This is a genomic window from Pseudomonas brassicacearum subsp. brassicacearum, from assembly GCF_008801605.1.
Lineage (GTDB): Bacteria > Pseudomonadota > Gammaproteobacteria > Pseudomonadales > Pseudomonadaceae > Aquipseudomonas > Aquipseudomonas brassicacearum.
This window is the reverse complement of record NZ_VZPJ01000007.1, coordinates 224,589-311,575: the sequence shown is the minus strand read 5'-3', so window position 1 is coordinate 311,575 and position 86,987 is coordinate 224,589. Positions and strand designations below refer to the sequence as shown.

Here is an 86,987-nt window from a genome sequence, read left to right as displayed (position 1 = left end):
CCAACGACAGCTACAACTCCAGCTACGACAACGCCAAGGAAAAATCCTGGCAAGTGCGCCACGACTTCAACTTCGCCGCTGTCGGCGTGCCGGGCCTGACCCTGATGAACCGCTACATCAGCGGTGAGAACGTGCACACCGCCACCGTTGATGACGGCAAGGAATGGGGCCGTGAAACCGAACTGGCCTACACCGTGCAAAGCGGCGCGCTGAAGAGCCTCAACGTGAAATGGCGTAACGCATCGATTCGTCGGGACTACAGCACCAACGAATTCGACGAGAACCGCATTTTCATCAACTATCCATTCTCGCTTCTGTAATACCAGGATCCATTTGCCATGAGCGCATCCCATGGCAACCTGCGGCAGGGACGCCGATCCAGAGCGGTTCGTCGATCAAACGTTGACAAGGTAACGGAAGGATAAGGATATTCCCTCTCGGTCGTACGACAACTTATAACAACTGTACCTCTCATAGTTTGCTCAGGTAATGCCATGACCACGACACAGATTCGCCACCCCCTCAATCGCCTCCTATTGACCGGTGCCGCCGGCGGCCTTGGCAAAGTTTTGCGCGAGCGCCTCAAGCCTTTCGCCCGCCACATTCGCCTGTCGGACATCGCCAACATGGCCCCGGCAATCGACGAAAGCGAAGAAGTGGTGCCCTGCGACCTGTCGGACAAGCAGGCCGTACATCAACTGGTCGAAGGCGTCGACGCCATCCTGCACTTCGGCGGTGTTTCGGTGGAGCGTCCGTTCGAAGAAATCCTCGGCGCCAACATCAGCGGCGTTTTCCACATTTATGAAGCTGCCCGCAAACACGGCGTCAAGCGGGTGATCTTCGCCAGCTCCAACCACGTCATCGGTTTCTACAAACAAGACCAGACCCTCGACGCCCTCTCCCCTCGCCGCCCGGATGGTTACTACGGCCTGTCCAAGTCCTACGGCGAAGACGTCGCCAGTTTCTACTTCGATCGCTACGGCATCGAGACGGTCAGCATCCGCATTGGCTCGTCGTTCGCCGAACCGCAGAACCGCCGGATGATGAGCACCTGGCTGAGCTTCGACGACCTCACTCAACTGATCGAATGCTCGCTCTACACCCCGAAAGTCGGCCACACCGTGGTCTACGGCGTGTCCGCCAACCGCGACGTCTGGTGGGACAACAGCCAGGCCGCACACCTGGGTTACCAGCCCAAGGACACCTCGGAAATTTTCCGCGCCAAGGTCGAAGCGCAGCCGATGCCGGCCGCCGATGATCCGGCCATGGTTTATCAGGGCGGCGCCTTTGTGGCGGCCGGCCCATTCGACGACTGATTCGCTGTTTTTCATGGGATACGCACGCACAAAGGAATCACCATGCAAGCCGAATTGATTGTCGATGCACGCAACGCCGTCGGGGAAAGCCCGGTTTGGGTCCCCGAGGAAAATGCCCTGTATTGGGTGGACATTCCCAGCGGTGGCCTGCAACGCTGGAATGCCAGCAGCGGAAAAATCCAGGGCTGGGAAGCCCCTGAAATGCTCGCCTGCCTCGCCCGTCACCAGGACGGTGGTTGGGTAGCGGGCATGGAAAGCGGTTTCTTTCGCCTGCACCCAAATGATGACGGCAGCCTGGACAGCGAACTGTGCGCAAGCGTCGAGCACAGCCGTACCGACATGCGCCTCAACGATGGCCGTTGCGACCGCCAGGGCCGCTTCTGGGCCGGCAGCATGGTGCTGAACATGGGCGCCAACGCGGACGCGGGCCAGATGTATCGCTTCGAGGCAGGCCAGCGCAGCCCGGTCGAGGCGCAACTGAGCGGTTTCATCGTGCCCAACGGCCTGGGCTTCAGCCCGGACGGACGCACGATGTACCTCTCCGATTCACACCCGCTGGTGCAGCAGATCTGGGCTTTCGACTACGACATCGACAGCGGCACGCCGTCCAACCGGAGGCTGCTCGTCGACATGATGCCGTTGCCCGGTCGCCCCGATGGCGCCGCGGTGGATGCCGACGGTTGCTATTGGATCTGCGCCAATGATGCCGGGCTGATTCACCGTTTCACCCCGGACGGACGTCTCGACTGTTCGCTGCAAGTGCCGGTGAAAAAACCGACCATGTGTGCCTTTGGCGGCAGTCGCCTCGACACCCTCTTCGTCACCTCGATCCGCCCCGGTGACGACAACGACCCGCAGTCCCTGGCCGGTGGCGTGTTCGCCCTCACACCCGGCGTCAAGGGCCTGGCTGAACCTGCTTTCGGAGGACGGGAGCACTCCGCGAACTGATCTGCTTCACCGATTCACTGGATGAGCCATAAAAAAAAACAACAAGACTGGAGATTGACCATGAATTTCAAACGTACGCTTCTGATCGCAGCCCTCCCCTTGGCCTTTCTGGCCCAGGCGGCCCATGCCCTCGATATCAAGATCGCCGACATCCACCCCAAGGGCTACCCAACTGTAGTCGCCGAGGAATCCATGGGTAAAACCTTGGAAAAGGAGAGTAACGGCGAGCTGAAGTTCAAGTATTTCCCAGGCGGTGTACTGGGTTCTGAAAAAGAAGTCATCGAGCAGATGCAAGCCGGCGCGATCCAGATGTCCCGGGTCAGCCTGGGTATCGTCGGCCCCGTCGTGCCGGACGTGAACGTCTTCAACATGCCATTCATTTTCCGCGACCAGGCCCACATGCGCGCTGTCATCGATGGTGAAGTCGGCGATGCGATCCTCGATCGGATCACCAATTCCGAATTCGGCCTGGTGGCCCTGGCCTGGATGGACGGCGGCACGCGCAACCTCTACACCAAGAAACCGGTGCGCAAGCTCGAAGACATGAAGGGCATGAAGATTCGCGTACAGGGCAACCCTATGTTCATCGAGACCATCAACGCCATGGGCGGCAATGGTATCGCGATGGACACCGGCGAGATCTTCAGCGCCTTGCAGACCGGCGTGATCGACGGCGCGGAAAACAACCCACCGACCATGCTCGAGCACAACCACTACCAGAACGCCAAGTACTACAGCCTGACCGGTCACCTGATCCTGCCTGAGCCGATCGTGATGTCGAAAATCACCTGGAACAAACTCACCCCAGAGCAGCAGGACATGGTGAAGAAAGCCGCCAAGGCCGCCCAGGCTGAAGAGCGCGTGCTGTGGGACAAGAAGTCCACCGCCAGTGAAGAAAAACTCAAGGCCGCCGGCGTCGAGTTCATCACCGTGGACAAGAAACCTTTCTACGACGCCACGGCACCGATCCGGGCCAAATACGGCGCGCCGTATGCCGACCTGATCAAGCGTATCGAAGCCGTTCAGTAAGCCCTCTCAATCCGTACTCATGAAAAGGCTGGGCGCGCCTGCGGTTAAAAGGTGCGCCCGGTTACGGTGGAACCCGATGAAGAATTTGCTGCTGCGTATCAACGACACGATTTACATGACGTGCATCTGGGTAGCCGGCCTATCTGTCCTGGCAGTTGCCCTGATGATTCCGTGGGGGGTGTTCGCCCGCTATGTACTCGGTACCGGCTCAAGCTGGCCAGAGCCCACCGCCATCTTGCTGATGATCGTGTTTACCTTCATCGGTGCCGCCGCCAGCTATCGCTCCGGCTCGCACATGGCCGTGGACATGGTCACTAGCCGCATGCACCCGCACTGGCAAACCGCGGCGTCGATTTTCACCCAGCTATTGATGGCGGCGGTCTGCATCTTCATGACCATTTGGGGCACCAAGCTGTGCATGACCACTTGGAATCAATTCATGAGCGCCATCCCTACCCTGCGCGTCGGCATCACCTACATGCCGATTCCGGTCGGAGGTTTCCTGACCTTGATTTTTGTCCTGGAAAAACTCTTCCTGGGTGATCAAAGCCAACGTCGGGTCGTGCAGTTCGACCTGATCGAAGAAAGCGAAGGTGCCGTTTAATGGACGCTCTGATTCTGTTGGGCAGTTTTTTACTGTTGATCCTGATCGGCATGCCGGTCGCCTACGCGTTGGGCGCTGCCGCCCTGATCGGAGCGTGGTGGATCGATATTCCGTTCCAGGCCATGATGATCCAGGTAACGGGCGGGGTGAACAAATTCTCGTTGCTGGCCATTCCGTTCTTCGTGCTGGCCGGTGCGATCATGGCCGAAGGCGGCATGTCCCGCCGACTGGTGGCATTCGCCAGTGTGCTGGTGGGGTTCGTGCGTGGTGGCCTGTCATTGGTCAACCTCGTGGCCTCGAGTTTTTTTGGCGCGATCTCCGGCTCCTCGGTGGCCGACACCGCCTCGGTCGGTTCGGTGTTGATCCCGGAAATGGAACGCCGCGGCTATCCGCGTGATTACGCCACCGCCGTCACCGTCAGTGGTTCGGTGCAAGCGTTGCTGACACCGCCCAGCCACAACGCGGTGTTGTACTCCCTCGCCGCTGGCGGCACCGTCTCCATCGGTTCGCTGTTCATGGCCGGCATCGTCCCCGGCATCATGATGAACCTGTGCCTGATGGCGCTGTGCCTGGTCTTCGCGAAAAAACGCAATTACCCCAAGGGCGAAGTGATTCCCCTCAAGCAAGCGTTGAAGATCTGCAAGGAAGCCATGTGGGGCATGATGACCCTGTTCATCATCCTTGGCGGCATTCTCTCGGGTGTTTTCACCGCCACCGAATCGGCCGCCATCGCCGTGGTGTGGGCATTCTTCGTGACCATGTGCATCTATCGCGACTACAAGTGGAGCGAGTTGCCGAAACTGATGCACCGCACGGTACGCACCATCTCCATCGTGATGATCCTGATCGGCTTCGCCGCCAGCTTCGGCTACATCATGACGCTGATGGAGATCCCGGCGAAGATCACCACCGCGTTCCTGACACTGTCGGACAACCGCTACGTGATCCTGATGTGCATCAACGTGATGCTGCTGCTGTTGGGCACCGTGATGGACATGGCGCCATTGATCCTGATCCTGACACCGATCCTGATGCCGGTGATCGTGGGCATCGGCGTGGACCCGGTGCAGTTCGGCATGATCATGCTGGTGAACCTGGGCATCGGGCTGATCACGCCACCAGTGGGCGCGGTGTTGTTCGTCGGTTCCGCCATCGGCAAGGTCAGCATCGAAAGCACCGTCAAGGCGCTGCTGCCGTTCTACGCCATGCTGTTCGTGGTGCTGCTGCTCGTGACTTATGTTCCCGCCATTTCCCTGTGGTTGCCGCACCTGGTGTTGTAACAAACGACAAAATCCCCTTGTGGGAGCAAGGCTTGCCCGCGATGAAGATGATGCAGTCTCCAAGGAAACCGAGGAGCCTGCATCGCGAGCAAGCTTTGCTCCCACAGTGCGGTGCGACGTTTCTCTATATCCCCTCGCCACATCAGGGTTCGCACACAAGAATCCGGCTTTTCCCACATCAGTTTTTTCAACCTTGCAGAACAAGGCCAACATGACGCTGCCCCTTCTCCATCTCGAAGACGAACTCACCCGCCTCACCCTCGCCCCTCACCTGGGCGCCAGCCTCGTCGACTGGACGTTGCGCAGCAGCGGCGCGCAGCTGTTACGCCCTCCCACTCCGCAAGCGCTGGAAAACCGTTTGCCCGGCAAGCTCGGCGGCTTCCCGTTGATCCCCTGGTCGAACCGGATCGCCAACGGCGGTTTCGACTGCCCCGGCGGCTGGCTGGCCCTGGAGGCCAATAGCCCCAACGATCCGTTTCCGATCCATGGCAGTGCCTGGCAACAACCGTGGCAAGTGATAGAGCAAAGTGCCCAGGACGTGTTGCTGCAACTCGACAGCCAATACCCGTTCGCCTATTGCGCCAGCCTGCGGATTCGCTTGAGCGGCGGTCAGTTGCAGATCGCCATGCACGTCACCCACATGGCCGAACAGGCCGCCTGGCACGGGCTGGGGTTGCATCCGTATTTTCCGCGCACCGCCAGTACTCGCCTGCAAACCCGCGCCAGCGAAGTCTGGCTGTGCGACGCATCGAAACTGCCAACGGAACTGAGGGGCATCCCCGCAGAGTGGGATTTCCAGCACGCCCGGTTACTGCCAGACACGCTGGTCGACAACGGCTTCGGCGGTTGGGACGGGCACTGTCTGATCCAGCAACCGGACTTGGGTTATGAGCTGGAGTGCCGCGCCAGTGGCAGCGACTATTTCCTGCTGTACTGCCCCGTGGGCCTGGACTTCTTCTGCATCGAACCGGTCAGTCATCCGGTCAACGCCCATCACCTGCCGGGGCGACCGGGGTTGCGTTTGCTGGAGCAAGGGCAGTCGGTGGCGCTGGGGTTTTCGATGCAGTGTCGGTTGCTCTAAGGCCCACTTCCCTGTGGGAGCAAGGCTTGCCCGCGATGAAGTGAAGGCGGTCTCCTGGGAAACCGAGGCGCCTGCATCGCGAGCAAGCTTTGCTCCCACAGGGTTTTGGGTTGCCAATGAATCCGCAGCCAAACGCAGGTCCCATTGTGGGAGCGAGCTTGCTCGCGATAGCGGTGGGTCTGCTGGCATCAATGTTGAAGTGCCGCCGCCTTCGCGAACAGGCTCGCTCCCACAGGGGGTCAGGTGCCCAGGGTCAACCCATTGGCCGGCAACGGCAGCGCGGTCTTGTAGCGCACCTGCTTGAGGGCAAAGCTGGAGCGGATGTTCGCCACGCCCGGGACCTTGGTCAGGAAGTCCATCATGAACCGCTCCAGCGACTGGATGGTCGGCACCAGCACGCGGATCAGGTAATCCGGGTCGCCGGCCATCAGGTAGCACTCCATCACCTCCGGTCGGTCGGAGATCGCCTCTTCAAAGTGCTGCAGCGCCTCTTCCACCTGTTTCTCCAAACTCACATGGATGAACACGTTGACGTGCAGGCCCAGCAGGTCGGCGTCCAGCAGCGTGACTTGCTCGCGGATCACCCCCAGCTCCTCCATGGCCCGGACCCGGTTGAAGCACGGCGTGGGCGACAGATTGACCGAACGGGCGAGATCGGCGTTGGTGATGCGGGCGTTTTCCTGAAGGCTGTTCAGAATGCCGATGTCGGTGCGATCCAATTTACGCATGAGACAAATAATCCTGTTTTTTATCGTTGTGCAGATTTTTTATCTGCAAATGATCTGAACAGCAAGCTAACAGAGAAAAATATTCTTCTGCGTCGAGCCTATGATTGTTGTAGGACAATTTCCCGTACCCGGGGAAATTCGTCAGCTAGCGCGCCCACTACAAGAAATTCACAAGATCGAGCGTAGAAAGCCATGAACCCAGCGTATGAACCGCTACGCCTGCACGTCCCAGAACCCTCGGGGCGTCCCGGCTGCCAGACCGACTTCTCCTACCTGCATCTGTCCGATGCCGGCACGGTGCGCAAACCTCCCATCGACGTCGAACCCGCCGACACCGCCGACCTGGCCCGTGGCCTGATTCGCGTGCTCGACGACCAGGGCAATGCCTTGGGCGACTGGGCCGCGGACATTCCCGTCGAGATCCTGCGCAAGGGCATGCGTGCCATGCTCAAGACCCGCATCTACGACAACCGCATGGTCGTCGCCCAGCGTCAGAAAAAGATGTCGTTCTACATGCAAAGCCTTGGCGAAGAAGCCATCGGCAGCGCCCAGGCCCTGGCGTTGAACATCGACGACATGTGCTTCCCCACCTACCGCCAGCAAAGCATCCTGATGGCCCGCGAAGTGCCGCTGGTGGACCTGATCTGCCAACTGCTGTCCAACGAGCGCGATCCGCTCAAGGGCCGCCAGTTGCCGATCATGTACTCGGTCAAGAACGCTGGTTTCTTCACCATTTCCGGCAACCTCGCCACGCAATTCGTCCAGGGCGTGGGCTGGGGCATGGCCTCGGCGATCAAGGGTGATACCAAGATCGCCTCGGCCTGGATCGGTGACGGCGCCACCGCCGAATCGGACTTCCACACTGCCCTCACCTTCGCCCACGTCTACCGGGCGCCGGTGATCCTCAACGTGGTCAACAACCAGTGGGCAATCTCCACCTTCCAGGCCATTGCCGGAGGTGAAGCCACGACCTTCGCCGGACGCGGCGTCGGTTGCGGCATCGCCTCCCTGCGCGTGGATGGCAACGATTTCATGGCGGTCTACGCCGCCTCGCGCTGGGCCGCCGAACGTGCCCGCCGCAACCTCGGCCCGGCGCTGATCGAATGGGTCACCTACCGCGCCGGCCCGCACTCCACCTCCGACGATCCGTCGAAGTACCGCCCCGCCGACGACTGGAGCCACTTCCCGCTGGGCGATCCGATTGCGCGCCTCAAGCAGCACATGGTGAAGATCGGCCAGTGGTCCGAAGAGGAACATGCGGCAGTTACCGCCGAACTCGAAGCCGAAGTGATCGCCGCGCAGAAGGAGGCCGAACAGTACGGCACCCTCGCCGGCGGGCAGATTCCAAGCGCCGCGACCATGTTCGAAGACGTCTACAAAGAGATGCCGGAGCACTTGAAGCGCCAGCGTCAGCAGTTGGGGATCTGACATGAACGATCACAACAACAATATTGCGTTGGACACCGCCATGACCACTACCACCATGACCATGATCCAGGCCCTGCGCTCGGCCATGGACGTGATGCTCGAACGCGACGACAACGTCGTGGTGTTCGGCCAGGACGTGGGCTACTTCGGCGGCGTGTTCCGCTGCACCGAAGGCCTGCAGAACAAGTACGGCACCTCGCGGGTGTTCGACGCACCGATTTCCGAAAGCGGCATCGTCGGCGTGGCGGTGGGCATGGGCGCCTACGGTCTGCGCCCAGTAGCCGAGATCCAGTTCGCCGACTATGTCTACCCAGCCTCGGACCAGATCATTTCCGAAGCGGCGCGCCTGCGCTATCGCTCGGCCGGCGAGTTCACCGCGCCAATGACCCTGCGCATGCCCTGCGGCGGCGGTATCTATGGCGGCCAGACCCACAGCCAGAGCATCGAAGCGATGTTCACCCAGGTCTGCGGCCTGCGCACCGTCATGCCATCCAACCCCTACGACGCCAAGGGCTTGCTGATCGCCTCCATCGAAAACGATGACCCGATGATCTTCCTCGAACCCAAGCGCCTGTATAACGGCCCGTTCGACGGCCACCACGACCGCCCGGTAACACCGTGGTCGAAACACCCCTCGGCGCAAGTGCCGGACGGCTACTACACGGTGCCGCTGGACGTCGCCGCCATTACCCGTCCGGGCAAGGACGTGACCATCCTCACCTACGGCACCACGGTCTATGTGTCCCAGGTCGCCGCCGAGGAAACCGGTATCGACGCTGAAGTCATCGACCTGCGCAGCCTGTGGCCGCTGGACCTGGAAACCATCGTCAAGTCGGTGAAGAAAACCGGCCGCTGTGTGGTCGTCCACGAAGCCACCCGCACCTGCGGTTTCGGCGCCGAACTGGTGGCGTTGGTGCAAGAACACTGCTTCCACCACCTGGAAGCGCCTATCGAGCGTGTCACCGGTTGGGACACCCCCTACCCGCACGCGCAGGAGTGGGCGTATTTCCCAGGGCCGTCCCGTGTGGGCGCGGCGTTGAAACGGGTCATGGAGGTCTGAATGGGCACGCACGTTATCAAGATGCCGGACATCGGCGAAGGCATCGCGGAAGTTGAACTGTCGGTGTGGCACGTCAAGGTCGGCGACATGGTGGTCGAAGATCAGGTACTGGCCGATGTCATGACCGACAAGGCCATGGTGGATATCCCCTCGCCAGTGCATGGCCGGGTCATCGCCCTGGGTGGCGAGCCCGGTGAAGTCATGGCGGTGGGCAGCGAATTGATCCGCATTGAAGTCGAAGGTGCGGGTAACCTGAAAGAATCGGCCCAACAGACGCCAGCGCCAGCGCCGGCTGCGCAAGCACCGAAGCCGACACCCGTGGCAACACCTGAACCGGTGCTGGAAAAAACCACCGCGCCACGCTGCGCCCCGCAAGCGCCTGTGGCCCGCGACCCCGACGAGCGTCCACTGGCGTCGCCGGCCGTGCGCAAACACGCGCTGGACCTGGGCATTCAATTGCGCCTGGTCCAGGGCAGCGGCCCCGCCGGACGGGTCCTGCACGAGGACCTGGAAGCCTATCTGGCCCAAGGTCCGTCGACCCAGGCCAAGGGCGGTTCGGGTTATGCCGAGCGCCACGACGAGCAGCAGATCCCGGTGATCGGCATGCGTCGCAAGATCGCCCAGCGCATGCAGGAAGCGACCCAGCGCGCCGCCCATTTCAGCTACGTCGAAGAAATCGACGTCACCGCCCTGGAAGAGCTGCGGGTTCACTTGAATGAAAAACACGGCGCCAGTCGCGGCAAGCTGACCTTGCTGCCGTTCCTGGTCCGCGCCTTGGTCGTGGCCCTGCGCGACTTTCCGCAGATGAACGCGCGCTACGACGATGACGCCCAGGTCATCCACCGCTCAGGCGCGGTGCATGTGGGCGTCGCCACCCAGAGCGATGTTGGCCTGATGGTGCCGGTGGTGCGTCACGCCGAAGCCCGTAGCCTGTGGGACAGCGCGACGGAAATCTCCCGCCTGGCAACGGCGGCCCGCACGGGCAAGGCCAGCCGCGATGAGCTGTCCGGTTCGACCATCACCCTGACCAGCCTCGGTGCGCTCGGCGGCATCGTCAGCACGCCGGTGCTGAACCTGCCGGAAGTGGCGATTGTCGGCGTAAACAAAATCGTCGAGCGGCCCGTGGTGATCAAGGGCCAGATCGTGATCCGCAAGATGATGAACCTCTCCAGCTCTTTCGATCACCGGGTGGTCGACGGCATGGACGCGGCGCAATTCATCCAGGCCCTGCGTGGCCTGCTCGAACAACCCGCCACCCTGTTTGTGGACTAATCATCAATGGAGCAGGCGATGCAAACTTTGAACACCACGCTGCTGATCATCGGCGGCGGCCCTGGCGGCTATGTGACGGCGATCCGTGCCGGGCAACTGGGCATCTCGACCATCCTGGTGGAAGGCCAGGCGTTGGGCGGGACCTGCCTGAATATCGGCTGTATCCCGTCCAAGGCCTTGATCCATGTGGCCGAGCAGTTCCACCAGACCCGGCACCACAGCCAGGGGGCGGCCTTGGGCATCACGGTGGCGGCGCCGACGCTGGACATCGGCAAGAGCGTGGAATGGAAGGACGGCATCGTCGATCGCCTGACCACCGGCGTCGCGGCACTGTTGAAGAAGCACAAGGTCCAGGTCATTCACGGCTGGGCCAAGGTGATCGATGGCAAGACGGTCGAGGTCGGTGACACTCGCATCCAGTGCGAACACCTGCTGCTGGCCACCGGCTCGAAAAGCGTCAATCTGCCGATGCTGCCGGTGGGCGGGCCGATCATTTCCTCCACCGAAGCCCTCGCCCCCACCTCGGTGCCCAAGCATCTGGTGGTGGTCGGCGGTGGCTACATCGGCCTGGAGCTGGGCATTGCCTACCGCAAGCTCGGCGCCGAGGTCAGCGTGGTCGAGGCCCAGGAACGCATCCTGCCAGCCTATGACGGCGAGCTGACCCAACCAGTGCACGAGGCGCTCAAGCAGTTGGGCGTGAAGCTGTACCTCAAGCACAGCGTCGAAGGTTTCGATGCCCAGGCCAGCACCTTGCAAGTGCGTGATCCCGATGGCGAGACGCTGAACCTGGACACCGACCGGGTGCTGGTGGCCGTTGGTCGCAAACCCAACACCCAGGGCTGGAACCTCGAAGCGCTGGACTTGGCGATGAACGGTTCGGCGCTGAAAATCGACAACCGTTGCCAGACCAGCATGCGCAACGTCTGGGCCATCGGCGACCTGAGCGGCGAACCGATGCTCGCCCACCGGGCCATGGCCCAGGGTGAAATGGTCGCCGAGTTGATCGCCGGCCAGCACAGGGAGTTCAACCCAACGGCCATCGCCGCGGTGTGCTTCACCGATCCGGAACTGGTGGTGGTCGGCAAGACACCGGACGAGGCCAAGGCGGCCGGGCTCGATTGCATTGTGTCGAGCTTCCCGTTCGCCGCCAACGGTCGGGCCATGACCCTGGAATCGAAAAGCGGTTTCGTCCGGGTCGTGGCGCGACGGGACAATCACCTGATCGTTGGCTGGCAGGCGGTCGGCGTCGGCGTGTCGGAGCTGTCCACCGCGTTCGGCCAATCCCTGGAGATGGGCGCGCGCCTGGAGGACATCGCCGGCACCATCCACGCCCACCCGACGCTGGGCGAGGCCGTGCAGGAAGCGGCGTTGCGGGCGCTGGGGCATGCGTTGCATCTGTAACAGCTGTGGGTGAGTAACTTGTGGGAGCAAGATTTGCTGTGGGAGCAAAGCTTGCTCGCGATGCAGGCGCCTCGGTTCACCAAGGACCGCGTCGGCTGTATCGCGGGCAAGCCTTGCTCCCACAATCCCTCACAACGACCGCAGGGCTGTTTTCAGCTGCAGGATTCGTGTAACAGGCTGCGAAACAGCCCCGGAATGAAGTATTGTTGTCCCCATCCAAAAAACGTCAGAAGCCTTGAACCGTTTCGACGGTTGTTAAGAAATAGAGGGTGTCATGGGTAACGAGAGCATCAATTGGGACAAACTGGGCTTTGACTACATCAAGACCGACAAGCGCTACCTGTCGCACTGGCGCGATGGTGCCTGGGACGCGGGCACCCTGACCGAAGACAACGTGCTGCACATCAGCGAGGGCTCCACCGCCCTGCACTATGGTCAGCAGTGCTTCGAAGGCCTGAAGGCCTATCGCTGCAAGGACGGTTCGATCAACCTGTTCCGCCCGGACCAGAACGCCGCCCGCATGCAGCGCAGTTGCGCCCGCCTGCTGATGCCGCACGTCGAGACCGAGCAGTTCGTCGAAGCCTGCAAGCAAGTGGTCCGCGCCAACGAGCGCTTCATCCCGCCTTACGGCACCGGCGGCGCGCTGTACCTGCGCCCGTTCGTGATCGGCGTGGGTGACAACATCGGCGTGCGCACCGCACCCGAGTTCATCTTCTCGATTTTCTGCATCCCGGTCGGCGCCTATTTCAAGGGCGGCCTGACCCCGCACAACTTCCTGATCTCCAGCTTCGACCGCGCCGCCCCACAAGGCACCGGCGCGGCCAAGGTCGGTGGCAACTACGCCGCCAGCCTGATGCCCGGCTCCCAGGCCAAGAAGGCCAGTTTCGCCGACTGCATCTACCTGGACCCGATGACCCACTCGAAAATCGAGGAAGTCGGCTCGGCCAACTTCTTCGGCATCACCCACGACAACAAATTCGTCACCCCGAAATCCCCTTCGGTCCTGCCGGGCATTACTCGCCTGTCGCTGATCGAACTGGCCAAATCGCGCCTGGGCCTGGAAGTTATCGAAGGTGACGTGTTCATCGACAAGCTGTCGGACTTCAAGGAAGCCGGCGCCTGCGGTACCGCTGCGGTGATCACCCCGATTGGCGGCATCAGCTACAAGGACAAGCTGCACGTGTTCCACAGCGAAACCGAAGTCGGCCCGATCACCCAGAAGCTCTACAAAGAGCTGACCGGCGTGCAGACCGGCGACGTGGAAGCGCCAGCGGGTTGGATCGTCAAGGTTTGATCCAAGCCTTTGCGGGCACCTGAAGGCTTTTTGGCCTCAATAAAAAGCCCACCCCGGCTTCAGCAGGGGTGGGCTTTTTTATTCCTTCGCTCAGTTACCCTCGACGCAAAACCGGCCATCGCCCCCAACGCTGGCGAAACCATCCGTAACCGCTGACCAGCAAGATCCCGCCCAGCACCAGAACCGCGCCAACGATGAAGTTCGGCTCCAGCGGCTCATCCAGCAACCAGACGCCAAAACCGATGCCAAACAGCGGCGTCATGAACGACAGCACCCCCAGTTGCGAAGCGAGGTAGTGACGCAGCAGGGAGAACCAGATCAGGAAGCTGGCGAAGGACACCAGCAACACCTGGAACGCCATGCTGGCGATGAGTTGCGGCGTGGGGTTGATCGTCGTTTGCCCTAGCGCTATCGACAGTCCAATCAACAACACCCCGGCGCCAACCAGTTGGTAAAGCAGCGTCTGGCTGGCCGGCAGATTCGTTAAACGCGAACAGCGTACCGTCACCGTGGTTGCGCCCCACAGCGCACCGGCCAGCAAGCCCATGCCGTCACCGAGCAACGAGCTGCCGTTCGCTGCGCCCGAGCCCCCGCTGAAAGCCACCACGATCCCGCCGAAGGCAACGGCGATGCCCAGCCATTGCGCCGGCTTGAGGCGTTCGCTCGGCAGTTTCCAGTGCAAGCCGAGGGCGGCGAACATCGGTGCGGTATAGAGGAAAATCACCATATGCGAAGCCGTCGTATGCCGCAGGCCTTCGCCCACCATCACGAACTCCAAGGCAAACAACAACCCCACCAGCAGGCCCGGGCGCCAACTGCCATCGGCCAGGGACAGGCGTTCACCGCGCACCAGCACCAACAACCAGACCAGTGCCGCAGCGATGGCCGAGCGCACGCCCAGTTGCAGCATCGGCGCCATGTCGGCGGCGCCGGCCTTGATCGCGACTTGCTGGAAACCCCAAATGGCACAGAGGCCGGTCATCAGGGCGCAGACCTGGCCATCCAGGGCGCGGCGGGTGGTCATGGGAACGGTCCTTGGGCAGAAAGAGATGAAAGGATTATCTGCCTGACACCTTTGCTGGATATAGTGATTACCCGACAAGCCATCCCGGTAATCCGCCATTGCGGTCGATATGCAGCCTCCAGCCCAACATCTGAAGATTCCTCCGTTCGAAGCCGCCCTGCCCTCGTCGATTTTCTTTCGCAGCGCCTGCATGCCGGCCCATGCCACTTACCCCCGGCACCGGCATGCCTGGGGTGAGTTCGTCTACTCCTACAGTGGCGTGATGGAAATCGAGATCGCCCAGCACCACTACCTGGCGCCACCGCAGTACGGCATCTGGCTGCCACCGGACATGGAACACGTTGGCTTCAATCGCCATGAGGCCTGCCATTGTTCGTTGTACCTCGCCGCCGAACTGTGCGACGCGTTGCCGGCCGTACCCTGTGCGCTGACCTTGAGCCCGCTGATCCGCGCCCTGCTGGAAGAGCTGCGCAGCGATCCACCGAGCCAACCGCAGACGCCCGAGCAGCAGCGCTTGCTGCAGGTATTGGTGGACAAGCTGGCGCAGGCACCCCATGTCGGCAGCTACCTGCCCTCCTCGGATGATCCACTGCTGGGCCCCGTGCTGCGTGCCTTGGAAGCGAACCCCAGCGACCCGCGCTCCTTGCCGCAACTGGCCCGCGCCGCCAACACCACCGAGCGCACGCTGATGCGCCGGGCCCAGCGGGACCTGGGCATGTCATTGGTGGAATGGCGCCAGCGTCTCAGAGTCATCGAAGCCCTGGCCCTGCTCGAACGTGGTCAGAGCGTGGAAACCATCGGCCTGGACCTGGGCTACAGCAGCGCCTCGGCGTTCATCAGCATGTTCCGCAAGATGATGGGCACCACGCCGGATGAGTATCGGCGCCGGCATATGGCTGGATGACGCGGGTGGTGCTGAAACTGCTATAGCGAGCAAGCTCGCTCCCACAGGGGGGCTTGGGTGTTCATGAGTATTGAGTTCACCGCAGGCTCACTGTGGGAGCGAGCTTGCTCGCGATGACGGCGGTGGGTTTGACATCGATTTCGGCACTGACCCCAAACCGCCCCGCCATCTCCCGGCGACCAATGGCCGTCACCCCCAGAGCCCGGCTGTCCAGGTCCTGGATCACCCACTTGCGCTTGATCGCCACTTGCAGCAACGCCGCCCCCAAGGCACCGCCCAGGTGCGGACGGCGCATGCTCCAGTCCAGGCACGGACAGGCGAATCGGCGGCGTTGCGTGGCAAGGTGCTGGACATCGATGCCCAAGCCCTCGAACACCGCCTCGCCGGACTCACTCAGCCGATAGCCATCACCTTCCACCTCTATCAGCCATCCAGCCTCGATGATCCGATCATGCAGGCGCACCGCAAGGGTGCCGGCCATGTGGTCGTAACAGGTGCGGGCAAATTGCAGGCGATCCGGTGTGCGCGGGGTGAAGGTCGGTGCGGCGCTCTGGCCGATCACCATCAGCGCCTCGAGAGCCTGGGCGACGCGCGGATCGGCCAGGCTGTAATAACGATGACGGCCCTGGACATGCAGGCGCACCAGGGCCATTTGCTTGAGTTTTGCCAGATGGGCGCTGGCGGTCGAGGCGCTGACCTCGGCGATACTCGCCAATTCGGTGCTGGTGCGGGCATGGCCGTCCATCAACGCGCACAGCATCCGGGTGCGCGCCGGTTCGGCAATGGCCGCGGCCACTTGGGACACGCCCAGGTCATGGTGCTCTGCGTTCATATTTCGCTCCCCGACGAATCAAGCCATGCATCGACTGGAGATAGTAGCAACACTTTCTCCATCACGAACAAGGCAGCGCTTCATGGACCCGATCACCGCCGCGACGCATTCCGACCCTTACCCTTTTTACGCCGCCCTGCGCGCTGCCGGCGGGCTGGCGTTCGATCCCGGGCTGAACCTGTGGATCGCCAGCAGCGCCGAGGCCGTGTGCGCGGTGCTGCACCATCCCGATTGCCATGTGCGCCCAGCCCACGAGCCGGTGCCAAAGGCCATCGCCGAAGGGCCGACCGGACGGGTGTTCGGGCACCTGATGCGCATGAACGAAGGGGAGCGGCAGCATTGCCCGAGGGCGGCGATTGCGCCGCGGTTGCAGGACATCAATCCCCGGCAGGTCGAGGCACTGGTCAGGGCCCGCTTTCTCCGAGAGGGCGCCGAAGGCCTGCACCAGGCCCAGTTCATCGGGCCGGCCAGCGTGGTCGCGGCGTTGCTGGGTTTCAGCCCGACGGACTGTCAGCGGGTCAGCGAATTGACCGGGGATTTCGTCGCCGGCCTGTCGCCCTTGAGCCAAGCACCACACCTGGACGCGGCGCACCAGGCCAGCGAGCAACTGACCGGCTTATTCCAGGCGCGGATCGAGGCGCAGGACAACCCTTTGTTGCTGGGCATTGGCCAAGGCTTCGAAGGCGCTGATCCAAACAGTAAAATCGCCAACCTGATCGGTCTGCTCTCGCAAACCTATGAAGCCACCGCTGGCCTGATCGGCAACGCGTTGCTGGCGCTGATCGGCGATCCAGCGCTGCGCCGGACGCTGCGGGAGGCCCCCACACAGATCGGCTCATTGCTGGCCGAGATCCAGCGCTTCGACCCGCCGGTGCAAAACACTCGCCGCTTCATCGCCGCACCCTGCAAAATCCTCGGCACTGCGCTGAACCCTGGAGAGGTGGTCCTGGTGCTGCTGGCCTCAGCCAACCGCGACCCGCAGCTCAACCCCCGACCAGACACCCTGCTGCTCGACCGCCCGAACCGCCGCAGTTTCAGCTTCGGCAGCGGCCGCCATGAATGCCCGGGCCAAACCCTGGCCATGGACATCGCTTGCGCCACGCTGGCGGCAATTCTGGAGCGCGAACCGCCATTGGATCAGTTGACCTGGTGCTACCGCCCCTCCGTCAACGGCCGCATCCCGCTGTTCTGCGAGCGGTCACGTACCGACAGGCCATGACTCGCTCAGCCCATCAATCGTCCCGAGTCAGGACTTCCAGCAACTCGATTTCAAAGATCAGGTTGGCGTTGGGCTTGATGTGGGCACCCATGGACCGCTCACCGTAGGCCAGGTGGGCCGGCACCCACAACTTGCGCTTGCCACCGACTTGCATGCCCATCAGGCCCAGATCCCAGCCCTTGATGACGCGACCGGTGCCGATCACGCATTGGAAGGGTTTGCCGCGACTGTAGGACGAATCGAATTCGGTGCCGTCTTCAAGGGTGCCGCGGTATTGGGTGGTGATCAGCGCACCTTTGACTACGCTTTTGCCGTCGCCCTGTTCCAGGTCGATGATTTGCAGCTCTTCATTCATGGCGGTATCCCTCGTGTGATCCAGGCGCGGGGTTTTCGCAGAAATCCGCGCGCATGGCAAACGTTGTATGCCATGCGCCAGGGAACCGCGACGGTCTCTTCGGTTCACATGGGTATCGACCCTGCTTTTCAGATAAGGATTTTCTGATGATCGACTCTCGCCCGCTCCACGGCTTCATTCCGCCGTACATCCTCAATCGCATCATCGCCCACGGCTCCGAACAGCAACGCTCCAGCGCCCTCGGCACCTTGACCCACGTGCGCAGCCTGCGGCACAACCCCGGCCCGCCCGGCAACCTTCCCGCCGCCGCGAAGCTGCCCAAGCCCGGCAAGGCCGGACAGCCGCAACGCAGCGTGCATGACGCCCAGAACACCATGGAACTGCCCGGCCAGCCGGTCCGCCTGGAAGGCCAGCGGGCCAGTGGCGACCCAGCCGTGGACGAAGCCTACGATGCCCTCGGCGCCACCTACGATTTTTTCTGGAAGGTCCTGGGGCGCGACTCCATCGACAACAAAGGCTTCGCCCTGGTGGGCAGCGTGCATTATGGCCAGGGTTATGAAAACGCCTTCTGGAACGGCGCGCAGATGGTGTTCGGCGACGGCGATGGCGAAATCTTCCAGCGCTTCACTCGCTCCCTGGATGTGGTGGCCCACGAGCTGGCCCATGGCGTCACCGAAAGCGAGGCAGGCTTGGTCTACGCCAACCAATCCGGTGCGCTGAACGAGTCCATCTCCGATGTGTTCGGTGTGCTGGTCAAGCAGTTCGTACTTGAACAGACCGCCGACCAGGCCGACTGGCTGATCGGCGCCGACCTGCTCACCGACAAGATCAACGGCAACGGCCTGCGCAGCATGTCCAACCCCGGCAGCGCCTACGATGACCCGTTGCTGGGCAAGGACCCGCAACCGGCGCACATGCGCGAATTCGTCATTACCCGTGAAGACAACGGCGGCGTGCACATCAACTCCGGCATCCCCAACCGGGCCTTTTATCTGGTGGCGACCACGCTGGGCGGATTTGCCTGGGAAAAGGCCGGCCGGATCTGGTATGAAACCTTGTGCGACCGAAGATTGGCCAATGACGCGTCCTTCAGCGACTTCGCCCGCCTGACCGTCGAGCACGCCCGCCAGCGCTTCGGCACGCGGGAAGTGCAAGCGGTGCAGAACGGCTGGGCCCAGGTCGGCGTCGACCTGACACAGGAGAGCTGATGAAAACCCTTCCAGACCTAGACGACAAGGCGGTGATACGGCTGTCGCGCCAGGGCGGCGTGGCCGCCATCCATGCGCTGACCCGACCACGGGAAATCGAATTCGCCCAGTGCGACCTCGACCAGCGCACACGCATCAGTTCGGTCCTGGAGGGCTGCCTGCCACTGACCTCCTCCACGCCCGGGCGCGGCGACCAGCGTTTTTTCCAGATCGAGGTGCACTATCGCGCCAACGACCAGGACGACGAGATGGTGCTGCAGGTGCCTGAGGACCAGGCACCCGGCGAGCTGGTTCACCTGTGGGACAAAGGCGAAGTGCTCTGACCTAACGCGTGGCTGGCACGATCTTGACGATTGCGCCGGACACGGTTTCGATCAGCAAGTACTTGTCGTCGATCTGCACCCATTGCTGCTCGTTTGTCGGTTGCTCGAGTTTCTTCTGTTTCCAGTCTTTCATGGCCCTGTCCGCGCGCTGGTAGTCCGCCGGCACCCGGTCGTTCTCCACCAGCCTGCGGCCATTGCTCGGCGAATGCTCCAGGGCGTCTGCGGTTTTCTCGACCGCTTGCGCAACAGGCCCAAGGGCTCCGAGGCCGGCGATCAGGACCAGGCTGGCGATCAGGGATGGTTTGCGCATAGAAAAAAACTCCAGTTATTCGAGGGACTGAATCTGGGACTTCGCGGGCGGCGAATCATTCCTTAATTTCTGGAAACTGTACCCCCTGCTTGCTCCCTCGCCACGGGTTGTGCCTGGCATGGCATAGTGGCAAGTCTTGGCCCAACACCCGCCGGACGGACCCATCATGAGCACCAACACCTCTTCCCCTGCCCTCAAGGAAATCTTCAACAGCGCCCGCCTGGAGCACATCGCTGACGAAATGCGCGCGGTTTATCCAGCGTTCGATGCCCCGGCGTTTTTGCACATGGCCAACGACGGGCTGGCCGAGTTATCGGTGATGCAACGCATGGCCCGAGTCAGTGAGTGCCTGCATGCGGTGCTGCCCCTCGGTTATGAAGCGTCGCTGGAGGTGCTGCGCGCCCTGGCCCCGCGCCTGAACAGCATGTTCGTCAGCATGTTCCTGCCACACTACGTGGCGTCTTATGGCCGGCATCGCTTCGACGTGTCGTTGGACGCGCTCAAGTATTTCACCCGGTTCGGCTCGTCGGAGTTCGCCGTGCGGCACTTCCTGCGCGACGACCTGGAACGCACCCTCAAGGTCATGCACGACTGGTCGCTGGACGCCAACGAGCACGTACGCCGCCTGGCCAGCGAAGGCAGCCGGCCGCGCTTGCCGTGGTCGTTTCACCTGGAGCCGATCCAGGCCAACCCTGACCTCGCCGCGGCGATCCTCGACACGCTCAAGGCCGACGATAGCCTTTATGTGCGCAAATCCGTGGCCAACCACCTCAACGACGTCACCAAGCAACATCCCGACTGGGTGCTGGACCAGATCGAAGGTTGGCCCCTGCAGAACCGCCACACGGCGTGGATCGCCCGGCATGCGCTGCGCAGCCTGATCAAACAAGGCAACCCCAGGGCGTTGGGCGTCATCGGGGTCGGCGGCAAGGCACAGGTCCAAGTGCTGGATTTGCAAGTGACGCCTGCGGTGATTCGCCTGGGGGAACAGGTCACGCTGTCCTTCACGGTGCAATCAACCCTTGAGCAGAGCCAACGCCTGGTGATCGACTACGCGGTCGACTACGTGAAAGCCTCGGGCGGCACCTCGGCCAAAGTCTTCAAGCTCAAGACCTTCGACCTGCCCGCCCAGGGTTGCGTCAACCTCAGCCGCTCCCAGCACATTCGCGAGCTGACCACCCGCAAACATTACGCGGGCCGGCATGCCGTGCACCTGCTGGTCAACGGCGAACGGCTGGGCAGCACGGCGTTCGATATCGTGCCTTGAAGTGGTTCAGCCCACCGCCACCCGTTGTGCCTGGCGAATGTCGTGGATGAACCGCTCAGCCGGCAGTGGATGCCCCAGCAGATAGCCCTGCAGCGAATCGCAGCCCAACTGGGTCAGGAAGTCTTGTTGCATATCGGTCTCCACGCCTTCGGCGACGATCCGCAGGCCCAGGGCCTGACCGAGGGCGACGATGGCCGAGACGATCGCCGCGTCATCGCTGTCGTGTTCCAGGTCACGCACGAAGCCGCGATCGATCTTCAACTCGTTGGCCGGCAGGCGCTTGAGGTACATCAGGCTCGAATAGCCAGTGCCGAAGTCGTCGATGGACAGGTCCACGCCCATGTCCGAGAGCTGTTGCAGCACCGTCATGCTCGCGTCCGCATCGCTCATGGCGGTGGTTTCGGTGATTTCCAGGGTCAGGCTGTTGGCCGGCAGCTGATGCGTCTCCAGGGCCTTGGCCACGCTCTGCACCAAACCGGTATGGCAGAACTGCAAGGCCGACAGGTTCACCGCAATGCGCCAATCGGTATAACCGAGCACGTACCATTCGCGCATCTGCCGACAGGCTTCGTTCAACACCCATTCGCCGATGGGGATGATCAAGCCGGTCTTTTCCGCCAGGTCGATGAAGGTGTCGGGCATCAACAGGCCCTGGGTCGGATGGCTCCAGCGCAACAAGGCCTCGGCGCCGACCGGCCGGCCGTTGGCGGCGTCGAACTTGGGCTGGTAGTACAGGCTGAACTGCCGCTGTTCGACAGCGATGCGCAGGTCTTGCAGCAATTGCAATTGCTTGCGGGCGTTGCTGTTCATCGACGCGTCGAAAAAGCTGTAGCCGTTTTTGCCGGCGCCCTTGGCGTGGTACATCGCCGCGTCGGCGTTCATCAGCAGTTCTTCGGCACTCTGGCCGTTGCCAGGGTAAAGGGCGATACCGACGCTGGCGGAGATCTGCAAGTCATGGTCGGCCACCCGGAACGTGCGGGCGATCAAGCCGACCTGACGTGCCGCCAGTCGCAAGGCATCATCGGGTTCGGCCAGTTGCACCAGCAGCACGAACTCATCACCGCCGATCCGCGCCAGGGTGTCCTGGCTGCGCAGGTCTTCGCGCAGGCGCAAGGCCACGTCCCGCAGCAACAAATCGCCCATGTGGTGACCAAAGGCGTCGTTGACCGGCTTGAAACCATCCAGGTCGATGAACATCAGGGCGAAGCAGCCGCCCTGCTCTTGCACCCGGTGCATGGCCTGGTCGATACGATCAGCCAGCAATACCCGGTTGGGCAGTCCGGTGAGGGGGTCGTGCAGGGCCAACTGGGTCAGTTCCCGGTTGGCCAGGGTCAGGGACTGGGCCAGCTCGGCGGTGCGGGCTTCCAGACGCGCATCGAGAATCGACGTCAGCAAGGCGATGGCCAGCACCGCCAGGGTGGTGATCAACACCAGATTGTCCAGGCCCTTGCCGCTCAAGCCGTCCAGGGAGCCACAAAAGCTGCCGTCGCTGAACCGCGCCCCGGCCATGCCGGTGTAGTGCATGCCGACGATGGCGATGCCCATGACCACCGCAGCGCCTGCACGAGCCAGACGCACGTGGGGGGTGTTCTGGCGCAGGCGAAAGGCAATCCACAGCGCCGCCGCCGAAGCGCCGACGGCAATCACCAGCGAAGCCCCGAACAGCGTCGGGTCATAGTCGATGCCTGGCTGCATTCGCAGCGCGGCCATGCCGGTGTAGTGCATGGTGCTGATCCCGGCACCCATGATCAGCGCACCGAACGCCAGTTGCCACGCCGGTAATCGTGGCTGGCTGACCAGCCATAGGGCAAAACCGCTGGAAAGAATCGCGACCAGCAGCGACAGTGCGGTGATCGATATGTCGTAGCCAAGCTCCACCGGCAAGCTGAACGCGAGCATGCCGATGAAGTGCATGGACCAGATGCCCACCCCCATCGCCAGCGCGCCCCCGGTCATCCACAAATGCGCGGCGCGCCCCTGGGCGGTCGCGATCCGCCCGGCCAGGTCCAGGGCGGTATAGGAAGCCAGCACAGCAACAAACAAGGAAATCGAAACAAGGGCGGGGGAATAACTGCCGATGAGCATGGTTTTTTCTCGTAACTGGAGACCGGACTGCTTCCATGCCCGGTTGAAGGCCGGCGATTGTACTTAATCGTGACAGGGACGCACGAACCAAATGTCAAAAAGCCATCAAAGCTGGAATATTTTCGACGAAAGACACCATCCTTCGCAGGGTGAATATTTTTGTAAACCATCAATCCTGTGTTCACCGCAGATCCATTGTGGGAGCGAGCTTGCTCGCGATGGCGGTGTGTCAGTCTACGCACCTGGCCCAAGCCGTTCAGCTACTATCGAAGAACCACTTCAAGGAGGATTCATTCATGGGCGTTGCCGCCAATCGGGCTTTGACCACCGCGCTGGTAGTCATCGATGTACAGAACGACTTCATCCCCGGCGGCCAACTGGCCGTGCCAGGCGGCGATGAGATCGTGCCGCTGATCAACCAGCTTGGCCATTCATTCAGGCACGTCGTCCTTGCCCAGGACTGGCACCCGGCCGGGCACGCCTCGTTTGCGTCCAGTCATCCGGGCAAGCAACCATTCGATATCGTCCAATTACCCTACGGCGAACAGAAACTCTGGCCCGACCACTGCATACAGGGCAGCAACGGCGCCGCGCTGCACCCGGCACTCGACCTCGCCCATGCCAAGCTGATCATTCGCAAGGGCTGCAACCCGGACATCGACAGCTATTCAGCCTTCATGGAAGCGGATCACCTGACCCCTACCGGCTTGACCGGCTATCTCAAGGAGCGCGGCATCGACACGGTTTACCTGGTGGGGCTGGCCCTGGATTTCTGCGTGATGTTCTCGGCGCTGGATGCCCGGTTGGCGGGGTTCAATGCGGTGGTGATACTGGATGCCTGCCGGGGCATCGATATCGACGGCTCGATGGAGGCGGCAATCCGACGGATGCAGGAAGCGGGCGTGCAATTGATCGAGTCCACTGCGATAGCCGATCGGCCCTTCGCTTGATGGCTCATACTAAGTCTCCTTTGCGCACAGTGAGTCTCCATGCCCTTCCTCGCCCGCACCCACCCGCGTCTGTCCAGCGCCACGGTCCTTGGCCTGGCGGTAGGTATCCTGGTTCCCGTGGACTCGATCATCAGCAAAATCCTGATCGGCTGGAATGTCGGCGTCTGGACCTACCTGGTGCTGATGTCCTGGCTGACCGTGCGAGCCAAGGCGCCCGACGTGCGGCGCATCGCCGAAATCGAAGATGAAAATGCCGGGCTGGTCCTGCTGGTGGTCTGCATCGCGGCATTGGCCAGCCTGGCCACCATCACCCTCGAACTGGCCGGCAGCCGCGACCTGAATGCCGCCGGCAAGCTGTTGCATTACGGTTTCACGGCAATGACCGTGATCGGTTCCTGGTTGCTGATCGGGGTGATCTTCAGCGTGCACTACGCGCGCTTGTATTACACCTGGGAGGGCAAGGAGCCGGCGCTGCGGTTTGCCGAAGGGCTGACCACGCCCAACTATTGGGACTTCCTGTATTTCTCTTTCACCATCGGCGTGGCGGTACAGACCGCGGACGTGGGCGTCGCCACGCGGCAACTGCGCAAGATCGTCCTGGCGCAATCGCTGATCGGTTTTGTGTTCAACACGGCGATCCTGGGGTTTTCGATCAATATTGCGGCGGGGTTGTTTGGGTGAGGCGTATGGGGGCCGCTTCGCGGCCCAGCGGGAGCAAGCTCCTCGCCACAGAGACGGTGTCAGGTATCAGGCGTTGGCAGCCACAGCCTGAAGCGCGCCCCACCCAGCGGCGAGGCTTCGACGGTCAGCGTGCCGCCCTGGGCTTCCAGGGCTCGGCGGCTTATGGCCAGGCCAAGACCGAAGCCGCCAGTGGCGCGGTCGCGGCTGCGGTCCAGGCGGTAGAACGGCTCGAACACGCGCTCGCGTTCGCTGTCGGGAATGCCGATGCCGTCGTCATCGACCCAGATCTCACAGCCTTGATCACCCACCAGCACACCGATCTGAATGCGCTTTTCGCAATAACGCATGGCATTGCGCAGCAGGTTCTGCAAGGCCCGTGCGGTCAGGCGCGGGTCCAGTACGAAACGCTCCAGTGCCCCGTGCAACAGCACGTCGATCACCACGTCCGGCGCCGCCAGGTCCTCGTCGACGCTGCCCAGGATGCTGTCGATGAACTCGTCCAGCGCCACCTCGACCCGTTCGGGCAGGCGTTGCGGGTTCTGCAAACGGCTGTAGGACAGCAGTTCCAGCACCAACTCATCAAGCTCGCGAATGTGCGCCACCAACCCTTGCAGGCGCTCACGACTGGCCGCCGGCAGGTCATCGGACAGCGCCAGGGCCAGGCCGAAGTCGAGCCGCGTCAGTGGCGTGCGCAATTCGTGGGACACGGCGTTGAGCAGGTCCCGTTGTTGGTTGAGCAGGTTCTCGATGTCACCCGCCATCGTGTCGAACACGTGGGCCAGGCTGCCGATGTTCGAACTGGAGGCAATGTGCGTACGCTCGCCCAAATGACCTTTGCCGAAGCGTTCGGCGGTGCGCCTGAGGCGTTCCAGGTCGCGCCAGTGAGGCCGCAACCAGAGCAACAGGCACGCCAGCATCGTCGCGCCGATCAACACGTTGATGCTCCAGTACAACCAACTGACGTCAGCCGGGTCCGGCGGCACGACCATCTTCACCGCCGTGCGCCCGTCCAGCGGCGCCGCCGCCAAGGTGCGCCAGGCCCAGTCGCCAATACGCACCACGTTCTCGCCGCGCTTGAGACGCGCCTGCTCTTCGGCACTGAAGCCGCCGTCATCGAACGCAGCCAGCTCGATTCGCAGTGGCTCGAACTCCTTGTCCATCTGCGCCGCCAGCGCCGGCCACTGCTCGCTGGGCACGGCGCGGAACTGCTTGACCATCAAGGTTTGCAGGCCACGGGAATAATCGAGGTTGTAGGTCAGGAAACGGTCGTGAAACAGGCGGACCACCAGTTCCGGCATCAGGTAGATCGCCGCGCTGTAGGACACGATGGTGACCAGGTAAAGGCGAATCAGCAGCTTCCACATCGGCTCAGCATTCCCACTCGGAACGACTGAACAGATAACCCTTGCCCCACACGGTCTTGATTTTGCGGGCCTCGTCGGCGTTGTCGTCGAACTTGCGCCGCAATTTGGAAATCGCCACGTCCACCGAACGGTCGGTGCCGTTGAACTCAATGCCGCGCAGGCGCTGCAGGATCTGGTCGCGGCTCAGCACTTCGCCGGAATGCCGGGCCAGCACCACCAGCAAGTTGTACTCGCCGCTGGACAGCTCCACCGCTTGTCCGCGCCAGGTTACGGTACGCTCGGACAGGTCGATGCAGAGGTTGCCCATGACAATGCGGTCGTTGACTGTCTGCGGCTCGGTAAGGCTGCTGCGCCGCAGCAAGGTACGCACCCGCGCCAGCAACACCCGGGGCTCGCAAGGCTTGGTGACGTAGTCGTCGGCGCCCATCTCCAGGCCCAGCACCTGGTCGTGGCTGTCGTCCCGGGCGGTGAGCATCAGGATCGGCAAGGTCGCCGAGTCGGCCCGCAGCAGGCGGCAGACCTGCAAACCGTCCAGCCCCGGCAGCATCAGGTCGAGGATCACAAGGTCCGGCGGATCGACGCGCGCCCGCTCACGTACATGGTCGCCACGGCTGAGCACGCTGACCTGATAGCCGTTGCGCTCCAGGTAACTGGCGATCAGCTCGGAGAGTGCGGTGTCGTCTTCGACCAGGAGGATGTTGGGCATGGGTGTTTCCAGAAAAGTGCTGTGGCGCCTGGTGGGGCCACAATCGCGAGCAAGCTCGCTCCCACAGGGATGTTCGGTACGACACAAAACCAGTGTGGGAGCGAGCTTGCTCGCGATGGCGGCATGCCAGGCGCAGAGAATCTCAAGCTGCCAAGGATATACGCCCTCATCTACCGCCGAGCAAAACCCTTACATAATTTCACATAACCTCTACGAATTATTACCCCGAATACAAAAATGCCCCGACATTGTCGGGGCATCACAGCGCTCAAGGCAGAACTCTTCAATCAGAAGAAATAACTCAACCGCAAGCTACCACTCCAATCCTGACTGACGGTTGTCCCTTTGCTGCCTCCAACCTGACCCGAGACCTGCCAGTTACGTTGGGCCGGCGTCCACTTCAGGCCCGCACCGTACTCAAGCGCTGTGCTGGCGCGGTCGTCATCGAAGCTGTCGTCGTTGATCCTGACCTCGTTGGTCTTTATGAACTCATGATTAATGCCCGCCGACAAACTCGGCTCCAACAGGCCGCCATTTTCGAGACTGATCACGCGTCCGCCCCTGAGGCCCACGTTCCCTTGCACAGAACGCATAGTGTCGGCTTTGACTTCAAGGCCGTTGTCCAGTCGGTAGCTATCGCTCTGGGTCACGCCCGTCGAGACTCGCACCTGTGGCTCGATGAAATAGTTATCTTGCAAGCGAATATGCTTGCCCACCGCGACCGAACCGCTTGCGCCCAATGCCTTGTATTCACCCTTGGAGCGTGTACCGTCACTCATGGTGACCCTGGCTTTATTGTTGAACTGGTTGACCTTGGCCATGACGTTGACGAATACACCGCTCTGGACATCATAGGTACTGCCGTAGACACCGAGGTTTACGCTGTCGACCGTTGCGCTGGATCCGTACCGCAAATCCATGTTGGTGTGGCTGGTGCCTACGAAACCACCGAGTACCCATGGGCGATTGCCAATATCCACCAATGTATCGGCACCGCCGGTGATCCCGTTCTGGTTCTGCGAGTAACCATCGCCATAGGCGTTGTCGACGCTGTATTGATTACCGTAAGTACGTACCCAGACGCTGTTGCTCAACTTGATGTCGTTATCGCTGGCCGAACGCATTGACGCATCGGGCCGTGCGCTTAATCCCCGATCACCGATCTGATCGTTGAGCATGTTCATCTCTGCGTTCAATACGCTACGAGCACTGCCGGCCAAAGCCAATGCGGTATTGGTGGACGGGCTGACGGTGTCCCGGTCGGGATCAAGGTACAAACCCTCCCCATCCTTCTTCAAGCGGTAGACGAAGGTACCGGCATCGACCGTTTCTCGACCACCCAGCGAGAAACTCGCATCGCCAGCGGCAATGTTGCCGATTTTGACGGCGTCGGCACTGGTTGGCGTAGTCCCGGTCGCGGAGACCAGCAACTGATGTTGCCCGCTGGCAGTACCGGTAACATTCAGGAAGTCCGTATTGCCGTTACCCAGGTCGGTGCCCATTACAAAAGTACCGTTACCGGAAAGCTCACCTATGTTCAGTTGCTGGAACTGCTCATTGGTGCCCATGCGGACCACACCACTGCTCAAGCCCAGACGCTGTACTGTATTGTCGCCAGTCATCACCCATTGCGCGGCATTGTCAATGTTCAGGTTGCTCGAGTCGGTAATCTGGCCCGTCAGCACGGAGCCGTTGTTGAGCAATACAGTGCCATTGGCATCCGAGAGCACATCGCCGGTCATCTGGCTGTTGTTGTCGAGCTTGAGATCAAACACGTTCTCCACGTTGCCATTAATCACTGAACCGTTATTCAGGCTGACCGCCGTCCCTGTCCCCGCAACGGCCATTACGTTACCGTTCAGGGTGCTATTGTTGTTGAGGTTGACGTTGGTAACGTTCTGCAGATTACCTTCAAGCGAGGAGCCATTCTGCATCAGCCAGGACACCGTACTGCCGGTATCGGCTATGACGTCGCCGCGTAGAGCGCTTGCATCGACGTTGACGTTGGCTGTGGAAGTATTGCTGGCTTGAAGCAGTGTTCCGTTGCCGCCGTTCAACTGCGAGCCATTGAGTACGTTGATGGTCGCGACAGCACCAGGACCACCGAAGGCGCCAACGACAATTGCCGACCCCGTGTCCCCCGTTACGACTGTATTATTCAAGGTCACCGTGCTGGCAGTCACACCGGTATTGTCCACGCCGATTCGCAGGCCATCCTGACCACCGGAGATCGTGCTTCCGGTCGCCGAAAGCGTTGCCCCTTCCAGTTGAACGCCGTAACTGGTCGCACCAGTGCCACGCAAGGTCGAATCGTTGACCGTCAGGACGCTGAAGCCCGTGGCGTTTGCGCCGCCGACGAGTCCGGTAATTGTGCTTCCACCTGTGACCGTGGCGCTGGAGGCGGTTGGGGTGTTGATGTTACGCCCCAATAGCAGGCCCATGCTGTTGGTACTGGTAATAGTGCTACCTTGGATCGTGGCGGAGCTATCGCTGAGCGCAAACGCTCCTCTCCCCGTCGAGCTTTCTACAGTTGCGCCGGTCATCGCGATATCGGAGCCATCGCGAGCGTCAATCCGCGCACTCTGACCACCATTGAATATGACATTGGCATTTTGCGAGCTGATCGTGAGTGCGCTCGCATTGTTTATTGTCAATGTTCCACCTTGAGACACAGCCCACACCTCTGGTGCTGGAGGATTAGTAACGGTCTCACTTTCCCCAGGAGCAAGAATTCTGGCATGAACCGCAGGAGTGCCGAGGAACAATACGGCAAGCAGATAGCCCGTACTCTTGCGATTTATGAGCGTTGGAAATTGAGGCATGGGGACTCCGCATAATCAATTTAACAACCTCTCTTCAAGCAGAGAAGTCATCGAAAAAAACGTTCGCAAGACTAAACAGCAATCCAAACGAAAGATGTCGGAAATCTCTTCACCAAAAGTAGGAAAAATCCCTTAATCTCTGAAACATACAACTCATAGACAGCAGCCAAACAGTATCGCGAGAGGGTCAGCCCCTCTCGCGATACTTACTTCATGGTGAAGGTACAGGCAGCCTGTCGCAGTACTCGCCGCTGGAGGTGATTGTATCAAGCGGCTTAATGACCGGTATCGAGGTCTGTAAACCACCAATATCGGCAGTGTACCAATACTTACCAAATGCACGAGAACCGAGCACCGGTTGTGCTGCTTTGAACACCGCAGCACTTCCGACAGTAGCGACATCCACTGTCGTTGCGTCTTGGATAGTATAGAGCTGTGAATCTTCCGTACCGGGGATCAAATTAGCTCCAGCAGCATCCGTATAAGCCGCAAAATGTGCAGTAATGACTAAACCTTGCGGCAGAATGGTCGATTTCGGAATAGTAAGAGCCAAACGCCAGTTGGTAGTTGCGTCGTTCATTGCAAAACAGTCGATTTGATCCTTGGTGGCAGGGTTGCGAATTCTGATAGTTGGCTCTGGCAGATCAATTCTTCTGCCTCGGACAATGACCGTCTGGGATTCAGATTTGATTACGTTCTTGTCGATCCCGGTTTTTTGTCGTGTCCAGTGCGCAAGCACGCTGGGCGTCGGAAGCGCGGCTATGGCATTCGCCGCAATAGGCACCTCGAATTCAATCGCGTTACTAAAGGGTGAATAATCGCCCACCAACAGATTATTCACATAACATTTAACCGTCTCCGCCGAAGAAATCGGTGGATGCGTGAGGGGGAGCACAACTTTGAATTTACCCGCCTTATCGCGATCGCCTGGCAGCAACTCGTTAGTTGTCAGCGACTGCCCCGTTACTACAGGCAAAGCAAATGCGGGATTGGTCAGATCCGGCAACTCTGGATATAGCCCTCCTGGCGGATACAGATCCATCCAGAAAAACAATGGAGGGGAAGGAAATGGCGCTGCTGCACCGCGCTCCAGTTCAAAATAGGCTTTGACTTCCAAGGCATCTGTTGACGCGCCAAAAATACCCTTTAGCCCAACGTCATAAGGAAGCGTAAAGTTCAAATCCACATCGGCAAGAGGTTGGGGGCCAAACGCCTTGAAATTAGTTGGGTCATTTGCCTCTTCGACGTAAAACGTTATCTGGTCGCCTGGCTCAGCATTATCGATGGGCAAACGCTCGACAATGCCCAACACCCCGCCGCCGGAAAAATCATCGAGGTATAAGGTTGTCGTCCCATTCGGATCAGTGACCGGGACTAAAGGATGCTTGTTCAGGACCGGATCCAGCGCAAGCCCCAGCGTCAACAGCGCGGAGGGCAATGAGCTTGCGCTTCTATTTCCAGGAAGGTCCGTCCAAAAATAATGGATGTTGATGCGCCCATTCGGCAACCCTCGCAAGACACTGCTCGCCACCGTAAACACACCCGTTGCGGGAACTGTCGCGTTGTAGACCTCAATATCCGTACCGCCGGTGGCAAAATGCACCTCCAGCACATCGTCGAGACGACGTAGTGGATAGGTCACGTCAACCGTAAATTGCAGTTCCGTGTTGGCGGCCAGCCAGGCTTCGTCCACCGTTCTCAAGGGATCCACGGGCGCATTGGTAAAGGCCGGGGTAGGCGCAGGCGGATTTTTTTTACGTGATGGATACTTGACTTCAAACGGTGCCGTTCGGTCTATGTTGAATTCTACAATATTGGTGAAGTCATAGTTGCCTGCACCGTCCTTAAAAAAAATCAACTGGACCTGCCAACGGGTGGGCGTTGCGGGTTGGGCGTCTTCAATAAAGTCAGCCGCTGGAAGAGGAATAGGTATGACGCCAGCAGGTCGGTCAACGATCGCGCCAAGTAGTACAGTATTTTTAGCGTCGCCTAACGCTTCTCCTACCCGTGCATAATGTATGTCAACCTCGTCGTCCTCCCCCTCTTCCGTCGGTACAGGCCGCTCCATATTTGCAATAATTTCACCGGACTCCAGAACAGCAATTGAGATTGACTCGTCCGCCAACTTGTCAATATCCAAATCTAGGTCCAGCACTCCGGATTGCGTGGACACAGGACGAGTTTTTGGGGGAACAATTTTGATAGCCATGGTTGTCTCTCCAATTACATTCATGCTGAGGGATTACTTTCACCGGGTGTCACTCTGTCTATTCTCACCAACCCTTTATTTGACTCGGCAACGAGCTTTCCCCCTTGAAATAGTTGATACACCACCACTGCAGAATCGTTATCAATCAGCGGCCTGATATTGGGCTGAAACGGAACCACCAAATCAAAACCAGCTGATATGTCTGGGGCTTGAAGTGTTCGTTCCCAGACGCCGTATGTCTCCGTCACTGGCGGTCCGCTGCCATTCAAGCTCGAATAGCCTTGCCATTGAACTTTTACCCGATCCCCTGGCACGGCGATATTGGCCAAACTCGGTACAGCAATCGTAGCGCCACTCGTTAACGGCGGAACGGTATTGTTATTCAAATACCCCCAAAGAGTCGCGTGTGGAAATGTTGGCGCGGCTAATATTATGAGCGGTGTGTGATTGATGGTGAGTTGTCTGGGAGGGGATGGATCATCATTGCCACCTGCCCCCTTCCATACCTTGTAATAAACATACGCCACACCATCCTTGGCTAAATGTTGAGGCGTCAAGTCGAAATATAAAAAATTCACCGTCAGGGGCACTGGATAAAACATGGTATAAAGCCGACTTTCCAGCCCATCTTGAAGCCAGGTGATCCAGAGTTCATCATTGGGACGCGGATCAATCCAATACGGGATAACAATTCGTGTCCCCCGCTGCAATATTTCGCGAGGCACATGACCTTCCAGATCATTATCATTTATGCCTTCCACCGAGAGGGGTTTCGCCTGAACTTCGCTATTCGTACTCTGTTCCCGACTTTCTTCTTGCGAAGCCATCGCGATCACCCTATCAAAGACTTCAATCGAAATTTCCCCAGTCCGTAAGGGCATTTAGCGCGGGATGATGATAATTTCCAACTGTCAGATCTGACAGGTAGCAACGCCGTTCATCGGATAAACGAAAAGAACCGAGGCTTGGACAAACGGATAGAGGGATCAAACAGATAACGAGGGGGGCGCCCCCCTCTCACTGCAGACGAGTGCCTTCCCCCATTACAAATGGGCTCAGAAGGGGATTTGCGCTTACTTAGTTGTCAGGTAGGCGGGTTTACTAATTGCGCGGCGCAATCTGCAATTCGTCCACAGGCGATAGCCAGCTCTCCCCGTCCCACCACCAACCCAACCCGAATATGCCCCGCCGCACTCGGCCCAAACGCCTCCCCCGCCAGCACCGACACGCCATATCCGTCCAGCAGCCGCTCGGCAAACACCTGGGCCGCCAGGCCGGTCTGGCGCACATCGATCATCACGAACATGCCGCCATCGGGCCGCACGGGTTTGAGACCCGGGCAGTCGTCAAGCAAGGCACACACCAGGTCCCGGCGTTGGCGATATTCCTCGCGCATCCGCGTCACTTCAGGCAAATCCTGCTCCAGCGCAACCTGGGCGGCGCGCTGGACGAAATCCGGCAAGCCGAACAACATGCACAGCGACAGGTTCGCCAAATGTCCAGCGAGAATTTCGGGGCCGATGGCCCAGCCGACGCGCCAACCGGTCATGGCGTGGGATTTGGACAAGCTGTTAATTGTGACCGTGCGTTCGGCCATGCCCGGCAGTCCGGCCGGGCTGATGTGTTCGCCTTCGTACAGCAAGTCACTGTAGACCTCGTCGCTGATCAGCCACAGGTCATGGTCGATGCACAGGTGCGCCAGTGCTTGCCAGGTCGGCAGTGGCAGGCTGGCGCCGGAGGGATTGTTGGGGCTGTTGAGCAGCATGGCGCGGGTGCGCGGGGTGATCAGCCGAGCGACGTCGGCCGGTTGGACCCGGAAAGCGTTTTCCGGGCTCACCGGCACCGGCACCACTTTCGCCCCGCAGGCGCCGAACACCGCTTCGTAGGTGACGTACATGGGTTCGGCGACGATCACTTCGTCGCCAGGGTCAAGCAGGCATTGCGCGACCGCGTAGACAGCACATTGCGCTCCGGGCAGCACCGTGACATGCCCGGCGCCTACCGGTTGGCCGCTACGTGCTTGATGGCGTCGGGCAATGCTGGCCCGCAGGGAGTGCAGGCCACGAGTATCCGAGTAGTGAGTGTCGCCGGCCCGCAAGCTGGTGACAGCGGCCTCGACGATGGCGCGCGGTGTGTCAAAATCCGGGTCGCCCACCGACAGCAACAACACATCCATGCCCTGTTCGCGCATGGCCAGCGCCCGGTCGTGAATCTGCCAGGCGGCGGCACCATCGCCGGTGATGCGTTGGGTCAAGACTGAGAAGCGCATGTATCTCTCCTGATTGCGCGATATCCAGCCTCAACCCTATCTCAAATCACAAACCGCGCCACCATCGCATTCAACCCCACCGCCAGGCGCGACAGTTCGTGGGTCGCGTCGCTGGTCTGTTTCGCACCGCTGGCCGATTGAGTCGCCAGGTCGCGAATGTTCACCAGGTTGCGGTCCACCTCACGGGACACCTGGGCCTGCTCCTCCGACGCACTGGCGATGACCAGGTTGCGTTCGTTGATCTGATGGATCGACTGAGTGATCTGCTCCAGGGCCACTCCGGCGGCGCGGGCCATTTCCAGAGTGCTTTGGGTACGCTGGTTGCTTTGCTGCATCGACTGCACGGCCTGGCCGGTGCCGTTCTGGATGCCGGCGACCATTTTTTCGATTTCCTGGGTCGATTGCGCAGTGCGATGGGCCAGGGCCCGGACTTCGTCGGCCACCACCGCGAAACCGCGTCCGGCCTCCCCGGCGCGGGCGGCTTCGATGGCGGCGTTGAGGGCCAGCAGGTTGGTCTGTTCGGCGATGGCGCGGATCACGTCCAGCACCTTGCCGATGTCGCGGCCCTGGACCGCCAGGCCTTCGATCATCGAGGCGGTCGCCTGCACATCGTGGGTCATGGTCTGGATCGCGTCGACGGTTTCGACCACACGCGTGCGGCCTTCCTGGGCGGCCTGGGTCGACTGGTTCGAGGCTTCGGAGGTGGACACCGCGTTACGGGCAACCTCTTCGACCGCAGCGGTCATTTCGTTGACTGCCGTGGCCGCCTGTTCGATCTCGTTGTGCTGCTGTTGCAGACCGCGGGAGGATTCCTGGGTGACTGCACTCAGTTCTTCGGCCGCGGCGCCCAATTGGGTGGCGGAACCGGCGATCTGCTCGATGGTTTTGCGCAAGCTGTCTTGCATCACGGCCAAGGCTTGAAGCAAACGCGCCGGCTCATCCTTGCCATCGTCCGCAATGACCTGGACCAGGTTGCCACCGGCGATGGTCCGGGCCGCCTCCAATGCCCGGTTGAGCGGCGCGACGATGCTGCGGGTCAGCAGCAAGGCCAGCAGGACAGTGGCCAGTGCGGCAATGATCGAGACAACGATGATGCCGGTGATGGCGCTGCTGTAGTTTTCACCGGCCTTGGCCGATGCTTCGCTGGCGCCGGCCACGTTGATCGCGATGAGCTTGTTGAGCTGCTCGCCCATCAGGTCGGTACCTTCCTTGATTCGCGTATTGATGAGGCTGCGCAACTGGTCGGCCTTGTCCTGTCGCGACAGTTCAAGCATTTCCTGCTGGGCTTGCAGGTATTTTTCCAGGGTCGCCGAAAAGGCCTTGTACAGCTCGGTCTCTTCCGGAGTGGCCGGCAGCGCGGCGTAGCTGTTATTGGCCTTGTGCAGCTTTTCCACCAGCACGTTGATGCGGGTCTCGGCCTCTTTCAGGCTGGCCGGGTCCCGGTTGACCAAGATGCGAAACGAGAGGATGCGCATGCGCAGCACGTTTTCCATCACATTGCCCAGGTAGCCGACACTGGGCAGTTGATTCTGCTCCATGTCCAGCGAGGCCTGGCGGATGATCGACATGCGACTACCGGCAAACACGCCGAGCACAACGACGAGCAAGGCAATGACGGTGAAGCCGAGAAAGGCTCGGGGGGCGATATTCAGGCTGCGTAGGGACATGGAAAGACCTCGAAATGTTGGGTCGAGCATCCATGCCGGCAAGCGCACTGATTGGAGTTATGGGGGTATACGCTTAACCCGTTATCGGCTGGGCTTTAGGGTTTGTGCAGGGTTATGTAAAAAAATATTTCCTGCAGGGGCTGGCGAAGCCTGCGATCTTTTGATCTTTCACTTTTGACTCGACTGCCTGAAACAAGATCGCAGCCTCGTTGCACTCGACAGCTCCTACAGGCCTCCTACATGGCTACTACAGGTCCACGCGTCCGTTGGGTCTACCGCGCCGCCACCCGCCAAAGCCGTGCAATGTCCCGGGCACGCTCGCTCAGCAGGCGCGGGGCGTCGGTGCAGGCTTGCTGCAAGGTCATCGGCCCGCTGGCCAGGGCGAAGGCGGCGTCGATGCCGTGTTCATACAGCGCTTGGTAGCCCTCCCCCAGCGTGCCGGCAATGACCACCACCGGTACGCCGTGCTGGCGGGCGATGCGGGCCACGCCGAAGGGGGTCTTGCCGCGCAGGGTCTGGGCGTCGAAACGGCCTTCGCCGGTGATCACCAGGTCGGCGCCGTTGACCACCTCGGCAAGCCCGGTCAACTGGGCTACGACGTCCACGCCGGTACGAAACTGCGCCCCCAGGAACGCCTTGGCCGCGAACCCCAGGCCGCCGGCTGCGCCACTGCCCGGCTCGTCGCGCACATCCTTTTTCAACGCCCGCGCGCAATGTTCGGCGAAATGCCCCAGGGCCCGGTCCAGCGCCTGCACTTGAGAAGCCGAGGCGCCCTTCTGCGGACCAAAAACCACGGACGCGCCATGGGGGCCGCAAAGCGGGTTATCGACATCGGCGGCGATCTCGAAGCTGACCCGGGCCAGGCGTGGGTCCAGATCGCTCAGGTCGATACGCGCCAGGTTCGCCAAGGCCAGGCCGCCGGGAGGAAGGGGACGGCCCTGGTCATCCAGCAACACCACGCCCAGAGCCTGCATCGCACCGGCTCCGGCGTCGTTGGTGGCACTGCCACCGATCGCCAGGATCACCCGCCCGGCGCCTTCATCGAGGGCTGCGCGAATCAGCTCGCCGGTGCCGTAGGTGCTGCTGGAACAGGCATCGCGTTGCCCCGGCGGCACCAGTTGCAAACCACTGGCCTCGGCCATTTCAATGATTGCGGTGCGACTCTCGGCCAACCAGCCCCAGCGCGCCTCGACGGCAACACCCAACGGACCACGAACCCGGGTGTGGCGCCACTCACCGTTGCAGGCCGCCAACACCGACTCCACCGTCCCCTCCCCGCCGTCGGCCATCGGGCATTTGATCAACTGCGCATCCGGCCAGACCTCGGCCAGCCCCTGGGCGATGGCATCGGCGACGCCCTGGGCGCTGAGGCTGTCCTTGAACGAGTCGGGGGCGATGACTATTTTCATATTATTCTCCGGTTCCGATGCACAGCATGCTGCCAGCTGACCACAGCCGTGACGCCGGTCCGCTGCACAAAAGACACCGGGTATTATTGTTCAAATTCACAAATACCGGTTTTCCAGGAAGATTCAGGTTGAAGCTGCCGGCCTCATCGCGAGCAGGCTCGCTCCCACAGGGTTATGTGGGTGTATCGGCGGTCTGCGGCAATAGCTGCACCCCCAGGTACAACGCCAGCATCCCGTCCAGGCGCAACGGGTCCACGCCGCTGAGTTCGGCGATGCGTTCCATGCGGTAGCGCAGGCTGTTGCGGTGGATGCCCAGGGCGTCGGCGCAGGCCTGGCTCTGGCCGTCGTGCTCGCACCAACTGCGCAGGGTGGCGAGCAGTTGGCCGTTGCTGTCCTTGGCGATGACCTTGCGCAACGGGGTCAGCAGTTCGTCCAGGGCATCGTCGCTGCGATGGCGCCAGAGCAGCACCGGCAGGCGATAGCGGTTGAGGGCCAGCAGGCGCGATTGCGGCAACACATCACGCCCATAGGCCAGCAGATCAGCCACCCGCCGATAGCAACGCCGCAAGCCCGCCAACCCTTCAGCCTGCCCGCCCACTGCGATCCGCAGGATGTTCCAGCCCAGCCCATCGAGCTTGCCCAGCAACCGCTCGTTCTCCACCGAGGCGGTGACCGGCCGGCACCAGAGCAAGGAAGATTTGGACGAGGTCAGGCACCAACTGTCCGGGTAGCGCGACATCAACCACGCGCTCAACGTCTCGACGGTCTGCCCGGGCCCATGTTCCAGGCCCAGTTCGAACAGATACGGCACCCGCGACAATTGCGGCTTGAGGCCCATTTGCCGGGCTTCGTCCAACAATCGCGGCGAATCCCCCGCATCGCCCAACAGCAGCGCCAGCAAGTCATCACACCGCTGGCGGCGCCATTGCTGCTCGGCCTGCTGGTTACGCTGTCCCACCAACATCTCGGCGGTCATGCGCACCAGCTCGGCGTAAGTGCGCAGTTGCGCAGGCTCACCCGTGATGCCCAGGACGCCGATCAGCCGTTGATCGAGCATCAGCGGCAGGTTGATCCCAGGCTGCACACCCTTGAGGTGCATCGCGGTGTGCTCGTCGATTTCCACCACCCGACCGTTAGCCAGGACCAGTTGCGCGCCCTCGTGACGGGTGTTGACCCGCTCGCGCTCGCCGCTGCCGAGGATCAAGCCCTGGTTGTCCATGACATTGACGTTGTACGGCAGGATCGCCATCGCCCGGTCGACGATGTCCTGCGCCAGGTCGTGATCGAGTTCGAACATGGGCGGTGTTCCTTGCAAGCGGCGTGAATTGTTGTTTCCAGGCATGGGTTTGGTCAGGCGCACAGGGTCTGCATTCAAACCCTGTGCTCTGGCACAAAGACACGGCCCCCTGGGCTGGCCGAGACTCAAGGGGCGGTCAACGTTACCCCTTGGCTCGCAAAAATCATAATAATGAGAGACCCGCCATGTCCCAGAGCGCAATAGCCCTCCTGGCTACCCCCGACGAAAAAAATACCGTCTACAAGCGCATCACCCTGCGCTTGATCCCCTTCATTTTCATCTGCTACCTGTTCAACTACCTCGACCGGGTCAACGTTGGCTTCGCCAAGTTGCAGATGCTCGACGCCCTGAAATTCAGCGAAACCGTGTACGGCCTCGGTGCCGGGATCTTCTTCATCGGCTACGTACTGTGCGGCGTGCCAAGCAACCTGGCCCTGACCAAGTTCGGTCCACGGCGCTGGATCGCGCTGATGATGATCACCTGGGGCACCTTGTCGACGTGCCTGCTGTTCGTCACTACCCCCACCGAGTTCTATACCTTGCGGCTGTTCACCGGCGCCGCCGAGGCCGGGTTCTTCCCTGGCGTGGTGCTGTATCTCTCGCAATGGTTCCCGACGTTCCGACGGGGCCGGATCATGGCGTTGTTCATGTCGGCCATCCCGGTGTCCGGCCTGCTGGGCAGTCCGTTTTCCGGGTGGATCCTCAACCACTTCGCCGCCGGCCAGGGCGGCCTGGCGGGTTGGCAGTGGATGTTTTTGCTGCAAGGCATTCCGACGGTGATCCTCGGGGCGCTGGCGTTCTTCCTGCTCAGCGACACCTTCGCCAACGCCAAATGGCTGACCGACCAGGAACGCGACGTGCTCACCGCCGACCACGCCGAAGACCTGGCCAACAAACCAAAGACCGCCACCGACTCGCTGTTGGCGGTGTTCAAGAACCCGGCGATCTGGGCCTTCGGCCTGGTGTACTTTTGCATCCAGAGCGGCGTGTACGCGATCAACTTCTGGCTGCCGTCGATCATCAAGAGCCTGGGTTTTGGCGATAACCTGGTGATCGGTTGGCTGAGTGCAATCCCGTACCTGTTGGCGGCCGTGTTCATGTTGCTGGTGGGCCGCTCGGCGGACCTGCACAAGGAGCGCCGCTGGCATCTTGTCGTGCCGATGCTGATGGGCGCCGTCGGGCTGCTGATCGCCGTCAACTTCGCCACCACCCCGGCCATCGCCATCATCGGCCTGTCCATCGCCACCATGGGCGCCCTCACCGGCCTGCCGATGTTCTGGCCGGTGCCCACGGCCCTGCTCAGCGCGGGCGCGGCGGCCGGTGGGTTGGCGTTGATCAACTCCATGGGGCAGATGGCGGGATTCCTGAGCCCGTACCTGGTGGGTTGGGTCAAGGACGCCACCGGCTCGACCGACGCGGCGCTGTACCTGTTGGCGGGCGTGATTGTCTGCGGCAGCCTGCTGGCGTTGCGCATGACCCGTACCCTAAGGGCCTGACACCCTTTTTTCCCACAGAGGTAGTTCCACAGTTGATTGGGGTGTTTGAGAATTCTGTTTGATCCGTGCGGTGGTTCTGGGGTTTGATTGAATCTTTCCCCATGGATAAAAGGATCTTGTCATGAGCTACCGCACGCTAGGCCATTCCGGGTTGCAAGTCTCGACGCTGACCCTGGGCACGATGATGTTCGGCGAACAGACCAGCACCGAGGATTCGCTGCGGATCATCGACAAGGCCTGGGACCAGGGCATCAATTTCATCGATACCGCGGACGTCTACACCAACGGCCGTTCCGAGGAAATCGTCGGCGAGGCAATCGCCCGTCACCGCCAGGAATGGGTGCTGGCCACCAAGGTCGGCTTCGGCCCGCCGGACGGCATGCCCAACCGCAGCGGTCTGAGCCGCAAGCACATCTTCAATGGCATCGAAGCGAGCCTGACGCGCCTGGGCACCGATTACCTGGACATCTATTACCTGCACCGCGAAGACCACAACACGCCGTTGCACGTCACCGTGTCGGCCATCGGCGACTTGATTCGCCAAGGCAAGATCCGCTACTGGGGCCTGTCGAACTACCGTGGCTGGCGCATCGCCGAGGTGATCCGCATCGCCGACAGCCTGGGCATCGACCGGCCGGTGATCAGCCAACCGCTGTACAACATCGTCAACCGCCAGGCGGAAACCGAGCAGATCACCGCGGCACAGAACTACGGCCTCGGCGTGGTGCCGTTCAGCCCCCTGGCCCGAGGCGTGCTCAGCGGCAAGTACGCGCCGGACGTGGCGCCGGACGCCAACAGCCGTGCCGGACGCCAGGACAAACGCATCCTGGAAACCGAATGGCGGGTCGAGTCCCTGCGCATTGCCCAGCAGATCCTGCAATACACCCAGGGCCGCGGCGTGGGCATCGTCGAGTTCGCCATCGCCTGGGTGCTGAACAACAGCGCCGTGACCTCGGCCATCGTCGGGCCGCGCACCGAGGAGCAGTGGGATTCGTACACCAAGGCGCAATCGGTGAAGATCAGCGCAGAAGATGAAGCGTTCATCGATTCGCTGGTGACGCCGGGGCATGCTTCGACGCCGGGGTTCAATGATGTGAGCCATTTCGTGCCGGGGCGAGTGCCTGTGGGAGCAAGGCTTGCCCGCGATGAACGATAACGCGGTTCACTGTTAAACCGTGGCGTGGCTATCGCGGGCAAGCCTTGCTCCCACAAGCCTTGCTCCCACAGGCCTTGCTCCCACCATCAACACCCTCGCCACAGGCAGGGTGTTGATTGATCGCCCTCAAGAGAATCACCGTGTCCAAAGGCATCGTTCTATCGGTCTCGGCCTCCGCGCTGTTCGCCGTCATGTACTACTACACCTCGCTGCTCTCACCGCTGACAGGCGTGGAAATCTTCGGCTGGCGCATGCTGCTGACGATGCCGTGCATGACCGCATTCCTGCTGGTGACCCGGGAGTGGAAACTGGTCACGGCGCTGATCCAACGCCTGATCGCCACGCCACGGCTGTTGATCGCGGCGATCGCCTCGTCGGCACTGATGGGCGCGCAACTGTGGCTGTTCATGTGGGCGCCGCTCAATGGCTACAGCCTGGACGTGTCGCTGGGGTACTTCCTGTTGCCGCTGTCGATGGTGCTGACCGGACGCATCGTCTACGGCGAACGCCTTTCCTACCTGCAGAAAGTCGCCGTGTTCTTCGCCACCCTTGGCGTGTTCAACGAGTTGTACCAGGTGGGTGGTTTTTCCTGGGCAACCTTGCTGGTGGTGATCGGCTACCCGATCTATTTCATCCTGCGCAAACGCATCAAGACCGACAACCTGGGTGGGCTCTGGCTGGACATGACCCTGATGCTGCCCGTGGCGCTGTGGTTCGTGCAAAGCGGTGAACAGGGCCTCGACGTTTTCGATCAATACCCGTGGCTGTCGCTGCTGATCCCGGTGCTCGGGGTGATCAGTGCCAGCGCGCTGGTATCCTACATCGTCGCCAGTCGGTTGCTGCCGTTCAGCCTGTTCGGGTTGTTGAGTTATGTAGAGCCGGTGTTGCTGCTGGGCGTTGCACTGCTGTTGGGCGAAAGCATCAAGGCCGGTGAATGGCTGACCTACATCCCCATCTGGATGGCGGTGGCGGTGCTGGTGTTCGAAGGGTTCAAGCACTTGGTGCGGCAGCAGCGCAGGGCCTGAGCCTTACACCGCTCCCACATTTGGAACTGTGTCGGGCAATAAAAAGCCCGCCCGGCATCACTGCCGGGCGGGCTTTTTCATGGCTCAGGCCTTACTCGGTCGCCAGCACACCTCGACGCACCTGGTCGCGCTCGATGGATTCGAACAGCGCCTTGAAGTTGCCTTCGCCGAAACCATCGTCGCCCTTGCGCTGGATGAATTCGAAGAACACCGGCCCCATCAGGGTTTCCGAAAAGATCTGCAGCAGCAGGCGCTTGTCGCCCTGCTCGGAAGCACCGTCCAGCAGAATGCCCCGCGATTGCAGTTCATCCACCGGTTCGCCGTGGTTCGGCAGGCGGCCTTCGAGCATTTCGTAATAGGTGTCCGGCGGCGCGGTCATGAAGCGCATGCCGATGCTTTTCAGGTGATCCCAGGTCTTGACCAGGTCATCGGTGAGGAAGGCCACGTGCTGGATGCCTTCGCCGTTGAACTGCATCAGGAACTCTTCGATCTGCCCGGCGCCCTTGGACGATTCTTCGTTCAACGGGATACGGATCATGCCATCCGGGGCGGTCATGGCCTTGGAGGTCAGGCCGGTGTATTCGCCCTTGATGTCGAAGTAGCGGATCTCGCGGAAGTTGAACAGCTTCTCGTAGAAGCCGGCCCAGTAGGCCATGCGTCCGCGATAGACGTTGTGGGTCAGGTGGTCGATGATTTTCAGGCCCGCGCCCACCGGGTTGCGGTCAACGCCCTCGATGAACACGAAGTCAATGTCATAGATCGAGCTGCCTTCGCCAAAACGGTCGATCAGGTACAGCGGCGCACCGCCGATGCCTTTGATCGCTGGCAGGTTCAGCTCCATCGGGCCGGTCTCGATGTGGATCGGCTGGGCGCCGAGTTCCAGGGCACGCTTGTAGGCCTTTTGCGAATCCTTGACCCGGAACGCCATGCCGCACACCGACGGACCGTGCTCGGCGGCAAAGTACGACGCCACGCTGTGGGGTTCGTTGTTGAGGATCAGGTTGATCGCGCCCTGGCGATACAGGTGCACGTCCTTGGAGCGGTGGGTGGCCACTTTGGTGAAACCCATGATCTCGAAGATCGGCTCCAGGGTGTTGGGGGTCGGGGATGCGAATTCGATGAATTCAAAGCCCATCAGGCCCATGGGGTTTTCGTATAGATCTGCCATGTCGGCGCCTCATCAGTCGGGTCAATTAACAAAAAACGTTAGTTGCTGGCGATGCTGAGGACACGGGGCGGCGCGCAGGAAATGCCACGAACGCTGCGGGCGAGGAAATCGCCATAGATCAGTTGAAACCCAAGTATCTTCATTGTCGACCCAAGGCTCTTGCGGGCGAGGCTTCTGCTGCCAGAAGACGTTATTCTTATATGCGTAACTCGATTCTACACAGCGTAACCAGGTTTGTCCGCCTTCTGTATCAAATCGCCTTTTCCTTCGACCGCGCAAGGGGTTTGTTGCACAGGAAAATGCCCACCAGGATCACGCCCCCGCCGACACACATCAAGGCCGTGAGCCGTTCGTCCAGCAGCAGCGCCCCCAGCAGCACCGCCGTCAACGGATTGAGCGCGATGAACACCCCGGAACGGGTCGCACCGATCCGACGAATGCCGTCATACCAGGCGATATAGGCCAGGGCCGAGCCCAGCACGCCGAGGTACAACAGGCTCAGCCATTGCTCAACGTCCAGGCCGCGCAGGGCTTCGACACGAATCTCGCCCGCCGCCGCGCAGGCCAGCCACAACATCAGCGTGCCCAGCAGAATCGACCAGGTCACGGTCTGCAAGGGGCCGAGGCTGTCATTGAGTTTTTTCGAAAACAGCGAATAGATACCCCAGCCCAGCACGCAGCCAAAAATCAGCAGATCGCCGATCCAGCCCTGCGCGGCGCCTTGCAACAAGGACGGATCACGACTGACGATCACCAATCCCGCCCCACCGATGCAGAGCACGATGCCCGCCACTTTCAACCGGCTCAGCCGCTCCTTGAACAACCACCAGGACGCCAGCCCGATCACCGCCGGGTTCAAGGCCACGATCAGCGAGGCCCGCGACGCATTGATGTACTGCAAGCCATAGAAGAAGCACAGGTTGTAGAAAAAGATGCCAAAGAACCCCAGCGCGGCCAATTGCAGCCCCTGTTTCACACTGGGCCTGGCCAGCGGGATCCCGGCCAGGGCGAGAAACGACAGCAGCGCGAGACTCGCCAGCAGGAAACGCAGGCTGGCGGCAAACATCGGCGCCAAGGCATCGGCAAGGATCCGGCCGGCCACGAAGGTCCCGCCCCAGATCATGGTGACCATGGCGAGCTTCAAGTAGACCGGCAGGTCCGACGAGGCTGGGAGGGTTTGTTCGAGAGTTTTCATGGTTTCACCACCGCACGCTAATGAGAACAACGCAGAACCTGTGGCGAGGGTGGTTAATTGTGGGAGCAAAGCTTGCTCCCACAGGGTGGAACCTTGCCAAAAGGTGTTGTGCAGCTTCCTGATTCAAGTCAGATACCTCATTATTTGGCTCATGCCTTGTCATCGTAAAATGAGCAATTCCTCATGACCCTCACCCAACTCGAAATCTTCTCCCTGGTCGCCGAGCTGCGGGGGTTCACGGCGGCGGCAACGCGCCTGGGCATCGGCCAGTCAGCGGTATCCCACGCCATCAAATCCCTGGAACAAGAATTGGGCGTTGAATTGCTCAGGCGTCATCAGTCCCAGGTGGAACTCAGCGACATTGGTCAGCAATTGCTTCTGCGGGCCCGGGCCATGCTCGGGCTGGCCAACACCTTGCGCCAGGAAGCCGCCGATGCCCGGGGCATGCGCCGAGGCACCTTGCGCATCGGCTCGTTCGGGCCCACGTCATCGATGAAACTGTTGCCCGGTATCCTGCAGCGCTATCGAGACTTGCACCCGGGCATCGAAGTGCACATCGACGAAGGACCCGACAGGCAGGTCCTCCAGTGGCTGGACGAACGGCGGATCGACGTCGGCTTCGTGGTGTTGCCCGAGGAGCGTTTCGATACGTTCATGCTGATGGAAGATCAGATGGTCGCCCTGCTGCCCACTAACCATCCCCTCGCCGCCCGGGCCAGCCTGAGCCTCAAGGACCTGTGCAACGACCCCTTCGTGCACACCGAGGCCGGATCATCGGAGCTGGTTTCGCGCCTGTTCAATGCCGCCCGGCTGACCCCGAATGTGCGTTTTCGGTGTTCGCAACTGCTCAGCACCCTGGATATCGTCAGGCGCGGTGAGGCGGTGAGCGTGGTGTCCGAAGGTTCGTTGCCGGAGGGCGAAAGCCTGGGCTTCGTCGTGCGCCCCTTGTCGCCGCGGGTGCCGCGCCAGATTGGCCTGGCAGTCCTGGACAGCCGCCAGGCCTCGCCCGCCACCCTGGCGTTTATCGAGCTGGCCCGGCAGTCATGAGCCCGGCATCAAACCTGTGGGAGCCTGGCACTGAACCTGTGGGAGCAAAGCTTGCTCGCGATGAAGGCACCTCGGCTCTCCAGGTGGACCGAATGATCGTTCATCGCGGGCAAGCCTTGCTCCCACAGACCTCGCTCCCACAGTCACCCTGTGGTCAGCAAGCACCCGGCAAGCCATCTATCATGGTCGGCATCCGACGATTCCCCCTCATCCCTTTTCTTCTCAGGTTGTGCCGATGCCCTTGACCGCTACGCGCTCGCATACCCGGCCCCGTCGCTATCTCGTCACCCTGCTTTGCGGCCTGGTACCGATGCTGTCAGGGCTGGCCATTTTGTACATGCAGGCCGAACGGACGCTGGCGCAACAGACCCGGCAGACCGCCGAGGAACTGGTCAGGCAGATCGAGCTGATGCTCGACAACACGGCCTTGGCGGCCCATGAACTATTACCCCTGGCCGGCCAGCCCTGCGAAGCGGTGAAGCTGGCATTACGCGAACAAGTGACGCGCCGGCCCTTTGTCCGTTCGACCAACCTTATCTGGGACAACAACCTGTATTGCAGCTCGCTGTTCGGTGCATTCGAGGAACGCGTCAACCCGAGCGACTACCATCAAGGCACCTTGTGGCTCATGGACGGCAACCCGGTCACGCCGGATACCGCGCTACTGATTTACCGGATCAACGAGGGCCATCAAGGCGCCTTGGCCACGCTTGACGGGTACCACCTGACGAACGTCTTGCGCTTGATCGGCCGCCAGACCCGGCTACGGCTGCAAGTCGGGCCGAACTGGCTGGCGGCGGACGGCAAGGTCCGACCGGCGCCCATACCCGGGCTGCCGGTCGCCCAAAGCGAGCTGGGTTCATCGCGCTACGCCTTCAACGTAGAAGCCGGCTTCGATGAGGGTGAAACCTGGCGCTACATGGCCAGGGAATATCCGCCGCTGTTCAGCTTGCTGATCTTCTTCGGCGTCGTGGCCGGGACCCTCGGGCACTGGCTGCAAAAACGCGCCTCCTCGCCCAGTCGTGAACTGCAACGGGCCCTGGAAGCCGGCGAGTTCGTGCCCTATCTGCAACCGGTCGTGCACAGCGACAGCAAACGCTGGGCCGGCGTCGAAGTGCTGATGCGCTGGAATCACCCCAAGGAAGGCCTCGTTCGCCCGGACCTGTTCATCCCGTTCGCCGAACACAGCGGCCTGATCGTACCGATGACCCGGGCGCTGATGCAGCAGACCATGCACCTGCTGGCACCGCTGGCGCCTCAACTCGAAGCACCGTTTCATGTCGGCATCAACATCACCGCCCGCCACTGCCAGGATCTGGCGCTGGTGGACGATTGTCGCGAATTTCTCGCCGCCTTCGCGCCGGGTGCGATTGCCCTGGTGCTGGAGTTGACCGAGCGCGAACTGATCGAACCTACGCCCGTTACCCGGCAACTGTTCGACCAGCTGCGGGAACTGGGCGTCAAGATTGCCCTCGACGATTTCGGCACGGGTCATTCCAGCCTGGCGTACTTGCGCCAGTTCAACGTGGATTTCTTGAAGATCGACCAGAGTTTTGTCGCGATGATCGGTGCCGATACGCTGTCACGGCACCTGCTCGACAGCATCATCGAACTGTCGGGCAAGCTGGGCCTGGACATGGTGGCCGAGGGCGTCGAAACCGTCGAGCAAAGCGACTACCTGAGCGCCCATGGGGTGAACTTTCTACAGGGTTATCTATTTGGTCGACCGATTAGCGGGCAGGCGTTCATTGAGACCTTGACCGACCTTAATGGCAGTTAACCGCCGCCGATCTATTGACGACGATGCCCAACTGATAAAAGCTTTTGCTGTTGTTACATAACGAAAAAGTTACGATTTACACTTTCCGGATTAACTACTACAATTTTTCTACCTGTGCCAGATAGCAGGAGAGTCATTAACACCAAGGCGCTCGGCTTATAGCTTTGTTTGCGGTTGGTATCAGCCAAATATTTTGATTGGAGTAACGATTTTGTCCAGACTCGCTGAATTTCGTGCAGCCGAAAAGGCCCTTCAAGAACAGCTCAAGCAGTTGGAATCGCTGAAGAACGATGCCGGGCTCAAGAAGGAAATCGAATTCGAGGAAAAGCTCCAGGGACTGATGAAAACCTATGGCAAGAGCCTGCGCGACATCGTCGCGATCCTCGACCCGAACCCGTCCAAGGCGAGCCTGCAATCGACCAAACCCATCAAGACCCGCCGTGCGCGAGTGGTAAAGGTTTACCAGAACCCGCACACCGGCGAGTTGATCGAGACCAAAGGCGGTAATCACCGCGGTCTGAAAGCCTGGAAAGAACAGTACGGTGCAGCTACCGTCGATTCCTGGTTGCGTGGTTGACAGCGTCCATGATCAAAAAAAGCCCTGAATACACTCAGGGCTTTTTTATGGGCTAAACTTTTTGGATTAAATCCCGAGCGTATTACACTGACGGCCTTATAGTTTCAAACTGTTTCGCACCGACTGTATTTCATCCTGGCTTTCAACAAACACCTGCGCCTGCCCTGCATAGGACAGCACATAAGCCTTGCCCCCATTTAGTGCCGCGACGAGTGCCTGAGACAATACATGGCGTCCGTTTTGCGTGATCGTGCAAGTGGTTTCCAATGCAGTTACGCCGCCCAACATGGAAGCATGGATCTTATTGCACACACTTTGGTAACCGCCCTGGAAGAAATCCTTCTGGATCGACTTGCGCATTTCCAGCAACACGCCTTGCAAGTTGACCTGGTGATCGGGCTCGACGGTAGTCGTGGTCAATTCCATGACCATCACGGCATTGCCTGCCGAATCGCTCTTGGTTGCACGTTGTCGCAAGGGGCCCGACGCCGCCGCATCGGCGGGCAGTGGCTCGACAACCCAGCCTTGGGGCCAGGCGATCTGCGGTTCGTCCGCCTGGACGCCGCCGACACTCGCAATGCAGGCAAACAGCAGGACAAACAGCGAAAGGAACGGTCGAATCATTGCGTTGGCACTCAAGGGCGAATCGTAAAGTCTGAAGCCCGAGGCAGAAGCAGGCAATAGCCACACGCGGTTTGGCGACACCGCGTCCCTTGCGTATCATGGGCGCACCTGCAAGGAAGCCGTCTGACGCAAGCCCAGGAACCGTCGCAACCAAGCTTGCGACGCCGTTTGCCCCACTTATTTTCCGGAGGGCCCATGAGCCTGCACGAACTCAATACTTTCCCTGGCGTCACCGCACAACCTGATGCCGCCACGGCCAAGTTCGTCTTCAACCACACCATGCTGCGAGTCAAGGACATCACCCGGTCCCTGGACTTCTACACCCGCGTGCTGGGTTTCTCGCTGGTGGAGAAACGCGACTTCCCGGAAGCCGAGTTCAGCCTGTACTTCCTGGCACTGGTGGACAAGAACCAGATCCCGGCGGACGCGGCGGCGCGGACCGAATGGATGAAGTCGATCCCTGGCATCCTGGAACTGACCCACAACCATGGCACCGAAAGCGACCCGGCCTTCGCCTACCATAACGGCAACACCGACCCACGCGGCTTCGGCCACATCTGCATCTCGGTACCGAACATAGTCGCCGCCTGCGAGCGCTTCGAAGCACTGGGCTGCGATTTCCAGAAACGCCTGAACGACGGCCGCATGAAAAGCCTGGCCTTCATCAAGGACCCGGATGGCTACTGGGTTGAAATCATCCAGCCTGCGCCGCTGTAAACCTCTCCACCGTCCCCCTGTGGGAGCGAGCTTGCTCGCGATGACGGCGGCACATTCAACCTGGATCCAGGCTGACCCACCGCTATCGCGAGCAAGCTCGCTCCCACAGGGGGATGCGTGATCCAAAACAAAACCCCATGAGCCAGGCTCATGGGGTTTTGTTTTTTCCGCTATCGGTTGTTCAGGCCGGCGCAGAGGTTCGGATCAGGTGGTCGAAAGCACTCAGCGAAGCCTTGGCGCCCTCGCCTACGGCAATCACGATCTGCTTGTACGGCACGGTGGTCACGTCACCGGCGGCGAACACGCCAGGGATCGAGGTTTCACCCCGGGCATCGACGATAATCTCACCCCGCGGTGACAGCTCGACAGTGCCTTTGAGCCAATCGGTGTTGGGCAACAGACCAATCTGCACGAAGATCCCCTCCAACTCCACATCCCGCACGTCACCGCTCGGACGGTCCTTGTAGCGCAAGCCATTGACCTTCTGACCGTCTCCAGTCACTTCGGTGGTCTGGGCGTTGGTAATCACCGTCACGTTCGGCAGGCTGTGCAGTTTGCGCTGCAATACCGCGTCGGCACGCAATTGCACATCGAACTCCAGCAACGTGACGTGGGCGACGATACCGGCCAGGTCGATGGCCGCCTCGACGCCGGAGTTACCACCGCCGATCACCGCCACGCGCTTGCCCTTGAACAGCGGACCGTCGCAGTGCGGGCAGTACGCCACGCCCTTGTTGCGATACTGCTGCTCGCCCGGCACGTTCATTTCGCGCCAGCGGGCACCGGTCGCCAGGATCACGGTCTTGGCCTTGAGGCTCGCACCGCTGGCGAACTTGATTTCATGCAGCCCGCCGTCTTTGCCAGGCACCAAGGCGTCGGCACGTTGCAGGTTCATGATGTCCACATCGTACTGCTTGACGTGTTCTTCCAGGGCGACGGCCAGTTTCGGCCCTTCGGTTTCCTGGACCGAGATGAAGTTCTCGATGGCCATGGTGTCGAGCACCTGGCCGCCGAAACGTTCGGCCGCCACGCCAGTGCGGATGCCTTTACGGGCCGCGTAGATCGCCGCCGAAGCACCGGCCGGGCCACCGCCGACTACCAGCACATCAAAGGCGTCCTTGGCGCTGATTTTCTCGGCCTGGCGTTCGATGCCGCTGGTGTCGATCTTGGCGAGAATCTCTTCCAGGCCCATGCGACCCTGGCCGAAGTTCACACCGTTGAGGTACACACTCGGCACGGCCATGATCTGGCGTTCATCGACTTCGGCCTGGAACAGCGCGCCGTCGATGGCAACGTGGCGAATGTCTGGATTCAGTACGGCCATCAGGTTCAGCGCCTGGACCACGTCCGGGCAGTTCTGGCACGACAGCGAGAAATAGGTCTCGAAGTTGAACTCGCCCTTGAGGGAGCGGACCTGTTCGATGACGTCGACACTGGCCTTCGAAGGGTGACCGCCAACTTGCAGCAAGGCCAACACCAGCGAAGTGAATTCGTGGCCCATGGGAATGCCAGCAAAACGCAGGCTGATATCGGCTCCCGGGCGATTCAACGAAAACGAAGGCTTGCGCGCATCGCTGCCGTTGTCGAGCAAGGTAATCTGATGGGAAAGACTGGCAACGTCTTGGAGTAACGCGAGCATTTCCTGGGATTTCGCACCGTCGTCGAGGGAGGCGACGATCTCGATCGGCTGGGTGACCCGTTCCAGGTATGACTTCAACTGAGCTTTAAGATTGGCGTCCAACATACGGGCGATTTCCATTTTTTGAATTCAGAAAAAACAACGCCCGAGCGAATCTCGCCCGGGCGTTTTTTGGGGCGAAGCGGCTTACTTGATTAAGAGCGGATCGCCCTCGGATGACTCACAGACTTAGATCTTGCCGACCAGGTCCAGGGACGGAGCCAGGGTGGCCTCGCCTTCTTTCCACTTGGCTGGGCAGACTTCGCCCGGGTGAGCAGCAACGTATTGAGCGGCCTTGATCTTGCGCAGCAGCTCGGAAGCGTCACGGCCTACACCGCCGTCGTTGATTTCAACGATCTTGATCTGGCCTTCAGGGTTGATCACGAAAGTACCGCGGTCAGCCAGGCCGACTTCTTCGATCAGCACGTCGAAGTTGCGCGAGATGACGTGGGTCGGGTCGCCGATCATGGTGTACTGGATCTTGCCGATGGCTGGCGAAGTGTTGTGCCAGGCAGCGTGGGCAAAGTGAGTGTCGGTGGAAACGCTGTAGATCTCGACGCCCAGCTTCTGGAACTCGGCGTAGTTGTCGGCCAGGTCTTCCAGCTCGGTTGGGCAAACGAAGGTGAAGTCAGCCGGGTAGAAGAACACGACAGACCATTTGCCTTTCAGGTTGGCGTCCGATACTTCGACGAATTCGCCGTTTTTGAAAGCGGTAGCGTTGAACGGTTTAACTTGGCTGTTGATGATAGGCATCGATGTTTCTCCGTCAGGGTTGAAAGTTGATGGAGAGGATCTTAACCACTCATCCCCAGGCTGGCTCATTGGCAAACCTGATGCGAATGATTGGTTTTGGCTATCAGCAGCTAAATAGATAGAAGAAAACTTAATATGGCGAGCCGGCTCGCTCGCCATATGTTCGTCGGGTGGTCAGGAGGCGACGGGCGTACGCATCGTCACGAATTCTTCGGCAGCCGTCGGGTGCACGCCGATGGTTTCGTCGAAGTCGCGCTTGGTGGCGCCGGCCTTGAGTGCGATGGCCAGCCCTTGGACGATTTCACCGGCATCCGGCCCGACCATGTGGCATCCCAACACCTTGTCGGTCCGGGCATCCACCACCAGTTTCATCAGGGTGCGTTCCTGGCATTCGGTCAGGCTCAGCTTCATCGGCCGGAACCGGCTTTCGAAAATCTCTACCTCATGCCCCTCCTCCCTGGCCTGCTCTTCGGTCAGGCCAACTGTGCCGATGTTCGGCAAGCTGAACACGGCGGTGGGAATCATCCGGTAATCCACCAATCGATACTGCTCGGGCTTGAACAGACGCCGCGCCACCGCCATGCCTTCGGCCAGGGCAACGGGGGTGAGCTGGACGCGACCGATCACGTCGCCAATGGCCAGGATCGACGGTTCAGCGGTCTCGTATTTTTCGTTGACCTGGACAAAGCCCTTCTCATCCAGCGTGACGCCGGTGGTTTCAAGGCCCAGGTTGTCGAGCATCGGCCGCCGGCCGGTGGCGTAGAACACGCAATCGGTGAGCAACGTCTTGCCGTCCTTGAGCTCGACCCTGAGGCTGCCATCGTCCAGCTTTTCGATGGACTTGATGTCTGCGTTGAACTGCAGGTCCAGGCCACGGCGGGTCAGCTCTTCTGCCAGGTGCTTGCGCACCGCACCGTCAAAGCCGCGCAGGAACAGCTCACCGCGATAGAGCAAGGACGTCTGCGCACCCATGCCGTGGAAGATCCCGGCGAACTCCACCGCAATGTAGCCACCGCCCACCACGATGACGCGCTTGGGCAGTTCCTTGAGAAAGAACGCCTCGTTGGAGCTGATGGCGTGCTCGCGCCCCGGAATGTCCGGGATCACCGGCCAACCGCCCGTGGCGATCAGGATGTGCCTGGCGGTGTAGCGCTGGCCGTTGATCTCGACCTCATTGGGCCCGGTCAGCCTGGCGTGACCTTCGTGCAGCACGACGCCGCTGTTGACCAGCAGGTTGCGGTAGATGCCGTTGAGGCGATTGATTTCCCGGTCCTTGTTGGCGATCAACGTGGCCCAGTCGAAACTCGCCTCGCCCGCCGTCCAGCCATAGGCCGACGCCTGTTCGAAGTCCTCGGCGTAATGCGCGCCGTAGACCAGCAGTTTTTTCGGCACGCAGCCCACGTTCACGCAGGTCCCGCCCAGGTAACGGCTCTCCGCCACGGCCACCTTGGCCCCGAAACCGGCGGCAAACCGCGCAGCCCGCACACCACCGGAACCGGCGCCAACCACATACAAGTCAAAATCGTAGGCCATTTTCTATCTCCTTCGGCAGGTCATCAGCATACCTGCTGTTTTCACCTGAGGCAGCGTTGCGATGGTTATGGGGGCGGAAAATGGAAAAGCCAGTTGGGCCGCTCAAGTTACGCCGATCCATGTGGGAGCGAGCTTGCTCGCGATGGCGGCGGCACATTCAACATGGGTGTAGGCTGGCCCACCGCTATCGCGAGCAAGCTCGCTCCCACAGTTGTTTTGGGGTGGTCTCAGGATTTTTCATATCCCACAGGGTTTTGTTTGTGTGATTGATGATTGGCGAGAGACTTTTCCCCAAGCCAAAAAAAACGCCCCGAACCAGTCGGGGCGTTTTTTTCAAGGCGTGGCGCAGGCTATCAGTAAGCCTTGCCCGTCTTGTAGAAGTTCTCGAAGCAGAAGTTGGTCGCGTCGATGTAGCCTTCGGCGCCACCGCAGTCGAAACGCTTGCCCTTGAACTTGTAGGCCATGACGCAGCCGTTCTGGGCCTGTTTCATCAGGGCGTCGGTGATCTGGATCTCGCCGCCCTTGCCTGGCTCGGTCTGTTCGATCAGGTCGAAGATATCCGGGGTCAGGATGTAGCGACCGATGATCGCCAGGTTCGACGGTGCGTCTTCAGGTTTTGGTTTTTCAACCATGCTGTGAACGCGGTAGATGTCGTCGCGGATCATTTCGCCGGCAATCACGCCGTACTTGTTGGTTTCCTGCGGATCGACTTCCTGGATCGCCACGATGGAGCAGCGGAACTGCTTGTACAGCTTGACCATCTGGGTCAATACGCCGTCGCCTTCGAGGTTGACGCACAGGTCATCCGCCAGGACCACGGCGAACGGTTCGTCACCGATCAGTGGGCGGCCGGTAAGGATCGCGTGGCCCAGGCCTTTCATTTCGGTCTGGCGAGTGTAGGAGAACGAGCACTCATCCAGCAGTTTGCGGATACCGACCAGGTATTTTTCCTTGTCGGTGCCCTTGATCTGGTTTTCCAGCTCGTAGCTGATGTCGAAATGGTCTTCCAGGGCGCGTTTGCCGCGGCCGGTGACGATGGAGATTTCCGTCAGGCCCGCATCGAGGGCTTCTTCGACGCCGTACTGGATCAGTGGCTTGTTCACCACCGGCAGCATTTCTTTGGGCATGGCTTTAGTCGCTGGCAGGAAGCGAGTACCGTAACCGGCTGCTGGGAACAAGCATTTCTTGATCATATAAGTCCTTGAAAAGGCGGTGTGTACGAGTTTCGGCGCAGTCTAATCAGGCAACAGGCACCTTACAATGCCCGCGCTGGCCAACCGGTGCCATCATAGAGAAATAAAAAACGGCGGATAGTTCAATCGCCTTTCGTTTCGATGGCTCCAGCGGACCCACTGTACGCCAGTGAGCGCTGTTTGCGAGCATTTGACGTATCATGGTGCCCTTGATCACGCCAATGAGGCAGCTAGATGTCGGCAACAAGAAACGCAAACGGTTATTCGGTCAGCCAGGGCAAGGACGGCCAGTGGTGGATTATCAACTACCACGGCGAGCAGGTCGCCGGTCCCTTGCCCAGCAAGGCCATGGCGGTGGAAGTGGCCGCGGTATTCCAGGATGAGCGCGCTGCCCCCGCAGTGAAAGAACGCGACACCGCCCCCGCCCGCAGCCCCCGCCGCAAGAAGTAACCAGACGAGCCTCGTAAAAATGCCACGCGGGCATTGAACGAGGCTTGTTTAGCTGTACCGGAGTGGCCATTCGCTATAATCTCGCGCTTGCCCTTCCCTCCTTGATGACGACCCCATGAAGACACTTCTGGCACTGTTTGCAGTCCTGGCCCTGGCGGGCTGTGCCTCAGCCGAAAAAACCTACCTGGACAACGGCGAACAAGGCCTGGCCATCGACTGCTCGGGTGAGGCCAACTCCTGGGCGACGTGCTACGAAAAGGCCGATGCGTCCTGTGCCGGCACCGGCTACCGCATCGTCGGTACCGACGGCACGCCCCAGGCCAAGGAAAGCGAGAAGACCCTGGGCGTCGACGTCGGCAACTTCACCAGCCGCAGTGTCGTGGTGGTCTGCAAGTAATCAAATGTGAATCTCGGCAAACTTGATGCCCAGCCCGCGCAGGGTTTCGATCAGTTCGTCGAGACGGGCAAAGGACTCGACTTCGTCCTGGTCATCCACCAGGAAAAAACTGCGTCCGGCGCTTTTCTTGAAGAACACGATCCATTCGCCCGGGCTCGCCGGGTTCTGAATCACGTGGGTGGCACAGATAAGACCTTCTGCATGGCGCTCGCGCACCTGCTCGCGTTTCATCGACTGACTCCATGAATGACAATGCCGCCAACGTGAACCGTGGCGGCATTTTTTGTCGAGGGCAGTAGTTTATCCGATGCCCGGTCCGCTCGTCAGGCGCGCAATGCGATCAGCCGGAAATGCAGGCGTTGGCCGCATCCTGCACGTCGCCCGGACGCACCGGTACATTGGACATGCTTTCGTGCAGCTTGATGCTGCTGCCGCTGGAGCGCTCGTCAATGTCGAACACCGCCGCCGGCAGGGTCGACAGTTTGCCCGGGACGATCAATCGAACGCCATTCTTGTGTGGCTCCACTTGCAGCGGACCACGGCTTTTGGCCAGTTTGTCGGAAACACACTTGGCATATTCGTGAGGTTTCTTTCCGGAGATGACGCTCATGGTGGGGGGCGTCTGGTTGATGTCCGATACCGATGCACATCCACTCATGGCCAATGCCAACACCCACACGCTGCGCTTCATATGATTCCTCCGATAAAGATCCTCCGACAGTGCAGACGCCGTTTTTCTCCGGTGCCGCACCGCTTTATTTTTCCCGCAACCTGCAATAAATGAACAAAGCCTGGAGCGCGGGCCGGATATTAACACTCGGGGCTGATAAACTGCGCATCATTGCCCCTTGCTATCGTTTTGATTTTGTAGAAAAAGCCCTTCTGGAGGCGCCCATGAAATTCATCCACCAGCGCGAGCACCTGAACGAAGACGACATTGTCGTCATCGAATGCTCCCAAATGTGCAACATCCGTTTGATGAACGACGCCAACTTCCGTAGCTTCAAGAACGGCGGCCGGCACACGTATCACGGCGGCGCGTTCGACACCTTCCCGGCCCGGATCACTGCCCCTAGCACCGGTTTCTGGAACATCACCATCGACACCGTCAACCGCCGTGCAATCAGCGTCACGCGCAAACCGACCCTGACCCACAAGATCAAAATCATCCGGCGTTCCAGCTCGAAACTGAGCTGAGCCTCGCCCACTTTCAAGACAGGCAAAACCGTGTCCCAGACGACCAAATACGTCATCAAGTACAAGCTCAACGACGAACGCCGCTTCGAATTCGCGCAACTGGAAACCGGGACCGAGGAAGAAGCCAGGGCCGCATTGCAAAAGCTGCATGGCCAGACCGACGACGTGATCAGCGACGTCAAGGTCAGCAAAGCGCTGTAACAACTCATCCGACTGTTTTTGTGGGAGGGTTATCCCCATTGTGGGAGCAAGGCTTGCCCGCGATGCAGGCGCCTCGTTCACCCCGACAGAACGCGTTGCCTTCATCGCGGGCAAGCCTTGCTCCCACAGATAATCCTCTCGCCACAGGGTGACGGGTGTGTCAGCTCAGGGTAGGTGAGCGCTCGGCCGTTGACACACCGCAAGATCCGGAGTGTCAGCCGTCAAAGCACTCCCCAGACTGACCAGTCCTTTCTACCAAGGATTGTCATCATGTCCCTACCCTCGCTAATCCAATGCATACACGACCTGGACTGGCCAGCCCTGGAGAACAGCCTCGACCAGGACGGCTGTGCAATCATTCGCAACCTGCTACCGACAACACAATGCCGGCTGCTGAGTGGTCTGTACGCCGAACCCGGGCTTTTTCGTTCGCGGGTGATCATGGCCCGCCATGGATTCGGGCGCGGCGAGTATCAGTATTTTCGCTATCCGCTGCCCGACCTCATCCAGCAGTTGCGCCAGTCGTTGTATCCAGCGTTGGTACCGCTGGCGAACCGCTGGAATGAACACATGGGTATTGAAGTGCGCTACCCCCACGAACACCCTGACTTCATCCGGCGCTGTCACGCCGCCGGGCAATCGCGGCCTACGCCGTTGTTGCTGCAATACGGTCCGCAGGACTACAACTGTCTGCACCAGGATCTGTACGGCGAGCAGGTGTTCCCACTGCAGGTGGCGATCCTGCTGTCGGAACCGGGTCGGGATTTTACCGGCGGCGAGTTTGTCCTCACCGAACAGCGCCCGCGCATGCAATCGCGGCCCCAGGTCATCGATCTGAAACAGGGCGATGCCGTGGTGTTTGCCGTGCACCAGCGGCCCGTCAAAGGCGTTCGCGGTTATTATCGGGTGAACATGCGCCATGGCGTCAGCTGCGTGCACAGCGGCAGGCGGCACACCTTGGGAATCATTTTTCATGATGCGCAGTAATGACACACCGCTCACATTGGACCTGTTCGCCGACCAGGCGCCCACCACGCCTGGCCAGGTCGAGCAGATCGGCCAGCAAGCGTTCGTGCTGCGCGGGTTCGCCCTGCCCTGGCTCGAGCGCTTGCTGCCGGCGCTGGAAAGCGTCTTGCAGGCGGCGCCTTTCCGGCAGATGGTCACGCCCGGTGGCTTTACCATGTCGGTGGCCTTGAGCAGTTGCGGTGCGCTGGGCTGGACCACCGACCGCAGCGGCTATCGCTACACCGCCCACGATCCGCAGACCGGCCACCCCTGGCCCGACATGCCGGCGGTGTTTCGCGAACTGGCCCAGGCCGCCGCCCGGCAGGCGTACTTCGAGCATTTCGAACCCGACGCCTGCCTGATCAACCGCTACGTGCCCGGCGCGCGGATGTCGCTGCACCAGGACAAGAACGAACGCTCCCTCGCCGCCCCCATCGTCTCGATGTCCCTGGGCTTGCCGGCGGTGTTCCAGTTCGGCGGCTTCGAGCGCAGTGACAAAAGCCTGCGCATCCCGTTGTTCCATGGCGACATCGTGGTCTGGGGCGGCGTGGACCGGTTGCGCTACCACGGCGTGTTGCCGCTCAAGGAAGGCCAGCACCCGCGCCTGGGTACCCAGCGGATCAACCTGACGTTTCGCACCGCCGGGTGAAGGTGCAGAATTCAACCGCAAGACCCGGAGTGTCGCCACTGGAATGGCTCGCTATTGTAGGCAAAACGGGCCAATGGACATAACGACCATGAACAGCACTTCGAACAATCTCGCCCCTGAACTGGATCCTCGCTGGGCCGCCGTGCTCGCCCGGGATCCACGCGCCGACGGCACCTTCGTCTATGGCGTGAAAACCACCGGCATCTATTGCCACCCAAGCAGCCTGTCGCGCCTGCCCAACCCGCGCAACGTCGAGTTCTTCGACACGCCGGAACAGGCCCAGGCCGCCGGTTACCGGCCCAGCAAGCGCGTGGCTCGGGACCAGACCCAGATCGCCGCCCAACAAGCGGCACGGGTTGCCGCCGCCTGCCGGCAGATCGAGGCGGCCGAGGAACTGCCTGGCCTGAATGAACTGGCAGAGAGCGCGGGCTTGAGTCCCTTTCATTTTCATCGGGTCTTCAAGGCAGTCACTGGCCTGACCCCCAAGGGTTATGCCGCCGCCCACCGCTCACGCAAGGTACGCGAACGCCTGGCCGATGGCGGCACGATCACCGAGGCGCTGTACGACGCCGGCTTCAACTCCAACAGCCGCTTTTATGAGGCAGCCGACAAGGTGTTGGGCATGAAACCCGCCGACTATCGCGCCGCCGGGCAGAACACCGACATCCGTTTCGCCGTCGGCCAATGCTCCCTCGGGGCGATCCTGGTGGCGCAAAGCGAGCGTGGCGTGTGCGCGATCCTGCTGGGGGACGACCCGGACGCGTTGGTGCGGGACCTGCAAGACAAGTTCCGCCGGGCCAACCTGATCGGCGCCGACCGCGAGTTCGAGCAGTTGATCGCCCAGGTGGTTGGCTTCATCGAAGCACCGGCCCTGGGCCTGGACCTGCCCTTGGACCTGCGCGGCACCGCCTTCCAGGAGCGGGTCTGGCAAGCCTTGCGGGATATTCCCGCCGGCAGCACCGCCAGCTACGCCGAGATCGCCCAGCGCATCGGCATGCCCAAGGCCGTGCGCGCCGTGGCTCAGGCCTGCGGCGCCAACAGCCTGGCGGTGGCGATCCCTTGCCACCGAGTGGTACGCAGCGACGGCAACCTGTCGGGCTATCGCTGGGGTGTGGAGCGCAAGCGTCAGTTGCTGGCGCTGGAGCGCTCGTCCGGGGATTGAATGCCGATGTAGATCGCCACCGAATCGGGGCCGCTGTAGACCTCGAAATCGGTGGTAAAGCGGCGCAGCGTCTGCGGATTATCCGCGAAGTACGCCCAGATCAGGCCCCAGGTCTGGATCACGCAGTCGGGCATCGGCCCCTTGGCCGCAAACATCAGGTAATCCCCGCCCTCGATGTCCACGGCGGGGTAGCCTGCGCTGGTCGCATCCACTTGCACCCCGGCCGTCACATCGAAGTGGCCAGTGGCATCGGACTCGTAATTGGAATACACCCCGTAGACGAACGACTCCGACTGCCGGGCCGGAATCGTGTCGAACAGCCCATCATTGAAGAACTGCTGCCACATCGGGCCGATCCGAGCGGTGTCGGGCTGCTGCTCGTCGGTGTTGCGGGTGCGCACCTGCAAACCGGCCACGGTGAAGGGTTCGACGGTCTTGAGTTTCACGTCCATGGGTTGGGCTCCTTGATGTATGAAGCCCGCATGGTAACCCTCCCGCCGTCGGGATCAAGTTGCAACGCTCGATTGAAAAACTCGACTGGCCCTCGCCGGCCCACACCTGCTAAAACCGCTGTTTCCTTCTGCCGTCGGAGACCCGCACATGAGCCAGTGGCCAGACACTCGCATTCTTGACCTGCTCGGTATCGAGCTGCCCATCATCCAGGGGCCGCTGGCCGGGGTGACCGGGCCGGCCATGGTGGTCGCGACGAGCAATGCCGGCGGGCTGGGTTCGATGCCGGCGGCGATGCTCGATGTCGAGCAACTGCGCCAGGCGCTGACGACCATCGGCGAGCAGACCGACAAACCGTTCAATGTGAATTTTTTCTGTCACCAGCCGCCGGCCTTTGACGAACAGCGAGCCGAGGCCTGGAAGCAACGGCTCAAGCCGTATTATCAGGAACTGGGCGTCGACTTCGACGCGCCGACCCCGGTGTCCAACCGCACGCCGTTCGACGATGCCGCCTGCCGGGTGCTGGAAGAGATGCGTCCCAAAGTTGTCAGTTTCCATTTCGGCCTGCCGGAAAAATCCTTGCTGGATCGGGTGAAGGCCACTGGCGCGAAAATCCTTTCCTCGGCCACCACCGTCGAGGAAGCCATCTGGCTTGAACAGCATGGTTGCGACGCGATCATTGCCATGGGTTACGAAGCCGGTGGTCATCGCGGAATGTTCCTCAGCGACGACCTCAACACCCAAGTCGGGCTGTTTGCCTTGCTGCCGCAGGTGGTGGATGCAGTGAAGGTGCCGGTGATCGCTGCCGGCGGCATTGGCGATGCGCGGGGAATCGTCGCGGCATTCGCCCTGGGTGCCTCGGCGGTGCAACTGGGCAGCGCCTACCTGTTCACCCCCGAGGCGAAGATCAGCGCGTCGCATCACCGGGCGTTGCGCACGGCCAAGGAAAGCCAGACGGCTGTCACCAACCTGTTCACTGGTCGCCCGGCCCGAGGCATCGTCAACCGGGTGATGCGCGAAGTGGGCCCGATGAGCCCACTGGCCCCGGCTTTTCCCTTGGCGGGTGGTGCATTGATGCCGTTGCGCGCCAAGGGTGAAGCAGACTTCAGTAACCTCTGGGCCGGCCAGGCCTTCCCTCTGGGCCGCGAGCTGTCGACGGCCGAGCTGACTCGGCGGCTGGCCGAGGAGGCGTTGGCCCGGCTCCACAGGGCGGATGCCTGATCGAACGCCATCGCGAGCAAGCTCGCTCCCACAGGGGATTGGGGGCAACCGGCACATCCAGGCACACCACCGGACCTGTGGGAGCCGAGCTTGCTCGCGATGGCGGTAGCACATTCAAAATGGATGCTAGCTGATCCACCGTCTTCGCGAGCAAGCTTGGCTCCCACAGGGGATTGGGGGCAACCGGCACATCCAGGCACACCATCGGACCTGTGGGAGCCGAGCTTGCTCGCGATGGCGGTAGCACATTCAAAATGGATGCAAGCTGACCCACCGTCTTCGCGAGCAAGCTTGGCTCCCACAGGGGATTGGGGGCAACCGGCACATCCGGGTACACCACCGGACCTGTGGGAGCCGAGCTTGCTCGCGATGGCGGTAGCACATTCAAAATGGATGCAAGCTGACCCACCGTCTTCGCGAGCAAGCCCGCTCCCACTGGGGATTGGGGGCAACCGGCACATCCAGGCACACCACCGGACCTGTGGGAGCCGAGCTTGCTCGCGATGGCGGTAGCACATTCAAAATGGATGCAAGCTGACCCACCGTCTTCGCGAGCAGGCTCGCTCCCACAGGGGATTGGGGGCAACCGGCACATCCGGGTACACCACCGGACCTGTGGGAGCCGAGCTTGCTCGCGATGGCGGTAGCACATTCAAAATGGATGCTAGCTGACCCACCGTCTTCGCGAGCAGGCTCGCTCCCACAGGGGGTTGGGGGCAACCGGCACATCCGTGTACACCACCGGACCTGTGGGAGCCGAGCTTGCTCGCGATGGCGGTAGCACATTCAAAATGGATGCAAGCTGACCCACCGTCTTCGCGAGCAAGCCCGCTCCCACTGGGATTGGGGGCAACCGGCACATCCAGGCACACCACCGGACCTGTGGGAGCCGAGCTTGCTCGCGATGGCGGTAGCACATTCAAAATGGATGCAAGCTGACCCACCGTCTTCGCGAGCAGGCTCGCTCCCACAGGGGATTGGGGGCAACCGGCACATCCGGGTACACCACCGGACCTGTGGGAGCCGAGCTTGCTCGCGATGGCGGTAGCACATTCAAAATGGATGCTAGCTGACCCACCGTCTTCGCGAGCAGGCTCGCTCCCACAGGGGGTTGGGGGCAACCGGCACATCCGTGTACACCACCGGACCTGTGGGAGCCGAGCTTGCTCGCGATGGCGGTAGCACATTCAAAATGGATGCAAGCTGACCCACCGTCTTCGCGAGCAAGCCCGCTCCCACTGGGATTGGGGGCAACCGGCACATCCAGGCACACCACCGGACCTGTGGGAGCCGAGCTTGCTCGCGATGGCGGTAGCACATTCAAAATGGATGCAAGCTGACCCACCGTCTTCGCGAGCAGGCTCGCTCCCACAGGGGATTGGGGGCAACCGGCACATCCAGGCACACCACCGGACCTGTGGGAGCTGAGCTTGCTCGCGATGGCGGTAGCACATTCAAAATGGATGCTAGCTGACCCACCGTCTTCGCGAGCAAGCTTGGCTCCCACAGGGGATTGGGGGCAACCGGCACATCCAGGCACATCATCGGACCTGTGGGAGCTGAGCTTGCTCGCGATGGCGGTAGCACATTCAAAATGGATGCAAGCTGACCCACCGTCTTCGCGAGCAAGCTTGGCTCCCACAGGGGATTGGGGGCAACCGGCACATCCAGGCACACCACCGGACCTGTGGGAGCCGAGCTTGCTCGCGATGGCGGTAGCGCATTCAAAATGGATGCAAGCTGACCCACCGTCTTCGCGAGCAGGCTTGGCTCCCACACCCTTGCACCTCACTCCCCGGGCGAAATGCCGCGTTCCGTTTGTCGGTCATTCGCTATATATTCCGGTATATAGCGAACCTGACCCCACGGAGCCTCATCCATGCCTCTCACCCGCTTCGCGCCGTTGCTGCTGACCACGTTCTTTGCCATTGGCGCCGCCCAGGCCGCTGAGGTGCAGGTGGCAGTCGCTTCCAATTTCACCGCGCCGATCCAGGCCATCGCCGCCGACTTCGAAAAAGACACCGGACACAAACTGGTGGCGGCTTACGGGGCCACCGGGCAGTTCTACACCCAGATCAAGAACGGCGCGCCATTCGAAGTCTTCCTCGCCGCCGACGACACCACCCCGGCCAAGCTCGAAAGCGAAGGTGACACCGTCAAGGGCTCGCGCTTCACCTACGCGGTCGGTACCCTGGCGCTGTGGTCGGCCAAGGACGGTTATGTCGACAGCCAGGGCCAGGTGCTCAAGCACAACGATTTCCAACACCTGTCCATCGCCAACCCGAAAGCCGCGCCCTACGGCCTGGCCGCGACCCAGGTGCTGGACAAGCTCGGCTTGACCGCGCAGGTGAAAAGCAAGCTCGTCGAAGGCCAGAACATCACCCAGGCCTATCAGTTCGTCTCCACCGGTAACGCCGAACTCGGCTTCGTCGCCTTGTCCCAGGTGTACAAGGACGGCAAAGTGACGGGCGGCTCGGCATGGATCGTCCCGGCCGAACTGCACGACCCGATCAAACAGGACGCGGTGATCCTCAACAAGGGCCGGGACAACCCCGCTGCCGTGGCCCTGGTGGATTACCTCAAGGGCCCGAAAGCCGCCGCCATCATCCAAACCTACGGTTACCAACGCTAAATGCCACTGACCAGCGCCGACTATGCCGCCATCTGGCTGACCCTGAAACTGGCGTCATTGACCACGGTGATCCTGCTGCTCATCGGCACGCCCATCGCATTGTGGCTGTCGCGCACCCGCTCCTGGCTGCGCGGGCCGGTGGGTGCGGTGGTCGCGTTGCCGTTGGTGCTGCCGCCCACGGTGATCGGCTTCTACCTGTTGCTGGCGTTGGGGCCGAACGGCTGGATCGGCCAGCTCACCCAAGCTCTCGGGCTAGGCACCCTCACCTTCAGTTTCACCGGGTTGGTAATCGGCTCGGTGATCTATTCCATGCCGTTTGTGGTGCAGCCGTTGCAGAACGCCTTTGCCGCCATCGGCAGTCGCCCGCTGGAAGTCGCCGCCACCCTGCGAGCCGGGCCTTGGGATACGTTTTTCAGCGTCATCCTGCCCCTGGCCCGCCCCGGCTTCATCACTGCGGCGATTCTTGGCTTTGCCCACACCGTCGGCGAATTCGGCGTGGTGCTGATGATCGGCGGCAACATCCCGGAGAAAACCCGGGTGGTGTCAGTGCAGATCTACGACCATGTCGAAGCCTTGGAATACGCCCAGGCCCACTGGCTCGCGGCGGCAATGCTGGTGTTTTCATTCCTGGTGCTGCTGGCGCTGTACTCCAGCCGCCGAACCCGTGCCGGTTGGAGCTGATCGATGATTCACGCGCGTTTGCAGCTCGACCACGGGGCTTTTTCCCTGGACCTGGATGTGCAACTGCCCGGCCGTGGCGTGACCGCTCTGTATGGGCCGTCCGGTTCCGGCAAAACCACCTGCCTGCGTTGCATCGCCGGGTTGGAGCGGCCGGCCCGGGGTTTTATCGAGGTCAACGGCCAAGTCTGGCAAGACAGTGAGCACGCTGTGTTCGTGCCGCCCCATAAACGGTCGGTGGGGTATGTGTTCCAGGAGGCGAGCCTGTTCGCCCATCTGTCGGTGCGGGCCAACCTGGCGTTCGGCCTCAAGCGCATCGCGCCGGCACAACGGCGGGTGGACATGCAACAGGCGACCGAACTGCTGGGCATCGGGCACTTGCTCGATCGGCAGCCGCACAACCTGTCCGGCGGCGAGCGCCAGCGGGTGGGTATCGCCCGCGCCTTGCTGACCAGCCCGCAACTGCTGTTGATGGATGAGCCGCTGGCGGCCCTCGATAGCCGGCGCAAAAACGAAATCCTGCCGTACCTGCAACGGCTCCACGATGAGCTGGACATCCCGGTGCTGTATGTCAGCCATTCCCAGGATGAAGTGGCGCGCCTGGCCGATCACATCGTGCTGCTCGACGGCGGTCGCGCGCTGGCCAGTGGGCCGATCGGCGAAACCCTGGCCCGGCTCGACCTGCCATTGGCCCTGGGGGATGATGCAGGCGTGGTGATCGAGGGCAAGGTCAGCGGGTACGACCCGGCTTATCAATTGCTGACCCTGAATCTGCCCGACAGCCAACTGAACGTACGCGTGGCCCACACCTCCCTGGCCCTCGGCCAGCCGCTGCGCTTCAAGGTCCAGGCCCGGGACGTCAGCCTCAGCCTGGCGAACGATGCCCAGACCAGCATCCTCAATCGCCTGCCAGTCACCGTGGTCAGCGAACAGGCCGCCGACAACGCCGCCCACGTGCTGATCCGCCTGGAAGCCGCCGGCACCCCGCTGCTGGCGCGTATCACCCGCTATTCGCGCGATCAGCTGAAATTGCATCCAGGGCAGGTGTTGTGGGCGCAGATCAAGGCGGTGGCGGTGTTGGCGTAGGGTCCGAAACCAGCGGATCACACTGTGGGAGCTTGTGGGAGCAAGGCTTGCCCGCGATGCAAGCACCTCGGTGTAGCTGATAGACCGAGGCGATGCTATCGCGGGCAAGCCTTGCTCCCACAGGTTTGCTCCTGCTGGTTTGCTCCTGCTGGTTTACTCCTGCTGGTTTACTCCTGCTGGTTTGCTCCCACAGGTTTTGCGGCAACCTTAGAATCTTGGCACGACGGCAACAGCCTGCGGTCAATGAATTCACAGGCCACCGGATTCGCTGCCAAGGACTCTTTTCATGCCCGATACCCTGCCGCCGGATGCACTGCCGGCCGACCTGCATTATGTCGATGACACGGCCCCGGGCATCACCCGTAAAAAGCAGCGGGGCAAATTCTGTTATTTCGACCCGCAGGGCCAGCGCATCACCGACGCAGCCGAGATTCAGCGCATCAATGCCCTGGCGGTGCCGCCGGCCTACACCGATGTCTGGATCTGCACCGACCCGCGCGGCCATCTCCAGGCCACCGGGCGCGATGCCCGCGGGCGCAAGCAGTACCGCTACCATGCGCGCTGGCGTGAGGTCCGTGATGCGGACAAGTACTCGCGCATGCTGGAATTCGGACGGGCCCTGCCGCGCTTGCGCAAACGCCTGGAGGAAATCCTCGCCACGCCGGGGTTCAGCCGCGACAAAGTCATGGCCACGGTCATCACCCTGCTGGACGTGACCCTGATCCGCGTCGGCAACAGCCAATACGCCCGGGACAATCGCTCCTACGGCCTGACGACCCTGCGCGACAAACATGTCGAGATCAACGGCAGCGCCATCGCCTTCCAGTTCCGTGGCAAGAGCGGCATCGAGCACCAGATCACCGTAAAGGATCGGCGCCTGGCGCGGATCATCAAGCGTTGCCAGGAGATCCCCGGGCAGAACCTGTTCCAGTACCTGGACGAACACGGCGAGCGCCACGCCATCAGTTCTTCGGACATCAACGCCTACCTCAAGACCCTCACTGGCGCTGACTTCACCGCCAAGGACTACCGCACCTGGGCCGGCAGCGCAGCCGCTCTGGCCGGGTTGCGGACGCTGCGCTGGGAAACCGAGAGCGAGGCCAAAAGACACGTCGCCGAGATGGTCAGGCAAGTCGCCCGACAGCTGGGCAACACGCCGACCGTCTGTCGCAAGTGCTACATTCATCCTGCGGTGGTGGAAGGTTTCCTGCTCGGTGCCCTGACCCAGTTGCCCAAACCCCGGGCACGCAAAGGCCTCAGCGAAGAAGAAGCCGGGCTGACGCTGTTTCTGCAGCGCATGACGCAAGCCGCCCAGAAATGCGAACAGCAGCAACCGGCTTGATGCGCTCACCAGCAGCCAGCCACGGATGAGGAACATCCGCAGACCGCTGGACTCCCAACTGTACGGCACAGCCGATCCGCAGGCACTTCAAAAAGGGTGAAGTCGACAGGAGTTTCAGATGTCCGAACACATTGTCCATTTTCATTGCCAGATCGATCAGGGAACCACCGAACGCTTTCGCGATAACTGCCTGGAGGCCATTGAGAAAGGCGCCGACTCGCTGATGCTCAATCTCTCCACAGTCGGTGGCAGTACCAACTTCGGTTTCACCCTCTACACCTTCATCAAGTCCCTTCCGGTACCGGTACGTGCGGTGAACGCCGGCAACATCGAGTCGATGGGCATCGTCATGTACCTGGCCGCCAGCGACCGCACCACCACCCCGCATTCGCGTTTCCTGATTCATCCGATGAACTGGTATTTCGGCCAGAAATCCGTGGACCACTCACGCTTGCGCGAGTACCTGTCCAGCCTGGACAACGACGTGGCGCGCTACGTGGAAATCTACGTCAAGGAAACCGCTGGCGCGGCGACGCAGTTGGATATCTTCAAATGCCTGTGCGCCGAAGAGCGGGTGATCCCGGCGGAAAACTCCCTGGCTTTCGGCATTGCCCATCGGGTCGAGCAAGTGATTTTCCCCACGGATGCCAAGCATTGGAAAGTCAGCGGTGGCGAGGATTAGAAGTGAAGACTGAGGGCTGACCATTCGTCGCCAGCAAGCGGTTTTTTTTAAACTTCCCTCAGCCATTTTCTTTCCCAACTAATGCGAGGCACGTTGCTCGCTCAACCAAAATGAGGATTCTCGAAATGGCCAGTAGCGGAAACAAAAACCCAGGCAACTTCGCCAATGATCGTGAAAAAGCATCGGAAGCCGGCAAGAAAGGCGGACAAGCGTCGGGCGGCAACGTTGCCAACGATCGGCAAAAAGGCACTGGAGCCGGTAACAAAGGTAGCGAACGCAGCCAAGGCGGCGGCAGAAAATCGTAACCACCCAAATCGTTGGGGCGCAGACGTACTGCGCCCCGGCGCTATCCGCTCTTCCCCTCGCCACAAATACGAAATTCCATATATTCGATTGTCCGCATATACTCCGGCGCAGCCCAACCTTGCGCTTATCGGAGCCGATCGATGAAAGTCCTCTTCATGTGCACAGCCAACAGTTGCCGCAGCATTCTCAGCGAAGCGATGTTCAACCATCTGGCCCCAGCCGGGTTCGAGGCCGTCAGCGCCGGCAGTTTCCCCAAGGGCCACGTGCTCCCGCGCAGCCTGAGCACCTTGCAAGAAGCCGGTATCAGCGTCCAAGGCTTGCGCAGCAAGGGTTACGACGCGCTCGAGGGCAGCCCGCCGGACATCGTCATCACCGTGTGCGACAGCGCCGCTCGCGATGCTTGCCCGGTGTACTTCGGCCCCGCCATCAAGGCCCACTGGGGCCTGGTCGATCCATCGACCGTCAGAGGCAACGACGATCAGATCGGCCAAGCCTACCATTCCACCCTGGATCGTATCGAAACCCGCTGCCGGGCGTTTTTCGCCCTGCCCTTCGACCAGCTCGATGCCCAGGCCCTGAAAGCCGAGCTCGACCGCATCGGCACCCTCTGACCGATCAACCTGCGCGATAGGCCTGCTTCACCGTCTCGATCCAGCTCGGGTCCAGACGCGATTGTTCGGGGTCCAGGCCCAGCGCCTGCATCTTCGCCAGGTGCGCCTCGGCCTCTCGCGCCAGGGAGCCCTGGGCGCTGGAGTTGGCGTCCAGCTGATGCATCTGGGCCAGTCCCAGGTGATAGAAGCGCAGCAGTTTCATGGCGGTGGGGTCCTGGGCCTGCACCCCGGCGGTCACCTGGTGCATCACGTTGGTGATTTTCATCAGGCTGCGCTTGAGCTGCCAACCGTACACGGCGGCGGCCATCCACGGCTGCGACCAGAAATACAGGCGCATCAGCGCAGCCATCGCCAGCACCGCGACAATCACTCCGCCGAGATTGAAACGAAAGTTATCGCCTCCGGGCGTGCCCAGCAGCATCACGGCCAGGCTGGATAGCAGCATCGCCAGGGCCAGGAACACCACCGCGATGATCAGGGTGCTGCGGCGAGTCTGCTTGCGGTACGTGTCGCCATCCCACGGTTTGATCTCGAACATCGCGGTGCAATTTCCTTGTACGGCATCAAAAGAGTCACGCATTATCGCCTGCCCGGTCGATTTAGCTATGCTGGAGCTCATTTTGTAGCGCAACCGACTCGCCGGGTCCGGACCAAAGTCCATGGCGATAGCGCAAGGATCGTGCGATCTTTCTGCGTGGACGTTTTTTTCAAGATGCCGTCGTTGTGTGCATGGCATCGTTTTCAAGGAAAGCTGAATGACTCAAAGACATGTAATCAACGCCTCGGTAAGCCCCAAGGGCAGCCTGGAGACCTTGTCCCAGCGCGAAGTCCAGCAACTGAGCGAAGCCGGTTCCGGCAGTATCTATACCCTCTTCCGCCAGTGCGCCCTGGCCATCCTCAACACCGGCGCCCATGTTGATAACGCCAAGACCATCCTGGAAGCCTACAAGGACTTCGAGATCCGTATTCACCAGCAGGACCGGGGCGTGCGCCTGGAGCTGCTGAACGCGCCGGCCGACGCCTTCGTCGACGGCGAAATGATCGCCAGCACCCGGGAAATGCTGTTCAGCGCCCTGCGCGACATCGTCTACACCGAGAACGAGCTGGACAGCCAGCGCATCGACCTCAGCTCGTCCCAGGGCATCAGCGACTACGTGTTCCATCTGCTGCGCAACGCCCGCACCTTGCGTCCAGGCGTGGAGCCGAAAATCGTCGTGTGCTGGGGCGGTCACTCGATCAACACCGAAGAATACAAATACACCAAGAAGGTCGGCCACGAACTGGGCCTGCGCAGCCTGGACATCTGCACCGGTTGCGGCCCTGGCGTGATGAAAGGCCCGATGAAAGGCGCCACCATTGCCCATGCCAAGCAGCGTATCCATGGCGGTCGCTACCTGGGCCTGACGGAACCGGGCATCATCGCCGCCGAGGCGCCGAACCCGATCGTCAATGAGCTGGTGATCCTGCCGGACATCGAGAAACGCCTCGAGGCTTTCGTGCGTGTCGGTCACGGCATCATCATCTTCCCGGGCGGCGCCGGTACGGCGGAAGAGTTCCTGTACCTGCTGGGGATCCTGATGCACCCGGCCAACCAGGACCTGCCGTTCCCGGTGGTTCTCACCGGGCCGAAAAGCGCCGCGCCGTACCTCGATCAGTTGCATGCGTTTGTCGGTGCAACCCTGGGTGAGGAGGCGCAGAAGCACTATCAGATCATCATCGACGACCCGGCCGAAGTGGCACGGCAGATGACCCAAGGGCTCAAGGAGGTCAAGCAGTTCCGCCGCGAGCGCAACGACGCCTTCCACTTCAACTGGCTGCTGAAGATCGACGAGGGCTTCCAGCGCCCGTTCGACCCGACCCACGCCAACATGGCCAGCCTGGGCCTGAGCCGCGACCTGCCCGCCCACGAACTGGCCGCCAATCTGCGCCGGGCGTTCTCGGGGATCGTGGCCGGTAACGTCAAGGACAAGGGCATCCGCCTGATCGAAGAACACGGCCCGTACGAAATCCACGGCGACGCCGCCATCATGGAACCCCTCGACCGCCTGCTCCAGGCCTTCGTCGCCCAGCACCGCATGAAACTGCCGGGCGGCGCGGCGTATGTGCCGTGCTATCGCGTGGTGACCTGACCGGTTCAAAGACCACAGCAGATCCAATGTGGGAGCAAAGCTTGCTCGCGATAGCGGTTTAAAGGCCCAACAGAGATATTGCCTGTGATGAGGCTATCGCGAGCAAGCTTTGCTCCCACAGGCGCGCTCCCACAGGGGATTGTGTGGTTAGGGGATTGTGTGATTACTGAATCCGCATCAGCCCGGCTTCATCCACCTCAATACCAAGCCCAAGGTAATCCTTGATCTGCGGATGAAGGGTGACCACCGGGTGCGTATGCGTCGCCGTTACCACCAGCACATCCGCCTCGGCCGCCTCGCCTGCCCGGATGCCCGCCTCGGCGTCTTCAAAGACCAGGCATTCTTGCGGTGCCACTTGCAAGCGTTCGGCCGCCAGGCGATAGCAGGCTGGGTTGGGCTTGCCATCGCTGACGTCTTCGGCCGTGACCATGACCAAAGGACGTGGAATTCCGGCGGCTTCCATACGGCGCAAGGCCAATGCCATCGGCGCTGAGGTGACGATTGCCCAGCGCTCTGGCGGCAGGCTGTTCAGAAAGGCCTGCGCACCGGGCACCTGCACCACCCCTTCGACGTCTTCGATTTCCTCCCGGGTAATCTGCTCGGCCCCGGCCTGGGCATCCACCCCTGGCAGGTGCTGGCGGGCGATGGTGTCGATGGCGCGCACGCCATGGATCGTCGGCAGGAACGTCGCCACGTCCACGCCATGACGCACGGCCCAGCGCGTCCAGATCCGCTCGGCGGCGGCGATGGAGTTGAGCAATGTGCCGTCCATGTCGAACAGGAAGGCGCGATAGGCAATGTGGGTGGGGAGACTGGCAGACATCGGATCCTCGGTGGCGGCGTGGCGGGTGATGGCCACTGTAACATCGCCAGAACCCAATCCTCTGTGGAAGCGAGCCTGTGGGAGCAAAGCTTGCTCGCGATAGCGGTTTTAAAGCCAACAGGGGCGTTGTATGTGATGAGGTCATCGCGAGCAAGCTTTGCTCCCACAGGCTGACCCACTGCTGACCCAAAGAGGATTTGTGTTGTGTCAGAAAGCTCTGTTCTACACCAGCCGCTCGATCGGCTGATGCTGCCACACCCGTTTGTAGTACAGCGTCTGCAACAGCAGCATACTCAAGTAGGCCACCGGGAACGCCATCCACACCCCTTGCAGCCCGAAGTGAGCGTCCAGCAGATACGCCGCTGGCACTTGCACGGCGACGATGCAGAAGATCGAGATGGCGACCGGCACCAGCACCGTGCCGCTGGCGCGCATGATGCCGCCGACGATCGCCTGGAAGCCGAACACCAACAGGCTCCAGAGCATGATGTGCAGCAGGTGTTCGGCCTGGACCCGTGCCGCCGGGTCGGTGATGAACAACCCCAGCAGCCAGTGGGACAACAGATAGCCCAGGACCACCAGCCCACCCGTAAGCCAGAGGTTGATCAACAGCCCCGTGCGCAGGATCGGTCCCAGGCGCTCCAGGCGTCCGGCACCGATGGCCTGGGCGCCGAGGATCGAGGCGGTGATGGCGATCGACAGCGCCGGAAACTGCACGTAGTTGACGATCTGCGTCACCGCGCCATAGGCCGCCGTGGCCTGGGAACCATGGCTATTGACCAGCGTCAGGATGACCAACTCCGACAACGAGATCACCACCATCTGCAACCCTGTGGGCAAGCCAATGCGCAGCACTTTGCCAAGGATCTCCGTGTCCAGGCGCATCGCCGCGAACAACGCCCGGTCCGGTGCCAGGGCATGCTCGCGACGGTTCAGGCGCCATGCCAGCATGGCCATGGCCGAGGCCGTCCCCACCAACCCCGCCAGCGCCGCGCTCTGGATGCCCATCGGCGGCAACCCCAGCCAACCACGAATCAATACGGGCGTAAGCAGCAGCCCGACACTGGTGGAGATCAGCAGCGCCAGCATCGGTGACACCGTATCGCTCACCCCGCGCAGCAGTTGAGTGAACAGCACAAATACCAGCAACATCGGCAGGATCCACATCATGACCCGGGCATAGGAAACGGCATCCTCCAGCACATCGGCCGGCGTGCCGAGCCCCTGCAACGCCTGACGCGCAAAAACACTGCCGAGCACCGCCGCCGTCAGGCCGATGATCGCCCCCAGCAACAACGTCGAACCGGCAATCGCCTTCACCGTGCCGGTTTCTCCGGCACCGTAGGCCTGCCCGATCAACACCCCCGCCCCCGCCCCGAGGCCAATCACCAATGCGATAAAGAAAAACACGATGGGAAACATGCCCGACACCGCAGCCAAGGCCTGGGTACCGAGCATCTGGCCGATGTAGATGCTGTTGAACGTGCCAGACATGGACTGCAGGAAGTTGGACAGGACCATGGGGGCCAGGAACAGAAGATAGGTTTTCCAGAGGGGCTGGGTGGGCATGGGGGCTCTGATGGCAGGTTCGAAATCCAATGCGGGGTAATTTAGCGCAATCCATTCAGTCTGTTTCAGAAGAATCAACCGGAGAGCACTCTTGAGGGTTCTATGTTGCGGCTTATACCTTCGTCGGGTGCATTCGACATTTCACAGACAGCGTCTAATCTGAAGTAGCACAGTGCCACGTACTGTGTAGGCCAATGCCTATGCAATACCGGTATCGGACAGCCGGTCTTAAAGTCCGAGTAGAGGTCGCAGATAACCAGTTATTCGCAAATAACCTGTTAGAAACTCTGTTCAAGGACCGAACCATGACGTCGTACCCACACGGTCATTCCTTCGCCCAACCACCTCGCATCCTCTGGAACACAGTGCTCGTCGCTTTTGTTGCTGCCGTTGGCGTCTTACTGCTCAACGGTCCAAGTGTTCAAAACATCATCCTGGCTGTTGCCCTCCTGGCCGTTGGCGTCGGTGCTGGCGTATGGGGTGCGCGTTCGCAACGTCAGCAGTTCGACCGCGCCATCGCCGCCGCCATGGCCCGCCACGACCTGCAAGCCAGCGAGCACCTGGCCCATAAAACCAGCGAGCAACTCAACGAAGTCATTCTTGGTGCGATGCCGATCTGGGCCAAGCAGGTCGAAAGCTCCAGGCAGCAGACCGAAACCGCAATCGTCTCGCTGACCAGCCGCTTTACCGGCATTTCTTCGCGCCTGGAAGAGACCGTGCAAGCCTCGCAACTGGCCGCCGGTGAGTTGGCCGGCAGCAGCAGTGGCGGTGCCGTACAGGTGCTGGCCCAGAGCGAAAGTGAACTGGTCAAGGTCATCGATTCCCTGAAGGCCACCCAGGCCAGCCGCGATGAAACCCTTGCCCAGGTGCGCAACCTGACGGCCTATACCGGCGAGCTGCGGACCATGGCCGCCGATGTCGCGGCGATTGCCGCACAGACCAACCTGCTGGCCCTCAACGCCGCCATCGAAGCCGCCCGTGCCGGCGAGGCCGGGCGTGGGTTTGCCGTGGTGGCCGACGCCGTGCGCAGTCTCTCGAGCAAATCCAGCGAGACCGGCCAGCAGATGTCGGCCAAGGTCGACATCATCAACAACGCCATCACCCAACTGGTGCATGCCGCGTCCAGCGGCGCGGACCAGGACAGCCATTCGGTCAGTGCCTCCGAGCAAAGCATCCAGCAGGTGCTGGAGCGCTTCAAGAGTGTCACCGGCAGCTTGGCCGACTCGGCCGACATGCTGCAGCGCGAGAGCTTCGGCATCCGCGATGAACTCACCGAGGTGCTGGTCAGCCTGCAATTCCAGGATCGGGTCAGCCAGATCCTCAGCCACGTGCGCGACAACATCGAGGACCTGCATGTGCACATGCAGCAGGCCAGCCAGTCGCCCGAACAGGCTGTTTCCATCGACGCCCGTCAATGGCTGGCGCGCATGGAAACCACTTACGCCACCGACGAGCAACGCCGTAATCACCACGGCGACTCGGGCGCGCAACAGACTTCACAGGAAATTACCTTCTTTTAGGAGCGCCGTTCATGGCTAAAAGTGTATTGGTTGTCGACGACTCCGCGAGCGTTCGACAGGTGGTCGGCATCGCGTTGAAAAGTGCCGGCTATGACGTGATCGAAGCCAGCGATGGCAAGGACGCGCTGGGCAAGCTCAATGGCCAGAAAGTGCACCTGATCATCAGTGACGTGAACATGCCCAACATGGACGGCATCACCTTCGTCAAGGAGGTCAAGAAGCTGGCCAGCTACAAGTTCACGCCGATCATCATGCTCACCACCGAATCCCAGGAATCGAAGAAGCAGGAAGGCCAGGCCGCCGGAGCCAAGGCCTGGGTGGTCAAGCCGTTCCAGCCGGCGCAGATGCTGGCGGCGGTATCCAAGCTGATTCTTCCTTGATAGCCGGAGGCTCCCATGCCGTGGCAATACGAGACACACGATGACACCGCCCAGGTGCACATCGACGGCGAGCTGACGATCTACACCGCCGCCGACCTGGCCGCGCAATGGTTGCCGCACCTGGGCGCAACACCGCGAATGGCCCTCGATCTGTCGCAGATCACCGAGATGGACGGCGCCGGCCTGCAACTGCTGCTGATGGTACAGCGCGAGGCCGCCAAGGCCGGCACCCAACTGACATTGACGGGCCAAAGCAAGGCCGTCACGGAAACACTTGCCCTGTGCAACCTGGTTGCCTAGGGCTGTTGCAATACGTCGGACACGACAAAGGATATGAGCGTGAGCATCAATCTCGATCAGGCACAACAGACCTTCATCGTCGAGGCACGGGAACAGTTGCAGGCGATGGAAGAGTCGCTGCTGCAACTGGAAACCGACCCCGGCGACGATGACGCCATTGGCGCGATCTTCCGGGCGGCGCACACGATCAAGGGCTCGGCCGGGCTGTTCGGCCTGGAACCGATCGTCAGCTTCACCCATATCGTCGAAGACGTGCTCGATCGCCTGCGCAATGGCAGCGTCGAGGTGGACGCCGGCCTGATCGCGGTGCTGCTCAAGTCCAGCGATCACATGCTGGAACTGATCAACGTGGCCGCCAACCAGGGCGGAGCGCTGCCGCCACCGGCCCTGCAGCGGGAAGTGGAGCTGTGCCAGATCCTGCAGGAGTACCAGGCGCCCTCGCCCGCTGCGGCCCCGACATCTACCCCTGAAATCAACACCAGCGAACCCGGCGAAACGCGCCTCTGGCACATCTCCCTGCGCTTCGGCCAGGACGTGTTCCGCAACGGCATGGACCCGCTGTCGTTCCTGCGCTATCTGCAAACCCTGGGTGAAATCGTCGACCTCACCACCTTGACCGACGCCCTGCCCGCCGCCGATGCCTGGGACGCCGAATCCTGCTACCTGGGCTTCGACATCGAGTTTCGCTCGGCCGCCAGCCACGGCGCGATCAACGAAGTATTCGACTTCGTCCGGGAAGACTGCGTGATCGAGATCGTTGCCCTGGATAACGACATCGCCCCCCAGGCCAACACCGGCCTGGTTGCCACGTCGCCGGAACAGGTCGAGGAAAACACCGCCCTGGTCACCACCGGCGAGTTGTTGTCCGACCAACGCAAGACGCCGCGCGTGCCTGCCCAGATCGCCAGCGACAAACAAGCGGTGACCAGCGACAGCAAGGCCAAGGACGGCACCTACGTGCGGGTCAATGCCGACAAGCTCGACGAACTGATCAACCTGGTGGGCGAACTGGTCATCGCCAGCGCCGGTGCCAGCCTGCTGGCCCGCACCTGCAACAACGATCCGTTGCAGGAATCCACCTCGACGGTGTCGTCACTGGTGGAGGAAATCCTCGACGGCGCCCTGCGCCTGCGCATGATCCCCATCGGCGAAACCTTCAACCGCTTCCGTCGGGTGGTGCGCGATGTCAGCCAGGAACTGGGCAAGGACATCGACCTGATCATCAGCGGTGCGGAGACCGAGCTGGACAAGACCGTGGTGGAAAAAATCGGCGACCCGCTCATGCACTTGCTGCGCAACGCCATGGACCACGGCATTGAAACCGCCGAGGCGCGCCTGGCCGCTGGCAAACCAGCCAAGGGGCACCTGCACCTCAACGCCTATCACGACTCGGGCAGCATCGTGCTGGAAATCGCCGACGACGGCGCCGGCCTGAACCGCGACCGGATCCTGGAAAAAGCCCAGGAACGTGGCCTGGTAACACCGGGCGCGAGCCCGACCGACCAGGAAATCTACAACCTGATTTTCGAACCTGGCTTCTCCACCGCCCAGGCCGTGACCAACCTTTCGGGGCGTGGCGTGGGCATGGACGTGGTCAAGCGCAACATCACCCTGCTGCGCGGCACCGTCGACCTGGACAGCCAGCCTGGCAAGGGCACCGTGGTCCGTATCCGCCTGCCGCTGACCCTGGCAATCATCAATGGTTTTCTGGTGGGCATCGGTCAATCGACCTATGTCATTCCGCTGGACATGGTCCAGGAATGCATCGAGCTGAGCGAAGACGATGGGCTCGCCAGCCGCGAACAAGGCTACCTCGACCTGCGCGGCGAGGTGCTGCCGCTGGTCTACCTGCGCGATCACTTCAGCCACGAAGGCCCGGCCGCGCGCCGGCAGAACGTGGTGGTGGTGCGCTACGCCGAACTCAAGGCCGGGCTGGTGGTGGATGACTTGCTGGGTGAATTCCAGACCGTGATCAAGCCGCTGGGCAAGCTGTTTGGTGCCCTTCGCGGCATCAGTGGCTCGACCATCCTGGGCAGTGGCGCCGTGGCGTTGATTCTCGACGTACCGGCGCTGCTCACCCAGATCGCCCAAGTGGAAAACCGCTACACACCGACTCAATTCCAACAAGCCAACGCTCGCTGACGCTTTAGCAATTCCATGGAGAGGTACTTCCCAATGAAATGGTTCTACGATCTTAGAATCGCCACCAAACTGATCACTTCATTTCTTGTGGTGCTGGCACTGACAGCCGTCATGGGTGTGTTCGCGATCATCCAACTGGGCGAAGTAAACAGCACCACGGTCGAGATCCGGGAAAACTGGATGCCGTCCATGCGTGCCGCCTCGGGCATGCGTTTCTACGGAGCGAACTATCGCCTCAAGGAAAACCGTCACATTACCGCCGACTCCGAACAGGAACGCGTGACTGTCGAGCAAGAAGCGGAAGAAGCCAGGAAGGGTTTTGAAACACGCCTGGCGACCTATGAAAAATTGCTCTCCAATGCAGAAGACCGTCAACTGTTCGAAACCACCCGCAATGACTGGACCGCTTACCTCGCCGTGAGCAAGGACCTGTTTGCACTGTCCCGGCAAAACCTGACCGAGCAAGCCCACGCACTGCTCAAGGGCGAGTCCAAACGTCAATTCGATCTGGTGACCACTGATCTGCAAAAAATGGTGGAGCTCAATGATGTCGGAGCCGGCAAGGCCAGCGAGCGTGGCGCAGCGCTGTTTGAAAAATCGCGCCTGTCGATCATTGCCGTGCTGATTGCCGCCCTGCTGGTGGGCCTGGGCCTGGCGCTGTTCATCTCGCGCATCATCTCCCGCCCATTGAAACAGGCCGCGGCCGTCGCCGAACAATTGGCCGAAGGCAACTTGAACGCAAAAATCGAGGGCGGGTCCAAGGACGAAACCGGCATGGTGCTCAACGCCATGCAGAACATGGTGGGCAAGCTCTCGCACATCATCGGTGAAGTGCGTAACGCGGCGGACAACCTGGCCAGCGCCTCCGAAGAAGTCAGCGCCACCGCGCAATCGATGAGCCAGGCCACCAGCGAGCAAGCGGCCAGCGTCGAAGAAACCAGTGCCTCCATCGAACAGATGAGCGCCAGCATCAACCAGAACACCGAGAACGCCAAGGTCACCGATGGCATGGCCAGCAAGGCTGCCAAGGAAGCCACCGACGGCGGCGAATCGGTGCAGCAGACCGTGGTGGCGATGAAGAAAATCGCCCAGCGCATCAGCATCATCGACGACATCGCCTACCAGACCAACCTGCTGGCGCTCAACGCCGCCATCGAGGCTGCCCGCGCCGGTGAACACGGCAAAGGCTTCGCGGTGGTCGCCGCCGAAGTGCGCAAGCTGGCCGAACGCAGCCAGGTGGCCGCCCAGGAAATCGGCGAGCTGTCGTCCAGCAGCGTCGACATGGCGGAAAAGGCCGGGAACCTGCTCAACGAGATGGTCCCTTCGATCAACAAGACCTCGGACCTGGTGCAGGAAATCAGCGCCGCCTCCGAAGAACAGGCCGCCGGTGTGGCGCAGATCAACACCGCCATGACCCAGCTCAACCAGGTGACCCAGCAAAACGCCTCCAGCAGCGAAGAACTGGCCGCCACCGCCGAGGAAATGAGCAGCCAGGCCGAGCAGCTACAACAGGCCATGAGCTTCTTCACCCTGGACACGCCGCCCAAATCCGCCGTCCAGGTCGCTCGGGTCGACAACACCCCCGGCCCGTCCAGCCGCAAACCGGCCCGGACTCAGGCACCGGTCATGCCCAAGGCGTTTGCCTACAACATGGCCAGCGCCCCGGACGAATCGGAATTCACCCGGTTCTGATGGCCCGGTTCCACTGGCTTGCTTAAAGGAGAAAAAGCAATGGGCGCCATCGCGACCACACGTCAAACCGCCATCGCGGTCGAGGAAGAAGCGCAATACCTGACGTTTATGCTCGGCACGGAGATGTTTGCCATCGGCATCCTGTGCATCAAGGAAATCATCGAGTACGGCAACCTGACCGTGGTGCCGATGATGCCGGCCTTCGTGCGCGGGGTGATCAACCTGCGTGGCGCGGTCGTGCCGGTGGTGGACCTGTCGGCCCGTTTCGGCCGGCCGAATTCGGCGATCAGTCGCCGCAGCTGCGTGGTGATCATCGAGGCGGCCAGCGCCGACGGCCAGGCCCAGGACATTGGCCTGTTGGTGGACACGGTATCGGCGGTGCTGGAAATCCCGGCCTCGCAGATCGAGCCGCCACCGAGTTTCGGCGCGAAGATCCGTGCCGATTTCATCAGCGGCATGGCCAAGGTCGATGGCAAGTTCGTCATCGTGCTGGAGGTGGACCGTGTGCTGTCCATCGACGAGATGTCCCTACTCGCAGAAGCCAGCCCGAGCGCGCTGGAAGTGGATGCCCCGTGAACGCCGATACCTGCAAGGAACGCACGCTGAACGCACAGGCGCTCACTGACCGAGAGTTCGGCCAGTTCCAATCCTGGCTGTACCAGGCCGCCGGCATCAGCCTGTCCGAGGCCAAGAAAGCCCTGGTGGCCGGGCGTTTGTTCAAGCGCCTCAAGCACTATGGCTTGGACAGTTACGGCGAGTATTTCAAGCTGATCATGAACGGTCAGCGCACCGATGAGCTGCAGGTGGCGCTGGATCTGTTGACGACCAACGAGACCTACTTTTTCCGCGAGCCCAAGCATTTCGACTTCCTGCGCCAGCACGTGCTGCCCCATGCGACACCGGGCAAGACCTTCCGCCTGTGGAGCGCGGCCAGTTCATCGGGGGAAGAGCCCTACAGCCTGGCCATGACCCTGGCCGAAGGATTGGGCACCACACCCTGGGAAGTCATCGGTTCGGACATCAGCAGCCAGGTGCTGGCCAAGGCGCGCGCCGGGCATTACCCGATGGAACGTGCCCGCACCCTGCCCCATCCGCTGCTGGTGAAATATTGCCTCAAGGGCACCGGCAGCCAGCAAGGCACGTTCCTCATCGACCGGGCATTGCGCAACCGGGTCAACTTTATCCAGGTCAACCTCAACGACACCTTGCCGGATCTGGGGGAGTTCGATGTGATCTTCCTGCGCAACGTCATGATCTATTTCGACCAACCCACCAAAAGCAAAGTGGTTGCCCGCTTGTTCCCCCGGCTCAAGCCCGGCGGGTATTTCATCATCAGCCACTCGGAAAGCCTCAACGGTGTGTCCGATGCATTGAAACTGGTGGCGCCATCGATTTACCGCAAACCATGAACGCCGCCATCAGGGAAGTGGCCGAGGTGTACCTGGCGCCTGGGGAGTTTCGCTTCGCCACCTGCCCGACCCGCCTGCGCACGATCCTCGGCTCTTGCGTGGCGATCACGCTGTGGCATCCGGAACGCAGGATCGGCGCCATGTGCCACTTCATGCTGCCCAGTCGGGTGCGCTGCTCCACCGCACTGAACGGCCTCTATGCCGACGAAGCCATCGAACTGTTCATCCACCAGGCCCGGGCCCACCACACCGAACCCGAGGACTACCAACTCAAGCTGTTCGGCGGCGGCGAGATGTTCCCCGAGCTGCAACGCCACGTGCCCTACGGCGATGTGGCGCGGCTGAACGTCAACGCCGCGCTGGAAATGGCCGCCCTCTATCGCCTCGACCTGATCGCCCAGGACATGGGCAGCACTGGCCACCGCAGCATCATCTTCGACCTTTGCAGCGGTGATGTGTGGGTCAGGCACCAACCTATAAGGACCCGGCACTGACTATGTCAAAAAAGATCAATGTACTGCTGGTGGATGACTCTGCCGTGGTTCGCCAGGTGTTGCTGGCGATCCTCAGCGACACACCGGACATCCACGTCATGGGCGCGGCGTCCGACCCGATTTTCGCCATGGACAAACTGGCCAAGGAATGGCCCGACGTAATCGTGCTGGACGTGGAAATGCCGCGCATGGACGGCATCACGTTCCTGAAGAAAATCATGAGCGAGCGCCCCACTCCGGTGGTGATCTGCTCGTCCCTGACACCCCGGGGCGCGGAAACCACCTTGCAGGCGATGGCCGCTGGTGCGGTGGAGATCATCACCAAGCCCACCACCGGCCTGAAGAACTTTCTGTTGGAGTCGGCGCCGGAGCTGGTGTCGGCGATCCGTGCCGCCGCCCAGGTCAACGTGCGCAACCTGGGCAAGCGCCCCGCCCCGATCGCGCTGACACCCGCGACCAAACTCACCGCCGACGCCATGCTGCCCGCCGCCAACGGCCACGCCATGGCGCAGACCACCGAACGCATCGTCGCCCTGGGCACCTCCACCGGCGGCACGCAGGCCCTGGAAGCGGTGCTCACTGCCCTGCCGCGAGTGTGCCCGGGCATCGTCATCGTCCAGCACATGCCGGAAAAATTCACCGCCTCGTTTGCCGCCCGGCTCAACAGCCTGTGCCAGATCGAAGTGCGCGAGGCCCGCAACAACGACCGTATCCACCCGGGCCTGGCGCTCATCGCACCAGGCGGCAAACACATGATGGTGACCCGCAGCGGCGCGTTCTATCACGTGCAGGTGGTGGACGGCCCGCTGGTCAACCGCCACCGCCCTTCGGTGGATGTGCTGTTCCGCTCCGTGGCCAAATTCGCCGGCCGCAACGCCACCGGCATCATCATGACCGGCATGGGCGACGACGGCGCCCGCGGCCTGAAGGAAATGCTCGACGCCGGCAGCACCACCGTGGCCCAGGACGAAGCCAGTTGCGTAGTCTTCGGCATGCCCAAGGAAGCGATCAAACTCAACGCCGCACAACGAGTGATGGGGTTGCAGGAGATTGCGCAGGTGATTCTGCATCGGTAACAACGACCGTCCCTACAGCGGAGCTTGATCTGGTGAACGATCGTTCCTCACGCTCCGCGTGGGAATGCCGCCAGGGACGCTCTGCGTTCCGCTTCTGGAAGGTGACGCAGAGCGTCACGGGATGCATGCCCACGCAGAGCGTGGGAACGATCAGGTGGCGGGGCGGTGAACGATCGTTCCTCACGCTCCGCGTGGGAACGCCGCCAGGGACGCTCTGCGTTCCGCTTCTGGAAGGTGACGCAGAGCGTCACGGGATGCATGCCCACGCAGAGCGTGGGAGCGATCAGGTTGCGGTGGCGGTGAACGATCGTTCCTCACGCTCCGCGTGGGAACGCCGCCAGGGACGCTCTGCGTTCCGCTTCTGGAAGGTGACGCAGAGCGTCACGGGATGCATGCCCACGCAGAGCGTGGGAGCGATCAGGTTGCGGTGGCGGTGAACGATCGTTCCTCACGCTCCGCGTGGGAATGCCGCCAGGGACGCTCTGCGTTCCGCTTCTGGAAGGTGACGCAGAGCGTCACGGGATGCATGCCCACGCAGAGCGTGGGAACGATCAGGTGGCGGGGCGGTGAATGATCGTTCCTCACGCTCCGCGTGGGAACGCCGCCAGGGACGCTCCGCGTTCCGCTTCTGGCGGAGGGCAGTGAGCGCCGCGGTCAATACCATCGCTGAATCTCAATCAACCCTTCCATCCCCGCATAATTGCGTGCACTGGAGTAGCGCCAATGCTCCGGTAACTCCACGTACCCACGCTTCACTGGGTTGAAATGGATGTAATCCAGTTTCTGGCGCATGACCGCTTCGCTATGGATTTGCTCCGCATGTGAGCCTTCTTGCCAGAGCTGATAGACCCTGTCCTGCTTATGTGCTCGCTTGCTGAACCGCAGGCGTTGCAATGCCCGCGCAGCGCCCTTGCTCTGTAGGTCGTTGATGATCTGGCGCGCCGTAAAGGATTTGAACTGACGCAAGCACTTGCCCAGATTCGGCGCTTGGGCAACGAAATGCAGATGGTTTTCAAGAACGACATAACCGAACAACTGCAAGTTTTGATGGGTTTGCTGATAGCGCCAGCACCCAAGCAGGTGATCAACGAGATAGGGCCGTATGAACAGCGGCAACCACTCCATCAATGTGCAGGTGAGAAAGTGGGGTTTTTCGGGTTCGGTAATGACGTAGCGGCTCCGGCCCATGGGATGCCTTCCTTTGCGGCGTGAGGAACAACTATGTTGCCGGCTTGGAGCCATTTGCGGATAGACGAACAGGGCTCGGAGCATGTGGGAATGGTCGGAAAAAACTCGATGATCGTTCCCGCGCTCTGCGTGGGAATGCAGCCTGGGATGCTCTGCGTCCCTTCAAGAGCCGAACGCGGAGCGTCCGTGGAGGCATTCCCACGCAGAGCGTGGGAACGATCAATGAAATCGCTCTCCGCAGGCTTTCCAGCAGCCGTTGCCTACACGGGCGAAATCGTCGCCAGCACGCCGATCAAAATAGTCAGCGCCAAAAACCCACCTAAAAAAATCGCCATCTTCGCCATGAGCACTCCTGGACCAAAAAATTGCAGTACACGGGCCGTCCGATAGGCAAACCGCGTGGTTATTCTGGGGTGGGGGCCGGGTTCATTACAGAGGCACCTGACGCAGGAAAATACGGATCAGACGAACGCCCTCCCGCCCCCCTCGCGCAACTTTCAATAGGCGAAAAATATGGCGAAGTTCTTTCACCGAAGGGGAACGGATATACCAAAGTATATTTTCATGTCCCAAGTCAGCGTGGTCTTCAGCCCAGGCAGCCCTTAATCTTGCCGGGCATTTAACGCACCCGTTCAAGTGCGCTTCAACTTCATGACTTCCAATGATCGCAAGTGTGGTCGCAGCTCTGGCTTTGAACAGTAAATAGAGGTGATCCATGCGCCCTTCTTTCCTTGCACCTGTATTGACGCCCTTCAAAAACCGGGAACAACTTCCTGCTAGTTCCTGGCGGGCCGATATAGCGCTGCTGGGCCTCCTGGTGCTCTTGGCTGCCTTTGTCTTCCATGGCCTGGATCAAATGAACCAGCCCCTCGGCGTGCTTGACTCTTCGCCGCTGTCCCTTGATCTGGTGCATCTGCCGGAATATACCTTGCGCACCACTTTGCGCATGTTCATCGCCTTGTTCGCTTCGTTTGTTTTTTCCTTGGTCGTCGCCACGTTGGCCGCCAAAAGCCGCAAGGCTGCAATCGTTATCCTGCCCGCCTTGGATATTCTCCAATCCGTGCCAGTCCTTGGCTTTCTTACGTTTACCGTTGTGTTCTTCATGGGACTTTTCCCGGGCAAGGAAACCGGCGTGGAGTGCGCGGCCATCTTCGCCATCTTCACCAGTCAAGTCTGGAACATGACCTTCAGTTTCTATCAATCGCTGAGAACCGTGCCCAACGATCTTTACGAGGTCAGCCGACAGTTCGCGTTTTCGCCATGGCAACGCTTCATCAGGCTGGAGTTGCCCTTCGCCACGCCGGGCCTGGTGTGGAACATGATGATGTCGATGTCCGGCGGCTGGTTTTTCGTGGTCGCTTCCGAGGCCATCACCGTCGGCGACACCACCGTCAGCCTGCCGGGGATCGGTTCATGGCTGGCGCTGGCAATCGAGCAGCAAAACATCGCCGCGATTGCTTGGGCAGTGCTGGCCATGGTCGCGGTGATCATTGCCTATGACTTGTTGTTTTTCCGGCCTATCGTCGCCTGGGCGGACAAATTCCGCTTCGAGCAAACCGCCTCCCAGAAGCGTCCACGGTCCAGGGTCTACGACCTGCTGCGCTCGACCCGCCTGGTGCCCTTGGTGTTGCTGGCGCTGGGCAGCATCAAGGCCTCGTTATTCCTGGAGAAGCTCCCCCGGCTGCCGTCCATCCGCTTCAAGACCAGTGCCCGCGTCAGCCGCACAGCCGACCGGGTCTGGCTCGCCCTGGTCGCCGCTGCCTGCATCGCCGGCATCCTGCAGTTGTCGCGGTTCATCGGCAGCACGTTAGGTTGGGAGGACGTCGCCAGTACGTTTGGCCTGGGCCTGATCACCCTGGTGCGCGTCAGCGTGCTCATCGTGCTGGCCAGCGTGGTGTGGGTGCCCATCGGCGTCTGGATCGGCTTGAACCCGCGCTGGGCCGAGCGCCTGCAACCCATCGCGCAGTTACTGGCAGCCTTCCCGGCCAACGTGCTGTTTCCGTTCGCGGTGATCGCCATCGTCGCCCTGAAACTCAACCCCGATGTCTGGCTTTCGCCGCTGATGATCCTGGGCACCCAGTGGTACATCCTGTTCAACGTGATTGCCGGCGCCAGCGCCCTGCCGACCGATTTGCGCGAGGCGGCGCGCAGCTTCCACATACACGGCTGGCAGTGGTGGCGCCAGGTCGCGCTGCCGGGCGTCTTCCCTTACTACGTCACCGGCGCCCTCACGGCAGCGGGCGGCTCATGGAACGCCAGCATCGTCGCCGAGGCGGTGTCCTGGGGCGACCACCATTTGTACGCGTCCGGCTTGGGCTCCTTCATCGCCCAGGCGACCACGGCCGGGGATCTGCAACGAGTGGCGCTGGGCGTTGTGGTCATGTCGATTTTCGTGGCGGGTTTCAACCGGTTGCTGTGGCGCCCGCTGTACGGTTTCGCCGAGCGTCGGCTTCGAATTGATTGAGGGGTGATCCAATGCAAGTGATGGACAAACGCTGCCTCGTGGATGTGCAGCAAGTCGGCCACGTCTACGGCACCGCTGGCGGCGCCGAGCGCCGGGTTCTGGACAACGTCTGCATGCGCCTGGACGAGGGTGAAATCGTTGGCCTGCTCGGGCGCTCGGGCTCCGGCAAATCGACCTTGTTGCGCTCCATAGCCGGCCTGATTTCGCCCACCTCCGGCGTGGTGGATTTTCCAAGCAATGCCCAAGGGCTGGCGAGCTCGGTGCGCATGGTGTTCCAGAGCTTCGCCCTGTTCCCCTGGCTGACGGTGCTGCAAAACGTCGAGGTCGGCCTCGAGGCCCTCGGCGTGGCGGCACCTGAGCGGCGTCGGCGAGCGCTGGCCGCCATCGACATGATCGGCCTCGATGGTTTCGAAAGTGCCTTCCCCAAAGAGCTGTCAGGCGGCATGCGCCAGCGCGTCGGCCTGGCCCGTGCGTTGGTGGTCAACCCGGACGTGTTGTTGATGGACGAGCCATTCTCCGCATTGGACGTGCTGACCGCCGAAACGCTGCGCACGGACCTGCTGGATTTGTGGCGTGAGGGGCGCATGCCGATCCGGTCGATCCTGATGGTCACCCACAACATCGAAGAAGCCGTGCTGATGTGTGACCGGATTCTGATTTTCTCCTCCAACCCGGGGCGGGTCATGAGTGAGATCAGCGTGGACCTCAGCCAGCCGCGCAATCGTGCCGACCCGGCGTTCCAAGCCCTGGTCGAGCACATTTACGTGCAGATGGCCGGCGGCGCGAATGCCGGCTCCCCACGCCAGGAAACCTTTGCCGGCAGCGGCGTGGGCATGGTCCTGCCGTCGATCTCCAGCAATGCCCTGGCCGGGCTGATCGAAGCGGTGCAGGACCAGCCGTTTGCCGGCCAAGCGGATTTGCGCGAACTCGCCAGTGCATTGCGCTACACCGCCAGTGACCTTTTGCCGGTCGCCGAGGTGCTGCAACTCATGCGCCTGGCCGACCTGCAGGACGGCCACATCACCCTCCTGCCGGCCGGGCAGCGCTATGCCGAGTCGGCGGTGGATGAGCGCAAGCAACTGTTTGCCAAGCACCTGCTCAAATATGTCCCGTTGGTGGGGCATGTGCGCCGGGTGCTGGACGACCGCCCTACCCGCACCGCACCGGCCAGGCGTTTCCGCGACCAACTGGAAGATTTCATGTCCGAGCACGACGCCGCCATTACGCTGGACTGTGTCACGCAATGGGGTCGCTACGCCGAGTTGTTCGCCTACGACGAAGTGGCCGATCAGTTCAGCCTGGACAATCCATCCTGAGACGCTGCGGTATAAACTGCGTGGATAAGGCCTGGTCGTTGGAGCAATGCGCGATGGACATTCAATGAGAAGAACGGCGTTGACCCTGCGTCTACTGCTCCTGCTGGGATTGGCCCTGGGCATCGCGGCGAT

Annotated in this window: 85 protein-coding genes and 1 pseudogene (1 of these 86 only partly in view); 55 read left to right on the top strand and 31 right to left on the bottom strand. The window is 61.3% G+C overall.

The genetic code is table 11. From position 1 onward, the window contains the following. The 7 genes from F7R20_RS18355 to F7R20_RS18325 all read left to right on the top strand — a co-directional run. A partial coding sequence (locus F7R20_RS18355) for an OprD family outer membrane porin (RefSeq protein WP_151180609.1) occupies positions 1 to 320 on the top strand: 320 nt, incomplete at its 5' end. A 174-nt stretch (positions 321 to 494) separates the two neighbouring features. Then, entirely contained in the window at positions 495 to 1,316 is an 822-nt protein-coding gene (locus F7R20_RS18350) for an NAD-dependent epimerase/dehydratase family protein (protein WP_003202917.1), read from the top strand. Positions 1,317 to 1,358: 42 nt separating this feature from the next. After that, the gene (locus tag F7R20_RS18345; RefSeq protein ID WP_003202919.1) at positions 1,359 to 2,264 is read left to right on the top strand and encodes an SMP-30/gluconolactonase/LRE family protein; all 906 of its coding nucleotides are present in this window, start codon (positions 1,359 to 1,361) and stop codon (positions 2,262 to 2,264) included. A gap of 60 nt (positions 2,265 to 2,324) precedes the next feature. Further along, positions 2,325 to 3,293, top strand: a complete 969-nt coding sequence (locus F7R20_RS18340; RefSeq protein ID WP_003202921.1) for a TRAP transporter substrate-binding protein — start codon at positions 2,325 to 2,327, stop codon at positions 3,291 to 3,293. A gap of 76 nt (positions 3,294 to 3,369) precedes the next feature. Beyond that, entirely contained in the window at positions 3,370 to 3,897 is a 528-nt protein-coding gene (locus tag F7R20_RS18335) for a TRAP transporter small permease (RefSeq protein WP_003202923.1), read from the top strand. After that, complete coding sequence (locus F7R20_RS18330) at positions 3,897 to 5,177, top strand: TRAP transporter large permease (RefSeq protein WP_003202926.1); 1,281 nt, start codon at positions 3,897 to 3,899, stop codon at positions 5,175 to 5,177. Before F7R20_RS18335 ends, F7R20_RS18330 begins: the two co-directional genes overlap by 1 nt. 211 nt (positions 5,178 to 5,388) lie before the next feature. After that, positions 5,389 to 6,258, top strand: a complete 870-nt coding sequence (locus tag F7R20_RS18325) for an aldose 1-epimerase (protein WP_003202928.1) — start codon at positions 5,389 to 5,391, stop codon at positions 6,256 to 6,258. A 239-nt stretch (positions 6,259 to 6,497) separates the two neighbouring features. Here F7R20_RS18325 and bkdR read toward each other — a convergent pair whose 3' ends face one another. Next, positions 6,498 to 6,986, bottom strand: a complete 489-nt coding sequence (bkdR, locus tag F7R20_RS18320) for a Bkd operon transcriptional regulator BkdR (protein ID WP_003202929.1) — start codon at positions 6,984 to 6,986, stop codon at positions 6,498 to 6,500. Between the two features lie 192 nt (positions 6,987 to 7,178). On the opposite strand from bkdR, the gene F7R20_RS18315 reads away from it, so the two are divergent. The 5 genes from F7R20_RS18315 to F7R20_RS18295 all read left to right on the top strand — a co-directional run bounded on the left by F7R20_RS18315 (position 7,179) and on the right by F7R20_RS18295 (position 13,441). Then, positions 7,179 to 8,414, top strand: a complete 1,236-nt coding sequence (locus tag F7R20_RS18315; protein WP_003202930.1) for a 3-methyl-2-oxobutanoate dehydrogenase (2-methylpropanoyl-transferring) subunit alpha — start codon at positions 7,179 to 7,181, stop codon at positions 8,412 to 8,414. Between the two features lies 1 nt (position 8,415). Further along, a complete protein-coding gene (locus F7R20_RS18310) occupies positions 8,416 to 9,474 on the top strand; it encodes an alpha-ketoacid dehydrogenase subunit beta (protein WP_003202931.1) in 1,059 nt (352 codons plus the stop codon). Then, positions 9,475 to 10,746, top strand: a complete 1,272-nt coding sequence (locus tag F7R20_RS18305) for a dihydrolipoamide acetyltransferase family protein (protein ID WP_003202932.1) — start codon at positions 9,475 to 9,477, stop codon at positions 10,744 to 10,746. A gap of 18 nt (positions 10,747 to 10,764) precedes the next feature. Further along, complete coding sequence (gene lpdA / locus F7R20_RS18300; RefSeq protein WP_003202934.1) at positions 10,765 to 12,147, top strand: dihydrolipoyl dehydrogenase; 1,383 nt, start codon at positions 10,765 to 10,767, stop codon at positions 12,145 to 12,147. Positions 12,148 to 12,421: 274 nt separating this feature from the next. After that, positions 12,422 to 13,441, top strand: a complete 1,020-nt coding sequence (locus F7R20_RS18295; protein ID WP_003202935.1) for a branched-chain amino acid aminotransferase — start codon at positions 12,422 to 12,424, stop codon at positions 13,439 to 13,441. 94 nt (positions 13,442 to 13,535) lie between these two features. Here the strand turns inward: F7R20_RS18295 and F7R20_RS18290 are convergent, their stop codons facing one another. Next, positions 13,536 to 14,465 carry a DMT family transporter gene (locus F7R20_RS18290; RefSeq protein WP_003202937.1) on the bottom strand — a complete coding sequence of 310 codons (930 nt, stop codon included), beginning with the start codon at positions 14,463 to 14,465 and terminating at the stop codon, positions 13,536 to 13,538. A gap of 109 nt (positions 14,466 to 14,574) precedes the next feature. Here F7R20_RS18290 and F7R20_RS18285 point away from each other — a divergent pair, with 109 nt between their 5' ends. After that, on the top strand, positions 14,575 to 15,369 hold the full coding sequence (locus F7R20_RS18285; protein ID WP_003202939.1) for an AraC family transcriptional regulator: 795 nt from the start codon (positions 14,575 to 14,577) through the stop codon (positions 15,367 to 15,369). 76 nt (positions 15,370 to 15,445) lie between these two features. Here F7R20_RS18285 and F7R20_RS18280 read toward each other — a convergent pair whose 3' ends face one another. After that, entirely contained in the window at positions 15,446 to 16,201 is a 756-nt protein-coding gene (locus F7R20_RS18280; protein WP_003202941.1) for an ArsR/SmtB family transcription factor, read from the bottom strand. Positions 16,202 to 16,283: 82 nt separating this feature from the next. Here F7R20_RS18280 and F7R20_RS18275 point away from each other — a divergent pair, with 82 nt between their 5' ends. Then, positions 16,284 to 17,420: a cytochrome P450 gene (locus tag F7R20_RS18275; protein WP_003202942.1), complete on the top strand. Its 1,137-nt coding sequence runs from the start codon at positions 16,284 to 16,286 to the stop codon at positions 17,418 to 17,420. Positions 17,421 to 17,433: 13 nt separating this feature from the next. Here F7R20_RS18275 and F7R20_RS18270 read toward each other — a convergent pair whose 3' ends face one another. Beyond that, the gene (locus F7R20_RS18270) at positions 17,434 to 17,775 is read right to left on the bottom strand and encodes an FKBP-type peptidyl-prolyl cis-trans isomerase (RefSeq protein WP_003202944.1); all 342 of its coding nucleotides are present in this window, start codon (positions 17,773 to 17,775) and stop codon (positions 17,434 to 17,436) included. 146 nt (positions 17,776 to 17,921) lie between these two features. Between F7R20_RS18270 and F7R20_RS18265 the strand changes: the two genes are divergently transcribed. Both F7R20_RS18265 and F7R20_RS18260 read left to right on the top strand, forming a co-directional pair. Next, positions 17,922 to 18,983, top strand: a complete 1,062-nt coding sequence (locus F7R20_RS18265) for a M4 family metallopeptidase (protein WP_003202946.1) — start codon at positions 17,922 to 17,924, stop codon at positions 18,981 to 18,983. Continuing rightward, positions 18,983 to 19,306, top strand: coding sequence for a protealysin inhibitor emfourin (locus F7R20_RS18260; RefSeq protein ID WP_003202948.1), 324 nt, complete (start codon positions 18,983 to 18,985; stop codon positions 19,304 to 19,306). Before F7R20_RS18265 ends, F7R20_RS18260 begins: the two co-directional genes overlap by 1 nt. A 1-nt stretch (position 19,307) precedes the next feature. Here the strand turns inward: F7R20_RS18260 and F7R20_RS18255 are convergent, their stop codons facing one another. Beyond that, a complete protein-coding gene (locus F7R20_RS18255; RefSeq protein WP_003202950.1) occupies positions 19,308 to 19,616 on the bottom strand; it encodes an RcnB family protein in 309 nt (102 codons plus the stop codon). 166 nt (positions 19,617 to 19,782) lie between these two features. On the opposite strand from F7R20_RS18255, the gene F7R20_RS18250 reads away from it, so the two are divergent. After that, positions 19,783 to 20,883: a DNA alkylation repair protein gene (locus F7R20_RS18250; protein ID WP_003202952.1), complete on the top strand. Its 1,101-nt coding sequence runs from the start codon at positions 19,783 to 19,785 to the stop codon at positions 20,881 to 20,883. Between the two features lie 6 nt (positions 20,884 to 20,889). Here F7R20_RS18250 and F7R20_RS18245 read toward each other — a convergent pair whose 3' ends face one another. Next, on the bottom strand, positions 20,890 to 22,968 hold the full coding sequence (locus F7R20_RS18245) for a putative bifunctional diguanylate cyclase/phosphodiesterase (protein ID WP_003202954.1): 2,079 nt from the start codon (positions 22,966 to 22,968) through the stop codon (positions 20,890 to 20,892). 296 nt (positions 22,969 to 23,264) lie between these two features. Here F7R20_RS18245 and pncA point away from each other — a divergent pair, with 296 nt between their 5' ends. Together pncA and F7R20_RS18235 are read left to right on the top strand one after the other, a co-directional pair. After that, a complete protein-coding gene (pncA, locus tag F7R20_RS18240) occupies positions 23,265 to 23,918 on the top strand; it encodes a bifunctional nicotinamidase/pyrazinamidase (protein ID WP_003202956.1) in 654 nt (217 codons plus the stop codon). 39 nt (positions 23,919 to 23,957) lie between these two features. Then, complete coding sequence (locus tag F7R20_RS18235) at positions 23,958 to 24,599, top strand: DUF1345 domain-containing protein (protein ID WP_003202958.1); 642 nt, start codon at positions 23,958 to 23,960, stop codon at positions 24,597 to 24,599. 59 nt (positions 24,600 to 24,658) lie between these two features. On the opposite strand, the gene F7R20_RS18230 is transcribed toward F7R20_RS18235, so the two are convergent. From F7R20_RS18230 to F7R20_RS18185, 10 genes and pseudogenes are all read right to left on the bottom strand, one after another. Then, on the bottom strand, positions 24,659 to 25,963 hold the full coding sequence (locus tag F7R20_RS18230; protein ID WP_003202960.1) for an ATP-binding protein: 1,305 nt from the start codon (positions 25,961 to 25,963) through the stop codon (positions 24,659 to 24,661). Between the two features lie 4 nt (positions 25,964 to 25,967). Then, positions 25,968 to 26,669: a response regulator transcription factor gene (locus F7R20_RS18225; RefSeq protein WP_003202964.1), complete on the bottom strand. Its 702-nt coding sequence runs from the start codon at positions 26,667 to 26,669 to the stop codon at positions 25,968 to 25,970. Between the two features lie 287 nt (positions 26,670 to 26,956). After that, the gene (locus F7R20_RS18215) at positions 26,957 to 29,491 is read right to left on the bottom strand and encodes an autotransporter outer membrane beta-barrel domain-containing protein (RefSeq protein ID WP_003202965.1); all 2,535 of its coding nucleotides are present in this window, start codon (positions 29,489 to 29,491) and stop codon (positions 26,957 to 26,959) included. 211 nt (positions 29,492 to 29,702) lie between these two features. Next, positions 29,703 to 31,700, bottom strand: coding sequence for a hypothetical protein (locus F7R20_RS18210; RefSeq protein WP_003202967.1), 1,998 nt, complete (start codon positions 31,698 to 31,700; stop codon positions 29,703 to 29,705). Between the two features lie 20 nt (positions 31,701 to 31,720). Continuing rightward, positions 31,721 to 32,527: a hypothetical protein gene (locus tag F7R20_RS18205; RefSeq protein ID WP_013693609.1), complete on the bottom strand. Its 807-nt coding sequence runs from the start codon at positions 32,525 to 32,527 to the stop codon at positions 31,721 to 31,723. Positions 32,528 to 32,784: 257 nt separating this feature from the next. After that, positions 32,785 to 33,969 carry a pyridoxal phosphate-dependent aminotransferase gene (locus F7R20_RS18200; RefSeq protein WP_003202968.1) on the bottom strand — a complete coding sequence of 395 codons (1,185 nt, stop codon included), beginning with the start codon at positions 33,967 to 33,969 and terminating at the stop codon, positions 32,785 to 32,787. Between the two features lie 41 nt (positions 33,970 to 34,010). Beyond that, on the bottom strand, positions 34,011 to 34,874 hold the full coding sequence (locus tag F7R20_RS32480; protein ID WP_371916751.1) for a methyl-accepting chemotaxis protein: 864 nt from the start codon (positions 34,872 to 34,874) through the stop codon (positions 34,011 to 34,013). Beyond that, positions 34,869 to 35,636 (bottom strand): annotated as a pseudogene (locus tag F7R20_RS32475) (MCP four helix bundle domain-containing protein); the annotation flags it as partial. The gene F7R20_RS32480 and the pseudogene F7R20_RS32475, both read right to left, overlap by 6 nt. 272 nt (positions 35,637 to 35,908) lie before the next feature. Continuing rightward, positions 35,909 to 37,045, bottom strand: coding sequence for a glycerate kinase (locus F7R20_RS18190; protein ID WP_003202973.1), 1,137 nt, complete (start codon positions 37,043 to 37,045; stop codon positions 35,909 to 35,911). Positions 37,046 to 37,217: 172 nt separating this feature from the next. After that, on the bottom strand, positions 37,218 to 38,342 hold the full coding sequence (locus F7R20_RS18185; protein WP_003202976.1) for a sugar diacid recognition domain-containing protein: 1,125 nt from the start codon (positions 38,340 to 38,342) through the stop codon (positions 37,218 to 37,220). A 185-nt stretch (positions 38,343 to 38,527) separates the two neighbouring features. Here F7R20_RS18185 and F7R20_RS18180 point away from each other — a divergent pair, with 185 nt between their 5' ends. The 3 genes from F7R20_RS18180 to rarD all read left to right on the top strand — a co-directional run bounded on the left by F7R20_RS18180 (position 38,528) and on the right by rarD (position 42,019). Next, entirely contained in the window at positions 38,528 to 39,838 is a 1,311-nt protein-coding gene (locus F7R20_RS18180) for an MFS transporter (protein WP_003202977.1), read from the top strand. Positions 39,839 to 39,959: 121 nt separating this feature from the next. Further along, on the top strand, positions 39,960 to 40,994 hold the full coding sequence (locus F7R20_RS18175) for an aldo/keto reductase (RefSeq protein ID WP_003202978.1): 1,035 nt from the start codon (positions 39,960 to 39,962) through the stop codon (positions 40,992 to 40,994). A 140-nt stretch (positions 40,995 to 41,134) separates the two neighbouring features. Beyond that, entirely contained in the window at positions 41,135 to 42,019 is an 885-nt protein-coding gene (rarD, locus tag F7R20_RS18170) for an EamA family transporter RarD (protein WP_003202980.1), read from the top strand. 91 nt (positions 42,020 to 42,110) lie between these two features. On the opposite strand, the gene hppD is transcribed toward rarD, so the two are convergent. After that, positions 42,111 to 43,187 carry a 4-hydroxyphenylpyruvate dioxygenase gene (hppD, locus tag F7R20_RS18165; RefSeq protein ID WP_003202983.1) on the bottom strand — a complete coding sequence of 359 codons (1,077 nt, stop codon included), beginning with the start codon at positions 43,185 to 43,187 and terminating at the stop codon, positions 42,111 to 42,113. A 250-nt stretch (positions 43,188 to 43,437) separates the two neighbouring features. Next, a complete protein-coding gene (locus F7R20_RS18160) occupies positions 43,438 to 44,382 on the bottom strand; it encodes a DMT family transporter (protein ID WP_003202985.1) in 945 nt (314 codons plus the stop codon). 183 nt (positions 44,383 to 44,565) lie between these two features. Between F7R20_RS18160 and F7R20_RS18155 the strand changes: the two genes are divergently transcribed. From F7R20_RS18155 to F7R20_RS18145, 3 genes are all read left to right on the top strand, one after another. Beyond that, the gene (locus tag F7R20_RS18155) at positions 44,566 to 45,429 is read left to right on the top strand and encodes a LysR family transcriptional regulator (protein ID WP_003202987.1); all 864 of its coding nucleotides are present in this window, start codon (positions 44,566 to 44,568) and stop codon (positions 45,427 to 45,429) included. Positions 45,430 to 45,664: 235 nt separating this feature from the next. Beyond that, complete coding sequence (locus F7R20_RS18150; RefSeq protein ID WP_003202989.1) at positions 45,665 to 47,209, top strand: EAL domain-containing protein; 1,545 nt, start codon at positions 45,665 to 45,667, stop codon at positions 47,207 to 47,209. A gap of 211 nt (positions 47,210 to 47,420) precedes the next feature. Continuing rightward, positions 47,421 to 47,786, top strand: a complete 366-nt coding sequence (locus F7R20_RS18145) for a histone-like nucleoid-structuring protein, MvaT/MvaU family (protein ID WP_003202992.1) — start codon at positions 47,421 to 47,423, stop codon at positions 47,784 to 47,786. A gap of 96 nt (positions 47,787 to 47,882) precedes the next feature. Here F7R20_RS18145 and F7R20_RS18140 read toward each other — a convergent pair whose 3' ends face one another. Beyond that, positions 47,883 to 48,410 (bottom strand): DUF4946 domain-containing protein, encoded by a 528-nt coding sequence (locus tag F7R20_RS18140; protein ID WP_003202993.1) that lies wholly within the window; start codon positions 48,408 to 48,410, stop codon positions 47,883 to 47,885. A 195-nt stretch (positions 48,411 to 48,605) separates the two neighbouring features. Between F7R20_RS18140 and gloA the strand changes: the two genes are divergently transcribed. Next, positions 48,606 to 49,127, top strand: coding sequence for a lactoylglutathione lyase (gloA, locus tag F7R20_RS18135; RefSeq protein WP_003202995.1), 522 nt, complete (start codon positions 48,606 to 48,608; stop codon positions 49,125 to 49,127). A 181-nt stretch (positions 49,128 to 49,308) separates the two neighbouring features. Here the strand turns inward: gloA and ahpF are convergent, their stop codons facing one another. The 4 genes from ahpF to galU all read right to left on the bottom strand — a co-directional run bounded on the left by ahpF (position 49,309) and on the right by galU (position 54,284). Further along, a complete protein-coding gene (ahpF, locus tag F7R20_RS18125; RefSeq protein WP_003202997.1) occupies positions 49,309 to 50,871 on the bottom strand; it encodes an alkyl hydroperoxide reductase subunit F in 1,563 nt (520 codons plus the stop codon). A gap of 123 nt (positions 50,872 to 50,994) precedes the next feature. After that, positions 50,995 to 51,558, bottom strand: coding sequence for an alkyl hydroperoxide reductase subunit C (gene ahpC, locus F7R20_RS18120; protein ID WP_003202998.1), 564 nt, complete (start codon positions 51,556 to 51,558; stop codon positions 50,995 to 50,997). Positions 51,559 to 51,732: 174 nt separating this feature from the next. Further along, positions 51,733 to 53,091, bottom strand: a complete 1,359-nt coding sequence (gene gorA / locus F7R20_RS18115; RefSeq protein WP_003203000.1) for a glutathione-disulfide reductase — start codon at positions 53,089 to 53,091, stop codon at positions 51,733 to 51,735. A gap of 353 nt (positions 53,092 to 53,444) precedes the next feature. Next, on the bottom strand, positions 53,445 to 54,284 hold the full coding sequence (galU, locus tag F7R20_RS18110) for a UTP--glucose-1-phosphate uridylyltransferase GalU (RefSeq protein ID WP_003182953.1): 840 nt from the start codon (positions 54,282 to 54,284) through the stop codon (positions 53,445 to 53,447). Between the two features lie 234 nt (positions 54,285 to 54,518). Here galU and F7R20_RS18105 point away from each other — a divergent pair, with 234 nt between their 5' ends. Together F7R20_RS18105 and F7R20_RS18100 are read left to right on the top strand one after the other, a co-directional pair. Next, a complete protein-coding gene (locus F7R20_RS18105) occupies positions 54,519 to 54,734 on the top strand; it encodes a hypothetical protein (RefSeq protein WP_003203002.1) in 216 nt (71 codons plus the stop codon). A 115-nt stretch (positions 54,735 to 54,849) separates the two neighbouring features. Next, complete coding sequence (locus F7R20_RS18100; protein WP_003203004.1) at positions 54,850 to 55,131, top strand: hypothetical protein; 282 nt, start codon at positions 54,850 to 54,852, stop codon at positions 55,129 to 55,131. On the opposite strand, the gene F7R20_RS18095 is transcribed toward F7R20_RS18100, so the two are convergent. Next, on the bottom strand, positions 55,132 to 55,362 hold the full coding sequence (locus F7R20_RS18095) for a hypothetical protein (RefSeq protein ID WP_003203005.1): 231 nt from the start codon (positions 55,360 to 55,362) through the stop codon (positions 55,132 to 55,134). It lies immediately after the preceding gene. Between the two features lie 109 nt (positions 55,363 to 55,471). Then, the gene (locus tag F7R20_RS18090; RefSeq protein WP_003203007.1) at positions 55,472 to 55,822 is read right to left on the bottom strand and encodes a hypothetical protein; all 351 of its coding nucleotides are present in this window, start codon (positions 55,820 to 55,822) and stop codon (positions 55,472 to 55,474) included. Between the two features lie 203 nt (positions 55,823 to 56,025). Between F7R20_RS18090 and F7R20_RS18085 the strand changes: the two genes are divergently transcribed. From F7R20_RS18085 to ada, 5 genes are all read left to right on the top strand, one after another. After that, positions 56,026 to 56,328, top strand: coding sequence for a DUF1883 domain-containing protein (locus tag F7R20_RS18085; RefSeq protein ID WP_003182962.1), 303 nt, complete (start codon positions 56,026 to 56,028; stop codon positions 56,326 to 56,328). A 30-nt stretch (positions 56,329 to 56,358) separates the two neighbouring features. Beyond that, a complete protein-coding gene (locus F7R20_RS31680) occupies positions 56,359 to 56,529 on the top strand; it encodes a hypothetical protein (RefSeq protein WP_003203009.1) in 171 nt (56 codons plus the stop codon). A 270-nt stretch (positions 56,530 to 56,799) separates the two neighbouring features. Next, on the top strand, positions 56,800 to 57,516 hold the full coding sequence (locus F7R20_RS18080) for a 2OG-Fe(II) oxygenase (RefSeq protein WP_003203010.1): 717 nt from the start codon (positions 56,800 to 56,802) through the stop codon (positions 57,514 to 57,516). After that, positions 57,503 to 58,183, top strand: coding sequence for a DNA oxidative demethylase AlkB (gene alkB / locus F7R20_RS18075; protein ID WP_028237641.1), 681 nt, complete (start codon positions 57,503 to 57,505; stop codon positions 58,181 to 58,183). The genes F7R20_RS18080 and alkB overlap by 14 nt, the downstream gene beginning before the upstream one ends. A gap of 88 nt (positions 58,184 to 58,271) precedes the next feature. Continuing rightward, positions 58,272 to 59,345, top strand: coding sequence for a bifunctional DNA-binding transcriptional regulator/O6-methylguanine-DNA methyltransferase Ada (ada, locus tag F7R20_RS18070; protein WP_003203015.1), 1,074 nt, complete (start codon positions 58,272 to 58,274; stop codon positions 59,343 to 59,345). Here the strand turns inward: ada and F7R20_RS18065 are convergent. Then, complete coding sequence (locus F7R20_RS18065; protein WP_003203017.1) at positions 59,309 to 59,797, bottom strand: GyrI-like domain-containing protein; 489 nt, start codon at positions 59,795 to 59,797, stop codon at positions 59,309 to 59,311. The two genes, ada and F7R20_RS18065, sit on opposite strands and share 37 nt — an antisense overlap. A gap of 148 nt (positions 59,798 to 59,945) precedes the next feature. Between F7R20_RS18065 and F7R20_RS18060 the strand changes: the two genes are divergently transcribed. The 8 genes from F7R20_RS18060 (at position 59,946) to F7R20_RS18010 (ending at position 68,353) form a co-directional block, all read left to right on the top strand. Then, complete coding sequence (locus F7R20_RS18060) at positions 59,946 to 61,016, top strand: NAD(P)H-dependent flavin oxidoreductase (RefSeq protein WP_003203019.1); 1,071 nt, start codon at positions 59,946 to 59,948, stop codon at positions 61,014 to 61,016. A gap of 1,879 nt (positions 61,017 to 62,895) precedes the next feature. After that, positions 62,896 to 63,648 (top strand): molybdate ABC transporter substrate-binding protein, encoded by a 753-nt coding sequence (gene modA / locus F7R20_RS18040; RefSeq protein WP_003203021.1) that lies wholly within the window; start codon positions 62,896 to 62,898, stop codon positions 63,646 to 63,648. Further along, entirely contained in the window at positions 63,649 to 64,329 is a 681-nt protein-coding gene (gene modB, locus F7R20_RS18035) for a molybdate ABC transporter permease subunit (RefSeq protein WP_003203023.1), read from the top strand. Positions 64,330 to 64,332: 3 nt separating this feature from the next. After that, positions 64,333 to 65,412 (top strand): molybdenum ABC transporter ATP-binding protein, encoded by a 1,080-nt coding sequence (gene modC, locus F7R20_RS18030; protein WP_003203025.1) that lies wholly within the window; start codon positions 64,333 to 64,335, stop codon positions 65,410 to 65,412. 286 nt (positions 65,413 to 65,698) lie between these two features. After that, the gene (locus F7R20_RS18025; protein WP_003203027.1) at positions 65,699 to 66,754 is read left to right on the top strand and encodes a DNA topoisomerase IB; all 1,056 of its coding nucleotides are present in this window, start codon (positions 65,699 to 65,701) and stop codon (positions 66,752 to 66,754) included. Positions 66,755 to 66,872: 118 nt separating this feature from the next. After that, positions 66,873 to 67,436, top strand: coding sequence for an ATP-dependent Clp protease proteolytic subunit (locus tag F7R20_RS18020; RefSeq protein ID WP_003203029.1), 564 nt, complete (start codon positions 66,873 to 66,875; stop codon positions 67,434 to 67,436). Between the two features lie 125 nt (positions 67,437 to 67,561). After that, a complete protein-coding gene (locus F7R20_RS18015; protein WP_003203031.1) occupies positions 67,562 to 67,741 on the top strand; it encodes a con-10 family general stress protein in 180 nt (59 codons plus the stop codon). A 141-nt stretch (positions 67,742 to 67,882) separates the two neighbouring features. Next, positions 67,883 to 68,353: an arsenate reductase ArsC gene (locus F7R20_RS18010; RefSeq protein ID WP_003203033.1), complete on the top strand. Its 471-nt coding sequence runs from the start codon at positions 67,883 to 67,885 to the stop codon at positions 68,351 to 68,353. A 4-nt stretch (positions 68,354 to 68,357) separates the two neighbouring features. Here F7R20_RS18010 and F7R20_RS18005 read toward each other — a convergent pair whose 3' ends face one another. Next, entirely contained in the window at positions 68,358 to 68,891 is a 534-nt protein-coding gene (locus F7R20_RS18005) for a DUF3087 family protein (RefSeq protein WP_003203035.1), read from the bottom strand. A gap of 217 nt (positions 68,892 to 69,108) precedes the next feature. Between F7R20_RS18005 and ppnN the strand changes: the two genes are divergently transcribed. Next, positions 69,109 to 70,482, top strand: coding sequence for a nucleotide 5'-monophosphate nucleosidase PpnN (gene ppnN, locus F7R20_RS18000; protein WP_003203037.1), 1,374 nt, complete (start codon positions 69,109 to 69,111; stop codon positions 70,480 to 70,482). 163 nt (positions 70,483 to 70,645) lie between these two features. On the opposite strand, the gene F7R20_RS17995 is transcribed toward ppnN, so the two are convergent. Both F7R20_RS17995 and F7R20_RS17990 read right to left on the bottom strand, forming a co-directional pair. Then, positions 70,646 to 71,305, bottom strand: coding sequence for an HAD family hydrolase (locus F7R20_RS17995; RefSeq protein WP_003203038.1), 660 nt, complete (start codon positions 71,303 to 71,305; stop codon positions 70,646 to 70,648). A gap of 222 nt (positions 71,306 to 71,527) precedes the next feature. After that, positions 71,528 to 72,874 carry an MATE family efflux transporter gene (locus F7R20_RS17990; RefSeq protein WP_003203040.1) on the bottom strand — a complete coding sequence of 449 codons (1,347 nt, stop codon included), beginning with the start codon at positions 72,872 to 72,874 and terminating at the stop codon, positions 71,528 to 71,530. A 194-nt stretch (positions 72,875 to 73,068) separates the two neighbouring features. Between F7R20_RS17990 and F7R20_RS17985 the strand changes: the two genes are divergently transcribed. Genes F7R20_RS17985 through F7R20_RS17945 form a run of 9 tightly spaced genes read left to right on the top strand, consistent with a single transcriptional unit; the run spans position 73,069 to position 81,887 of the window. Beyond that, positions 73,069 to 74,394: a methyl-accepting chemotaxis protein gene (locus tag F7R20_RS17985; protein ID WP_394351215.1), complete on the top strand. Its 1,326-nt coding sequence runs from the start codon at positions 73,069 to 73,071 to the stop codon at positions 74,392 to 74,394. A gap of 11 nt (positions 74,395 to 74,405) precedes the next feature. Further along, positions 74,406 to 74,774 (top strand): response regulator, encoded by a 369-nt coding sequence (locus F7R20_RS17980; RefSeq protein WP_003203044.1) that lies wholly within the window; start codon positions 74,406 to 74,408, stop codon positions 74,772 to 74,774. Between the two features lie 15 nt (positions 74,775 to 74,789). After that, complete coding sequence (locus F7R20_RS17975) at positions 74,790 to 75,074, top strand: STAS domain-containing protein (RefSeq protein WP_003203046.1); 285 nt, start codon at positions 74,790 to 74,792, stop codon at positions 75,072 to 75,074. A gap of 39 nt (positions 75,075 to 75,113) precedes the next feature. After that, entirely contained in the window at positions 75,114 to 77,216 is a 2,103-nt protein-coding gene (locus F7R20_RS17970) for a chemotaxis protein CheA (protein WP_003203048.1), read from the top strand. A gap of 33 nt (positions 77,217 to 77,249) precedes the next feature. Then, the gene (locus F7R20_RS17965) at positions 77,250 to 78,908 is read left to right on the top strand and encodes a methyl-accepting chemotaxis protein (RefSeq protein WP_003203049.1); all 1,659 of its coding nucleotides are present in this window, start codon (positions 77,250 to 77,252) and stop codon (positions 78,906 to 78,908) included. A gap of 39 nt (positions 78,909 to 78,947) precedes the next feature. Then, positions 78,948 to 79,484: a chemotaxis protein CheW gene (locus tag F7R20_RS17960; protein ID WP_003203051.1), complete on the top strand. Its 537-nt coding sequence runs from the start codon at positions 78,948 to 78,950 to the stop codon at positions 79,482 to 79,484. Continuing rightward, on the top strand, positions 79,481 to 80,317 hold the full coding sequence (locus tag F7R20_RS17955) for a CheR family methyltransferase (RefSeq protein WP_003203053.1): 837 nt from the start codon (positions 79,481 to 79,483) through the stop codon (positions 80,315 to 80,317). The genes F7R20_RS17960 and F7R20_RS17955 overlap by 4 nt, the downstream gene beginning before the upstream one ends. Further along, a complete protein-coding gene (gene cheD, locus F7R20_RS17950) occupies positions 80,314 to 80,811 on the top strand; it encodes a chemoreceptor glutamine deamidase CheD (RefSeq protein ID WP_003203055.1) in 498 nt (165 codons plus the stop codon). Before F7R20_RS17955 ends, cheD begins: the two co-directional genes overlap by 4 nt. Before the next feature lie 2 nt (positions 80,812 to 80,813). Continuing rightward, on the top strand, positions 80,814 to 81,887 hold the full coding sequence (locus tag F7R20_RS17945; RefSeq protein ID WP_003203057.1) for a protein-glutamate methylesterase/protein-glutamine glutaminase: 1,074 nt from the start codon (positions 80,814 to 80,816) through the stop codon (positions 81,885 to 81,887). Between the two features lie 654 nt (positions 81,888 to 82,541). Here F7R20_RS17945 and F7R20_RS17935 read toward each other — a convergent pair. Beyond that, on the bottom strand, positions 82,542 to 83,075 hold the full coding sequence (locus tag F7R20_RS17935) for an REP-associated tyrosine transposase (RefSeq protein WP_003203062.1): 534 nt from the start codon (positions 83,073 to 83,075) through the stop codon (positions 82,542 to 82,544). Positions 83,076 to 83,297: 222 nt separating this feature from the next. Here F7R20_RS17935 and F7R20_RS31675 point away from each other — a divergent pair, with 222 nt between their 5' ends. Then, positions 83,298 to 83,465: a hypothetical protein gene (locus F7R20_RS31675; protein ID WP_003203064.1), complete on the top strand. Its 168-nt coding sequence runs from the start codon at positions 83,298 to 83,300 to the stop codon at positions 83,463 to 83,465. Between the two features lie 39 nt (positions 83,466 to 83,504). Here the strand turns inward: F7R20_RS31675 and F7R20_RS17925 are convergent, their stop codons facing one another. After that, complete coding sequence (locus F7R20_RS17925; protein ID WP_013693628.1) at positions 83,505 to 83,792, bottom strand: hypothetical protein; 288 nt, start codon at positions 83,790 to 83,792, stop codon at positions 83,505 to 83,507. On the opposite strand from F7R20_RS17925, the gene F7R20_RS17920 reads away from it, so the two are divergent. The 3 genes from F7R20_RS17920 to F7R20_RS17910 form a co-directional block, all read left to right on the top strand. Further along, complete coding sequence (locus F7R20_RS17920) at positions 83,791 to 85,539, top strand: ABC transporter permease (RefSeq protein ID WP_003203066.1); 1,749 nt, start codon at positions 83,791 to 83,793, stop codon at positions 85,537 to 85,539. The two genes, F7R20_RS17925 and F7R20_RS17920, sit on opposite strands and share 2 nt — an antisense overlap. An 11-nt stretch (positions 85,540 to 85,550) precedes the next feature. Beyond that, positions 85,551 to 86,855, top strand: a complete 1,305-nt coding sequence (locus tag F7R20_RS17915; protein WP_003203068.1) for an ABC transporter ATP-binding protein — start codon at positions 85,551 to 85,553, stop codon at positions 86,853 to 86,855. A 64-nt stretch (positions 86,856 to 86,919) separates the two neighbouring features. Further along, on the top strand, positions 86,920 to 86,987 hold the start of the coding sequence (locus F7R20_RS17910) for a sensor histidine kinase (RefSeq protein ID WP_003203069.1). It continues 991 nt past the right edge of the window; only the first 68 of its 1,059 coding nucleotides appear in the window; the start codon lies at positions 86,920 to 86,922; its stop codon lies beyond the right edge, outside the window.

Coding starts and splice junctions, on each gene's coding strand:
- F7R20_RS18350 (WP_003202917.1), top strand. CDS start 495: ATGACCACGACACAGATTCGCCACCCCCTCAATCGCCTCCTATTGACC.
- F7R20_RS18345 (WP_003202919.1), top strand. CDS start 1,359: ATGCAAGCCGAATTGATTGTCGATGCACGCAACGCCGTCGGGGAAAGC.
- F7R20_RS18340 (WP_003202921.1), top strand. CDS start 2,325: ATGAATTTCAAACGTACGCTTCTGATCGCAGCCCTCCCCTTGGCCTTT.
- F7R20_RS18335 (WP_003202923.1), top strand. CDS start 3,370: ATGAAGAATTTGCTGCTGCGTATCAACGACACGATTTACATGACGTGC.
- F7R20_RS18330 (WP_003202926.1), top strand. CDS start 3,897: ATGGACGCTCTGATTCTGTTGGGCAGTTTTTTACTGTTGATCCTGATC.
- F7R20_RS18325 (WP_003202928.1), top strand. CDS start 5,389: ATGACGCTGCCCCTTCTCCATCTCGAAGACGAACTCACCCGCCTCACC.
- bkdR (WP_003202929.1), bottom strand. CDS start 6,986: ATGCGTAAATTGGATCGCACCGACATCGGCATTCTGAACAGCCTTCAG.
- F7R20_RS18315 (WP_003202930.1), top strand. CDS start 7,179: ATGAACCCAGCGTATGAACCGCTACGCCTGCACGTCCCAGAACCCTCG.
- F7R20_RS18310 (WP_003202931.1), top strand. CDS start 8,416: ATGAACGATCACAACAACAATATTGCGTTGGACACCGCCATGACCACT.
- F7R20_RS18305 (WP_003202932.1), top strand. CDS start 9,475: ATGGGCACGCACGTTATCAAGATGCCGGACATCGGCGAAGGCATCGCG.
- lpdA (WP_003202934.1), top strand. CDS start 10,765: ATGCAAACTTTGAACACCACGCTGCTGATCATCGGCGGCGGCCCTGGC.
- F7R20_RS18295 (WP_003202935.1), top strand. CDS start 12,422: ATGGGTAACGAGAGCATCAATTGGGACAAACTGGGCTTTGACTACATC.
- F7R20_RS18290 (WP_003202937.1), bottom strand. CDS start 14,465: ATGACCACCCGCCGCGCCCTGGATGGCCAGGTCTGCGCCCTGATGACC.
- F7R20_RS18285 (WP_003202939.1), top strand. CDS start 14,575: ATGCAGCCTCCAGCCCAACATCTGAAGATTCCTCCGTTCGAAGCCGCC.
- F7R20_RS18280 (WP_003202941.1), bottom strand. CDS start 16,201: ATGAACGCAGAGCACCATGACCTGGGCGTGTCCCAAGTGGCCGCGGCC.
- F7R20_RS18275 (WP_003202942.1), top strand. CDS start 16,284: ATGGACCCGATCACCGCCGCGACGCATTCCGACCCTTACCCTTTTTAC.
- F7R20_RS18270 (WP_003202944.1), bottom strand. CDS start 17,775: ATGAATGAAGAGCTGCAAATCATCGACCTGGAACAGGGCGACGGCAAA.
- F7R20_RS18265 (WP_003202946.1), top strand. CDS start 17,922: ATGATCGACTCTCGCCCGCTCCACGGCTTCATTCCGCCGTACATCCTC.
- F7R20_RS18260 (WP_003202948.1), top strand. CDS start 18,983: ATGAAAACCCTTCCAGACCTAGACGACAAGGCGGTGATACGGCTGTCG.
- F7R20_RS18255 (WP_003202950.1), bottom strand. CDS start 19,616: ATGCGCAAACCATCCCTGATCGCCAGCCTGGTCCTGATCGCCGGCCTC.
- F7R20_RS18250 (WP_003202952.1), top strand. CDS start 19,783: ATGAGCACCAACACCTCTTCCCCTGCCCTCAAGGAAATCTTCAACAGC.
- F7R20_RS18245 (WP_003202954.1), bottom strand. CDS start 22,968: ATGCTCATCGGCAGTTATTCCCCCGCCCTTGTTTCGATTTCCTTGTTT.
- pncA (WP_003202956.1), top strand. CDS start 23,265: ATGGGCGTTGCCGCCAATCGGGCTTTGACCACCGCGCTGGTAGTCATC.
- F7R20_RS18235 (WP_003202958.1), top strand. CDS start 23,958: ATGCCCTTCCTCGCCCGCACCCACCCGCGTCTGTCCAGCGCCACGGTC.
- F7R20_RS18230 (WP_003202960.1), bottom strand. CDS start 25,963: ATGTGGAAGCTGCTGATTCGCCTTTACCTGGTCACCATCGTGTCCTAC.
- F7R20_RS18225 (WP_003202964.1), bottom strand. CDS start 26,669: ATGCCCAACATCCTCCTGGTCGAAGACGACACCGCACTCTCCGAGCTG.
- F7R20_RS18215 (WP_003202965.1), bottom strand. CDS start 29,491: ATGCCTCAATTTCCAACGCTCATAAATCGCAAGAGTACGGGCTATCTG.
- F7R20_RS18210 (WP_003202967.1), bottom strand. CDS start 31,700: ATGGCTATCAAAATTGTTCCCCCAAAAACTCGTCCTGTGTCCACGCAA.
- F7R20_RS18205 (WP_013693609.1), bottom strand. CDS start 32,527: ATGGCTTCGCAAGAAGAAAGTCGGGAACAGAGTACGAATAGCGAAGTT.
- F7R20_RS18200 (WP_003202968.1), bottom strand. CDS start 33,969: ATGCGCTTCTCAGTCTTGACCCAACGCATCACCGGCGATGGTGCCGCC.
- F7R20_RS32480 (WP_371916751.1), bottom strand. CDS start 34,874: ATGCAAGACAGCTTGCGCAAAACCATCGAGCAGATCGCCGGTTCCGCC.
- F7R20_RS18190 (WP_003202973.1), bottom strand. CDS start 37,045: ATGAAAATAGTCATCGCCCCCGACTCGTTCAAGGACAGCCTCAGCGCC.
- F7R20_RS18185 (WP_003202976.1), bottom strand. CDS start 38,342: ATGTTCGAACTCGATCACGACCTGGCGCAGGACATCGTCGACCGGGCG.
- F7R20_RS18180 (WP_003202977.1), top strand. CDS start 38,528: ATGTCCCAGAGCGCAATAGCCCTCCTGGCTACCCCCGACGAAAAAAAT.
- F7R20_RS18175 (WP_003202978.1), top strand. CDS start 39,960: ATGAGCTACCGCACGCTAGGCCATTCCGGGTTGCAAGTCTCGACGCTG.
- hppD (WP_003202983.1), bottom strand. CDS start 43,187: ATGGCAGATCTATACGAAAACCCCATGGGCCTGATGGGCTTTGAATTC.
- F7R20_RS18160 (WP_003202985.1), bottom strand. CDS start 44,382: ATGAAAACTCTCGAACAAACCCTCCCAGCCTCGTCGGACCTGCCGGTC.
- F7R20_RS18155 (WP_003202987.1), top strand. CDS start 44,566: ATGACCCTCACCCAACTCGAAATCTTCTCCCTGGTCGCCGAGCTGCGG.
- F7R20_RS18150 (WP_003202989.1), top strand. CDS start 45,665: ATGCCCTTGACCGCTACGCGCTCGCATACCCGGCCCCGTCGCTATCTC.
- F7R20_RS18140 (WP_003202993.1), bottom strand. CDS start 48,410: ATGATTCGACCGTTCCTTTCGCTGTTTGTCCTGCTGTTTGCCTGCATT.
- gloA (WP_003202995.1), top strand. CDS start 48,606: ATGAGCCTGCACGAACTCAATACTTTCCCTGGCGTCACCGCACAACCT.
- ahpF (WP_003202997.1), bottom strand. CDS start 50,871: ATGTTGGACGCCAATCTTAAAGCTCAGTTGAAGTCATACCTGGAACGG.
- ahpC (WP_003202998.1), bottom strand. CDS start 51,558: ATGCCTATCATCAACAGCCAAGTTAAACCGTTCAACGCTACCGCTTTC.
- gorA (WP_003203000.1), bottom strand. CDS start 53,091: ATGGCCTACGATTTTGACTTGTATGTGGTTGGCGCCGGTTCCGGTGGT.
- galU (WP_003182953.1), bottom strand. CDS start 54,284: ATGATCAAGAAATGCTTGTTCCCAGCAGCCGGTTACGGTACTCGCTTC.
- F7R20_RS18105 (WP_003203002.1), top strand. CDS start 54,519: ATGTCGGCAACAAGAAACGCAAACGGTTATTCGGTCAGCCAGGGCAAG.
- F7R20_RS18100 (WP_003203004.1), top strand. CDS start 54,850: ATGAAGACACTTCTGGCACTGTTTGCAGTCCTGGCCCTGGCGGGCTGT.
- F7R20_RS18095 (WP_003203005.1), bottom strand. CDS start 55,362: ATGAAACGCGAGCAGGTGCGCGAGCGCCATGCAGAAGGTCTTATCTGT.
- F7R20_RS18090 (WP_003203007.1), bottom strand. CDS start 55,822: ATGAAGCGCAGCGTGTGGGTGTTGGCATTGGCCATGAGTGGATGTGCA.
- F7R20_RS18085 (WP_003182962.1), top strand. CDS start 56,026: ATGAAATTCATCCACCAGCGCGAGCACCTGAACGAAGACGACATTGTC.
- F7R20_RS18080 (WP_003203010.1), top strand. CDS start 56,800: ATGTCCCTACCCTCGCTAATCCAATGCATACACGACCTGGACTGGCCA.
- alkB (WP_028237641.1), top strand. CDS start 57,503: ATGATGCGCAGTAATGACACACCGCTCACATTGGACCTGTTCGCCGAC.
- ada (WP_003203015.1), top strand. CDS start 58,272: ATGAACAGCACTTCGAACAATCTCGCCCCTGAACTGGATCCTCGCTGG.
- F7R20_RS18065 (WP_003203017.1), bottom strand. CDS start 59,797: ATGGACGTGAAACTCAAGACCGTCGAACCCTTCACCGTGGCCGGTTTG.
- F7R20_RS18060 (WP_003203019.1), top strand. CDS start 59,946: ATGAGCCAGTGGCCAGACACTCGCATTCTTGACCTGCTCGGTATCGAG.
- modA (WP_003203021.1), top strand. CDS start 62,896: ATGCCTCTCACCCGCTTCGCGCCGTTGCTGCTGACCACGTTCTTTGCC.
- modB (WP_003203023.1), top strand. CDS start 63,649: ATGCCACTGACCAGCGCCGACTATGCCGCCATCTGGCTGACCCTGAAA.
- modC (WP_003203025.1), top strand. CDS start 64,333: ATGATTCACGCGCGTTTGCAGCTCGACCACGGGGCTTTTTCCCTGGAC.
- F7R20_RS18025 (WP_003203027.1), top strand. CDS start 65,699: ATGCCCGATACCCTGCCGCCGGATGCACTGCCGGCCGACCTGCATTAT.
- F7R20_RS18020 (WP_003203029.1), top strand. CDS start 66,873: ATGTCCGAACACATTGTCCATTTTCATTGCCAGATCGATCAGGGAACC.
- F7R20_RS18015 (WP_003203031.1), top strand. CDS start 67,562: ATGGCCAGTAGCGGAAACAAAAACCCAGGCAACTTCGCCAATGATCGT.
- F7R20_RS18010 (WP_003203033.1), top strand. CDS start 67,883: ATGAAAGTCCTCTTCATGTGCACAGCCAACAGTTGCCGCAGCATTCTC.
- F7R20_RS18005 (WP_003203035.1), bottom strand. CDS start 68,891: ATGTTCGAGATCAAACCGTGGGATGGCGACACGTACCGCAAGCAGACT.
- ppnN (WP_003203037.1), top strand. CDS start 69,109: ATGACTCAAAGACATGTAATCAACGCCTCGGTAAGCCCCAAGGGCAGC.
- F7R20_RS17995 (WP_003203038.1), bottom strand. CDS start 71,305: ATGTCTGCCAGTCTCCCCACCCACATTGCCTATCGCGCCTTCCTGTTC.
- F7R20_RS17990 (WP_003203040.1), bottom strand. CDS start 72,874: ATGCCCACCCAGCCCCTCTGGAAAACCTATCTTCTGTTCCTGGCCCCC.
- F7R20_RS17985 (WP_394351215.1), top strand. CDS start 73,069: ATGCCTATGCAATACCGGTATCGGACAGCCGGTCTTAAAGTCCGAGTA.
- F7R20_RS17980 (WP_003203044.1), top strand. CDS start 74,406: ATGGCTAAAAGTGTATTGGTTGTCGACGACTCCGCGAGCGTTCGACAG.
- F7R20_RS17975 (WP_003203046.1), top strand. CDS start 74,790: ATGCCGTGGCAATACGAGACACACGATGACACCGCCCAGGTGCACATC.
- F7R20_RS17965 (WP_003203049.1), top strand. CDS start 77,250: ATGAAATGGTTCTACGATCTTAGAATCGCCACCAAACTGATCACTTCA.
- F7R20_RS17960 (WP_003203051.1), top strand. CDS start 78,948: ATGGGCGCCATCGCGACCACACGTCAAACCGCCATCGCGGTCGAGGAA.
- cheD (WP_003203055.1), top strand. CDS start 80,314: ATGAACGCCGCCATCAGGGAAGTGGCCGAGGTGTACCTGGCGCCTGGG.
- F7R20_RS17945 (WP_003203057.1), top strand. CDS start 80,814: ATGTCAAAAAAGATCAATGTACTGCTGGTGGATGACTCTGCCGTGGTT.
- F7R20_RS17935 (WP_003203062.1), bottom strand. CDS start 83,075: ATGGGCCGGAGCCGCTACGTCATTACCGAACCCGAAAAACCCCACTTT.
- F7R20_RS31675 (WP_003203064.1), top strand. CDS start 83,298: ATGAAATCGCTCTCCGCAGGCTTTCCAGCAGCCGTTGCCTACACGGGC.
- F7R20_RS17920 (WP_003203066.1), top strand. CDS start 83,791: ATGCGCCCTTCTTTCCTTGCACCTGTATTGACGCCCTTCAAAAACCGG.
- F7R20_RS17925 (WP_013693628.1), bottom strand. CDS start 83,792: ATGGATCACCTCTATTTACTGTTCAAAGCCAGAGCTGCGACCACACTT.
- F7R20_RS17915 (WP_003203068.1), top strand. CDS start 85,551: ATGCAAGTGATGGACAAACGCTGCCTCGTGGATGTGCAGCAAGTCGGC.